Source organism: Pseudomonas sp. SMV71 (assembly GCF_052042015.1).
Taxonomy (GTDB): Bacteria; Pseudomonadota; Gammaproteobacteria; order Pseudomonadales; family Pseudomonadaceae; genus Aquipseudomonas.
Window position 1 is genome coordinate 57,672 of record NZ_JBKGGU010000002.1, and the last position, 113,556, is coordinate 171,227.

Annotated in this window: 104 protein-coding genes and 1 pseudogene; 54 read left to right on the top strand and 51 right to left on the bottom strand. The window is 60.6% G+C overall.

The genetic code is table 11. From position 1 onward, the window contains the following. Positions 1-2: 2 nt before the first annotated feature. From ACLEJQ_RS02160 to argH, 9 genes are all read right to left on the bottom strand, one after another. A complete protein-coding gene (locus tag ACLEJQ_RS02160) occupies positions 3-1,244 on the bottom strand; it encodes a DUF1835 domain-containing protein (protein ID WP_440791734.1) in 1,242 nt (413 codons plus the stop codon). 174 nt (positions 1,245-1,418) lie between these two features. Next, complete coding sequence (locus ACLEJQ_RS02165) at positions 1,419-2,597, bottom strand: MFS transporter (protein ID WP_440791736.1); 1,179 nt, start codon at positions 2,595-2,597, stop codon at positions 1,419-1,421. Between the two features lie 53 nt (positions 2,598-2,650). Beyond that, positions 2,651-3,988, bottom strand: a complete 1,338-nt coding sequence (locus ACLEJQ_RS02170; protein WP_440792115.1) for an MmgE/PrpD family protein — start codon at positions 3,986-3,988, stop codon at positions 2,651-2,653. A gap of 23 nt (positions 3,989-4,011) precedes the next feature. Continuing rightward, entirely contained in the window at positions 4,012-4,899 is an 888-nt protein-coding gene (locus ACLEJQ_RS02175) for a polysaccharide deacetylase family protein (RefSeq protein ID WP_440791738.1), read from the bottom strand. Then, positions 4,892-5,731 carry a polysaccharide deacetylase family protein gene (locus tag ACLEJQ_RS02180; protein WP_440791740.1) on the bottom strand — a complete coding sequence of 280 codons (840 nt, stop codon included), beginning with the start codon at positions 5,729-5,731 and terminating at the stop codon, positions 4,892-4,894. The genes ACLEJQ_RS02175 and ACLEJQ_RS02180 overlap by 8 nt, the downstream gene beginning before the upstream one ends. Before the next feature lie 175 nt (positions 5,732-5,906). Beyond that, positions 5,907-6,731, bottom strand: a complete 825-nt coding sequence (locus ACLEJQ_RS02185; RefSeq protein ID WP_440791742.1) for an ABC transporter substrate-binding protein — start codon at positions 6,729-6,731, stop codon at positions 5,907-5,909. A 38-nt stretch (positions 6,732-6,769) separates the two neighbouring features. Beyond that, a complete protein-coding gene (locus tag ACLEJQ_RS02190) occupies positions 6,770-7,534 on the bottom strand; it encodes an amino acid ABC transporter ATP-binding protein (protein WP_440791744.1) in 765 nt (254 codons plus the stop codon). Between the two features lie 11 nt (positions 7,535-7,545). After that, positions 7,546-8,424, bottom strand: coding sequence for an amino acid ABC transporter permease (locus ACLEJQ_RS02195; RefSeq protein ID WP_440791746.1), 879 nt, complete (start codon positions 8,422-8,424; stop codon positions 7,546-7,548). A gap of 80 nt (positions 8,425-8,504) precedes the next feature. Next, positions 8,505-9,932, bottom strand: coding sequence for an argininosuccinate lyase (gene argH / locus ACLEJQ_RS02200; protein WP_440791748.1), 1,428 nt, complete (start codon positions 9,930-9,932; stop codon positions 8,505-8,507). A gap of 317 nt (positions 9,933-10,249) precedes the next feature. Between argH and ACLEJQ_RS02205 the strand changes: the two genes are divergently transcribed. From ACLEJQ_RS02205 to ACLEJQ_RS02220, 4 genes are all read left to right on the top strand, one after another. Continuing rightward, the gene (locus ACLEJQ_RS02205; protein ID WP_440791750.1) at positions 10,250-11,215 is read left to right on the top strand and encodes a LysR family transcriptional regulator; all 966 of its coding nucleotides are present in this window, start codon (positions 10,250-10,252) and stop codon (positions 11,213-11,215) included. 153 nt (positions 11,216-11,368) lie between these two features. Next, positions 11,369-12,295: a hypothetical protein gene (locus ACLEJQ_RS02210; RefSeq protein WP_440791752.1), complete on the top strand. Its 927-nt coding sequence runs from the start codon at positions 11,369-11,371 to the stop codon at positions 12,293-12,295. Between the two features lie 124 nt (positions 12,296-12,419). Next, on the top strand, positions 12,420-14,630 hold the full coding sequence (locus ACLEJQ_RS02215) for an AAA family ATPase (protein ID WP_440791754.1): 2,211 nt from the start codon (positions 12,420-12,422) through the stop codon (positions 14,628-14,630). Then, on the top strand, positions 14,627-15,637 hold the full coding sequence (locus tag ACLEJQ_RS02220; protein WP_440791756.1) for a hypothetical protein: 1,011 nt from the start codon (positions 14,627-14,629) through the stop codon (positions 15,635-15,637). The genes ACLEJQ_RS02215 and ACLEJQ_RS02220 overlap by 4 nt, the downstream gene beginning before the upstream one ends. Here ACLEJQ_RS02220 and ACLEJQ_RS02225 read toward each other — a convergent pair. The 3 genes from ACLEJQ_RS02225 to ACLEJQ_RS02235 all read right to left on the bottom strand — a co-directional run bounded on the left by ACLEJQ_RS02225 (position 15,634) and on the right by ACLEJQ_RS02235 (position 17,380). Next, on the bottom strand, positions 15,634-16,041 hold the full coding sequence (locus ACLEJQ_RS02225; protein ID WP_440791758.1) for a hypothetical protein: 408 nt from the start codon (positions 16,039-16,041) through the stop codon (positions 15,634-15,636). The two genes, ACLEJQ_RS02220 and ACLEJQ_RS02225, sit on opposite strands and share 4 nt — an antisense overlap. Before the next feature lie 111 nt (positions 16,042-16,152). Further along, a complete protein-coding gene (gene arsH / locus ACLEJQ_RS02230) occupies positions 16,153-16,866 on the bottom strand; it encodes an arsenical resistance protein ArsH (RefSeq protein ID WP_440791759.1) in 714 nt (237 codons plus the stop codon). A gap of 43 nt (positions 16,867-16,909) precedes the next feature. After that, entirely contained in the window at positions 16,910-17,380 is a 471-nt protein-coding gene (locus ACLEJQ_RS02235; protein WP_440791761.1) for an arsenate reductase ArsC, read from the bottom strand. Between the two features lie 298 nt (positions 17,381-17,678). Here ACLEJQ_RS02235 and ACLEJQ_RS02240 point away from each other — a divergent pair, with 298 nt between their 5' ends. Together ACLEJQ_RS02240 and ACLEJQ_RS02245 are read left to right on the top strand one after the other, a co-directional pair. Further along, positions 17,679-19,541, top strand: a complete 1,863-nt coding sequence (locus tag ACLEJQ_RS02240) for an ABC transporter ATP-binding protein (RefSeq protein ID WP_440791763.1) — start codon at positions 17,679-17,681, stop codon at positions 19,539-19,541. A 264-nt stretch (positions 19,542-19,805) separates the two neighbouring features. Continuing rightward, positions 19,806-20,147, top strand: a complete 342-nt coding sequence (locus ACLEJQ_RS02245) for a c-type cytochrome (RefSeq protein WP_440792117.1) — start codon at positions 19,806-19,808, stop codon at positions 20,145-20,147. 76 nt (positions 20,148-20,223) lie between these two features. On the opposite strand, the gene ACLEJQ_RS02250 is transcribed toward ACLEJQ_RS02245, so the two are convergent. Together ACLEJQ_RS02250 and ACLEJQ_RS02255 are read right to left on the bottom strand one after the other, a co-directional pair. Next, complete coding sequence (locus ACLEJQ_RS02250; protein ID WP_440791765.1) at positions 20,224-20,448, bottom strand: hypothetical protein; 225 nt, start codon at positions 20,446-20,448, stop codon at positions 20,224-20,226. Between the two features lie 75 nt (positions 20,449-20,523). Then, positions 20,524-20,739 (bottom strand): annotated as a pseudogene (locus tag ACLEJQ_RS02255) (LysR family transcriptional regulator); the annotation flags it as partial. A 140-nt stretch (positions 20,740-20,879) separates the two neighbouring features. On the opposite strand from ACLEJQ_RS02255, the gene ACLEJQ_RS02260 reads away from it, so the two are divergent. Continuing rightward, the gene (locus ACLEJQ_RS02260; protein WP_440791767.1) at positions 20,880-21,305 is read left to right on the top strand and encodes a VOC family protein; all 426 of its coding nucleotides are present in this window, start codon (positions 20,880-20,882) and stop codon (positions 21,303-21,305) included. Positions 21,306-21,370: 65 nt separating this feature from the next. On the opposite strand, the gene ACLEJQ_RS02265 is transcribed toward ACLEJQ_RS02260, so the two are convergent. Beyond that, positions 21,371-21,982: a TetR/AcrR family transcriptional regulator gene (locus tag ACLEJQ_RS02265; protein ID WP_440791769.1), complete on the bottom strand. Its 612-nt coding sequence runs from the start codon at positions 21,980-21,982 to the stop codon at positions 21,371-21,373. Between the two features lie 104 nt (positions 21,983-22,086). On the opposite strand from ACLEJQ_RS02265, the gene ACLEJQ_RS02270 reads away from it, so the two are divergent. Both ACLEJQ_RS02270 and ACLEJQ_RS02275 read left to right on the top strand, forming a co-directional pair. Beyond that, entirely contained in the window at positions 22,087-23,091 is a 1,005-nt protein-coding gene (locus ACLEJQ_RS02270; RefSeq protein WP_440791771.1) for an NAD(P)-dependent oxidoreductase, read from the top strand. Between the two features lie 148 nt (positions 23,092-23,239). After that, on the top strand, positions 23,240-24,412 hold the full coding sequence (locus ACLEJQ_RS02275; protein WP_440791773.1) for a hypothetical protein: 1,173 nt from the start codon (positions 23,240-23,242) through the stop codon (positions 24,410-24,412). 289 nt (positions 24,413-24,701) lie between these two features. On the opposite strand, the gene ACLEJQ_RS02280 is transcribed toward ACLEJQ_RS02275, so the two are convergent. The 3 genes from ACLEJQ_RS02280 to prpR form a co-directional block, all read right to left on the bottom strand. Next, complete coding sequence (locus tag ACLEJQ_RS02280; RefSeq protein WP_440791774.1) at positions 24,702-25,472, bottom strand: alpha/beta fold hydrolase; 771 nt, start codon at positions 25,470-25,472, stop codon at positions 24,702-24,704. 57 nt (positions 25,473-25,529) lie between these two features. After that, positions 25,530-25,949, bottom strand: a complete 420-nt coding sequence (locus tag ACLEJQ_RS02285) for an organic hydroperoxide resistance protein (protein WP_440791776.1) — start codon at positions 25,947-25,949, stop codon at positions 25,530-25,532. A 380-nt stretch (positions 25,950-26,329) separates the two neighbouring features. Continuing rightward, the gene (prpR, locus tag ACLEJQ_RS02290; RefSeq protein WP_440791778.1) at positions 26,330-28,282 is read right to left on the bottom strand and encodes a propionate catabolism operon regulatory protein PrpR; all 1,953 of its coding nucleotides are present in this window, start codon (positions 28,280-28,282) and stop codon (positions 26,330-26,332) included. 202 nt (positions 28,283-28,484) lie between these two features. Here prpR and ACLEJQ_RS02295 point away from each other — a divergent pair, with 202 nt between their 5' ends. The 7 genes from ACLEJQ_RS02295 to ACLEJQ_RS02325 all read left to right on the top strand — a co-directional run bounded on the left by ACLEJQ_RS02295 (position 28,485) and on the right by ACLEJQ_RS02325 (position 35,655). Continuing rightward, positions 28,485-29,540 carry a phosphotransferase family protein gene (locus ACLEJQ_RS02295; protein WP_440791780.1) on the top strand — a complete coding sequence of 352 codons (1,056 nt, stop codon included), beginning with the start codon at positions 28,485-28,487 and terminating at the stop codon, positions 29,538-29,540. After that, on the top strand, positions 29,537-29,893 hold the full coding sequence (locus ACLEJQ_RS02300; protein WP_440791782.1) for a DUF6285 domain-containing protein: 357 nt from the start codon (positions 29,537-29,539) through the stop codon (positions 29,891-29,893). The genes ACLEJQ_RS02295 and ACLEJQ_RS02300 overlap by 4 nt, the downstream gene beginning before the upstream one ends. Positions 29,894-29,945: 52 nt before the next feature. Continuing rightward, positions 29,946-31,118, top strand: a complete 1,173-nt coding sequence (locus ACLEJQ_RS02305) for an acyl-CoA dehydrogenase family protein (RefSeq protein WP_440791783.1) — start codon at positions 29,946-29,948, stop codon at positions 31,116-31,118. Beyond that, positions 31,118-31,885 (top strand): SDR family NAD(P)-dependent oxidoreductase, encoded by a 768-nt coding sequence (locus tag ACLEJQ_RS02310; protein WP_440791785.1) that lies wholly within the window; start codon positions 31,118-31,120, stop codon positions 31,883-31,885. The genes ACLEJQ_RS02305 and ACLEJQ_RS02310 overlap by 1 nt, the downstream gene beginning before the upstream one ends. An 83-nt stretch (positions 31,886-31,968) precedes the next feature. Continuing rightward, a complete protein-coding gene (locus tag ACLEJQ_RS02315; RefSeq protein ID WP_440791787.1) occupies positions 31,969-33,621 on the top strand; it encodes a long-chain-fatty-acid--CoA ligase in 1,653 nt (550 codons plus the stop codon). Positions 33,622-33,676: 55 nt separating this feature from the next. Then, the gene (locus ACLEJQ_RS02320; protein ID WP_440791789.1) at positions 33,677-34,000 is read left to right on the top strand and encodes a DUF485 domain-containing protein; all 324 of its coding nucleotides are present in this window, start codon (positions 33,677-33,679) and stop codon (positions 33,998-34,000) included. Beyond that, positions 33,997-35,655: a cation acetate symporter gene (locus ACLEJQ_RS02325; RefSeq protein ID WP_440791790.1), complete on the top strand. Its 1,659-nt coding sequence runs from the start codon at positions 33,997-33,999 to the stop codon at positions 35,653-35,655. Before ACLEJQ_RS02320 ends, ACLEJQ_RS02325 begins: the two co-directional genes overlap by 4 nt. Before the next feature lie 49 nt (positions 35,656-35,704). On the opposite strand, the gene ACLEJQ_RS02330 is transcribed toward ACLEJQ_RS02325, so the two are convergent. From ACLEJQ_RS02330 to ACLEJQ_RS02375, 10 genes are all read right to left on the bottom strand, one after another. Next, complete coding sequence (locus ACLEJQ_RS02330) at positions 35,705-35,908, bottom strand: hypothetical protein (protein WP_440791792.1); 204 nt, start codon at positions 35,906-35,908, stop codon at positions 35,705-35,707. A gap of 4 nt (positions 35,909-35,912) precedes the next feature. Beyond that, positions 35,913-36,821: an NAD(P)-dependent oxidoreductase gene (locus ACLEJQ_RS02335; RefSeq protein ID WP_440791794.1), complete on the bottom strand. Its 909-nt coding sequence runs from the start codon at positions 36,819-36,821 to the stop codon at positions 35,913-35,915. A gap of 54 nt (positions 36,822-36,875) precedes the next feature. Continuing rightward, positions 36,876-38,294, bottom strand: coding sequence for an aspartate aminotransferase family protein (locus ACLEJQ_RS02340; protein ID WP_440791796.1), 1,419 nt, complete (start codon positions 38,292-38,294; stop codon positions 36,876-36,878). 57 nt (positions 38,295-38,351) lie between these two features. Continuing rightward, positions 38,352-39,605, bottom strand: coding sequence for a diaminobutyrate--2-oxoglutarate transaminase (locus ACLEJQ_RS02345; protein WP_440791798.1), 1,254 nt, complete (start codon positions 39,603-39,605; stop codon positions 38,352-38,354). A gap of 44 nt (positions 39,606-39,649) precedes the next feature. After that, a complete protein-coding gene (locus ACLEJQ_RS02350) occupies positions 39,650-41,074 on the bottom strand; it encodes a gamma-aminobutyraldehyde dehydrogenase (RefSeq protein ID WP_440791800.1) in 1,425 nt (474 codons plus the stop codon). A gap of 78 nt (positions 41,075-41,152) precedes the next feature. Continuing rightward, a complete protein-coding gene (locus tag ACLEJQ_RS02355; RefSeq protein ID WP_440791801.1) occupies positions 41,153-42,484 on the bottom strand; it encodes an APC family permease in 1,332 nt (443 codons plus the stop codon). A 12-nt stretch (positions 42,485-42,496) separates the two neighbouring features. Next, complete coding sequence (locus tag ACLEJQ_RS02360; RefSeq protein ID WP_440791803.1) at positions 42,497-43,654, bottom strand: iron-containing alcohol dehydrogenase; 1,158 nt, start codon at positions 43,652-43,654, stop codon at positions 42,497-42,499. 192 nt (positions 43,655-43,846) lie between these two features. Further along, positions 43,847-44,722, bottom strand: coding sequence for an alpha/beta fold hydrolase (locus ACLEJQ_RS02365; protein ID WP_440791805.1), 876 nt, complete (start codon positions 44,720-44,722; stop codon positions 43,847-43,849). Next, positions 44,719-46,245 carry a flavin-containing monooxygenase gene (locus ACLEJQ_RS02370; RefSeq protein ID WP_440791807.1) on the bottom strand — a complete coding sequence of 509 codons (1,527 nt, stop codon included), beginning with the start codon at positions 46,243-46,245 and terminating at the stop codon, positions 44,719-44,721. The genes ACLEJQ_RS02365 and ACLEJQ_RS02370 overlap by 4 nt, the downstream gene beginning before the upstream one ends. A 381-nt stretch (positions 46,246-46,626) precedes the next feature. Further along, positions 46,627-47,208 carry a TetR/AcrR family transcriptional regulator gene (locus ACLEJQ_RS02375; RefSeq protein ID WP_440791809.1) on the bottom strand — a complete coding sequence of 194 codons (582 nt, stop codon included), beginning with the start codon at positions 47,206-47,208 and terminating at the stop codon, positions 46,627-46,629. Positions 47,209-47,587: 379 nt separating this feature from the next. Here ACLEJQ_RS02375 and ACLEJQ_RS02380 point away from each other — a divergent pair, with 379 nt between their 5' ends. The 7 genes from ACLEJQ_RS02380 to ACLEJQ_RS02410 all read left to right on the top strand — a co-directional run bounded on the left by ACLEJQ_RS02380 (position 47,588) and on the right by ACLEJQ_RS02410 (position 56,636). Next, on the top strand, positions 47,588-48,475 hold the full coding sequence (locus tag ACLEJQ_RS02380; protein WP_440791811.1) for a phytanoyl-CoA dioxygenase family protein: 888 nt from the start codon (positions 47,588-47,590) through the stop codon (positions 48,473-48,475). Positions 48,476-48,660: 185 nt separating this feature from the next. After that, a complete protein-coding gene (locus ACLEJQ_RS02385) occupies positions 48,661-48,876 on the top strand; it encodes a hypothetical protein (RefSeq protein WP_440791812.1) in 216 nt (71 codons plus the stop codon). A gap of 155 nt (positions 48,877-49,031) precedes the next feature. Beyond that, complete coding sequence (locus tag ACLEJQ_RS02390; RefSeq protein WP_440792119.1) at positions 49,032-49,679, top strand: hypothetical protein; 648 nt, start codon at positions 49,032-49,034, stop codon at positions 49,677-49,679. 468 nt (positions 49,680-50,147) lie between these two features. Continuing rightward, positions 50,148-51,569 carry a DUF1329 domain-containing protein gene (locus ACLEJQ_RS02395; RefSeq protein WP_440791814.1) on the top strand — a complete coding sequence of 474 codons (1,422 nt, stop codon included), beginning with the start codon at positions 50,148-50,150 and terminating at the stop codon, positions 51,567-51,569. Between the two features lie 24 nt (positions 51,570-51,593). Beyond that, positions 51,594-53,240: a DUF1302 domain-containing protein gene (locus ACLEJQ_RS02400; protein ID WP_440791816.1), complete on the top strand. Its 1,647-nt coding sequence runs from the start codon at positions 51,594-51,596 to the stop codon at positions 53,238-53,240. Between the two features lie 8 nt (positions 53,241-53,248). After that, entirely contained in the window at positions 53,249-55,663 is a 2,415-nt protein-coding gene (locus tag ACLEJQ_RS02405; RefSeq protein ID WP_440791818.1) for an efflux RND transporter permease subunit, read from the top strand. Positions 55,664-55,673: 10 nt separating this feature from the next. Continuing rightward, on the top strand, positions 55,674-56,636 hold the full coding sequence (locus ACLEJQ_RS02410) for a WD40/YVTN/BNR-like repeat-containing protein (protein WP_440791820.1): 963 nt from the start codon (positions 55,674-55,676) through the stop codon (positions 56,634-56,636). A gap of 135 nt (positions 56,637-56,771) precedes the next feature. Here the strand turns inward: ACLEJQ_RS02410 and ACLEJQ_RS02415 are convergent, their stop codons facing one another. After that, on the bottom strand, positions 56,772-57,641 hold the full coding sequence (locus tag ACLEJQ_RS02415; protein WP_440791821.1) for a phytanoyl-CoA dioxygenase family protein: 870 nt from the start codon (positions 57,639-57,641) through the stop codon (positions 56,772-56,774). 235 nt (positions 57,642-57,876) lie between these two features. Here ACLEJQ_RS02415 and ACLEJQ_RS02420 point away from each other — a divergent pair, with 235 nt between their 5' ends. From ACLEJQ_RS02420 to ACLEJQ_RS02450, 7 genes are all read left to right on the top strand, one after another. Beyond that, positions 57,877-59,166, top strand: coding sequence for a PucR family transcriptional regulator (locus tag ACLEJQ_RS02420; protein ID WP_440791823.1), 1,290 nt, complete (start codon positions 57,877-57,879; stop codon positions 59,164-59,166). 131 nt (positions 59,167-59,297) lie between these two features. After that, complete coding sequence (locus ACLEJQ_RS02425) at positions 59,298-60,002, top strand: heavy metal response regulator transcription factor (RefSeq protein ID WP_440791825.1); 705 nt, start codon at positions 59,298-59,300, stop codon at positions 60,000-60,002. Next, positions 60,002-61,375 (top strand): heavy metal sensor histidine kinase, encoded by a 1,374-nt coding sequence (locus tag ACLEJQ_RS02430; RefSeq protein WP_440791827.1) that lies wholly within the window; start codon positions 60,002-60,004, stop codon positions 61,373-61,375. Before ACLEJQ_RS02425 ends, ACLEJQ_RS02430 begins: the two co-directional genes overlap by 1 nt. A 161-nt stretch (positions 61,376-61,536) precedes the next feature. Next, a complete protein-coding gene (locus ACLEJQ_RS02435) occupies positions 61,537-61,797 on the top strand; it encodes a DUF2790 domain-containing protein (protein WP_440791829.1) in 261 nt (86 codons plus the stop codon). A gap of 45 nt (positions 61,798-61,842) precedes the next feature. Further along, complete coding sequence (locus tag ACLEJQ_RS02440) at positions 61,843-62,901, top strand: oxidoreductase (RefSeq protein ID WP_440791831.1); 1,059 nt, start codon at positions 61,843-61,845, stop codon at positions 62,899-62,901. Between the two features lie 68 nt (positions 62,902-62,969). Further along, a complete protein-coding gene (locus tag ACLEJQ_RS02445) occupies positions 62,970-64,307 on the top strand; it encodes an NTP/NDP exchange transporter (protein ID WP_440791833.1) in 1,338 nt (445 codons plus the stop codon). 15 nt (positions 64,308-64,322) lie between these two features. Then, positions 64,323-64,823 (top strand): lipocalin-like domain-containing protein, encoded by a 501-nt coding sequence (locus ACLEJQ_RS02450; protein WP_440791835.1) that lies wholly within the window; start codon positions 64,323-64,325, stop codon positions 64,821-64,823. Between the two features lie 79 nt (positions 64,824-64,902). Here the strand turns inward: ACLEJQ_RS02450 and ACLEJQ_RS02455 are convergent, their stop codons facing one another. Further along, positions 64,903-66,594: a thiamine pyrophosphate-binding protein gene (locus ACLEJQ_RS02455; protein ID WP_440791837.1), complete on the bottom strand. Its 1,692-nt coding sequence runs from the start codon at positions 66,592-66,594 to the stop codon at positions 64,903-64,905. Between the two features lie 253 nt (positions 66,595-66,847). On the opposite strand from ACLEJQ_RS02455, the gene ACLEJQ_RS02460 reads away from it, so the two are divergent. From ACLEJQ_RS02460 to ACLEJQ_RS02475, 4 genes are all read left to right on the top strand, one after another. Further along, positions 66,848-67,459 carry a substrate binding domain-containing protein gene (locus ACLEJQ_RS02460; RefSeq protein ID WP_440791839.1) on the top strand — a complete coding sequence of 204 codons (612 nt, stop codon included), beginning with the start codon at positions 66,848-66,850 and terminating at the stop codon, positions 67,457-67,459. A gap of 381 nt (positions 67,460-67,840) precedes the next feature. Next, positions 67,841-68,167: a hypothetical protein gene (locus tag ACLEJQ_RS02465; protein ID WP_440791841.1), complete on the top strand. Its 327-nt coding sequence runs from the start codon at positions 67,841-67,843 to the stop codon at positions 68,165-68,167. 36 nt (positions 68,168-68,203) lie between these two features. Then, a complete protein-coding gene (locus ACLEJQ_RS02470; RefSeq protein WP_440791843.1) occupies positions 68,204-68,596 on the top strand; it encodes a VOC family protein in 393 nt (130 codons plus the stop codon). A 71-nt stretch (positions 68,597-68,667) separates the two neighbouring features. Continuing rightward, a complete protein-coding gene (locus ACLEJQ_RS02475) occupies positions 68,668-68,826 on the top strand; it encodes a DUF2986 domain-containing protein (RefSeq protein WP_440791844.1) in 159 nt (52 codons plus the stop codon). Here the strand turns inward: ACLEJQ_RS02475 and ACLEJQ_RS02480 are convergent. Then, a complete protein-coding gene (locus ACLEJQ_RS02480) occupies positions 68,823-69,722 on the bottom strand; it encodes a LysR family transcriptional regulator (RefSeq protein ID WP_440791846.1) in 900 nt (299 codons plus the stop codon). The genes ACLEJQ_RS02475 and ACLEJQ_RS02480 overlap by 4 nt on opposite strands. A gap of 104 nt (positions 69,723-69,826) precedes the next feature. On the opposite strand from ACLEJQ_RS02480, the gene ACLEJQ_RS02485 reads away from it, so the two are divergent. Further along, positions 69,827-71,245 carry an aldehyde dehydrogenase family protein gene (locus tag ACLEJQ_RS02485; protein ID WP_440791848.1) on the top strand — a complete coding sequence of 473 codons (1,419 nt, stop codon included), beginning with the start codon at positions 69,827-69,829 and terminating at the stop codon, positions 71,243-71,245. 36 nt (positions 71,246-71,281) lie between these two features. Here ACLEJQ_RS02485 and ACLEJQ_RS02490 read toward each other — a convergent pair whose 3' ends face one another. The 3 genes from ACLEJQ_RS02490 to ACLEJQ_RS02500 form a co-directional block, all read right to left on the bottom strand. Further along, positions 71,282-73,567, bottom strand: a complete 2,286-nt coding sequence (locus ACLEJQ_RS02490; RefSeq protein ID WP_440791850.1) for an Orn/Lys/Arg decarboxylase N-terminal domain-containing protein — start codon at positions 73,565-73,567, stop codon at positions 71,282-71,284. Continuing rightward, on the bottom strand, positions 73,564-74,970 hold the full coding sequence (potE, locus tag ACLEJQ_RS02495; protein WP_440791852.1) for a putrescine-ornithine antiporter: 1,407 nt from the start codon (positions 74,968-74,970) through the stop codon (positions 73,564-73,566). The genes ACLEJQ_RS02490 and potE overlap by 4 nt, the downstream gene beginning before the upstream one ends. A gap of 161 nt (positions 74,971-75,131) precedes the next feature. Further along, positions 75,132-75,884, bottom strand: coding sequence for an SDR family NAD(P)-dependent oxidoreductase (locus tag ACLEJQ_RS02500; RefSeq protein ID WP_440791854.1), 753 nt, complete (start codon positions 75,882-75,884; stop codon positions 75,132-75,134). A gap of 102 nt (positions 75,885-75,986) precedes the next feature. Between ACLEJQ_RS02500 and ACLEJQ_RS02505 the strand changes: the two genes are divergently transcribed. Further along, positions 75,987-76,949 carry a LysR family transcriptional regulator gene (locus ACLEJQ_RS02505; protein ID WP_440791856.1) on the top strand — a complete coding sequence of 321 codons (963 nt, stop codon included), beginning with the start codon at positions 75,987-75,989 and terminating at the stop codon, positions 76,947-76,949. A 52-nt stretch (positions 76,950-77,001) separates the two neighbouring features. Here the strand turns inward: ACLEJQ_RS02505 and ACLEJQ_RS02510 are convergent, their stop codons facing one another. The 6 genes from ACLEJQ_RS02510 to ACLEJQ_RS02535 all read right to left on the bottom strand — a co-directional run bounded on the left by ACLEJQ_RS02510 (position 77,002) and on the right by ACLEJQ_RS02535 (position 84,520). Beyond that, complete coding sequence (locus ACLEJQ_RS02510; protein WP_440791858.1) at positions 77,002-78,048, bottom strand: class I SAM-dependent methyltransferase; 1,047 nt, start codon at positions 78,046-78,048, stop codon at positions 77,002-77,004. 193 nt (positions 78,049-78,241) lie between these two features. Further along, positions 78,242-79,504, bottom strand: coding sequence for an OprD family porin (locus ACLEJQ_RS02515; protein WP_440791860.1), 1,263 nt, complete (start codon positions 79,502-79,504; stop codon positions 78,242-78,244). 95 nt (positions 79,505-79,599) lie between these two features. Further along, entirely contained in the window at positions 79,600-81,252 is a 1,653-nt protein-coding gene (locus ACLEJQ_RS02520; RefSeq protein ID WP_440791862.1) for an AMP-binding protein, read from the bottom strand. Continuing rightward, a complete protein-coding gene (locus ACLEJQ_RS02525) occupies positions 81,249-81,995 on the bottom strand; it encodes a nitroreductase (protein ID WP_440791864.1) in 747 nt (248 codons plus the stop codon). Before ACLEJQ_RS02525 ends, ACLEJQ_RS02520 begins: the two co-directional genes overlap by 4 nt. Positions 81,996-82,037: 42 nt before the next feature. Then, on the bottom strand, positions 82,038-83,381 hold the full coding sequence (locus ACLEJQ_RS02530; RefSeq protein WP_440791866.1) for an MFS transporter: 1,344 nt from the start codon (positions 83,379-83,381) through the stop codon (positions 82,038-82,040). A gap of 209 nt (positions 83,382-83,590) precedes the next feature. Then, positions 83,591-84,520 carry an AraC family transcriptional regulator gene (locus ACLEJQ_RS02535; protein WP_440791868.1) on the bottom strand — a complete coding sequence of 310 codons (930 nt, stop codon included), beginning with the start codon at positions 84,518-84,520 and terminating at the stop codon, positions 83,591-83,593. 295 nt (positions 84,521-84,815) lie between these two features. On the opposite strand from ACLEJQ_RS02535, the gene ACLEJQ_RS02540 reads away from it, so the two are divergent. Further along, a complete protein-coding gene (locus ACLEJQ_RS02540) occupies positions 84,816-85,274 on the top strand; it encodes a MaoC/PaaZ C-terminal domain-containing protein (RefSeq protein WP_440791870.1) in 459 nt (152 codons plus the stop codon). A 9-nt stretch (positions 85,275-85,283) separates the two neighbouring features. On the opposite strand, the gene ACLEJQ_RS02545 is transcribed toward ACLEJQ_RS02540, so the two are convergent. Both ACLEJQ_RS02545 and ACLEJQ_RS02550 read right to left on the bottom strand, forming a co-directional pair. After that, positions 85,284-86,186, bottom strand: coding sequence for a LysR family transcriptional regulator (locus ACLEJQ_RS02545; RefSeq protein WP_440791872.1), 903 nt, complete (start codon positions 86,184-86,186; stop codon positions 85,284-85,286). 82 nt (positions 86,187-86,268) lie between these two features. Further along, on the bottom strand, positions 86,269-87,486 hold the full coding sequence (locus tag ACLEJQ_RS02550; protein WP_440791873.1) for an MFS transporter: 1,218 nt from the start codon (positions 87,484-87,486) through the stop codon (positions 86,269-86,271). Between the two features lie 275 nt (positions 87,487-87,761). On the opposite strand from ACLEJQ_RS02550, the gene ACLEJQ_RS02555 reads away from it, so the two are divergent. The 4 genes from ACLEJQ_RS02555 (at position 87,762) to ACLEJQ_RS02570 (ending at position 93,000) form a co-directional block, all read left to right on the top strand. Further along, positions 87,762-89,042, top strand: coding sequence for a c-type cytochrome (locus ACLEJQ_RS02555; protein ID WP_440791875.1), 1,281 nt, complete (start codon positions 87,762-87,764; stop codon positions 89,040-89,042). Next, a complete protein-coding gene (locus ACLEJQ_RS02560; RefSeq protein WP_440791877.1) occupies positions 89,039-89,512 on the top strand; it encodes a (2Fe-2S)-binding protein in 474 nt (157 codons plus the stop codon). The genes ACLEJQ_RS02555 and ACLEJQ_RS02560 overlap by 4 nt, the downstream gene beginning before the upstream one ends. Next, on the top strand, positions 89,509-91,743 hold the full coding sequence (locus ACLEJQ_RS02565) for a molybdopterin cofactor-binding domain-containing protein (protein WP_440791879.1): 2,235 nt from the start codon (positions 89,509-89,511) through the stop codon (positions 91,741-91,743). Before ACLEJQ_RS02560 ends, ACLEJQ_RS02565 begins: the two co-directional genes overlap by 4 nt. A 144-nt stretch (positions 91,744-91,887) precedes the next feature. After that, entirely contained in the window at positions 91,888-93,000 is a 1,113-nt protein-coding gene (locus ACLEJQ_RS02570; RefSeq protein WP_440792121.1) for an alkene reductase, read from the top strand. Positions 93,001-93,036: 36 nt separating this feature from the next. Here the strand turns inward: ACLEJQ_RS02570 and ACLEJQ_RS02575 are convergent, their stop codons facing one another. Next, positions 93,037-93,351, bottom strand: a complete 315-nt coding sequence (locus ACLEJQ_RS02575; RefSeq protein ID WP_440791880.1) for an AzlD family protein — start codon at positions 93,349-93,351, stop codon at positions 93,037-93,039. Further along, the gene (locus ACLEJQ_RS02580) at positions 93,336-93,503 is read right to left on the bottom strand and encodes a hypothetical protein (RefSeq protein ID WP_440791882.1); all 168 of its coding nucleotides are present in this window, start codon (positions 93,501-93,503) and stop codon (positions 93,336-93,338) included. The genes ACLEJQ_RS02575 and ACLEJQ_RS02580 overlap by 16 nt, the downstream gene beginning before the upstream one ends. Before the next feature lie 16 nt (positions 93,504-93,519). Here ACLEJQ_RS02580 and ACLEJQ_RS02585 point away from each other — a divergent pair, with 16 nt between their 5' ends. After that, on the top strand, positions 93,520-93,786 hold the full coding sequence (locus tag ACLEJQ_RS02585) for an Lrp/AsnC ligand binding domain-containing protein (protein ID WP_440791884.1): 267 nt from the start codon (positions 93,520-93,522) through the stop codon (positions 93,784-93,786). A 16-nt stretch (positions 93,787-93,802) separates the two neighbouring features. Here the strand turns inward: ACLEJQ_RS02585 and ACLEJQ_RS02590 are convergent, their stop codons facing one another. From ACLEJQ_RS02590 to ACLEJQ_RS02600, 3 genes are read right to left on the bottom strand one after another with little or no spacing between them, the layout of a single operon-like run. Continuing rightward, entirely contained in the window at positions 93,803-94,246 is a 444-nt protein-coding gene (locus ACLEJQ_RS02590) for a DNA methylase (RefSeq protein ID WP_440791886.1), read from the bottom strand. Beyond that, positions 94,243-95,736 carry an MBL fold metallo-hydrolase RNA specificity domain-containing protein gene (locus ACLEJQ_RS02595; RefSeq protein WP_440791888.1) on the bottom strand — a complete coding sequence of 498 codons (1,494 nt, stop codon included), beginning with the start codon at positions 95,734-95,736 and terminating at the stop codon, positions 94,243-94,245. The genes ACLEJQ_RS02590 and ACLEJQ_RS02595 overlap by 4 nt, the downstream gene beginning before the upstream one ends. A 53-nt stretch (positions 95,737-95,789) precedes the next feature. After that, positions 95,790-96,320: a hypothetical protein gene (locus ACLEJQ_RS02600; protein ID WP_440791890.1), complete on the bottom strand. Its 531-nt coding sequence runs from the start codon at positions 96,318-96,320 to the stop codon at positions 95,790-95,792. A gap of 149 nt (positions 96,321-96,469) precedes the next feature. Between ACLEJQ_RS02600 and ACLEJQ_RS02605 the strand changes: the two genes are divergently transcribed. The 10 genes from ACLEJQ_RS02605 to ACLEJQ_RS02650 all read left to right on the top strand — a co-directional run bounded on the left by ACLEJQ_RS02605 (position 96,470) and on the right by ACLEJQ_RS02650 (position 106,790). Beyond that, positions 96,470-96,970, top strand: coding sequence for a hypothetical protein (locus ACLEJQ_RS02605; protein ID WP_440791892.1), 501 nt, complete (start codon positions 96,470-96,472; stop codon positions 96,968-96,970). Positions 96,971-97,161: 191 nt separating this feature from the next. Beyond that, positions 97,162-97,590, top strand: coding sequence for a DUF2628 domain-containing protein (locus tag ACLEJQ_RS02610; protein ID WP_440791894.1), 429 nt, complete (start codon positions 97,162-97,164; stop codon positions 97,588-97,590). 304 nt (positions 97,591-97,894) lie between these two features. Next, positions 97,895-98,908: a response regulator gene (locus tag ACLEJQ_RS02615; protein WP_440791896.1), complete on the top strand. Its 1,014-nt coding sequence runs from the start codon at positions 97,895-97,897 to the stop codon at positions 98,906-98,908. A gap of 3 nt (positions 98,909-98,911) precedes the next feature. Then, entirely contained in the window at positions 98,912-99,865 is a 954-nt protein-coding gene (locus tag ACLEJQ_RS02620; RefSeq protein ID WP_440791898.1) for a diguanylate cyclase, read from the top strand. 481 nt (positions 99,866-100,346) lie between these two features. Beyond that, positions 100,347-101,135 carry an SDR family NAD(P)-dependent oxidoreductase gene (locus ACLEJQ_RS02625; RefSeq protein ID WP_440791900.1) on the top strand — a complete coding sequence of 263 codons (789 nt, stop codon included), beginning with the start codon at positions 100,347-100,349 and terminating at the stop codon, positions 101,133-101,135. Between the two features lie 142 nt (positions 101,136-101,277). Next, positions 101,278-101,859 (top strand): TetR/AcrR family transcriptional regulator, encoded by a 582-nt coding sequence (locus ACLEJQ_RS02630; protein ID WP_440791902.1) that lies wholly within the window; start codon positions 101,278-101,280, stop codon positions 101,857-101,859. Positions 101,860-102,038: 179 nt separating this feature from the next. Further along, on the top strand, positions 102,039-102,788 hold the full coding sequence (locus tag ACLEJQ_RS02635; protein WP_440791904.1) for a creatininase family protein: 750 nt from the start codon (positions 102,039-102,041) through the stop codon (positions 102,786-102,788). A 135-nt stretch (positions 102,789-102,923) separates the two neighbouring features. Then, positions 102,924-103,337: a hypothetical protein gene (locus tag ACLEJQ_RS02640; protein WP_440791906.1), complete on the top strand. Its 414-nt coding sequence runs from the start codon at positions 102,924-102,926 to the stop codon at positions 103,335-103,337. 29 nt (positions 103,338-103,366) lie between these two features. Beyond that, on the top strand, positions 103,367-103,783 hold the full coding sequence (locus ACLEJQ_RS02645) for an organic hydroperoxide resistance protein (protein ID WP_440791908.1): 417 nt from the start codon (positions 103,367-103,369) through the stop codon (positions 103,781-103,783). Between the two features lie 112 nt (positions 103,784-103,895). After that, a complete protein-coding gene (locus tag ACLEJQ_RS02650) occupies positions 103,896-106,790 on the top strand; it encodes an ATP-binding protein (RefSeq protein ID WP_440791910.1) in 2,895 nt (964 codons plus the stop codon). A 150-nt stretch (positions 106,791-106,940) separates the two neighbouring features. On the opposite strand, the gene ACLEJQ_RS02655 is transcribed toward ACLEJQ_RS02650, so the two are convergent. The 3 genes from ACLEJQ_RS02655 to ACLEJQ_RS02665 form a co-directional block, all read right to left on the bottom strand. Continuing rightward, complete coding sequence (locus tag ACLEJQ_RS02655; RefSeq protein ID WP_440791912.1) at positions 106,941-107,576, bottom strand: response regulator transcription factor; 636 nt, start codon at positions 107,574-107,576, stop codon at positions 106,941-106,943. Between the two features lie 67 nt (positions 107,577-107,643). After that, positions 107,644-108,015: a response regulator gene (locus ACLEJQ_RS02660; RefSeq protein WP_440791914.1), complete on the bottom strand. Its 372-nt coding sequence runs from the start codon at positions 108,013-108,015 to the stop codon at positions 107,644-107,646. Continuing rightward, positions 108,008-110,476 carry a PAS domain-containing protein gene (locus tag ACLEJQ_RS02665; protein ID WP_440791916.1) on the bottom strand — a complete coding sequence of 823 codons (2,469 nt, stop codon included), beginning with the start codon at positions 110,474-110,476 and terminating at the stop codon, positions 108,008-108,010. Before ACLEJQ_RS02665 ends, ACLEJQ_RS02660 begins: the two co-directional genes overlap by 8 nt. A 215-nt stretch (positions 110,477-110,691) precedes the next feature. On the opposite strand from ACLEJQ_RS02665, the gene ACLEJQ_RS02670 reads away from it, so the two are divergent. Both ACLEJQ_RS02670 and ACLEJQ_RS02675 read left to right on the top strand, forming a co-directional pair. Continuing rightward, positions 110,692-111,117 carry an organic hydroperoxide resistance protein gene (locus tag ACLEJQ_RS02670; protein ID WP_440791917.1) on the top strand — a complete coding sequence of 142 codons (426 nt, stop codon included), beginning with the start codon at positions 110,692-110,694 and terminating at the stop codon, positions 111,115-111,117. A gap of 68 nt (positions 111,118-111,185) precedes the next feature. Next, the gene (locus ACLEJQ_RS02675) at positions 111,186-112,619 is read left to right on the top strand and encodes a catalase (RefSeq protein ID WP_440791919.1); all 1,434 of its coding nucleotides are present in this window, start codon (positions 111,186-111,188) and stop codon (positions 112,617-112,619) included. Positions 112,620-112,711: 92 nt separating this feature from the next. Here the strand turns inward: ACLEJQ_RS02675 and ACLEJQ_RS02680 are convergent, their stop codons facing one another. After that, the gene (locus ACLEJQ_RS02680) at positions 112,712-113,464 is read right to left on the bottom strand and encodes an SDR family oxidoreductase (RefSeq protein ID WP_440791921.1); all 753 of its coding nucleotides are present in this window, start codon (positions 113,462-113,464) and stop codon (positions 112,712-112,714) included. Positions 113,465-113,556: the final 92 nt, after the last annotated feature.

The following is a 113,556-nucleotide window of genomic DNA, read 5'->3' on the forward strand; positions in this document are numbered from 1 at the left end:
CCTCAACGCTGCCAGACCTGCCCATCCGCGCTGACCACCCAGGGCGCCTGGCCGGCACCGATATGCACACCACCGATCCAACGCTGCGCCGGATTCTGATCAAGCCAATTGGCCTGGCCTAGTAGGATCTGCTCACCCAGAGCGGTCAGCCGCAGAGGCCGCTGATGCCGATCTTCCCTTGGCTTTTCAGCGATCAATGGGCGAGGTGCATCGATCAAAGGACGCAAGAGCGCGTAAAACATCAAGTCACCCAGGTAGGGCAGCGGTTCATAACGGGTCATGAGATGGCCGAACACTTTCGCAGCGGGCAATTCGCCGTGAGCGGCGAGAATGCGCAGTGTCAGGCGCTGGCTGAGACTCAAGCCATCGGTAGCGCCCGGAAGCTCCTGCAACTGCCGCGCAAGGGCGGGCCCAAGTAGCGGCAAGGCTGGGTGATGCTGGCGAGCCAGGTTTGCCCACTCGCTCGGGTCCGATGCAGTGAAGGCAGCCCATGCCAGGCGTGCCACGGCCAAGGCATCGTCACCCAAGCGACGGCGTTGTGGCCACAGCCAGGCGAGAAGGTCCGGTGCCAGTTGCCCAAGTCCGATGAATCGCTCCACGCCCGGCACCTGGGCTGTTTCGATGAGTTCCAAGCGTCGGGGCAAGGTGGAAAGACTCGCCAGCACCCGAATCAGAAACAACTGATCGTAGGCATCGCCCTCACACCACAGCACCAGTTCGCTATCGCCATGCAAGCGGGACAGTGCCATACGCTGGAGTGCCTGACGCTGTTCAATATCACGGGCAGATAGCCCGAAGGCTTGTTGCAGATAAGCGGCGCGTATTGACCAGTACTCGGCTTCAGGCAATGCGGGCACAGGTCCCATGACCATCGGGTCGTCGAACATATGAAAGGCACCTGAAAAGCCTGCGATGCGAAGGCTGTGCTCGATGTCGTTGCCGCAGCGCCAGTGCTGGACCGTGCTTTCTCCCGTCGCGGCGAACGTTGGGTGACGTGCGGCGAACGAGACTGCTTCGACATGAGCGATCAGCTTGGGCCAACTGGCAAAACCAGCCTCTCGGGCGACGAGCCATTGGGTGTCTGCGAGGCGATAATCGGGGCCCAGGCAGCCCAGCGCGCGCAGCTGTAGACGCGCTTCGTCAGCCTCATTGGCCTTGAGTGCGCTTAGAAGACGTTTGGCACGTTTTCGCAGTATGGGTAAATCCAGAAGACCATCACGACGTGATGCATAAAACGCGGGCATACCAACTCCTCAAGAGGCTCGGTCCGCCGACAAGCCGGGAGCTGGAACGGAAAATGTTGAAAACCTGCTTGGGTCACCCCTTCGCGCGGACCGCGGGCGTAGCGAACTCCGAGGGTTGGACTTTAACGGCAGGCTTGCGATGAGGCAAGGCTGACGACTGAGTCGACTGCAGTGTTATTCCCGCAGCAACGCCGCCCGCCGTCCCGCCATGAAACACAGCGTTCCACCCATCGCCGTCAGCAAGCCAAGGGCATAGAACATCGTCGGCGCTGGCGTGTGCAAGAGCAGGAAACCGCAGATCACCGGGCTCAGAGCGCCGCCGAGGGCCGCCAGGTTTTGTGCGCCGTAGTAGCTGCCGCGCAGCTCTTCCGGGGCCAGGGTGTCGACGAACAGGAATTCCGCCGGGTAGATGATCATCTCGCCCAGCGTGAAGATGAACATTGCCACGCACCAGCTCACCAGACCATCGGCCAGGCTGAAACCGATCAAGCCGAGGATGAACAGGCTGGTGCCGCCGGCAATCCAGTAGCGCAGTTGCTCGCGCTTGAGGAACCGGCCGATCTGGTATTGCAGCAGGATGACACTGATGGCGTTGCAGGCGAGCAGGGCGGCCATGGTTTGCAGGGCGCGTTGTGAGTCTTCGGTGACCAGCAGGTATTGCGACAGGTACAAGGTGAATCGACCGTGGACCACGGTGCTGAACAGGCAGCCGCAGGTGAACATGATCAGGGTGCGGTCGTTCTTGAGGGTGGTCAGGGTCTTCAGGAAACTCGGCGGTTGGCCGATGACAGGCAGCGGATCGGCGTCCTTCGGGATGGCGCTCATCAGGAAAATGCTGAGAAACGCAATGCCGCCGGCCATCAGAAACGGTGCGGTCGGGTAGACCCCTGCGATCACTACGCCGAGCATCGGACCGGTGGCGTAGCCGATGTTGGTCAAGGTGTAGCGCAGGGAGAATGCCTTGGCCCGCTGGCCCACCGGCAGTTGCTCGCTGAGGATGGCCTTGGAGCCGATCAGGAACAACGCCGAGGCCGTCTCAGTGACGACCAGGATGGTGGTGGTCAGGTAGAGGTTTTCGGCGAAGGTCAGCAGCACGAAACCGATGGCGCTGGAAAGCATGGCCAGGATAAGCAACTGGCGCTTGTCCAGCCGGTCGATGACGTAGCCGCCGTACAGCGCCAGCAAGGTGGCGATGAACACCGCGATGCCCAGCAGCAGACCGACGTCTTGCTGATTGAGGCCGAGCTTGGTGCTCAAGAACAAGGTGAGCAGCGGGCTGGTGATGGCGCGGCTGACGACAATGGTCAGCGAGCAGATCATCAAGCGGCGGATCACGAGGGAGTAGGTAGCCACGGGAAACAAATGTCCTTATTCGAATGCGGTAGCGTTTATCGGCGACCGATGGTTCACGCCAGCCATTGATGCAGCTCTGCCGTTGACTCCAGGGCTTGCATACGTTGCAGCCGGGCCAGTAACGCTTGGGCCTGGGGTCGAGGGATCGTCCGCTGGGCCAGGCTGAAGAACTTCTCCTCCAGCGCCGCGTCGCTCAGCGGATTGCCGGGCGCGCCCAGCGGTATGTCTACACACAGGCTGGCCTGCCGACCGTCCAGGGTCCGCACGCTCACGATGGGCTCGCCATCCTCCGATAACGTCGGGTCCACTTCAAGGCGAATCCGAGAAACCCATTGCGCTATGCGCGGATCGCTGCGCATTACGTCGTCATAGGCCTCCAGCCGGCAATGTCCCAGTACCAGTCGTACGGCGAGGGCGTAGCGCAGGCTCATCTGTGCGGCGGCCAGACGGGTGACGTCCTGGCCGCCGCACATGTCCTGGAGGAACTCGCAGAGCGTGACCTGGATGTCCTCGATCTGCCCGGCGCCGACATCCAGTTCGGTCAGCAACAGCCCCAACGCATCGATCGCCGAATGGGTGCCGCGGCAAGCGGCGTAGGGCTTGATCGAGCAACGGGCAAGTTTCCAGACGCAGCCCAGGTCCTTATCCAGTGCCTCAGGGACGGCAGTGCTACCGGCCAGGGTCTTGAGAAACCCGCCCCAGACGTCCTCGAACAATTGGCCCGGTCCGGTGATCCCCTGCTGAGCGAATCGTGCGGCCAGCAAGCCGCCTTCGGCCGCGCGACCGCTGTGGAGTTTCTTGCTCTGGGAGCCGTCATGGATAAAGGCCCACAACCCGCCACTGAAACTGCCGGCAATGCCCAGGGCCGACACGGTTTGTGCGGTGCCCAGGCCGAGGACCCGTGCGCTGGCGGCCGCTGCGCCAAACACGCCGCAGGTTGCAGTGGAATGCCAGCCGGCGCCGTTATGTGCTGAATAACTGCCACAGGCTTCCAGCACCCTACGGGCGATCTCGTAGCCGATCACCACCGCCGTGATGAACTCCCGGCCGTTCACCGGGTAGTCGACCATCGACACCGCTGCCATGACCGCCGGCAGCACCACGGCGCCTGAGTGATCGCAGCCTCCGGTGTCGTCCAGCTCCAGGGCATGGGCAGCGATGCCATTGAGCGTCGCAGCCTGGGCAGCGCCGGTGCGCCGATCCGTGCCCCAGACTGGCGTATCGCCGGGTTCATTGGCAAACACTGCCTGGGCCTGTCGCGCCACCTCACTGCCGGCGCCGGCGAGGGCCGCGCCGAAGCTGTCGAGGATATGCCGTTTGGCCTGGGTCACTAGCGCTGCGGGTAGATCTTCGAATTGTGTTGTCACGCAGAACTGCGCCAACCGCTCCATTGGGGGCACGCCTTGCCAAGTGTTCATTCGCCCTGGCTCCGATACTGGCGCTCGTACACGGCCGCCGGATGGTCCTCTGTCACGCTTGTTGCCGACGCTGCCCACCAATGGGCAACGTCACCCGCCGTGGTGAGCCATACATCCGGATGCCGTTGGATGCTTTCCAGCAATTCCCGTAGCAGGCCGATGCGCCCGGGCGTGGCGATGATTTCCGGGTGCAACCGCAGCACATAGCACAGGCCGAATCGGTGGAACCCGGCGAAGTCCATCAACAGGTTGCCCAGGGTGTGGCTGTACGAGGCGATCCGTGACTGACCGGGTGGCACGGCGGGGCTGAGGTTGAAGGCAAAGTAGGGTTCGTCTTCGAGTTCGTAGTGCAGCGGCAACTCGATCACGTCGGGCGCGGTTGGGTGCGCGAAAGGCAGGTCATCGCCGCGCCACGATGACGACCAGCGGATGCCTTGCTGGTGCAGTGCCTGGATGAATCCCGGTGCGCCATTGCCAGCAGGAATCCGGAAGCCGGTCGGGCGATTGCCGGTGAGCCGGGCCAGGGCTTCGCAGCCCTTGGCGACGTCGGCGGTTTGTTCGGCCAGGGTCAGGTTGTCGTAGTTCTGATGGCGATAGCCGGCGCAGGCGATTTCGTGCCCGGCGGCCAGGATCGCCTGGATGTGCCCGGGGTTTTCTTCGCCGACGATGCCGGGAACGCACCAGGTGCCGGGCACCTCCAGTTCGGCCAACAAACCGAGCAGACGGTCAACCCCGCGCTGGCTGCCGTAGCGCCAGACCGACAGGGTCTTGTCGCGCCCGGCCACTTCCGGGGCCTGGGTAAGGATGCCGTGGATGTCGTTGTAATCGACGGTCACCACCACTGCGCAACGGTAGCCGTCGGGCCAGACTTTGGAATCAGCCATGGTGATGCTCCTTGAGCCACCAACGGGCGACATCGCGGCAGGTGGCGAACCACACGTCATCGCGCTGGCGCATGTGTTCGAAGAGTTTTTCCAGCAACAGAATGCGGCCCGGTTTACCGATGATCTTGGGGTGGAACAGGGTGGTCAGGCACAACCCTTCATTCATCGCGCCGTCGTACTCGCGGCACCAGTTATCCAGCGTCAATTGGTAACTGGAGGTGCGGTCCAGCCCCGAAGGAAAGTCCGGGCCGCAGGTGTAGGCGAGGGAGGCGTAGTCGTCCATCTCCCAGCGGCCGGGGATTTCCACCAAGGGCGTATCCTGTCCCGGGACGTCAACCAGATAAGGCCGGTCATCGCCGCGCATGCTGCTGGAATAAATCACGCCAGCCTGTGCCAACATGGCCGGGGTCTCGGCGCGCCAGTCCCCGGACGGAGTGCGGAAGCCTTCTGCGCGTATGTTCAGGTAGTTGCTGAACACCTCGCGGGATTTGTTCATCACGGCCTTCTGCTGGTCCAGCGTCAGGGCGTAGAACGATTCGTGTTTGTAACCGTGGTAGGCCACCTCGTGTCCGCGCTCGATGATCGCCTGGCACCGCCGGGGCCAGTTTTCCACGACCCAGGCCGGGACGAAGAAGGTGGCCGGAATCTGGAACGCGTCGAGCAGATCCAGCAGGCGTGGCAGCGCACGATAGGGGCCGTAGCCGCCGAAGCCGAAGTACTCGGGCTTTTGCCAGATCGAGCCGTTGAGCATGGCATCGCCGGTCGGGCCGTCGAGGTCGAAGGCCAGGGCTAGGCAGGCTTTGTGTCCATCGGGCCAGGTGGGTGAAGACATTTTGTGCTCCAACAATTAATGAACGCCCCGCGGGTTTTATTGTGGGAGCGAGCTTGCTCGCGATTGCGGTGGGCCAGGCAGTCGAGTAGAGACTGATCGGACGCCATCGCGAGCAAGCTCGCTCCCACAGGGGGCGGGCGGGGTGTTGCAGGTTCTGCGTACACCCCGGCCCTGGTCATTTACCGGCGTTGATGGTCACCGTCTTGATCGCACCCAATTCCAGGTCCCACTTTTTCAGGATGGCCTGGTAGCTGCCGTCATCGACCATGCTTTGCAATGCCACTTTCACAGCCTCGCTCAGCTCGGGCTTTTTCTTGCTCACGCCCAGGCCGGTGAACTGCACGGAAATCGGCTGGCCGACGGTCTTGTACATGTCCTTTTCCTGGGTCTTGAGGTAGGAGAGGGTCTCGCTGCCTTGCATCGCCGCGTCGATTCGACTTTGGCGCAGCTGTGCACGAGCGTCTGCCGAGCCTTCGGTACCGACCACCACGATGGCCGGTTTACCGGCCGCTTCACAGGTGCCCTTGCTGAACTCGGCGATTTCCGCCGGGAAGGTGGTACGGCGACTGGTGCCGACTTTCTTGCCGCACAGGTCGGTGACGTCGTTGGTGTCCTTGTTCTTTTGCAACGTGTAGAACTGCGGGCCGCTGGTGAAGTAGTCGACGAAGGTCACGCTGGCCTGACGCTCGGCGGTGTCGGTCATGCCCGACAGCACCATGTCCACCCGGTCGGTGGTCAGGGCGTTGATCATCTGTTCGAAGCCGGTTTCCTGCCATTTGATCTTCACGCCCAGACGTTCGGCCAGGGCATTGCCCAGGTCATAGTCCAGCCCGGTCAGGGTGTTGGTGGCCGGGTCCTTGAAATCCATGGGTGGATAGTTCGGCATGATCGCGACGACGATCTCGCCCTTGTCCTTGATGCTTGCGGGCAAATCGGCGGCGAAGCTGACGCTGGAAGCCATCAGGCCGGCGAGTACTGCTGGGATTACGAAGTTCTTCATGGTCGTTCTCTTATGAGTGTTGTGACGCCAGACGGCGCTTAGGTTCGAACGGCAGAAATGAAGCTTTGGGTGCGTGGGTTTTGTGGACTTATAAGGATTTCTTCGGGGCTTCCAGCCTCCACGATCTGCCCGCCGTCCATGAACACCATGCGATTGGAAACCTCGCGGGCGAAGCCCAGTTCATGGGTGACGACGATCATGGTCATGCCGGTCTGCGCCAGATCGCGCATCACCGACAGCACCTCACCGACCAGTTCCGGGTCGAGTGCCGAAGTGGGTTCATCGAACAGCATCAGCTTGGGCCGCATGGCCAGGGCGCGGGCGATCGCCACCCGTTGCTGCTGGCCGCCCGACAATTCGATCGGGTAGCTGTTGCGTTTGTCGGCCAGGCCAACCCGCGCCAGCAGCTCCAGTGCCTCTTCGTGCGCTTCCTTGGGCGAACGCTTGAGCACCTGGCAGGGACCTTCGACGATGTTTTGCAGCACGGTCATGTGCGGGAACAGGTTGAAGCGCTGGAACACCATGCCGGTGGCCAGGCGTTGCCGGGCGATCTGCGTCTCGTTGAGTTCGTGAAGCTTGTTGCCGACCACGCGATAACCCACCAGCTCGCCGTCGACCCACAGGCCGCCCTTGTCGATCTTTTCCAGTTGGTTGACGCAGCGCAGCAAGGTGCTCTTGCCCGAGCCGGACGGACCGATGATGCACAGCACCTCGCCTTGTTCGACTTCGATGTTGATGTCTTTGAGGGCGTGGTACTGGTCGTAGTATTTATTCAGGCTCACGGCCTTGACGATGCTTCTCATGTCGCTTCCCCTCACGAACGCTTGCCGGCGCCGCGAGCGAAACGGCGCTCCAGACGACTTTGACCAAAGGACAGCACCGTGACCGTGGCCAGGTACCAGATACCCGCGACGATCAGCAGCTCCATGACCCGGGCGTTGGCGTAGTAGATGTTCTGAGCGTTGTAGAGCAGTTCCGAATACTGGATGACACTCGCCAGCGAGGTCATTTTCACCATGCCGATGAACTCGTTGCCTACCGGTGGAATGATGATCCGCATGGCTTGCGGCAAGATGATCCGGCGCAGCGCTTGCAGGCGCGGCATGCCGATGGATTTGGCGGCTTCGTACTGGCCGGTGTCCACCGACAGCAGGCCGGCGCGCACCACTTCGGCGGTGTAGGCGCCCTGGTTGATGCTCAAGCCGAGCAGGGCGGCCACGAACGGCGTCATCAGGCTCACAGTGTCCATTTCGAACAAGCCGGGAATGCCGATGGTGGGGAAAATCAGTGCCAGGTTGAACCACAACAGCAGCTGCAGAATCAACGGCGTACCGCGGAACAGCCAGGTATAGGTCAGCGCCACGTAGCGCAGGATCGGGTTGGCCGACATGCGCATGATTGCCGTGATCACCCCGAACACAATCCCCAGCGCCATGGCCAGCACGGCCATGACGATCGTGTTGAACAGGCCCCACAGAATCGCCTGGGACGTGAGGAACTGGCCGATATACGACCATTCGATCTTGCCTTCGGCGAAGGCCCGCACCAGGCCCAGCAGCGCGATGACGATCACCGTGGCGAAGAAGATGCGTCCGTAATAGCGCCGTGGCACATGCTGGTATTGGGTGATGTCGAACTGGTTTTCCGCCAGTTTGCGCTCCGCCTGGAGTTGTTCTGCCTGGGTGTGGCTCATGTGGGTTCTCCGTACACTTTATTTCGGGTCAAACACCTGGTCCCTGCGGGAGCAAACCCGCTCCCACAGGGGTGTCTGATTCAGAGGCGGAACCCCTGGTAGTCCTCGGTCCACTTCTGCTGGGCGACGAGTGCGGTCTTCAACCGGCCGATCTGCTCACGCACTTGCTGCGGTGCGGTACCACCGCGGCCGCTGCGGGCTGCGATGGCGGCCTCCAGGGTCAGGCTCTCGCGTACTTCTGGCGTCAGGCGTGGATCGATTTCGGCCAGCAGCGCCGGGGACGCGTCCCACAATTCGATGTCGTGTTGCTCACAGGCCTTGACCAGCGCACCGGTGATTTCGTGGGCTTCCTTGAACGGCACACCGCGCATGGCCAGCCAATCGGCGACCTCGGTGGCGAGGGTGAAGCCCAGCGGCGCCTGACGCCGCAGCTCTTCAACGTTGACCTGCATGGTCGCGACCATCCCGGCCATGGCGGGCAACACCAGCAGCAGCGTGTCGACGCTGTCGAGTACACCGTTCTTGTCTTCGCTCAAGTCGCGGTTGTAGGACAGCGGCAACGATTTGAGGGTGGACAGCAGGCCCGTCAGGTTGCCGATCAAGCGACCGGCCTTGCCGCGAGCCAGCTCGGCAATGTCCGGATTCTTTTTCTGCGGCATGATCGAGCTGCCGGTCGCGTAGGCATCGTCCAACGTGACCCAGCGAAATTGCCGCGACGACCACAGGCAAAATTCTTCAGCGAGGCGGGAAATGTTGATGCCGAGCATGCTGGCGATGAACAGGAACTCAGCCACGTGATCGCGGCTGGCTACAGCGTCGATGGAGTTTTCACACACACCGCTGTAGCCCATTTCGCGGGCCGAATGTTCGGGCAGGCGAGCGATGGCGGAACCGGCCATGGCTGCGGCGCCCAGTGGCGACAGTGAGGTGCGCGCATCCCAATCCACGAGGCGCTGCACATCGCGCAACATCGCTTGGGCGTGGGCCAGCAGGTGATGGGCGAAGACGATCGGTTGCGCTTGCTGCAAGTGGGTGAAGCCGGGGCAGATACTCTCGACGTGTTGTTCGGCCTGGGTTACCAGCGCCTGTTGCAAGGCCAGCACTTCGACGGCCAGGGTGCGGACGTGATCGCGCAAGAACAGGCGCAGGTCGTTGGCCGTCTGGTCGTTGCGCGAGCGTCCGGCACGCAACTTGCCGCCAAGGGCGCCGAGGCGCTCGGTCAACAGGCGCTCGATGAAGGTATGGACGTCTTCGTCGTCCAGGGTCGGAGCGATGCTGCCGGCGCGGAAGTCGACGCCGATCTGGTCCAGCGCGGCGAGCATGGTCCGGGTTTCTTCTTCGCTCAGCAGGCCGGCGCGTTGCAATTCCCCTGCATGAGCCTTGGATCCGGCGAGGTCGTAAGGGGTCAGGCGAAAATAGCGCTCAGGGCAACGCGACAGGGCTGCGAGGGCCTCGGACGGGCCGCTCTTGAAACGCGCACCCCAGAGGCGATCAGTGGTTTGAGACATCGTTATTTTCCTCATCGGTAAAGCGAACTTGAAGCGTTGTGCCTGGCCCGGAACATTGGCCCTGGACGATGGAAATCCACCAGGCATGGCTCGGCTTAGTTATTCATCAAGGGCAGGGGGGGGGACGCAGTTTCGACGCGGAAAGGGCTGATCGAAGTGTCAGCTTTTAATGTCTGGAAATCAGTGAGTTGGCACTCGGAGGCGAAAAATCTTAGCGGTTGCCAAGCCAGGTTTTCTGTGATCATTATTATTAGCCAGCGTTGTTTTTGTTGTTGGACACAGAGTGTTGAATAGGGCGCCAGAGGTAAATAAGCATTATGGAAACCCCACTTTCCAATTCCGGAAACCCGCCGCCTAAACCGCCTCACCGGGCTCCGTTGGCGCTCAGCGGCCTGGACTTCAAACTGCTCAAAGTCTTCAAGGCTGTGGTCGAGGCCGGAGGTTTCAGCGCTGCGCAGAATGAGCTGAACGTGGGGCTGGCGGCGATCAGCAAACAGATCTCCGATCTGGAAATCCGGATTGGCATGCGCTTGTGTACCCGAGGTCGCGAGGGGTTTCATCTGACCGAAGAAGGCAAGTTGGTGTACCAGGCATCCATTGACCTTTTTGCCTCGGTCGATAACTTTCGAGATCGGCTTAGTTCAGCTCAGAATGAACTTGTTGGCGACCTGGGTGTGGGGGTGATTGATAACACCATTTCCGACGCTAATTCTCCGTTAGTTGCAGCGCTTAGACGCATGAACGAGCAGTCGCCAAAAGTAAGGCTGCAACTTCAAGCGTCACAGCTGGATGAAGTGGAGCGTGGTGTGGTGGAGGGCCGGTTAGTGGCCGGAATTGTCCCGGTTTACCAGCAACGAGAGGAATTCGACTACTACCCCTTGTACCAGGAGCGCTCGCTGGTTTATTGCGCGCTGGGGCATCCGTTATTCGATTTGCCAGAGGCGCAGGTCAATAGCGAGATGCTCAAGGAATATGAATGCGTCAACCATCGCTATGCGATTCACCGAGATAAACTGAATTTCGCCCGTTACGACAGCTTTTCTGCCTCGGCGACCCAGGTGGAAGCGGTTGCGCTACTGGTCAAGACGGGCCGTTTCGTAGGCTTTCTACCGCAACACTACGCCGCCGCAATGGTGGAGCAGGGCCTTATGCGCGCGGTGCGTCCCGACTTGATCAGTATCGTCACGCCTTTCAGCCTGATCCTGCGGCACAACACCGTACGCAGTCCGCTGGTCAAGGCATTTGCCCAGGCGCTCGGGGTGGATTTGAAAGTGCCGCGCTAAGCTGCTGTGCATGGCGGAAGGCCGCGAGCCTACAATGATGTCGTAATGCCTCTACCTTTGTCTCTCAGCGTGTTAGATTCGTCCCGCAGCCGCCTGGAGTCCAACCACCCAGGCGTTGCGTGAGGACATCTCATTCCATGGAGGTAGGCGAACATGAGCGAAAAAAGAGAGCCGTGGTTTTCCCTGAGGGACATTCGATACCATCGGGACGGCGCGCATGCGATTGATAATATCCATCTACTCTTCCCCCTGGGCACCGGAAAATACGACTACGCGTTGCCCACCGACAGTTCCAATACCGTCCTCAGGCTGGTGCATTTTCTGTTTTCATCCCTTGATGAGAAGGAAGAGTTCGACAACGAAAACTTCCAGGCATTGCTGGCGCAGCTAAAGAGTCCAGACGGCTTGACCATGCAATCGCTCATCAAAGATGAGTTTCTGGCGGCTGACTTCCTGGTCTACAGCTCGTTCAAAGCGCATAAGGCTATCGATCAAAGCCTGGGCTTGATTCCTGAGCTGAATATCGGCCTGCGTACCTCGATGGTGATTTTACAAAGGGTGCTGGGCAGCTTTCAGTCTGTCTCGATACTGATCAAGAACAGCATGTATTTTGACGTGAACTGTCTGCTGCGTTCCATCCTGGAACAGGTGGGCCACGCTTATCAGATCATGAACGCGCAAAGCATGGAGGAGGTTGACAGGTTTGAGTCAACCAAATCGATTACTGCATTGAAAGCGGTCATTCCCGACGCAGGTATGCTCAACGGAATGCTGAGCGACTACATACACAACAACAAGGTCGTCTGGGGCGTGTATGTCGAAAGCGAGCCGAGGGAGACGGGCGAAGGGCACCGCAATTACGTGGTCACCCGTTCAGGTAAAAGGACGAAGGACTGCATTCTGGTGTTTAGCCGCATTATCGAAGCCTATCTGGCGGTGCTTGCGCGCGTTTATCTGGATCGTTGCCAGGACATTGACAGCAGCTTCAGGCAAGTGGTCACCGATTGCTCCGAGCACATTGCCAAGCTTAAAAGGGACATGGGGGAAAAGTATTACAGCGAGCCAGAGACGGCTCTGTAGGCCGCTTCAGAAGTTGCCGGCGGACCGGCGTTATTCATCGGCGAATGAATCGGGTGACGCCAACGCCTGGTTTGTAAGGCAGGCTTGAGCTTGTCAGGCCCCATCAAGTTAAAGGAACTGACTTTTGAGATTTGTATGGCGTGATCCGAGCAGTACTCCCACTTCGCTCACCAAAAAGGCATTGACTGCCGAACTGTCTCTTCTGCGTGAGCATTTTGAACTCGCCCTCCCTTCCCGGCTGACCCGGCGGCCGAAGGTTAACCCTCGAATATGGAGCTCAAGAGAAGTGAAGTCGGCGCTTGTCGCGGCTTTCCATGAAAAGTGCGGGTATTGTGAGAAGGATCTGAGGCCTTTTGAATTCGAAGTGCACCACCATCGCCCAGTAATGAACGCCAAAGGTCGGATCAGCTTCTCGGGTGCTCCGAGCCCCGATCATTACGCATGGTATGCCTATGAGTGGAGCAATCTTGTTCTGGCCTGTGTCGTTTGCGCACGGTACAAAGGCTCGCAGTTCCCGACAGAGGACAAGCGGGTCGCGCCGTTCACGCCGCTGACGATGGCCGATGAGGAGCGTCCGGTTCTCATAGATCCATCCCACGACGATCCCTACGAGTATCTTGCATTCAGCGCCGACGGATATTGCCTGTCCAGAGGTACACGAGGCAAGGAAACGGTCGACATCCTGAAACTCAATCGAAGCGAGCTGGTGGGACGACGCGCTGCCATTTTTTCGGAGCTTGGCATCAGTATCGAAAAAATGCGCGGAAGAGGCTACGCGCGGATTCTGTCCGAGGTCGAGAGCAGGCTGGATGATCGCCGTTCCCATGTGGGCGCGGCGAGAAACTGGATAACGGACTCCTTGCTGGCAACGTCAGCGAGAACGATCCCACCCACCGAAGCCGAGTTCAATAGCGAACTGGCCGGTTTCATTGATTTGGCCAACCCGGCGATGTGGCGCGATTTCATGGCTCACCTCAAGGGTAAAGATAAACCGCAGACGTCTCATCCCGCGGATCTTCTTGAGGTAATCGAGGAGACACAAGCGACCAAGTTTGCACGCATCCGCTCGGTCCATATCAAGAATTTCAAGGGGTTCGGAAAGTTCAAGATAGACTTTTCCAGCCAGGCGGTAGAGGAGCGAGGCATAGCGCCTGCAGTGGTGGTACTCGGTGAAAATGCGGTAGGAAAAAGCTCGCTGCTTCAGGCCATTGCCTTGGGCACGATGGGGCGGGATTTGCGCAAACAGACCAAGGTAGATTTTGATGCTTTTCTGCGCCACTCAGGTGGGTATGTGGACCGGACAGGGCGGCAAATTCTTGAACACAGGTCATCGACCCAGGCTAGCATCAAGATCAACTTTGATGATGGCAGCAGCAATGAGCTACACATTCAGCGGGGCGGGGAGATCCACGAAGAGGTATTTGAAAGTGCCTTGGTTCTCGGGTACGGTGCCCACCGTCTTTTCAACGACCAGCCGACAAGTTACAGACATATCAAGAGAGTCTCGAGCATTGTCTCGTTGTTCAACAAACAAAGAGTTTTGCCGCACTCCGCTGATTGGCTTGGGTCTCTCGATGAGAAAACTTTCCCAACGGTCGCTCGGGCACTGCGAGAAATTCTCAACCTGGCAGACGGCGATGAGATTGTTCGTTCGGAGCGCAATGGCATCCTGATTAACAAGAACGGCGAAGATATACCCCTGATGCAGCTCAGCGATGGCTATCGGTCATTATTTGCAATGGCTCTGGATATTCTCCGGAACATGGTCAGGCAATGGGGAGATCTTGAGAGTTCACGTGGCATTGTCTTGATTGATGAAATCGAAATCCATCTGCATCCACGCTGGAAGATGCAGGTGGTGAGCGCCTTGCGCCGTGCTATGCCGCAGGTCCAGTTCATTATCACAACCCACGACCCTCTTTGTATCAGAGGGATGTTCGACGGTGAAGTGCATGTACTGATACGCGACGATTCCGGAGCAATAGTGGAGGTGACCGGTCTGCCAGGGGTAACCGGAATGCGCGCCGAACAATTATTGACCTCCGAATATTTTGGCCTAGCCAGCACCTCGGAGCCTGAAACCCAACAGCGCATTGATCGGTTGCTGCTTTCCGATGCCCGGAGTGCAGATCCGCAAGGGCAGTTTTCCGAGCAACTGAACGCGTTTTCGATGATTGGTGATACCCCGGAGCGGCAGGTGGTAAATGAAGCCCTGCGTCGGCATATCGTCGAACAGTTGCGCTCCAATCGACTCGACCGTGCTGCGGTTCGCGAAGAATCTATCAATCTCATTCTTCAGCGTCTGCGCGGTGGTGTCGATGAGGCCGGGCAATGATCTACGTCAATCGCAATACGGTGACTGAACCTGCATCGCTTGCCAAGGCTGACGGTCGTGGAGCGAAAGAAAGAATCCGAGCCGATGCGTTTTACACGGCGCTGGCGGCTCAACCGGCGCCCCCCAAGACAAAGTCCAAGGTGAAAGCGGCAAAAAAGTCGAAGAAGAAAAAGAAATTCAACTTCGCGGCTTACCGATCAAAGGATGTGAAGAAAAAACTGGACCAGCTCTTTCACAAGAAGTGTGCTTATTGCGAATCCAGTTACAAGGCTGTGATGTCTGCTCAGGTCGAGCACTTCAGGCCAAAAGGCCGGGTGACTGAAGACCTCGCTCATACCGGCTACTGGTGGCTGGCATCCGAGTGGACAAATCTTTTGCCCAGTTGCATTCACTGTAATAGCTCCGAATATCATGAAGTCCAGAGGTTCGTTACTGAACAGCCCTACAAGCAAAAGGTGAAAGGAGGCGCCTACAAGCTTGGCAAGTATGACTCCTTCCCAATCGGCGGGCAGCGAGCAATGGCTAAAGGCGATGACCTGAGTGCTGAGGATGCCTATCTGATAGATCCCACCCGCCGCAATCCTGACGACCATTTGCAGTGGATCATCGAGCGAGGCCTGAGCCTGATCGCTCCGTTGAAAAGGGGGAGTGACTGGGATCCCTATGGACTGGCCACCTATCAAGTATTCGGCCTGAACCGCGTGGACCTGGTTGAAACACGGACCGAGCTAATGCTTGGAATCCAAAATGAACTGCTGAAGGCTGAGGACGCGCTAAAAGAAGCAGCTTCAGAACCTCCTGGCAGATTTTTCGACCGTCTTTGGAAAGATGCTCAACGAATATTCGCTGAACTCGAAGCGCGAGCTGCACCGTCAATGCCTTACTCCGCCATGGTCAAGAGGCTTGTGGCTGACAACCGGGCCAGGATAATCGCTGAATTTGAAGCCGCCTCGGCCGCAAAGCGGTTAGAAAGGCAGGGGCTGGCCGAAAGGCCGGATTGCTTCTAGGGCGCCTCGAAATTCTCATAATCCAGGGAGATCGAGTCGCTCTGCGGATAGCTGACGTACACCATCTCCCCATAATTGGTGGCGACCAATACGTAGGGCCACTTGCCGTTTGCCTTTCGCAATTGCTCGTACAACGGTAGGAAGAAATCTTTGGTCTGACCTTGCGGGTCGTAAGGGACTTCGCCCTGGAAGATCGGATAACGTCCACCATTGCACAACTGCACCCGTTCCAGCTTGATGCCGTTCTTCTCTAGCACGGTGCGGGCAGGGTGTTGCCAGTTGGCCAGGTCGACATCCCGGCAATCGCTGGTCTTTTGGGTGTAGAGCTCAGTGTCCTGGAGGGCTGGGTACGCCATGGCCTGGCCGGCCATGAGTAACAACGCCAGGGAAAGAAGACGCGGCATGGTGGTGGTCCGAATAGAGGGAGGAGGATTGTAAGGACTTTCCATCCCGATCCAAAAGGATCGAGATGATTGCTGGCGAACTGTCCTCCCACTGATGGATCTGCGATGGCATCAAATGGAGCGCTGATTCACTCTTGAAGACAACTGCTCGGCCGTTTCCTTGCGCTCCGAGTAGCGGTCCACCAGATATGCCTGGCGATCACGCAGGAGCAGGGTGAATTTCATGAGTTCCTCCATCACATCGACCAATCGGTCGTAATACGCTGATGGTTTCATACGACCTGACTCGTCAAACTCGGTAAACGCCTTGGCCACCGAAGACTGGTTCGGAATGGTGAACATGCGCATCCATCGGCCCAGAACCCGTAGCTGATTGACCACGTTGAACGATTGCGAACCGCCGCATACCTGCATCACGGCAAGGGTCTTGCCCTGCGTAGGCCGTATGGCGCCCAGCGCCAGCGGAACCCAGTCGATCTGGGCCTTGAACACCGCGCTCATGGAGCCGTGGCGCTCAGGAGAACACCACACTTGTCCCTCCGACCATTGCATCAATTGGCGCAGTTCCTGGACCTTGGGGTGAGTGTCAGGAGCGTCGTCCGGCAGTGGTAAGCCCGAAGGATCGAATATTTTCGTTTCGGCCCCGAACTCTTCCAGCAGACGCGCTGCTTCCTGGGTGACCAGACGGCTGAAGGAGCGTTCTCGTGTCGATCCATACAACAGAAGTATCCGAGGTTTATGAACGAGCGGGGCGGTCGGTTTCAGTTGCTCCAGGGTGGGGATGTCAATCAGATCGACCTGTACGTTGGGCAATGTATCTTGCATGTAAACTCCTACAGCCATGCCCCGCAGGGCTTTGCTCGATGCTTCAAAGCGTACCGATACGATTCAGTTCAGCTTGGAGTTGCTCAGTGCTCATTGTTTTTAGAGGCAGGGCGAAGAATGCATCCAAGCGCTGCCGAATCTTGGCGAGGGTCGTTTCGAATGCCGCGCTAATCTCGGCCTCGGACCCGGTGGCCTCTGATGGATCGGCCAAGCCCCAGTGCGCCTTCAGGGCAGGTCCGAAAAATATTGGACAGGCCTCGCCGGCCGCACGATCGCAGACGGTAATGACGATGTCCGGTGGGGCGTCTTGAAAAGTATCTGAAGCCTTGCTACTCAGGTTATCCGTGTCTATGTCTGCTGCCGCCAATGTTTGCAAGGCGCGTGCGTTGACACGTCCACTGGGAAAGCTTCCCGAGCTGACTGCTTCCAGGCCTTGCGGTGCCAGATGATTGAACATCGCCTCGGAAAGAATGCTGCGACAGCTGTTGTGGGTGCACATGAACAGGACTTTCATTGGGGGATTCCTTGGTCTGCAAGCTGAGGACAACTGCCAGGCGCGTAAGTTGGCGGAAGGGTAGGCAGCTCCAGCGCAATGAGAAGGGTCGCACGTCTGGTCCAGGATCAGAGTCATACATGCGGGAAATCGAATATACGAATTTACGTATATACAGTAAAGCGAACAGCATTGGATGAGGCCGCGACGGCTGTCCACGTGCAAACACGCCAATCGCTCTGAACCCCCGCTTCGCAAACGCCTCAAAATCCTCGTTCAATGGCAGAATCTCTTTCCTTTAATCCTTTCGGAGGCCGCAATGCTTCGTGTGTTCGAACGAAGACTCGACCCTTTTCCGCCCGATGAAGTACCGCCACCACCGGTTGGCCTGGTGCGGTTTCTGTGGGCGTGCACCCGAGGCGCCCGTGGCTATATCCTGGCGCTGGCGCTGCTCAGCGCCGCCGTGTCGATCTATGAGGCCTGGTTGTTTTCGTTTCTGGGACAGGTGGTCGACCTGCTTTCCTCCTGGCAGACGGGCGGGGAGGCGCAAAGCGCGCAAGAGAGCCGGGTGCTGTGGGGGATCGGCATCGTGTTGCTCACCAGCATCGGGCTGGTGGCGCTGCGCACCATGGTTCAGCACCAGATTCTGGCGATCAATCTGCCGCTGCGGCTGCGCTGGGACTTCCACCGATTGATGCTGCGACAAAGCCTTTCGTTCTTTTCCGATGAGTTCTCGGGCCGGGTCACGACCAAGGTGATGCAGACGGCACTGGCCGTGCGCGAAGTCCTGTTCACGGTCATCGAAATCGCCCCCGGTATTGGCGTCTACTTCATCGCGATCATTGCCCTGGCCGGTGGCTTCGCCCTGAAGCTGATCGTGCCGTTCATTGCCTGGGTCGTCTTGTTCGGGCTGGCGATGCTGTACTTCGTGCCGCGCCTGGGGCAAGTGGGGCAGGAGCAGGCTCATGCGCGGTCGTCGATGACCGGACGTATCTCGGACGCCTACACCAACATCACCACCGTGAAGCTGTTCTCCCACTCCAAACGCGAAGCGCACTTCGCTCGTGCCGCGATGGAGGATTTCAAGCAGACGGGCTTTCGGCAGATGCGCCTGGTCAGCCAGTTCGAGATCGTCAACCAGGCGCTGGTGGTGGCGCTGATCCTCGGCGCGGGCGGCTATTGCTTGTGGTTGTGGCACCTGGGCGAAGTCGGTGCCGGGGCTGTAGCGGCGATCACCGCCATGGCGTTGCGGATCAACGGCATGTCCCATTGGATCATGTGGCAGATGACATCGCTGTTCGAAAACATCGGCACCGTGCAGGACGGCATGGACACGTTGACCCGAGGGCCGAAAGTCCAGGATGCGCCGAACGCCGGCGTACTGGTGCCCACTGGCGGTTCGGTCACCTTCGACAATGTGAGCTTCAACTACAACGGTGAGCGCCAGGTACTCGATGGACTGAGCCTGCATATCCGGCCAGGGGAAAAAATCGGTCTGGTGGGTCGTTCCGGTGCCGGCAAGTCCACGCTGATCAACCTGCTGCTGCGTTTCTACGATGTTGACAGCGGTGAGATCCGCATCGACGGGCAGAACATCGCTCACGTTACCCAGGACAGCCTGCGCAGCGCCATCGGCATGGTCACCCAGGACACCTCCTTGTTGCACCGCTCCATTCGCGACAATATCGCCTATGGCCGCCCGGATGCGACCGACGCGGACATTCGCACTGCTGCGGCCAACGCCCAGGCCGACGGGTTCATCAGCCAATTGAGCGACCGCCAGGGCCATACCGGCTACGACACGCTGGTCGGTGAGCGCGGCATCAAGCTTTCAGGCGGCCAGCGCCAACGTATCGCCATCGCCCGGGTGATGCTCAAGAACGCCCCGATACTGTTACTTGACGAGGCTACCAGCGCCCTGGATTCAGAGGTCGAAGTCGCCATTCAGGAAAGCCTCGATGAGATGATGCAGGGCAAGACGGTCATCGCCATCGCCCATCGGCTGTCAACCATCGCCGCCATGGACCGTCTCATCGTCATGGATGAAGGACGGATCATCGAGCAGGGGACCCACGCTGATCTGTTGGCGAAAAACGGTACCTATGCGCGGCTGTGGCAGCATCAGAGTGGTGGGTTCCTGGGGGAAGACCAGGGCGTGGTGGAGGCGATGGGGCTGGAGTAGGTGTCTCGCCTGAAACTCCGATACTTGAAGCACCAATGGACGTGGGCGACTGCGGCTCGTTGTGCGCGTGAATCAAGAGGATACGCATCGGACAGCTCTCCTCGAGTGTGGACCAGTAAGTCCATTAGCCGGTGATTACCCAACGCTCATCTTGATTTGCGCCATTGACCTGTTTATAAGCCGCAGCGGGCCTGTATTCGGCTCTGACTCACGGAGAGAGATCGCTTGAAAAGGAAGCTGTTATTCATCGCGCTGCCAGCAATAATGTCCCTCGTTCAAATGGCACCATCCTGCGCGGATAACGCGAATGGGAAGAACCTATACCAACAGCGATGTGCCATGTGCCACGGCGCAGACATCAAGGGAACGGGACCGCTGGCCAAAAAAAGCGATCCTCCTACGCCTGATCTCACAAGTGCCGCATTCAAAAAACGCCTGAGTGATTATCCGGGCGTTATTGTCTCGTCGATCATACTTCGGCCCAATGGCGACCTGATCCCCAGAACCCTGAAAGAGAATGGCGTGAAGCTGGCGCCTTACGCTTGGAGGGTCCAGGATTTTCGCGATCTGAATCAGTACATGAGCAGTGTCATCTTCAAGAAATGAGCAGGGGTACGCGGAAAAACTGTGGGAGCGAGACTGCTCACTCCCACAGGGGGGCTTTCTGGGCGCGATATACAAACTACGCAAACCACTGGAAAAATTTTCCAATCAGCTTTGCCGTCTCGAATCCTTCACGATTGGAAAAAATGGCGGTAAGAACAAACGTCAGTCCGGGTAGAAGAAAAATAAGCGAGACCACCCTGCCACCGGCTAAAAAAAATATCAGGCCAACGATGGTGAAGCCAATGCCTGTCCACAGCGTATGTCGACGGGCTCTGGCCTGATCGGGGTATTTTTCGAACACGATACCTTTCCCGGAATATCGGTTTGGAGAGGTCGCTTAACAGCGGGGCCTAAAATCTAACTCTAGACGCCAATTTCATGGGAAACCAGATGAAACTTGCTCGCCCATAAGATGAGCGAATGCCCCAACCAGCTCGGTCAAGCTTTGCGATGCCGATGTACAAGGCCGATCTCACGATGGAAGGTCGCCTCCAGCTCCTCCAGCTCGCATACTTCACAACGTGAAAAACATCTGGTGCAGAAATCGGTCTACCTGCCTGCTGCCGAATGAGGAACGATCATATCGAGTGAATCGCATCTCTAAGATATATATTGATTTCTATCTTGCGATTCACGTCCTACGATATTCCAACCGTCGCAGCTAGCCGACGCCGGTGCAATGCCTGACTGAAGCGTCGGGACGCCCAAAAAAATACAATCATTGGAGTTCTGATGAGCCTATCGCCTTTCCATCTCGCAATTCCTGTCTACGACCTCGCTGCGGCACGCACCTTTTACGGTGAGGTGTTTGGCCTGGAGGAGGGGCGTTCAAGCGCTCAGTGGGTCGACTTCAACTTCTATGGCCATCAACTAGTCATCCATGAACAACCCAAAAACGCGTCACAGGAGAGTGTCCATAGCAACCCGGTAGACGGACACGACGTACCGGTCCCGCATTTCGGTATCGTCCTGGGTTGGGAGGAATGGGAAGCGCTGGCAAAACGCTTGAAGTCCTTTGGCACTGAATTCGTGATCGAGCCGTACATACGTTTCAAAGGGCAGGTCGGTGAGCAGGCCACCATGTTTTTGTTCGACCCGTGCGGCAATGCCCTGGAGTTCAAGGCTTTCAAGGACATGAGCCAGCTTTTCGCAAAATAGTGGGTGCGCGGCAACGTATGGGCTAAAGATTTCCAGCATGATAGAGCGATTCAGGCCGTTCATCGTCAGCCATGATCAACATCACCTAAAGCCCCCTTGATCAAGGAGGCAAACGCGCGGATTGCTTCTTCCTGGCGATATCGCCCTCGCGCCAACGCCCCTGCAAGGGCTTCACCCGCACCTACCAGGCCGGTGCAGCGGCTTTCCAACTCAGCCGCTGGCAAGGTCGCATGAGGCTTGAGCACACTGACAAACATCTGTACACAGTGATCCAGCAACTCCTGGAAAACCGCCGCTTTCTCCTCACTTCCCGCCAGGGCCGCGCCGACTGCGAAGAACTCATCGCTGTGGTCCGCTGCACATTGAATGTAGGCACTGGCCAGAATCTGGGCGGTTTCCTCCAGGCTCCGTGCGGTTTCGGTCATGGCGTCACGGAACGCATCGACCCGCTCGGTATCGATCCATCGGTAAAGCTCGATCAACAGGACTGACCGGGTTTCGAAATGGTCATAGACCACTGGCTTGGACACCCCGGCGCGGACAGCCAGATGCCCGAGGGTCAAGCGATCAGCGCCTTCCTCGCGCACGATCGATAGCGCCGTGTCGAGTAACTGGCTCCGCCGTTCGGCTTTCGAGAGCCGGCGCGTTGAATTCGGGATCTCGGGATTTTCAGGCATTTCGTCGCTCCGGCCCGACAAACCTACCATCGGTAGGTTTTCAGGTGTATGTTGATTACTCACCTACCAAGAGTAGGTTAATTCCTCCCAAGGAGAACATACTTATGTCTGTTAATCCTATCTTGTTCATGGGCGGCACCGGCGCCATCGCCCATCATTCTGCCCGGGCACTGCGCACCGCCCACCCCGACGTACCGCTGCTGATCGGCGGCCGCGACCTCGCCAAGGCCCAACGAGTAGCCGAGCAAATCGGAGGGGCGCAGGGCGTGGTGATTGACGCCTCTGCCAGCGACCTCGGACTGGGCGATCGGCCAGTCAGTGGCGTGGTGGTGTTTTACATGGATCATGCCCTCGCAGGGCTGCGCTTCGCCCAGATGCGGGGCGTGCCGCATCTGAGCATATCCTCGGGGATCTTCGAGATCGCCCCGGAAATCGCGACCTTCATGCACAAGCCAAACGCGGCACCCATCGTCCTCGGATATGAATGGATGGCTGGCGCGACCACCGTGGCGACGTTGAATATCGCCAAGGCCTATTCTCGGGTGCGCGAGATCAAGATCAGCGCGCTGATCGACGAGCAGGACACCGGGGGACCGACTGTTGCCAGCGACTTTGAACATCTGAACAAAATGCTCCCCGCAGCCATGACCCGACGCGACGGCGAGTACATCTGGCGTGAAGGAGAGGGCGCCAAGGCGACTTTTCGTGCAGTGGACGGCCGGGAGATCGAATCCACCGGATTCTCCTCCATAGACGTGGTCGGGCTGGCGGCTGCCACGGGGGCGGCTGACGTGCAGTTCAACATGGCTATCGGCACCAGTTCCAGCCGTCGCCAGGGCGACCCAATGTCCACCGAAATCATCATCGAGCTGGCGGGTGAGGGCAAAAATGGCGAAGCGTTGCGCACACGCCACGCGGTGGTTCATCCCGCCGGCACCGCACCGCTGACTGGCCTCAGCGTTGCGATGCTCCTTGAGCAGCTGCTTGGGTTGGACGGGCGCGCGCCTACTGCGCCGGGACTTTATTTTCCTTATCAACTGCTGGATGACGCCGCGTATCTGGAGCGTCTTGGACGAGAAGGAGGAACGTTACGCGAGTTGCCTGTCTAGACGGCACTGATGCGGCTTCGGTGCTCCCCCGGCGAATCTGCGAGCAGCCTTTTTTCGGGAGGGACCGAAGTCGATCTTCCTGGCATGGAACAAGTCCGTGGACTATTTTGGGGGACCGACGTCGCATTTTCAGGGAAGGAGAAAAGCGGTGAACAAGCTGAACAGCTATACATCCATGGATGCGCTCAACAGCAAGATACTCGAACACTGTATCCCCATTGCGACGGTGCGAAGCACCGAAATCCTTCAGTTTGATTCAGGCACAGGAAGTCAGCTCGCGCTGTCCTCCAAGGCTTACCCCTATACCGCCCTTGGTTCAATCAACATTATCCAATCCAACCATCAGATCGATGATCATGTCATTACCCAGTACCAAAACCGATATGGCGCGAACATCGGTTCCACGCACCTTGCCACCCAGCTGATCTTGCTGGACTCAACCGATGAAGCACAAATCAAACGAGCTATCAGAAGAGATGCCAGATACACAGACCCTAAACATATCAATAGAAACCCATCGGCATCTGTGGTGTTCGGTATAAACGATCGTGCGCTCGCCGAGAAAGTCCAGTGGTTCATGGAGAACATAGAAGAAACCAGAAAAGGTTTTGAGACCATGGCCGCCCGTTTGACACCTCAAGGTGAATTCGGTCGACGTTTCAGCGAGATCGTCACACTAAACAGCGCCAACTACGACCTGATGCGAAATGTGAAATCCTGGCTCTATGATGCATATGGCTCAAGCCAGCCAGGGTGGGAGAGATTTGTCCACCATGACATCTATTCAGCCAGGCGAGTCAGAACTCACTTTGAGAATCTGGGTGATGCGGGGAAAACCGAGGCCCGTGGGGAATATGCCGCAACCAAATTCCTGCTGACCATCGAGGGGCAGAACTACCAGATGAAAATCGGCAAAGCTGCCTCGGGAAGAACGAATGGGATAGACCAGATCTGGACCCGCCGGAATATGTTGACGGGCGCTATCGAGGAGTACCTGATAATCGAATCCAAAGGCAGTCTGGGCGGCACCCTTACAAACACGGAATACGGGCAGCAGATGTCGCCGAGGTGGGTGTTCAACTGCCTGATCGGATTATTCGGCACCGATTACAGGTTGGCCAGCTCGGCAGCTTCCGATAAGTATGCGAAGCAGACGCTGGTGGTAAAAATTCTGGACGCGATGATAAACGACACCATTCCGGTGACTGGCTATATCTTCCAGGCAATGACGGGCCTGAAAGTTGGGGCCCAGTCCTTGGCGATCAGTAGATTGGGTCGATACAGCCTGATCAATGCTTACCAGAAAGCGAAGTCCACATGAGGTCTTTGAAAGTAGCGCTCAGGGAGGTGAGCCGGGTTGTCCTACAAAGCCTGAGCAGCGGGGTGGCGGCCTTTTGATTTCAGCTGGTTCCCGGAAGAATCTGCGCCCTCTCTATGACCGGGCCTGTAGAAACGACGCAAGGAAGTCGATATGCGCCGTGGCCTTGAGCTTATGTGCTTTTTTGACGGGCGTGATTATCGATAGATAGCGTTAGGGCATCAAGCCAGGACTGCTCAAGATCAGCAATTTCAGGGCCCGCACGTGCGGGCCCTGAAATTGCTGTTTGCCGTTACTGCGCCGCTTTCTCGATCAGACTGGCGACCACTTTCGGGTTGGAAACCATCACCACATGGGAGGCGCCTTTCACCACCACGGTTTGCTTGGAGTGCGCACGCTCGGCCATGAACGCCATGGCTTGAGGCGGGATGTTTTTGTCCTTGTCGCCATACACGAACCAGGACGGGATGGTTTTCCAGGCCGGATCGGTGGCGGCTTCGTTCAGCGCGGCGACGGTGATAGGGCGTTGACCGATTGCCATCAGGCGCGCTTCAGCTTCGGGGACGTCGGCGGCGAACTGATCGTGGAATTTATCCTGCTGGATATAGAGGTCCTTGCCGCCGTCGACCAGCTCGACTGGTGCTGACAGGGCAGAAGCCAGGGTGCCTCCGGGGAAGCGTCCAGACAGTTCCGCCGCGGTCTCGCCCGCTTCCGGAGTGAAGGCCGCCACATACACCAGGCCTTTCACATTCTGATTGCCGTACGCCGCCTCACTGATCACCGCGCCGCCATAGGAATGGCCGACCAGGACCACCGGGGTCTTGACGCTCTTGACGATGCTCGCCACGGATTGGGCATCACTGCTGACGCCGCGCAGTGGGTTCGCCGCTGAAATGACCGGATAACCGTCCTTCTCCAGAATCTTCGCCACGCCGTTCCAGCTCGACGAGTCGGCGAAAGCGCCGTGTACCAGAATCACGGTGGGTTTGACCTCAGCAGCGTTGGCGAAACCAGCGGCGGCGAAAGCGGTGGCGAAGGCCAGGCCAGAAAGAATCTTTTTCATGAGTCACTACCTGTAAAGAGAGAAGAATGTGGTTTCGGTTCTATTTGCCCGGCGCTGTTAGACGCTCACGTGCAGCCGTACATCGACGTTGCCCCGGGTGGCGTTGGAGTAAGGGCAGACCTGGTGGGCTGCGTCGACCAACGCCTGGGCATCGGCTTGGTCCAGGCCTGGCAAGTTGATGTACAGATCGATGTCCAGACCAAACCCGCCGGGGATCTGGCCGATTCCCACGTGCGCGGTGATCGAGGTGTCCGCCGGGATGCTGCGTTTGCCTTGGCTGGCGACAAATTTCAGCGCGCCGATGAAGCAGGCCGAGTAACCGGCGGCAAACAGCTGCTCAGGATTGGTCGCTTGGCCGCCTGCGCCACCGAGTTCTTTTGGCGTGGTCAGCTTGACGTCAAGGATGTTGTCGCTCGAAACAGCGCGGCCATCACGGCCACCGGTGGCGGTTGCTACTGCGGTGTAGAGTGCTTTCATGGTGTTTCTCCTGAGGCTTGATCCAGACGTTTCGGGTGATGTTTGTTGCGCTTAATGTTTGTGCGCTAAGAAGTTGTGGTGAATTTAGTGAATAAAACATTAGTGCGCAAGATAAATTTTTAAAATTTTATCAATTGATGCGTAACGCATTGTTTTTAAAGTAAATATTTTTAGACGTGGCGTATGCGCGAGGTGGCCCCATGCATACGTCGTTCATCTCGATGATCCCAATCATGGCTTCGCAGGAGCGACGACTACCGAGACGGGGCTGTGCACTGCCAGCGAAAAGCGTGCGGCGGTGTGCTCATGAGCTGATTCCAATCGACCTTTTCAACAAGGCAGACAATGGCGCGGCGGGATGCCTGGACGTTGCTATCCCCTCAAGACTCCGACCGCAGCCTGCGCCACAACGTGGTCCGGCTGATCCCGAGGCGACGGGCGGCTTCGTCGTGATTGCCGTGGCAGCTCTCCAGGGTTTCCTTTACATGCCGCAGTTGGGCAGCCTTGCCGATGGTGTGCAGGTCCGTTTCGCGTGAGGATTTTTTCCGGGCAGGTGAAGGGGCAGGGCCTTCGCACAGTTCAGGCAGTACGCGAGCCAGGTACCGCTCGTCCACGCGATGCCCCTGAAGCAGTTCGTGCGCCGAGAGCATCGCCCGCTCGATCACGTTCTCCAGTTCACGGACATTGCCTGGCCAGGCATAACGTTCGAGGTATGGCAGCAACGCGGCGGGTATTTCTGCGGCGCTCGCCGGCTGGCCCTGGACGAGTAAGCGCTGGCTGATGCTTGCGCAGATCAGGGCAATGTCCTCGGGCCGTTCGCGAAGCGGTGTGGTTTGCAGGCGCAAGATGTTGAGCCGGTAATAGAGATCGGTACGAAAATCGCCATTATCCATCGCGGCACGCAGGTCCTGGTGGGTGGCGGCGATGATGCGCACGTCGATGGCGATGGGTTCGGTGCTGCCCAGGCGCAGGACTTCGCGCTCTTGCAACACGCGCAGCAAGCGCGTTTGCAGCGACACGGGCATGTCGCCGATCTCGTCGAGGAACAGCGTGCCGCGGTGCGCCGCCTCGAACAGCCCCGGTTTGCCGCCTTTGCGCGAGCCGCTGAAGGCGCCTTCCTCGTAGCCGAACAATTCACTTTCCAGCAGCGACTCGGGAAACGCCGCGCAGTTGATAGCGACGAAAGGGCCTTGCCGGCGCGGACTTTCGTTGTGGATCCCTTGGGCCAGCAGTTCCTTGCCAGTGCCACTTTCGCCGGTGATCAGGATCGTCGAATGGCTGGCGGCGAAACGTTTGGCCAACTGCAACATGTCGCGGTTGACCTTGCTGTGGCCGTTGAGTTGTTCGAGCCGATAGCGGGCGCTGAAAGCGCCGGGGCGGCGGGCGGAGCGGATGCGTTGGTCTGCACGCTGTACGGCGGTAATGTCCTGGCAGGTGAGTACCAGGCCTGTGCGCTCGCCGTTTTCGACGATAGGCAGCAAATTGCTGACCACTGCGTGGGAACCCAGCCGGATCACCCGGTTTTCTTCACTGGCCCCCTCCTGCAATGCTTGCTGCAAGTCCAGTTCCGGACACAGCTGTTGTAAAGGCCGGCCCAGGGCGGCGCTGACCGGCAAATCCAGCAGTTGGGCAAGGGCCGGATTGAGGGATTGCACCACGCCCTGATTATCGACTGCCGCTACGCCGGCGGGGATATGTTGCAGCACGGCGTTCAGATGCCGCCGCTTGGCGATCTCCACGCGTTGGCTCTCGAGAATGCCCAGGGCTTCCTCCAGCGCTTTGCGCGCGGTGTCCTCGCTCAGCGACAGGACGCCGTGCAGCCCCGCCTGTTCTGCCAGCTCAACTACCGTCGAGGAGCCGATGATGCTGCGGCAACCTGACCGGGCCGCCTGCTCGACGGCCTGGCGGGCTTCTTCCAGGGTGGTGTAGGCGGCCTGGTGAACCTGGACGGTGAATAGCGCGGCCATGGCTTGCAGATCCCGGTCGATGTGGTTGTAGCTGAGCACGGCGACCCGGGAGGAACGCTCGCGGGCCTGTCCCAGCGCCCGTAGCAGGTCACCGCTGCCGACCCGCATCGCCAGTACCGGGCGCGTCAGGTGTTTGCGCAGGTAGGCGGCGGTGGCGCCGGCGCAGACGAATACATCGACCTTGGCCGCTTCTTCCAGATCACGGGCGGTCTGCAGTGCTTCAGCCACCGCCGTGTCGAGGACTTCGATATGGGTGCCGGGGTATTGCGCCGTGAGTTCGGCTACCACGTGGGCGAGTCGACTCCGTTGCCGGGGGCGCTGCAAGTGGCTGATCAGCACGACGACCTGGGAGGCGAAAGCGTCCATGGTAGAACCTGTTCATGGTTGAAATGTTTCGATACTGAATGAGTCTGTTGCAAACATGCAACAGCGTGCGCGTCTTTCGCTACTCCGCAAACTGCCCGGGTCCAGGCTTTATGCGGCCTGCGGCTGATTCTTGAAGAGTTGGCCCAGGCCTTGCTCTTACGGTTCAGCCAACTCAGAAACCAAGGGCAGGGCTTACAGACCCATGAGCAGTTCACCAACGATTTCTCCACCCTGCGATACGCTCGCGACCATGGCTGCCGATCACCGCTTGGCCGAATTCATCCGTGAGCAGGCTTTGGCAACGCGGGTGATCATTCAGGCGCGCAAACGCCTGAGCGGCGGCGCCATCCAGGAAAACTGGCTGCTGGATCTGCTGATCGAGGGCGGCCCCTGGGCTGGTGACAGGCGCTGGGTGCTGCGCAGCGACGCGCTCTCTGCGCTGCCGGCCAGCCTCGATCGCGAACAGGAATTCGCGGTGTTGCAGGTGGTTTATCAGGCCTGTGTGAAAGTGCCGCGCCCGCTGTGGCTGTGCCGCGATGAACGGGTGCACGGGCGGGTGTTCTTCTTGATGGAGTATGTGCCGGGTATCGCTGCCGGACGCGTGCTCAGTGCGAACGCCGGAGCCGGCCAGGCGCGGCTGGCTGTACAGCTTGGCGCCAACCTGGCGAGGCTGCATCAGGTTCGCCCGCCGTGCGCCGCACTGGACTTCCTGCCGGCGCCGGACAGTTCCCCCGCCCTGGTGACCATCAGCGCCTACCGCCGCTACCTCGACACCCTGACCGACGCCTATCCGGTGCTGGAGTGGGGCCTGCGCTGGTGCGAGCTGCATGCGCCACGCGACAGCTCCCTGTGCCTGTTGCACCGTGACTACCGCACCGGCAACTACCTGGCCAGCGAACAGGGGCTCGAAGCCGTGCTCGATTGGGAGTTCGCCGGCTGGGGCGACCCTTGCGAGGACCTCGGCTGGTTCACCGCCCGCTGCTGGCGCTTTACACGCCCGGACCTCGAAGCCGGTGGCATCGGTCAGTTGGAAGATTTCCTGCACGGCTACCACCAGGTGTCTTCGCGGCGTATCGAACGCAGTCAGCTTCATTACTGGCAGGTCATGGCCACCCTGCGCTGGGCAGTGATTGCCTTGCAGCAGGGGCAGCGCCATCTGTCAGGCGAAGAACCTTCTATTGAGCTGGCGCTGACCGGACGGCTGCTGCCGGAGCTTGAGCTCGACATCCTGCATATGACCGGAGCCGAAGCGCCATGACCCAACCCAACGCCCACGAACTGCTCGAAATCGCCCGCACGACGCTGCTGGAGCAGTTGCTGCCCGCGCTGCCCGGCGAGTTGCGTTACCCGACCCTGATGATTGCCAATGCCATGGCCATCGCGGCCCGCGAAAGCCGCCTGGGGCCCCAGGCCGAGGGCCTGGAGCAGGAGCGGCTGACCGCCTTGGTCGGCGCAGGGCCATCGACGTTGCCCGACCTGCGGCGCCAACTGGTCCGCGCCATTCGCCAGGGCTGCCATGACACCCCGCCAACCCGCCGCACCCTGGTCGAGACATTGCACCAGATCACCGTCGCCCGATTGGCGATCAGCAATCCCAAGGCCTTGCCCTGAAAGGCTTCAGCCACCCCATTCTCCCGACAGACAAGCACGCAGAAGGACAACCATGAACTTCACCCTCCCGGACGAGCTGCTCGCCTTGCAGGCCAAGACCCGAGACTTCATCGCCGAACAGGTCATCCCGTTCGAGAACGACCCACGCCAGGACAGCCACGGCCCCAGCGACGCTCTGCGCCAGGATCTGGTGGCCCGCGCCCGCGCCGCCGGCTTGCTGACACCTCACGCCAGCCGCGAAATGGGCGGCCTGGAACTGAGCCATGCGGCCAAGGCGGTCGTCTTCGAAGAGGCCGGCTATTCGCCGCTGGGCCCGGTGGCGCTGAACATCCATGCGCCGGACGAAGGCAATATCCACCTGATGGACGTGGTGGCCACCGAGGCGCAGAAGGACCGTTGGTTGCGTCCGCTGGTTCAAGGTCACGCCCGTTCATGCTTCGCCATGACGGAGCCTGCTCCGGGCTCTGGTTCGGACCCGTCAATGCTGCGTACCACGGCCACCCGCGATGGCGACGACTACCTGATCAACGGCCGCAAGTGGTTGATCACCGGGGCCGAAGGCGCCGATATCGGCATCATCATGGCGCGCATGGAGGACGGCACGGCGACCATGTTCCTGACCGACATGCAGCGTGACGGCATCATCCATGAGCGTCAGCTGGACTCGCTGGACAGCTGCTTCACTGGCGGCCACGGCCAGTTGCGTTTCGACAACTTGCGTATTCCGGCGAGCGATGTGCTCGGTGAGATCGGCAAGGGGTTCCGATATGCCCAGGTGCGACTGGCACCGGCGCGCCTGACGCACTGCATGCGCTGGCTCGGCGCCGCGCGCCGCGCCCACGACATCGCCTGCGACTATGCGCGCACCCGCGGCGCCTTCGGCAAGGCACTGGGCGAGCATCAGGGCGTGGGCTTCATGCTGGCCGACAACATGATGGACCTGCATGTGGTACGCCTGGCGGTCTGGCACTGTGCCTGGGTGCTCGACCAGGGCCAGCGTGCCAATGTCGAATCAAGCATGGCAAAGGTGATCAGCTCCGAAGCGCTGTGGCGTGTGGTTGATCGTTGCGTGCAGGTGCTGGGAGGACGTGGGGTGACCGCCGATACGGTGGTAGAGCGGATCTTTCGCGATATCCGCCCGTTCCGCATCTACGACGGCCCGAGCGAAGTGCACCGCATGAGCCTGGCGAAAAAGTTGCTCGATCAGCGCCTGGAGGCCCACTGATGCAGCCGAACCTGACCCGACTGTTCGCCCTCGACGGGCGCCGCGCTCTGGTGACCGGCGCCTCCAGCGGCCTGGGCCGCCACTTCGCCATGACCCTGGCCGCCGCAGGCGCCGAGGTGGTGGTCACCGCAAGGCGCCAGGCACCGCTGCACACGCTGGTCGAGGCCATCGAGGCGGCGGGAGGGAAGGCTCGGGCCTTCGCCCTCGATGTGACCTGTCGTGAAGATATCTGTCAGGTGCTTGATGCTGCCGGTCCGCTGGACGTCCTGGTCAACAACGCAGGGGTAAGCGACAGCCAGCCCTTGCTGGATGGCGACGATGACAGCTGGGACCGTGTACTCGACACCAACCTCAAGGGCGCTTGGGCGATGGCCCAGGAAAGTGCCCGGCGGATGGTCGCCGCAGGGAAGGGGGGCAGCCTGATCAATGTCACCTCGATCCTCGCCAGCCGTGTGGCCGGTGCCGTTGGTTCCTATCTGACGGCCAAGGCCGGCCTGGCCCACCTGACCCGCGCCATGGCGCTGGAGTTGGCGCGCCATGGCATCCGGGTGAACGCCCTGGCGCCTGGCTACGTGATGACTGACCTGAACGAAACCTTCCTGGCCAGCGAGGCCGGGGACAAGTTGCGCTCGCGTGTGCCAAGTCGCCGTTTCAGTGTACCGGCCGACCTGGACGGGGCCTTGCTGCTGCTCGCCAGCGATGCCGGGCGGGCCATGAGCGGCGCTGAGATCGTAGTCGATGGCGGCCATCTGTGCAGCAGCCTGTAACGCGCCCTGACGCAATAACAACAAGAACAGGAGGTATGTATGTGCGTGCAAGACCTGAGCAATGTGTCGATGAGGTTCCTCCCATGATGGTTCCTCCCCTCGAGCACGACCTGGCTCCCAATGAAGCCAACCATGTTCCGCTGTCGCCGCTGTCGTTTCTCAAGCGTGCCGCGACGGTGTACCCGCAGCGCGATGCGGTGGTCTATGGCGCCAGGCGCTACAGCTACCGCCAGTTGCACGAGCGCAGCCGCGCCCTGGCCAGTGCCCTGGAGCGGGTCGGCGTGCAACCGGGCGAACGGGTGGCGATGCTGGCGCCGAACATCCCCGAGATGCTCGAAGCCCACTATGGCGTGCCCGGTGCCGGGGCGGTGCTGGTATGCATCAACATACGCCTGGAGGCACGCAGCATCGCCTTCATCTTGCGTCATTGCGCAGCCAAGGTGCTGATCTGCGACCGTGAGTTCGGTGCCGTGGCCCACCAGGCACTGGCCATGCTCGATGTACCGCCGTTGCTGGTGGGCATCGACGATGAACAGGCTGAGCGCGCCGACCTGGCCCTTGACCTGGACTACGAAGCTTTTCTGGCCCAAGGCGATCCCGGGCGGCCGCTGAGTGCGCCGCAGAACGAATGGCAGTCGATCGCCATCAACTACACATCCGGGACAACGGGTGACCCCAAGGGCGTGGTCCTGCATCACCGCGGCGCCTACCTCAACGCTTGCGCCGGGGCGCTGATCTTCCAGTTGGGCCCGCGCAGCGTCTACCTGTGGACTTTGCCGATGTTCCATTGCAACGGGTGGAGCCATACCTGGGCGGTGACCCTGTCCGGAGGGACGCATGTGTGTCTGCGCAAGGTCCAGCCTGACGCGATCCACGCCGCGATCGCCGAGCATGCCGTCACTCACCTGAGCGCAGCGCCGGTGGTGATGTCGATGCTGATCCACGCCGGACATGCCAGCACGCCTCCCGGGCCGGTGTCGGTGATCACCGGCGGCGCCGCGCCGCCCAGCGCGGTCATCGCCGCGATGGAGGCACGCGGCTTCAGCATCACCCACGCCTACGGCATGACGGAAAGCTATGGCCCCAGCACGCTGTGCCTGTGGCAACCGGGTGTGGACGAGTTGCCGCTGGAGGCCCGAGCCCAATTCATGAGTCGCCAGGGCGTCGCCCACCCGATGCTTGAAGAGGCCTCGGTGCTGGACACCGATACCGGCCGCCCGGTCCCGCCCGACGGCCTTACCCTGGGCGAACTGGTGGTGCGTGGCAACACCGTGATGAAAGGTTACCTGAACAATCCGGAAGCCACCCGCAGCGCGCTGGCCAATGGCTGGCTGCACACGGGCGACCTGGCCGTGCTGCACCCGGACGGGTACGTGGAAATCAAGGACCGGGCCAAAGACATCATCATTTCCGGGGGCGAGAACATCAGCTCGCTGGAAATCGAGGAAGTGCTTTACCAGCACCCCGAGGTGATGGAGGCCGCGGTGGTGGCGCGTCCGGATGCGCGCTGGGGCGAGACCCCTCACGCCTTTGTCTGCCTGCGCGTTGATGCGCTGGCCACCGTCACGGAGGGCGATTTGATCCGCTGGTGCCGTGAGCGCCTGGCGCACTTCAAGGCGCCGCGCCATGTGTCGTTCACGGAGTTGCCCAAGACCGCCACCGGCAAGATCCAGAAGTTCGTCCTGCGCGAGTGGGCCCGGCAACAGGAGGTGCAGACTGCCGATACCGAGCACTGATCGACTTGCAGCACCTGTACACCCATAACAACAAGTACATTGATCGAGGTGTCCCATGTCCAGTCCGTTGTATGCACGTGTTCGCGCCAATGTCCGGTTCCAGCAATTGGTGGCGCGCAGAAACCGTTTCACCCTGAGCCTGTTCCTGCTGATTCTGACCACGTTCTATGCCTACATCGGGTTGGTGTCGTTCTGGCCCGAGCTGATTGCCAGGCGCCTGGCCCAGGGGTCGAACATGACCGTCGGCGTTGCGGCCGGCGCGTTTGTGTTCGTGTTTTTCTGTGCGTTATCGGCGTTCTACGTGTACCGGGCCAACGGCGAGTTCGATCGCCTGACGCACGCGCTGCTTGCCGGGCTGGAAGAGGAGCAGGGCGCATGAAGAAACTACTGCCTCTGGCTTTGTTGCTGCACTCCGGCCTGTTGTTGGCTTCGCCTGCGCTCGACGCGGGTCAGCGTCAGCCGCTCAACCTGTCTGCCATCGGCATGTTCATGGTGTTTGTGCTGTTCACCTTGTGCATCACCGGGTGGGCGGCGCGGCGCACGCGCTCGACAGCGGATTTCTACAGCGCCGGCGGCGGCATCCTGGGCTGGCAGAATGGTCTGGCGCTGGCCGGGGACTACATGTCCGCCTCGACGCTGCTGGGGATCACCGCGCTCATCTACAGCTCCGGAATGGATGGCTATATCTACCTCATTGCCTTCTTCGCGGGCTGGCCGGTGTTACTGCTGTTGATGACCGAGCGGCTGCGCAACCTGGGCCGCTTCACCTTCGCCGACATCACTTCGTACCGCCTCGACCAAGGCAAGGTGCGCACCATGGCCGCCATCGGCTCGCTGACCGTGGTGTGTTTCTACCTGGTGGCGCAGATGGTCGGGGCTGGGCAGTTGATCAGGCTGCTGTTCGGCCTGGACTACCACATCGCCTTGGTGATCGTCGGTGCGCTGATGATGCTGTATGTGACCTTCGGCGGCATGGTGGCGACCACCTGGGTGCAGATCATCAAGGCGTTCCTGCTGCTGATCGGCGGCTCGCTGGTGTTGTTCCTGGCGATGCGCGAGTTCGACTTCAGCTACGACACGCTGGTCAGCCAGGCCATGGATGTCCACACCCTGGGCGAACGGTTGCTGGCGCCCGGTAGCCTGCTGGCGGACCCGTTGACGGCCCTGTCACTGAGCCTGGGACTGGTGTTCGGCACGGCGGGGCTGCCGCATATCCTGATGCGCTTCTTCACCGTCAGTGATGCCCGGGAGGCCCGAAAATCGGTGCTCTATGCCACCGGGTTCATCGGCTATTTTTTCAATGTCATCTTCCTGCTGGGCCTGGCGTCGATCGTGATCGTCAGCCAGCAGCCGCAGTTCTTCGAAGGCGGGCAGGTGGGCGGCAAGCTGCTGGGTGGGGGTAACATGGTGGTCATGCACCTGGCCCAGGCGGTAGGCGGCAATCTGCTGCTGGGCTTTTTGTCTGCCGTGACCTTCGCCACCATCCTGGCCGTGGTGTCAGGCCTGGCCCTGGCCGGGGCGTCCGCCATCGCCCATGACCTGTATGCGCGAGTGATCAGGAAAGGCGCAGCCAGCGAGTCGCAGGAGCTGCGGGTAACCAAGCTGGCCACTCTGGCCCTCGGGCTGGTGGCAATAGCCCTGGGCATCGTATTCGAAAACATCAACGTCGCCTTTATGGTCGCGCTGGCCTTCGGAATCGCGGCTTCGGCCAACTTCCCGGTGCTGTTCCTGTCGATGTTCTGGTCGGGTCTGACCACCCGCGGCGCGTTGGCCGGTGGCTACGTCGGGTTGCTCAGCGCCATGGGTTTCGTGGTGTTCTCCAAGCTGGTGTGGGTGGATGTGTTGCATTTCGCCGAGCCGCTGTTCCCCTATACCCAGCCTGCGCTGTTCTCCATGCCGCTGGCATTTCTGATGGTATATGCCGTTTCCCGGCTGGACCGGAGTGTGCGGGCCAAGGCAGAAAGGGCGGCGTTCGCCGACCAGTTCGTACGGAGCCAGACCGGCCTTGGCGCCAGCGGTGCGGTCGATCATTGATCACCTGCGGCCGCTGGCGGATGCGTGCCAGCGGCCAGGTGAAAACTCGTTAATACCCCCTGAAAATCTCGCCGATGCTGGTGATCGGATGCCCCATGTGCTGCGCCGCCGCTCGGTTGACGAGAGAAGGCCTGAGGGCAAGCAGGGCACTCAGAAAAACGGCCAGCGTCAACACGGCCGGTAGAAAACCAAATCGGCGCATATGATCCTCCAGCGATTTTTCTTCAGGTTCGATCCGAAAGACCAGTATCACGCGGTTAGTGCCCGGGCGCTTTGTCGTGGGCGAATGACTGGGTGATGGCTGCAATGTCCTGGTCGCCATAGCCGATTGATGCCGCGCGCTGCGCGACTTGGCACACCGCGTCGAACACTGGCGTCCAAGCCCCTTGTGCATGCAGGGATTGGGCAATGTGCGCGAAGGCGTCTACATGTACATCGAGCCTCGCCTGGTCGCCTGCGAAATCCTGCGCTTCGAGCCGGCGTGCCGCTTCCTCGAGTGCGTCGGCGACGAAAAAGCGTGACGTGTCTAGCAGGAGCCTGGCTGTCTTCGAAACCGGCAGGCCAAACCGTTCGCTCGCACCCACGGCCTCGAAGAACGCAACCATCGCGGCAAACGCATGGGCGTGGAGCACGCTCGCGAAGGCCAATGCTTCGCCCCAGGGAAGGAACACCGTATGGCCGGCGAGCGCTTCAAGCAGCGACCGGTGCTGCTCGAAGGCCTCACGATCGCCGGCATGAATACTGTGGCTTTCGCGATGGCCGACGTTGCGCGGGTAGGCCACGATCATCCCTTTGACGTAATGGCCGCCCGCCCGATTGACGAGGCCCTGAAGCGCCGGTCCCTCGTCCTGGGCGTTGGTGGTGTAATCGACGATCGTACGGTTGGCCAGCGCATGCATCACGCCTGGCATCCCGAGCACCTCGTGGGTCGCGTGGTTGTCCAGGAGCACGAAGATCGTGGCCGGGCTTGCAACCAGCGCGGCTTCAACGCTGTCGCACAGGTGAGCGCCAGCGGCGACGAGCGACGCAGCCTTGCCGGGTGATCGATTCCAGATCGCCACGCGTTTGCCTTGCTTGACCAACGCGTGTGCCATGAGCGTTCCCATCGCACCCAGCCCGACCACGGACACATCAAACTCGAAACTTTCATCATTTTGTTCGCGCACGTTCAAAGCCTCTTGATTGTTGTTTTATGTGATGCCCCCCAGGAGAGCCTTTGTTCACCGCAGGTTCTGCGATCGGGCCCAGTCCGTTGCGTCAGCCAACGTGCGCTCGAAGGCGCTGAAGATCGCTTCGATGTCGCCCTGCGTGGTAATCAACGGCGGGCAGAACGCGATCGTGTCGTAGAGGGCGCGAATGATCAGCCCATGCTTGTGGGCCTGTTTGAACACGTAGCCACCCAGTGCACCTGGCTGGGCGAACGGTTTGCCGGTGGCCTTATTCGCAACTAGTTCGATCCCGCCCATCAGCCCGACGCCTCGGACGTTGCCGACCAGCGGGTGGTCTTCGAACGCGCGCAGGTGGCGCTGGAACATGGGGGCCAGGCGCTGGACATGGCCAACCAGGTCGCGCTCCTCGATGATGCGGATGTTTTCCAGCGCGACCGCGGTGGCGACGGGGTGGCCCGTGCAGGTCAGGCCATGGGCGAATGCCCCCAGGCGCTGGCTCTGGCTCACCAGTACATCGTTGATGACATCGGACACCACCACGGCCGCCAGCGGCTGGTAGGAAGAGGTGAGCTGCTTGGAGAGCACCATGATGTCGGGCTGGATGTCGTACAGCTGAGCCCCGAACATCGTACCCAGCCTGCCAAAACCGGTGACGATCTCGTCGATCACCATAAGAATGTCGTAGCGCCTGCACACTGCCTGGATTGCCGCCCAGTAGCCAGTGGGAGGAGGGATCACGCCGCCCGCTGCGATCACCGGTTCGCCGATGAAGGCGGCAATGCTTTCCGGCCCTTCGGCGAGGATGTAGCGCTCCAGTTCATTCGCCAGGCGGGCCGAAAAGGCTTCCTGCATCTCCCCAGGCCGGGCAAACCGGTAGAAGTTCGGGCACGTCAGGTGGTGGACCGGGATGGCCGGCAGGTCGAAGTCGCGATGAATCGAGGGGATGCCGGTCAGGCTCCCGGCGGCGATGGTGGCGCCGTGATAGGCCTGCTGGCGAGAGATGAATTTCTTCTTGTGCGGTTTACCCAGCGCGTTGTTCACGTACCAGACCATCTTCACCACCGAGTCGTTGGCTTCGGAGCCTGAATTGGTGAAGAAAACATGGTTCAGGTCGCCCGGCGCCAGCTCGGCCAGCTTGGCAGCGAGCGCCGCCGCCGGGGCGTTGGTCTTGTGGCTGAAGCTGTGGTAGTAGGGCAGTTGCCTGAACTGCTCGACGGCGGCGTCGACCAGGCGCTTTTCACTGAAGCCCAAGGCAACGCTCCACAGGCCCGACATCGCCTCGATGTAGGCGTTGCCTTGCTCATCGAAGACCCGCACGCCGTCGCCGCCGGCGATCACGAGGGGGCCGATTTCCTGGTGCTGCGCCAGGTTGGTGTTGGGGTGAATGAATGAAGCCAAGTCATTCTGGATGGTTGAAGTGACGTTGCTCATTGGCGTGATTTCCTGCCACGGACGGGTTGTCGACTGCATGCGATGAGCCTGCATGCGGCGCTGTATCGATACAGGCCGCGCCGCAGGCCCATGCAGTTACTGGCTAAACGCTGCCGCGACCGATTCGCCGAAGGCTTTCAGGCCTTCTTCGAGCTGGTCGGTCGGGGTGTTCACCGGTGGCATCAGCTTGATGATTTCGCCGTTCGGGCCGCAGCGGTCGACCAGCACACCCGCCTGCAGCACACGCTGCTGGGCATTCTTGGCGAATGCGACGTTGCCGCGACCGAAGTCGATGCCGGCGATCATGCCGCGACAGCGTGCGGAGGCGACGCCAGGAATTTCCGCGAAACCGGCGACCGCGCGCTCCATGGCCGCGCAGTTGGTGGCCAGCAACTTCAGGAACGACTCATCGCGCCAATAGCCGAGCGCGATCTGGGCCGTCAAGAAGGCCAGTTGGTTGCCGCGGAAGGTGCCGATGTGATCGCCGGGTTGCCATACATCGAGCCCGGCGCGAATCAATACGATCGCCATCGGCAGGCCGAAGCCGCCGATCGATTTGGCGCAGGTGATCAGGTCCGGCTCCACGCCTGAGCGCTCGAAGCCGAAGAAGTCACCGGTCCGACCGCAGCCGGCCTGGATCTCGTCACAGATGAGCAGCACGTCGTGATCGCTGGTCCACTTGCGCAAGCGCTGGAGCCAGTCGTTGGAGGCGGCATAGACGCCAGCCTGGATCTGCACGGACTCGACGATCACCGCCGCCGGCAATTCCGAGCCACTGCCCTGATCATTGGCCAGACGTTCGAGAAAGCCAATGCTGTCGAATTCACCGTAGGGGCTGTCTTCGTAGGGCACGAACACCACATCGGTACAAAGCCCAGGGCCGCGGCGAGTACGATTGCCGGTGACGGCCAGGGCACCGGCCGTCATGCCATGGTAAGCCCCGTAGAACGACACGATCTTGGTGCGTCCCGTCGCCTTGCGCGCCAGCTTCAACGCCGCCTCGACGGCATCGGCTCCGGTCGGGCCGGTGAACTGCACTTTGTAGTCCCAGCCGCGTGGCTTGAACAAGTCACGCTCGATCGCCTCCAGGAACTGGCGCTTGGTGGTGGTGTGCAGATCGAGGGCGTGGGTCACACCGTTGGACGACAGATACGCGATCAGGGCATCGCGCATGCGCGGTTCGTTGTGGCCATAGTTCAGGGCGCCGGCGCCGGCGAAGAAGTCCAGGTACTCGCGGCCGTCTTCACCACGGATCTTGCTGCCCTGAGCGGTATCGAACACCAGCGGCAAGTCACGGCAGTACATCCGCACGTTGGATTCGAGCCTCTCGAACGTTTCTATGTTGTTCATGCATTACCTCGTCAATTGATCTGGGCTACGTGGGTTTGGGGCGGTCAGTGCTTGAACATCACGTGGCGCACCACGGTGTAGTCTTCCAGCCCGTACATCGACAGGTCCTTGCCGTAGCCGGACAGCTTCACCCCGCCATGGGGCATTTCGCTCACCAGCATGAAGTGGGTGTTGACCCAGGTGCAGCCGTATTGCAGGCGAGCGGCCAGGCGATGGGCGCGACCGACATCGGCTGTCCACACCGATGACGCCAGGCCGTAGTCCGATTCGTTGGCCCATGCCAGTGCCTGGGCTTCGTCTTCGAATTGCGAAACCGTCACCACCGGGCCGAAGATTTCCCGGCACACCACCTCGTCCTCCTGCGTGGCGCCGGCCAGCACCGTCGGCTCGAAGAAGAACCCGCCACCCGCAGCGCGCTTGCCGCCGGTGACCACCTCGATGTGAGGCAGCTCCCTGGCGCGGTTGACGAAGCCCTCGACACGCTCCAGGTGCTCTTGGGTGATGAGCGGGCCCATCTCGGTCGTCGGGTCATCCTGGAGCCCGCACTTGATGCTGGACACGGCTTCGCCGAGCTTGCGCACGAACTCCGGGTAGACCGACTTCTGCACATAGAGACGGCAGGCAGCGGTGCAGTCCTGGCCGGCGTTGTAGAAGCCGAAGGCGCGAATGCCTTCAACGGCTGCATCGATGTCGGCATCGTCGAAGATCAACACCGGGGCCTTGCCGCCGAGCTCCATGTGCATCCGTTTGACGCTGTCGGCAGTGCCTTCGATGATGCGGCTGCCGGTGCGCACGGAGCCGGTCAGCGACACCATGCGCACCTGGGCGTGGCTGGTCAGTGGTTCACCGACCGAAGCGCCGCGGCCGTGGACGATGTTGACCACGCCGGCGGGGAAGATCTCGGCGAGCAGCTCGCCCAGCTTCAAAGTGCTCATCGGGGTGTGTTCCGAAGGTTTGAGCACGACGGTGTTGCCGCCGGCCAAGGCCGGACCGAGTTTCCATGCGGCCATCAACAGCGGGTAGTTCCACGGTGCGATGGAGGCGACTACGCCCACCGGGTCACGGCGGATCATCGAGGTGTGGCCCGGGATGTACTCCCCCGCCGCCGAGCCTTGCAGGCAGCGCACGGCGCCAGCAAAGAAACGGAACACGTCCGAGACGGCGGGTAGTTCGTCTTGCAGTACGGCGGTGAATGGCTTGCCGCAATTGTCCGCCTCCAGGCGAGCGAACACCGGCGCCTGGGCGTCGATCCTGTCAGCGAGTTTGAGCAGCAATGCCGAGCGGTCTTTGGGCGGCGTTTGGGACCACGCCTCAAACGCCGCATCTGCGCTTTGCACCGCGGCGTGAACCTGCGCGCGGCTCGCCTCGACGGTCTGCACCAGGACACTGCCCAGGGAAGGGTTGTACACGGCGAGGTCATCGCCTTCGCCGGCCACCAGGGCGCCATTGATCAGAAGTTTGGTTTGCATATCGATTCTCGCCGTTGAAAGGCACGCCAGAGGCCTGCCCCGTGGTTGTTGTCGGAGTGTTCGAATGAAGGGCGATCGCTACACCAGCGCGTCAGGTACCGGATAGCGGAAGAAGCTGGTCCGGCACGCCAGATAAACCGCACCCAGGCTGAGCCAGATACAACCCATGATCAGGGCGTCTTTATCCAGACTGGCGAGCATCCAGCCGGCCGTGACCAGGCCGATGAGTGGGAAGAGCACACCGCGCAGCAAGCCGGCCCCGTCCTTGACGCGGACATCGAACGTGAGGCGCAGCGCACACAGGTTGACTGCGGTGAAGGCGAGAAAAGCGCCGAAGTTCACCAGGGATGTGGCGGTGGCGATCGTCAGGCCAAAACCGGCGGTGCCAAAAATGCCGCAAAGCAGAATGTTGAAAACGGGCGTCTTGTAGCGAGGGTGCAATGCACCGAACAACTTGCGCGGCAGTTGGTTGTCCCGGCCGAGGGCATACAGCAGCCGACCCACGCTGGCCTGGAACGACATCCCCGCAGCGAAGTGAGCGATGATGATGCCCGCCAGGACCACGGCGAAGAACAGGTCGCCGCCGATCATGCGGGCGATCTCGAAGGCAGCCCCGTCTACAAGCTCGAACATGGGAGAGGGGTGCGCCAGGTGCATGAAATACGAAGAGCCGACATAGACCGAGCCGCCGATCAACGCGACCAGCAGGATGGCGCGCGGTAGCGTGCGGCCTGGATCATGGGTTTCCTCACTGAGCGTGGACAGTGCGTCGAAGCCCAGGAACGAATACGCGGCGATGGCGGCGCCGGCCATGCTGGTAGAGAAGGGCACGTCCTGATTGAAGAACGGCCTGGCCGACAGGAGTCCGCCAGGGCCGTTGACCGCGACGATGTAGTGCATGCACAGGCCGATGAACACGACGATGATGGCCAGTTGCGCGACCATCAACAGCACGTTGAAGCGGTTGGCGACCTGGATACCCAACACATTCAGCAGCGAGGTGGAGACGATGAACCCGGTGATCCACATCCACTGCGGCACTTCTGGAAACGCCATGTTGAGGTAACTGGCGCCGAGCAGCCAGATCAGCATCGGGATGAAGAAGTAATCGAGCAGGGCCGCCCAGCCCACCATGAAGCCGAGGTTGGCGCTCAGCATCTTGCGGGTGTAGGTGTAGGCCGAACCGGCGACCGGAAACACCTTGACCAGCCGGCCGTAGCTTAGCGCCGTGAACACCACGCCGGTCGCCGCGATGAGATAGGCCATCGCCGTGGTGTTCCCACTGGCCTGCGTGATCACGCCATAGGTGCCGAAGACGATCAACGGGGCCAGGAACGCCAGGCCGAACAGCAGCACCGAAAACGAGCCCAGGGTGCGCTTCAATGAAGCGCCAGGGATTGATCCGCTCATGACTGACAGCCCTCACGCGACGAAGTGGTAAGCAGTGGCGACGATTTCACGGTAGGTTTGCACGGACATCTCCTTGGCATTGCTGCCGTCGGAGAAGTTCTTCTTCGACTTTTCAGCGATGGCCAGGAAGTCTTCCTCACACACGCCTTTCACCTCGGCGAAGCGGGGAATACCCAGGTCCTTGCTCATCTGGAACAGGTAGCCGACAGCCGCCTCGGCGGCATCGACAGGCGAGAGGTTGGGGTCGATCCCCAACGCATAGGCGACCTGTGCGTGACGGGTGATATCGGCATCGCGGTTATGGCCGAACACAAACGGCAGGAAGATCGCATTGCCCACGCCGTGCGGCGTGTCGTACATGCCACCGATGGCTTCGGAGATGCAGTGCACGCTACCGACGTCCGCGTTGCCGAAGGCCATGCCGGCGATCAGGCTGGCCACCAGCATTTGCTCGCGGGCATGCAGGTTGCCAGGCTCCAGCACGGCAGGCTTGAGGTGTTGGCTGATGAGGCGGATGGCGTGCAGTGCGAGGCCGTCGCTGATCGGGTTCGACACGCGGCAGGTGTAGGCTTCGATGGCGTGGGTGAGGGCATCCATGCCGGTTGCGGCGGCAATCGGCGCGGGTAGCGTGTCGAGGATATGGGAGTCGAGCAGTGCCAAGACAGGGCCCACCCGGTAATCCTGAACGCTCATCTTGAAATGGCGGACCGTGTCGGTGATCACCGAGAAACAGGTCACCTCGCTGCCGGTGCCCGCGGTGGTCGGGATGGCGACGATAGGTGCAATGGCATGCTTAAGGGTGAAAGAACCCTCGTAGTCTTCGATCCGGCCCTCGTGGGTCAGCAGCAGACTGATGGCCTTGGCCGCGTCCATCGCGCTGCCGCCGCCAACGGCCAACAGGCCATCGATGCCTTTGCCGCGGTACAGTTGCGCCGCCTGGTTGATGTCCTCGCTGCGCGGGTTCGCTTTCACATCCGCGATTTCATCGAACGAAATGCCCGACTGTTCCAGGCTGGCATAGACGCTGGTCAACAGACCTGCCGCCTTCACCCCGGCATCGGTCACGATCAGGATGCGCGTCAGCCCGAGTTCCCGCAGATGTTCGCCCGTGCGCTCGCGCAGGCCAGGTTCCATCACGATTCTGGTGGGGAGTAAAAACTTGAATTCCATACATACCTCTTGCTCAGTTGTTGTCATTGTCGAAGGGCAGTGGAGGAGCATTGCGCCAGGCCGTGGTAGCAGCGCAGGCGTGTTTGAAGCTGGAATATTGTTATTTTGTGGGTGGGTGAATCGTGTTGCGCGAAGCCTCGTGGAATAAAAAGAGGGGCGGCCAAGCAACACGCCCCTAAAAGAGTGATTGCGCTAGCGCATGTGCCCTGCCAGCAGGGACAGCAGCGTGCCGGACAAGCAAGGCGGGAAGTCGTGTCCCATCCCGGGCAGCAGCACCAGGCTGGATCCACGGATCGCTGCCGCCGTGGCGTACCCGCCGCTGGTGGCGACCATGAGATCGTTGTCGCCATGGATGACCAGGGTGCGGCAACGAATCCGCTGCAGTTCCTGGGTGCGGTCGCCGGAATTGATGATTGCGCCGATCTGCCTGGCGGTGCCGATGTTGCCGGCCTCGCCACCGCCTCGTTCCCAGGCCGATAGGGCGTACTCCCGGAAGCCGGGCTCATTCCACTCGAGGGTCGAACCTATCAGGCGCATGATGTCCAGGTAGTCGCGAAGGCTTTCCTGCTCACTGCGCGGCGGGCGGCGCAGTAACTGCCGAATAGCCTTGAACGCGGGCTGACCTACGCGCAGTGATCCGGTGGTCGAGAAGATCGAAGTCAGGGTCCTGACCCGCTGTGGGAAACGGGCGGCGAGCGTCTGGGCAATCATGCCGCCCATCGACATTCCCACCACGTGCGCGGTTTCCAATTCCAAGCCGTTCATGAGGCCTATCACGTCAGTGGCCATGTCTCCCAGGTCATAGCCGGGGGTGCGCTTGCGCAAGAATTGCTGCATCGACGTGGGAGGCACGACGTTGGTGAAGAAAGACCGACCCGAGTCGCGGTTGTCCAGCGTGATGACGCGAAACCCTTGCTCGACAAGGCCGGCGATGATCGGCTGTGGCCAATAGATCAACTGCAACCCCAGCCCGACGATAAGGATGACCGCAGGCGCCGTTTCAGGCCCGTGGCTGCGATAGCAAAGGGTGCGCTTGCCTGGCAGTTCGCAGAAGCGATCGGTGCTCATTGACCGCTACCTTGTTGCTGCAGTTCGACCTGCGCGCGCAAGGGCGCGCTGGGTACCGAGGAGAACCCCAGGCACTTGTCGGCCACAGTGCCACGACGCAGGAGTTTGACGTCGCGGAAGTAATCCATCGACATCACCCAGGGCTCGCTGGGCCCCTGGCGCGGCATGCTGTCCAAGGCGCGTTGCACATAGCCGGCACCGAAATCCAGCAGAGGGCGGGTCTCGATCCCCTCTGGCGCCTGGGGCTCGCAGACGTTGTAGCCGTGGCTGTCCATGAAGCCCAGCAAGCGACAGAAGTGGTCGCACAGCAGGCAGACTTTCAGGGTCCAGGAGGAGTTGGTGTAGCCCACCGCGAACGCGAAGTTGGGTACACCGGAGAGCATCGTTCCTTTGTAGGCCAGGGTCTCACTCAGCACCACAGGCTTTTCATCCTTGTACAGGCTGATTCCTCCGAACATCTGCACATTCAGCCCTGTGGCTGTAATCACGATGTCTGCTTCCAACGTTTTGCCGGACTTCAGCAACACGCCGGATTCGGTGAAACGCTCGATATGGTCGGTGACGATGTCAGCCTTACCCATGCTTATCGCCTTGAACAGATCGCCTTCGGGAACCGTGCACAAGCGCTGATCCCAAGGGTTGTAGGGCGGATTGAAATGCACGTCGACCGGATAGTCTTTCGGCAGCTCCTTGCGCGTGAGCCACAGGAGCAGTTTGCGTGAGAGCTTGGGGAAGCGCTGGCAGAAAGCCCAGAAGGCCAGGGTAATCCTGGCGTTCTTGTAGCGCGTCAGGGAGTAAGCGGCCTGCTCGGGCAGGACCTTGCGCAGAAACGCCGCAACCGCATCATTGGCGGGCTGGTTGATAATGTAGGAAGGCGTACGCTGCAGCATCGTGATGCTGGAAACTTTATCCGCCATCGCCGGGATCAGGGTCACCGCTGTCGCGCCGCTGCCGATCACTACGACACGCTTGCCCGTGTAATCCAGGTTCTCCGGCCAGTGTTGCGGATGGACGATCTGTCCCTTGAACTGTTCGGTCCCCTCGAAGCGCGGGCTGAACCCTTGCTCGTACTGGTAGTATCCGCCCGCGCTGAACAGCCAGCGGCATTCGATGATGCGGACTTGCCCTGTATGACCGTCCTGCACCCGCACTGCCCACAAGCCTTTGTCCGATTGCCAGTTCGCCGAGACGACTTTCTGCTTGTACTGGATGAGAGACGCCAGCTCATACTCGTCGACCGCTTCACGCAGGTATTCGAGAATGTCTGCGGCGTCCGCCAGGGATTTCGCCTTGGTCCAGGGCTTGAAGTCGAAGCCGAAGGTGTACAGGTCCGAATCGGAACGGATGCCTGGATAGCGAAACAAGTCCCAGGTGCCGCCCATTCGTTCACGGGATTCGAGAATCGTAAACGTCTTGTGGCGCTGATGGCGGCGCAGATACGCGGCCGCGCCGATGCCAGACACACCGGCTCCCATGATCAATATATCGAGTGGCTCCACCGGAAGAGCAGTGTGCGAGGACATAGTGCCTCCTATTATTGTGTTATAGAGACTGATCTTATGACTTGATCATTTGACCATGATGATGGGATCGATAGGTCGAGGCAAGGTGCAAAATGCACCTCGAAGTAATTTATTTGGGACGATTTAAACTTTCCGCTCGCAAAGACGCTGACCTCCACCCGCTGTCGCTGAAGCCGTAATCAGGCGAGGGGAGTAGAAGCGGCTATCTGGGCTGCGTGACTTGGGAGGGGCATTTCACGCCAGGCGACTCAAGGACTTCGAGTCGCCATGAAAGCGGTTTGGCAAGAGATGCGCGCGGCAGGATGCGGCAGTTCGCCTGGCTATGAACTGAATCGTCGGATTGCCGTGTCACATCGGAGCACGGCACATCCGGATGGCGTCTCAGTAGCTGGCCACCAGCAGCTTGACCGCCTGGCAGGCGGTCTCGGTCTCAGCTTCCAGGCGCTCGGGATCGCCGTGGGCGGTCCAGGCGAGCAGCAAGCCATCGAAGAGGTTGATGAGCAGTCGACTGACGGTGATCAGTGCCGTCTGATCCAGCGCATCGCCAGTCGCCTTCTGGACGGCCTGCTGAGTCGCTTCGATAGAAACGGTATAGATCTTCGCTGCCATTTCCGGGTCGTTGCGCAGGTTCCAGAAGAAGAGTTCGAACTGGGTGATGGCCCGTTCGGGATGTGCGATGAACCATTTGACCAACTGGCGCAGCATTTCCCCGACCGATTCCGCGAGGTTGGCGCCTGCCGGAGGATGCAGCAGCGATTGCTGCGGCATGTTGATCAGGGACTCGTAGACCGCATAGAACAACTCTTCCTTGGTGTGAAAAACATAATGCAGCGAGGCCAGCGGCGAACCTGCCGCCGCCGCGATGCGTCGCGTCGTGGCGTTGGCTACGCCGTGTTCCGCGATCACCTTGATGGTCGCTTCAATGAAATCCTGCCTGCGCTCTTCCGCGCCTATCCGAGCCATTCAGCGTTCTCCCCTTTCGGCGTTGCACCCTCCGCCGGGTCCGGCGTCGGCGGTGACGAATGCTATCGCAAAGTCTTTTCCCGATCCACGAGATGAGCCGATGAACCCCATTCCTTTCGCGGGGCCGCAGCCGGTGTCAGGAGGGAGGTTGAACGCCGGATCTCACCTTGACGGACGTCGCGACGGTGCCGTTGGAAAATTTAAGATCAAACGACTTGATCAAATGACCATATTCATGAATCATGACCTCGCCGAGCAGCTGATACCCGGCCTTGGTAGCGCTAGAAGCGGGGCAGTGGTGATTGGCGCCCGGTCGGACGAGCCGGTTGCCCAGGCTCGTTGGATAGAACAATGATAAAACCAGACAGGTAGAAGGCAGATGGATACACGAAAACTCTCGACAGTCAGCGGTGATGCGTCGGTCGAACAGGTGGTGGAAATCATTCGGCGCGACGGCGGGGTCATCATTGCCGATTTCGTCTCGCCGGAGACGCTCAAGTGCCTCACCGAAGAGCTGGACACCTACCTCAATGCCACGCCTTGCGGAGAGGACCCTTATTTCGCAGGCACGCAAACCCGGCGTGTCGCTCGCATCATCGGGCGAAGCGATACGGCAGTGCAGGTTGCACTAAACCCGTTGTTCCTCGGGGCAGCGAAGCAGATCCTGCAGACACCTACCCATGTCTGGGTGGGCAGCGACCGCATCGAGATGGCGCCTGACATCCAACTCAGTATTACCCAGGCCATTCAGATCGGGCCGGGGCAAGGCCTCCAGCCGCTGCACCGCGACGATGCCACCTCGCTGTGGCGACATCCGCAGTTCGGGCGCGAGGCCCGCCTGCAAATCATGCTGGCCATCTCGGACTTCACCGAACAGAACGGTGCCACGCGCGTTATTCCGGGCAGTCACCAATGGGATGACGAGCGCATGCCGACCCAGGAAGAAACCATCGCCGCCGAGATGAAGGCTGGCTCTGCGCTGCTGTGGCTGGGGTCGGTCTATCACGGCGGTGGCGCCAATACCACGTCGTCCCCTCGTACTGGCCTGACCATGGCGTACGACTTGGCCATCCTGCGCCTCGAAGAAAATCACTTCCTGTCCATTCCCATTGAGCGGGTGCGCCAGCTCCCCGCAGAAATGCAACGCCTGCTGGGCTGGAGTGTGAGCTCCACGTTGCTGGGCTGGGTGGAGATCGATGGCCAGATGCGAGACCCGCAAGCGCTCTTGGACATGCCTGCTTTTTCCGAGCCGGGAAAAGGGTTCTGACATCTTGAGCTGCCATGAAGCGACCCATGTTGGGTGCAACGCTTCATGGAAATATCACTCAGCCCGCAGTGGTTGGAGTTGTTGAAATTTCGCAGCGGCATGGATGGGGGACTCTGTTTTCAGAGTTCGTGCAGTCTGCCGCGTATTGAATTCTGCCCGACAGGGCACAACCAAGGAGACAGTACATGGCGTACTCAATCGAATCGAAAGTGGGTGAGTTGCTGGACAACGTCAATACAAGCCAAGTCCTCGAAAAACACTTGCCCGGTATCAATAAACATCCGCAGATCGGCATGGTCCGGGGTTTTGCTTTGGTAACCGCGGCGAAATATTCCGGCGGGCTGATTTCTCAAGACGCGCTAGACAAAATTGATAGCGACCTGAGGTCTTTGGCCAGCTGATTACGGCAGGGATTCTGACCTGCTCGTACAAGCGCAATGACTGACGCAGGTCAAATAACTCAGCACGCACGCTAATCAGACGTTTGTCTTACGGACAAGTGCAGAACAACGACGCGACCTTATTGACAGAGGCTGTTATCGTGGAACTTATAGAAGTGAGTGTCCTGGCCGCCTGTGTGCTGCTAATGAGCTGCGGTCTATATTATGGGGTGGCATTCATCAGGCGAAGAAACTATCTGATTGGCGGAGAGTTTCTGATCGTAGGAATATCGGCAACGAATTTCATGGTTTTTATCGTTACGGGGTGGTTGGCTAATTATAATGTCGCCATGTATCTCGATGCCTTTTCCAGAGGAATTGGAATTCCTATTATTGCAACGCTTGGTTTGATGGCCGTAACGCATAGTTACAAGCCTTCCGTGACGAGTGACATCATATTGTTCTTGGCTGGTTTTGCGGTCGCAGCCGTTTACTTCCTATCCAGTTCATTCAAAGCGCTTCTCCCATATTTTTACGTGGTGATGTGGTTGGCTTACACGGCGTACCTGGCTTATTTTGTTTGGCTACTGGTCCGGGCCAGAGAGCTTGTGCATGCGTTTGCCACTACCCTGAGTGGTGTGGCTGGACTGACGATAGCCTTGCGATATGATTTCTTTCCAATTCCGGGTGACGACACAAAGATGGTATTCATGACCTTTGCTTTCTTGACATGGTCGTACTCGATTGCTCAGTCGTTTTATGCTTATGGTGCACTTCAGCGTTCTAGAAACAACTCAACTGAGGCATTGCTTGTCTGTCGTTAGATCAAGCAGAGGGGCTACGTATCAAGGTGTTTCGTTGATCTAAAACTCCAAGTCGGGCCCTGGCCCTGCTTCTTTACCGCCTCCAGGGGCGGTTTTTTTATTGGAAATGATGATCCATTTTCATGATTGGCACATGCAGTGAAAAAGTTAAACCTGTCGCAGCAAGTTCGACGAATTGTCAGGGGCGCGGATAACTAACCGGCGCGCCATGGAAGGGCAATTAGGGGTAACACCTGTTCCTTTACTTCCCATTAACTTAAAAATACTGACTGAACTTAAATCGCTACTAGCGACTAACTAACTGATTTATCTGACTTAATCACCCTAAGAGAACTTCTGGCATGTCGCTTGCTTTGTGATCACCTGACATGGTCAGTTGATCATGTCAGGTGATCAGCTTGCGGTAGGCGCCACTTTCCATGGGAAGGTCGGGTAGCCAGTGCAGGCCCTTTGTTCGAGGAGCCTCTAATGAAAGAAGTATCTACATGGCAGGAAGTCGACGTGCCCGCCCGCCGTATTTTCAGGCAGCTGCTGGCTACATTCGCGGTATCGACCGCGATCTGTTCGGCACAGGCTGCGCCCCAGGGGACCGAAGCGTTGGGTTCGAAGCTGACGCCGCTGGGCGGCGAGGTGGCCGCAAATTCAAGCGGCAATATCCCGGCCTGGAGAACTCCGGAGCCGCAAGGGGAGGGTTGGAGCTATGGACAGGTGCGCGGTGAGCATTGGAAGTTCAAGGGCGACAAACCCCTCTACAGTATCGACTCAAGCACTGTGGCGCAGCACGCGAGCCAACTGTCCCCAGCTCAGCTCGAACTGTTCAAGAAAATCCCGGGTTACCGCATGGACGTCTACCCAACCCGCCGAACCTGCGGCGTACCGGATTTCGTAGCTGAGAATACTCGGCAGAACGTTGGTTTCGCCAAGCTCGACGCCACCGGGCTTGCTCTCGAAGAGGCCCATGTCCCAGGCATCCCGTTTCCTCTCCCGACCACCGGCGCGCAGGTCATGTGGAACATGAAAATGCGCTACCGCGGTGTAGGTGTCGAAATTCCGAAAAGCATCTCAGGAATTTCGCCGCGCAAAGGGGGGGAATGGTTGCGCCAGTCGACCGACACCTTCTTTTTCACGCCGTGGGGAAAGAAAGGCAATGCACTGTTTTCGTCCGTTGGCCGTCTGGAGAACGCGACGTTCTCCAGTTACCAGGAGCCAGCGGCGCTGGCCGGCCAGGCTGGGGTGCAGACATCGGTAGCCGGCGAGCAGGCCACGACGTTCTACTACTTTCCCGGTCAGCGCCGGGTGAGGCGCATGCCGTCTTATTCCTACGACGCTCCGCAGATCGGGCTCGACAACCAGTACACCGTCGACGAAGCGAATGTCTTCTTCGGCGCCATGGACCGCTTCGATTGGAAACTGATCGGCAAGCAGGAACTGCTGGTGCCATACAACGCCTTTGGTGCCTATGACACCACAGCCAAGGTGGAAACCTTCGCCGGCAACGATTCCATCGCGCCGCAATCGCGTCGCTATGAACTGCATCGCGTCTGGGTCGTCGAGGCCAATGTTCGCCAGGGCATGCGCCACCAGGCGCCCAAGCGCCTGTTCTACGTCGACGAGGACAGCTGGAACCCGTTGTTGGCCGTTGACTATGACAAGCAGGGGCAGATCTGGAAAGTACGTGAAGGGTTCTCGATCCCCGTATACGAGACCGGTGCGTGCGACGTGCAGGCGCAGGTCCAGTACAACCTGGTCGATAGCCGTTACCTCTTCGACATGACCACCATCGGCGCGGGCAAGAACGATATCCGCTGGCTCACCGAAGACAGCGGCAACCCTCGCCTGAAACGCGACTTCTTCACCTCTGACAACCTGCGTGCCATCAGCGAGCGTTAAGCCCACGCCAGATCGAGAGGCAACATGAAAAAAATAATATCTAAAGCGTCAGGCCTTGCCATCGTGTGCGCAACCCCGCTGGCAATGGGGTTCACATTTGAAACCGAAACCCTCAATGGCTCCTTCGACTCCACGATCAGCGCTGGCTTGGGTGTGCGCACCGAGTCGCGGGGCTGCAACCTGATCAACCAGGGGCCAACCGGGCACAACGTACCCTCCGGCTGTCTGGCGCAAAGCTCCGGCGTGGCTGACCAGGGCGATCTGAACTACGACCGCGGCGACCTGTTCACCAACTATCTCAAGGGTACCCATGAGCTGTTGCTGAAGATGCCCGAAGACGTCACCTTCATGGCTCGTGGCACCTGGATCCGCGATTTCGCCGCCACCGATACCACCGGCACGCTGTCGTTCAACACCCCTGAGCGCGTAGGCGGCAACGGGTTGAGTGACGACGCGCGCGAGGACCTCGCCTTCAAGGCTCGTCTGCTGGACCTGTGGGTGAGCAAAGGTTTCGACGTGGGCGAGCAGCGGGTGCGAGCACGCTTGGGTAACCAAGTGATCAACTGGGGCGAAAGCCTGTTCGTGGCCGGCGGTATCAACAATACCAACGCCTACGACTACCAGGCCTTGGCGCGCCCCGGTGTGCAGCTCAAGGAGGCCGTGTTGCCGGCACCGATGCTCAGTGTCGCTTCGGGCCTGGGTTCGGGCGTCAATGTCGAGGCTTACTATCAGTTCCGCTGGAACAAGAGCGAGTTGCCGCCGGTGGGCAGCTATTGGTCCACCAACAACGCGCTGGGTGAGGGCAGGGGGGACTACGGGTTCTCCGAGAAGCAAGCCCGCGACAGCGGCCAGTGGGGTCTTTCGCTACGCTGGCAACCGGAGGACAGCGACATCAACTACGGTCTCTACGTGATGCGTTATCACGACAAGTTGCCGTCATTGCGCGTCGCCATTCTTGACCCGAATACCTTCGCCGCGGCCCCGACCTGGGAATATCAGGAAGACCGGATGATGTATGGCATCAGCGCGAACATGCCGGTCGGTGACTGGGCTGTCGGTACGGAGCTTTCGTACCGACCGAAGGACTCCGTCATGCTCAACCCGGCCATCGACCTGTGCTCCGGCAATGGCGGCAAATGCTGGAAAGACGAAAAGAAATTCCAGTGGCACCTCACCGGCCTTTACAGCTTCACGCCTTCGAACTCCCCGGAGTTCCTCGATTTCACCGCAGCCAGCACGGGCACTTTGCTGACCGAGTTGGTGGTCATCAAGTACCCAGGGCTGCATGACAAGGTCAATGGCGAGCCGCTCGCCGCAGGGCTCAATACCTGGCAACTGGACCCCGCGACAGCGCCCAAACCTCGGGGCGACAAGACCTCATCAGGTATCAACCTCGATTTCAGCCTGACCTATGACGGCACCTTGCTGCCAGGGTGGCAGGTCACCCCAGGTGCCTTCTATTCGCGCTCCCTGGGAGGCAGAACGCCGAACCTCAGCGCCACCTTCACCGAGGACGCGAGCAGCATGAATCTCTACCTGAATTTCGTACGAAACCCAGCCAGTTGGCAGGTTTCCCTCAACTACGCAAAGTTCATGGGTGGCGATACGCCTTATGACCAGCTGTATCGTGACCGCGATTATGTCGGCATCGCGATCTCCCGCACCTTGTGAGGCCTGCCGTGAACGGTTCTGTAAAACTATCTGAAGCCCCGGCACGTGGCCTGTTGTCACGCGTCGAGGGTGTGTTGTTCGGGCATCGTAGGCTGGTGCTGGCGAGCCTGGCGGTGTTCACGTTGTTCATGGGCTGGTTCGCCGTGCAACTGCGCATGGATGCCGGTTTCGAAAAGCAATTGCCGGTCGGCCACGAATACATCAAGACATTCGAGGCCTACCGCAACGACCTGATGGGGGCGAACCGCCTGACTCTAGTGGTCAAGGCCCGACAGGGCGATATCTGGAACGCCGCAGGGTTGAAGCGCCTGTATGACGTCACCCAGGCGTTGACCTTCCTGCCGGGCGTGTCGCGCAGCAGTGTGCGTTCTCTGTGGACACCCAATGCCTTCGTCAATGAAATCACCGAAGAAGGTTTTCGCGCCGATCCGCTGGTACCGGGTACGGTTTCCCCGGAGCACCTGGACGACCAGACCATCGCGACGATTGCCGACTCCACAGCCCAGGGCGGCTTCATCGGCACGCTGGTTTCTCGTGATCAGCGCAGCGCGATGATCACGGTAGAGCTCAATGAGTTCGATGCCAATGGCGACCATCTGGACTATGTCGCGTTCAACCACAGGCTGGAGAAGGAGATCCGCCAGCAATTCGAGGATGACGCATTCGAAATCCAGATCATCGGGTTCGCCAAGCAGATCGGCGACATCGCAGACGGCGCTTCAGCCGTGCTGGAGTTCTGTTTGCTGGCGCTGCTGCTGACGGCGGGAGCGGTGTACTGGTATTGCCACTCGCTGCGCTTCACTTTGCTGGCGCTGGTCTGTTCGCTGGCCTCGCTGGTCTGGCAGTTCGGCAGTCTGCGCCTGTTGGGGTACGGCCTGGACCCGCTGGCGGTCCTGGTGCCCTTCCTGGTTTTCGCTATCGGGGTCTCCCATGGCGTGCAGCAAATCAACTTCATCGTTCGCGAGATCGCGATCGGCAAGAGCGCCGAAGCGGCGGCGCGCTCAAGCTTCACCGGCTTGCTGATCCCTGGAACCCTGGCGCTGGTGACCGCATTGGTTTCCTTCGTGACGCTGCTGTTGATCCCGATTCCGATGGTGCAGGAGCTAGCAATCACTGCATCCCTTGGCGTCGCCTACAAGATCGTCACCAACCTGGTGATGCTGCCGTTGATGGCGTCTTTGCTGCGCGTGGATGACAAGTACGCGGCCGCGCAGGAAGTTTCCCGACAGCGCCGGTCCCGCTGGCTACGAGGCCTGGCTCGTCTCGCCGAACCGCGCAGGGCGCAGTGGGTGCTGGGCGTGGCCCTGGTGGTCTTTCTGGTCGCGTTCTGGCAAAGCCATGACCGCGTCGTTGGCACGCTGCAGGCGGGTGCGCCAGAGTTGCGCGAAGACTCGCGCTTCAATCGCGACGCCGTCGCCATCGCCAGCAACTACGACATCGGTCTGGACTGGCTCAGCGTGGTGTTCGAAGTCAATCGAGATACCGCTGGGCAAGACAGTCAAGTGGCCTGTGAGGATGTTGCCCTGGGCCAATACCAGGATCGCTTCGTGTGGGCGATGCAGGGGGTGCCCGGCGTCCTCTCGGTCGCGTCCTTCTCCACCACCATGCGCCAGTTCAACGAGGGCTACAACGAAGGCAACCCGAAGATGGCGGCCGTACCCATTGACCCGATGAACTACGCCGCGCTGGCCACCGAGGTTGCGCGCACGCCCGGGCTGATGCGTACCGACTGCAGCATGTCGGCCGTGCACCTGTACCTGGCCGATCATAAGGCGACGACCATCAACAGGGTGGTGGAAGCCGCCAAGGCGCTGCGCAGCGAGTATCCGATGCCGGGCATTTCGGTTCGCCTCGCCTCAGGCAATGCTGGTGTCCTGGCCGCCATCAACGAAGAGGTGGAAAAAAGCGAAACCCCGATGCTGCTTTACGTCTATGCCGCCATCGCACTGCTGGTTTTCGCTGTGTATCGCGATTGGCGAGCGGTCCTGGTGTGCTGCCTGCCATTGACCATCGGTACGTTCATTGGCTACTGGTTCATGAAGGAACTGCAGATCGGCCTGACCATTGCCACCTTGCCGGTGATGGTGCTGGCGGTGGGCATTGGCGTCGATTACGCCTTCTACATCTACAACCGTCTGCAGTTGCACCAGGCCCATGGTCAGTCGATCACCAAGGCCGTCGAGTACGCGTTGCTGGAGGTGGGCGTCGCGACCATTTTCACCGCCATCACCCTGGCAGTCGGCGTTGCCACGTGGGCGTTCTCGGAGCTCAAGTTCCAGGCCGACATGGGCAAGCTGCTGGCCTTCATGTTCATCGTCAACATGGTCATGGCCATGACTGTGCTGCCCGCTTTCGCCGTCTGGCTGGAGCGGGTGTTCCCGCGCAAGCGCCCCGTGCGCCTGATCGGCGCGCTGCTGCACTGAGGAGACAAGCATGAAATTGAGGATTTCATTTACCGCGGCCTTACTCGCTGCCGCATTGCCGTTAATATCTGTCCGTGCTGCGCCGTTGCAAGCAGTGCCGGCCGCACAGGTGAGCAACGCCACGCAGGCCACCGTCCTGGCCGCTGGTTGGGCCGGGGAACGCATGGTTGGCGTTGGCGACCACGGTGTTGTGTTGCTGTCCGATGACCAGGGCAAACAATGGCGCCAGGCACGCTCGGTACCGCTGTCCACTCCGTTGACGGGGGTGTCGTTCGTGGACGCCAGGCGCGGGTGGGCGGTAGGTCACTGGGGCGCGATCCTGGCTACTACCGATGGCGGAGAATCCTGGCAGATCCAGCGGCTGTCCACCGAAGAAGACCGGCCCCTGTTCGCCGTGCACTTTTTCAATGCCCGGCAGGGCGTTGCGGTAGGCCTCTGGTCGTTGGTGCTGACCACCGAAGATGGGGGCCGGACGTGGGCCGAGCAGGCGGTTCACGCACCGCCCGGGGCCACGCGGGCCGACCTTAACCTGATAGGGCTGTTTGCCGACGGCCGCGGCACGCTTTACGCCACCGCCGAGCATGGGCAGGTGCTGCGTTCCGACGACCACGGGAAAAACTGGCGTTACCTGGACACCGGTTACGAAGGCACCCTGTGGTCGGGCGCGGTACTGGCCGATGGACGTCTGCTGCTGGGTGGCCAGCGTGGCACCCTGTTGCAGGGCTCTGCCGATGGCAAGCGTTTTCGCAGAGTACCCACTCAAAGCAAGGGCTCTGTCACTGCCGTCGCGGTAGCGGGCGCTCAAGTGCTGGCGGTCGGCCTGGACGGGTTCAGGGTTCAGAGCAGTGATGGTGGGCACAGTTTCGAGCAAATGCAGTCGGCTGACGGCCTCTCGCTGACGGCGGCGCTGTTCAACGCCGATGGCATACCGGTTCTGTTTTCACGTCGTGGGGTCATGCCCCATCCAGAATGAAGGGCTGGCCGGGAGGTGTCTACCGGCCATCGGCCCAGAGGCCAAGCATCGCAAACCGATGCCTGGCCTCCTTGCCTGGCTGGGCATTTGAGTGATCGTCGCACCTTCAGGTAGACAAGCCAGCGGGGGAGTTTTCTAGAGTTGGAGGTAGTCTGCGAGGTCGGCGTAGTTATGTTGCCACAGGCCCGGGCTGCCATTGGGGTACTGAGAGCGGAAGCCGAGGATCTTCTGAACGCGTGGAGCGAGCGTCCTGACCAGCTCGAGCGGCACGATCAACGGGTAGGCTTCTTCAGGCGTGATGATCGAAGCCTGCATCGGTATGGTCAGCCCGCGACGGTAGTCGTCAGCGGTCACGTTGGCCCCGCCACCGTGAACGACTTTCCCGCCGAACAGCAAGGCATCCCCTGCTTTCAGCAGGGCAGGGATCGTCATCTCCGGCGTGCCCACATCGTCGAAGTTTTCCCAATCCTGGCTTCCAGGGATCAGGCGCGTGGCGCCGTTTTCCTCGGTGAAATCGGTGAGCGCCAGCATCAGGTTGGTGATGGCGCGTGGCGCGTGTCTGTTCATGGCCACGAACGGTTGGTACTGCGCCATGTCACGGTGCAGCATTTGCGCTTTGTTGCCCGGGCCGATCTCGATCAACTGGGCCGTGGTCAGCCACCAGTCACCGCATTCGGGGGCGTACAGCACGTTCCCCAATTCGTGAAAGAGGTCATCATCAAGGATTTCCTCACGAAAAGTCTTGCTGTGGGTGACGAGGTTGGTCAGCCGTTTGGTTTGATGGCCATGGAACTCGGCGATCAGCTCGTGCTCGTGCTTGGAGCCGGCATCGAGCGCGGCCAGGGGGGCGTCCAGTTCATGGTTGATCCGTTCGACTTGTTCGAGGGTCATGAAGTTGCGGATGATGACCGCACCTGCTCCGTCGCTCAGTTGCGCAATCTCTTGCGCTGAAGTCGAGCGGGTTACAACGGGCAGGCTGGGTAAGGTATCGCGAGAGGCTGACATTGAAGCACTCCAGATTGAAAGAACGGTTGGCGCAGGCGGGTTGATGTCTGTTCAACGGGCATCGGCGAGCAGGCCCGCTTGCACTGCGCTAAACCCAAAAAAGAACACGGAGCGTCACGGTGCCCCCTTGTATTTTTTGTTCAGGCAGTGAGTTCATGCTAGGTTTCCCCTGACCTTGCGCCAAGGTACGAACTGCACCATTTTCCCTGGATTTTTTGAGTGATTTGCACCGCCCATGACCAGTACGCCAACCCCTTGGCCGCACCCCTCGGAAGCCGTTCGTGAGCTCCTGCGCAAAGGCGCCGAGCTCGCTCAGACACTGCCGTCGGAGTGGGTCGAGCGCCTCAACCAGGCGCTTTTCTCCTCACCGGAAGATGCCAGGCTGCTGGAGGATCCTGTCATTCTCGCGGCGTGCCGACGCGCCAACCGGGCAGAGTTGCTGCACTGGGCGAACGCCAATCTGCAGCGCCCTGGAGAGCCGGTACAGCCCTACGTCTCGGCCGACATGGTGGACACGGCCAGGGAGCTCGCCCGCAGAGGGCTGTCCGAGTTGTTGATGAATGTCGCGAGGTCGACACAGAACACTGCCTGGGAGCTGTGGATGAAGATGGCTTTCAAAATGACCCGGGATCCGGTGGTGCTCGAGGAATTCCTGGACGTGTCGTCGCGGTCGATTGCCGAATTCATCGACGGCAACATGCGGCTGGTGACGCAGATTATCCGGGAAGAAAAGAGCGTTCAGGCCTGTGATGACCACGTCGACAAACGGAGCTTGGTCAATCGGCTGCTCGATGGCAGAGAGGTGGATACCGAGCACTTCGGTAGACGCCTGGGCTACAGCGTTTCCCAGAAACACTTTGCCTACCTCGTCTGGAGCGAGACCCCGGATGCCGACATCCGGAATCTGGAGGATATGGCGCGCGCCCTGGCTCGCCTCACTGGATCGACGTCGCCCCTTATCGTATCGGCAGGGCCCGCCACCTTGTGGGTTTGGTGCAGCGCGGCAAAGCCGCTGGACGTGAACAAACTGCGCGACGTCTCGAACCAGTATCCAGAACACCGCGCGTCGGCAGGATCTTTGGCAGCGGGGCCCAACGGTTTTCGAAAGTCACATCTTGAAGCTCTGGCAACCCAGCGACTCATGGGGAGGCTTGCTGGAGCGCCCGCCGTCGCCACCATAGACCAGGTCAGGATGATGTCACTGATCACGCAAGACGCCCGCGCGTCCAAAGAATTCGTTGTCAGCACCCTGGGCCGCTTGGCGACGCAGTCCTGGGTATTACAGCAGTCGTTACATGCATTCCTGGCCCATGGTTGCAACATCACCCAGACCGCTGAAGCGCTGGGGACCCATCGCAATACGCTGCTGCGCAGGCTTGAGCGCGCTCAGGATCTGTTGCCGGTTCCGTTTGCCGACTACCGGATCCAAATAGCCGTGGCACTTGAGCTGGTGATTTGGAACACTCCGTTTGATCGCGACGGTGAAACTAAAGGCAGGGGCCAAGTCACTCAGCCGCAAATATAGGCGAGTCGCAGGTAGCCGACGCCGGCCGTCAAAACCATTTCTGACAAGAATGTCAGGAAGCAGTCAGCCTCCAGACACTTTGCCTGTCTAAACTCTGTAGGTTGCCCCCGCGTCCACAGAGGAACCACTTGATGCGTCTGCTCATTGTCGAGGATGAAGAAAAGACGTCCTCCTATGTCCATCGTGGCTTGAGCGAGCTTGGCTACATTGTCGATGTCGCGACCAATGGCATTGATGGCCTGCACTATGCGGTGGAGATGGATTACGACGTGGTGATCCTCGATGTCATGCTGCCAGGCAAGGACGGCTATGGCGTTTTGCAGGGGCTGCGCCTGCACAAGAAAACCCCGGTGATCATGTTGTCGGCCAGGGGCACGGTGGATGATCGTGTCCGGGGACTGCGAGAGGGCGCCGATGACTACCTGGCCAAACCTTTTTCCTTTGCCGAGCTGGTCGCGCGGGTCCAGGCCCTGATCCGACGTCGTGCCGATGACGCTGCCGACCCGACCCACCTGCGCATCGACGACCTGGAGGTCGACCTGCAAGCACGCAAGGTGACACGGGGCGGGGTGCGGCTGGACCTGACAGCCAAGGAGTTCTGTCTGTTGAGCCTGCTGGCACGGCACCAGGGGGAAATTCTTTCCAAGTTGATGATTGCCGAACAGGTCTGGGACATGAATTTCGACAGCGACGCCAACGTGGTCGAGGTTGCGATCAAGCGCGTGCGAGCCAAGGTCGATGTGCCGTATCCGCGCAAACTGCTGCATACCGTCCGCGGCATGGGCTATGTGTTGGAGAGTCGTGACGCCAACGACAGGCCGGTCGGTGCGCAGTGATGAAAGGATCGATTGCCAAGCGGCTTGCCCTGATGTTTGCGCTAGCGGTCACGCTCATCACCGCTGTCAGCGCGACGCTGTTGCGCTGTTCCTTGAAACAATCGCTCGAAGACCAGATGCAGAACGAGCTGATCCTGCGTCATTCCGTACTCGATCCGGTGCTCGCAAAATATGATTCGCCGCAATTCTGGATCGGCTTGCGCCAGAAGCTCGACGGGCTGACGCCCGCAGACGAGCGGGTGCGCTATTGGGTGCTGGTTGACGACCCCGCCTACAGTTATGGCGGGGCGATGCCGGACGGCAAGGATTGGTCCAAGCGCCCGGATGGTTTTTCCACCGTCGAAGTACCTGATCGGGATCGGCCCCTGATGCTGATGATCAAGACCATCACGGCCATGGGCAGCCGGCCGGAGTTACGTTTTATCGTCGGGCTCGATTCGACCCCGTTCATGAAGACCCTGGACCATTTCACCAAGATCCTGGTCCTGACCTCGGCCCTGGGCGTCGTGCTGGTCGCTCTGTTGGGCTACTGGATCGCGCGTTTTGGCCTGGGGCCGGTCAGGCGCCTGAGCCGTCAGGCCAACAGCCTGCCACCGGGAGATTCCAAGCAGCGACTGGACACCGAGGCGCTGCCCGGCGAATTGCAAGAATTGGCGGTGTCGTTCAATGGTGCCTTGGCTCGCCAGGAAGCGGCCTGGTGCCAGCTCGAAGGTTTCAATGCCAATGTGGCCCATGAGCTGCGAACGCCACTGACCAACCTGATCGGCCAGACTCAGGTCGCGTTGGCCCATGGGCGGGACGTGAACGAGCTTCAGGATCTGTTGCAGTCCAACCTCGAAGAGCTGGAGCGGATGGGCACTATCGTCAACGACATGCTGTTCCTGGCGGGCGCCGAAAGCGGCCAGCGCGCAACCGAGCTGAGTGATGTCTCGCTGAACGAAGAGGCGTCGAAGACGGTTGAATATCTGGAGCCGGTCCTGCATGACAAGCAACTGAGCGTAGTGATCCAAGGCGACATGCACATGTGCATCGACCGTCGCCTTTTCCACCGTTCCCTGGCGAACCTGATACAGAACGCGGCGCGATACGCGGTGCCGAGCAGCACGATAACCGTGAGCCTGGTCAGCCACGGCATGCAGGCCGAGGTCAGCGTATCCAACGCTGGCGAGCCGATTGATAACGTGCACCTGGAACGCTTGTTCGAGCGTTTCTATCGTGCCGACGCCGCCCGTGCACGAAGTGATGCGCACCATGGCCTGGGGCTCTCCATTGTGCGGGCGGTGGCCTCCATGCACGGTGGCCGGGTGTTCGCCCACAGCAGGGACGGCCTCAATACCTTCGGTTTCTCCCTGACAAGCCAGGCAGCGCGCTAGCCGCCACACCCTCGATTTGCGCTGTTGCATTCAGCGCAAGCCGGTGTTTCTCCAGTGCCGGCCTTTGACATGTTCCTGTCAGTCGGCAGTCACCTTGACGTCAGTGTCCTGCTCCTAGAGTGCTACCACCATCTCGGTAAAGGCAGTCGTGGAGTCTCACCATGAATATCCAGAATGTATCGGTCGCCAGTCTGCTGGCAGTCATCACTTTGAGCGGTTCACCTCTGTTTGCCAAAGAACAAACGCAACCACCGGCTTACGAGTACGGCATGCCGCTGGACGTCGCCCAGGCCATTCGTATCGAGGCGCCGCAATCGCCCGTTTGCGAAGTGGTGCCGGCAACGATGACCTACGTGGATACGCACGGCGAAATCCGCCGGGTCAGCTTCCTGCAACTGTCTGATGCATGCGCCATCCAGTGAGCGCTGGCCGTATCGGTTCCATCTTCAAATAGAGAGCACTCAACCATGTGGAATACAACAACAAGCTTTTACGCATTCGATTTCAAGAACCTCACGAGTCCGCTGCTCAGGCTGGCGCGAGCGCTGGCCGCCGGCGTCGCGTTGCTCAGCGCCGTGAGCGTCGACGCTTCGGCCCGGGTTGCCCCGAAACCCGACTGGTCGACCGACGATATTCCGTCCCAGAACGGCAGGATCGTCCTGATTACCGGCGGCACCAGCGGCATGGGGTATGAGGATGCGCTGGCGCTGGCGCGGGCCGGCGCCGAAGTGATTATCGCGGCACGCAATCCTGAACGCGGAGCCGAAGCCATCGCCCGTATTCGACAGGCGGTGCCTGACGCCAAGGTGCGCTTCGAGGCCGTGGACCTGGCCAACCTTTCATCCGTACGCGGCTTGGCCCAGCGCCTCAACCAGACGCTGCCGCGCCTGGACGTGTTGATCAACAATGCCGCCATCATGGCGCCGCCGGAACGCGGCACCTCGGCGGACGGTTACGAACTCCAACTGGCGACCAATTACCTGGGGCATTTCGCATTGACCGGCTTGCTGGTGCCGCTCTTGCGCCAGAGCGAGGATGCGCGGGTGGTGAGTCTCTCAAGCATTGCCGCGGCGCGTGGCACGGTGAATTTCGATGACCTGCAGTTCGAGCAGAAGTACGACCCTTATGCGGCCTACGCGCAATCGAAACTGGCCATCCTGCAGTGGGCCTTTGCATTGCAACGGCGCAGCGATGCCCAACAGTGGGGCATTCGCAGCGTTGCCGCGCATCCGGGTGTAGCGGTCACCGAGTTGATTGCGCGAGGTCCGGGCCTCAACAGTGAGTTCGGCCAACGCTGGGCAAAGGACCGCGACGTGTACCACTCGGCGGCGCAAGGGGCGTTGCCCACGTTATATGCCGCCACCGCACCGCAAGCCAACGGTGGAGCCTATTACGGCCCGACCGGAGACGAGGAAAAACGCGGTCCGCTGGGCTTGGCCAAGACGCCAGCCGCGGCGACCAACCAGACGGATGCCGAGCGGCTCTGGGCCGTCTCTGAACGGCTGACCGGCATCACCTACCCCTGATGCGAACATGGGCATCGGGTTCGTCCGGTGCCCATCCTCTGACTTGTTAGCGTCTCCCTGGAGTTCCCATGCGTACGCCTTCCTATCTGCACCGGCTGAGCCGCGCCGTTAACGCCCGCGACGGTGAGCTGTTTGCGGCGCTGTGCGGTTTCTTGTTGTTCCTGTGCCTTTTCACCGGTTACTTCATGCTGCGCCCGATCCGCGAGTCGATGGGCATCGCGGCGGGTGTGGAGAACCTGCAATGGTTGTTCACTGCGACGTTCGTCGCCATGCTTGTGGCCGTTCCTTTATTCGCCTGGCTCAGTGCCAGGGTACCGCGCCTGCGCCTCATCGATTGGGTGTACGGTTTCTTCGGGCTCAACCTGTTGATGTTCGTCGAGGTCTTCCAATTCCAGCCGGACAGCATCTGGCTGGCCAGGGTCTTCTACGTCTGGATCTCGGTCTATAACCTGTTCGTCGTATCTGTGGCCTGGAGCTTGATGGCGGATGTATTCGACAGCGAGCAGGCCAAGCGGCTATTTGCCTTTATCGCGGCGGGCGCCAGCATCGGCGGCCTGCTGGGGCCAGCCCTGAGTGCGCTGCTCATCGAGCCCGTTGGTGCGTCAGGCTTGATGCTCCTGGCGGCGCTGCTGCTCGGCGTGACGCTGGTCTTGAAGCGGGCATTGATGACATGGCGCGAAACGGGCGGGGCGGGCCGTCCTGGCGCCGCGCCGACGCAACCCACCCGCCAGCCCTTGCAAGGCAACCCGTTCAGTGGCTTGACGGCGGTGCTCCAGTCACCTTACCTGCTGGGGATAGCCGGATTCGTGGTGCTGCTGGCGACGGTCAGTACCTTTCTCTATTTCGAGCAGGCGCGGCTGGTGGCCGAGCTTTACCCGGATCGCGCTTCACAAGTGCGCGTTTTCGGCACCATCGACATCATCGTGCAGGCGGGCGCGTTACTGTCCCAGCTGTTCATCACCGGTCGTATCGCGCCTAAGCTGGGGATCCGTGCGTTGTTGGCCATCGTGCCGTTGCTGATGTGCATCGGCTTCGTCGGTCTTGCATTGGCGCCCGGATTTGCCCTGCTTGCAGCGTTGATGATCATTCGGCGCATCGGCGAGTACGCGTTCGTCAGGCCGGGCAGGGAGATGCTCTTCGCACCGCTGGACGCCGAGAGTAAATACAAGGCCAAGAACGTCATCGACACGGTGGTTTATCGCGCCGGCGACGCCATCAGTGGTTGGGCCAAGAGCGTGCTCGACATGCTGGGGCAGGGCGCCGGCCTGGCCGCAATGGTAGGCGCGTGTTGCGCGTTGCTGTGGGGGTATCTGGGCTGGCAGCTGGGCCGTCAGGCGGATAATGCCGCCTCGCGGGAGCTACGCCTGGCGATTATCTCGACCAGGACATCGCGTCCTTACGGTTAATGGAAGGTGATACGGATGACACTGAAAAACAGGGTATTGGCAGTGGGCGCGGTGATTGCCTTTTCGGTTTTCTCCACGGTCTTTGCGAGCGCAGAAAATCCGTTTGTCGGCACCTGGCGCGTCATCAGCGCAACGGTTGAGCGCCAGGGCGGTACCTCGGATGCTTATGGACCTAATCCTCATGGCTGGCTCGTTTTCACCGCAGAGCTGACGTTCGTTGAAGTGCTCACTGATCCGCGTGTGCCGGCGTTTCGCTCCGCCGTTCGTGGCGAAGGCACCGATGAGGAAAACCGTGCGGCCATGGCGGGTAGCATCGGTTTCTTCGGACGCTATACGGTTGACCAGAATGGCGAGTTCACCGGCAACACCGTTGAGGGGTCTACTTTTCCAAACTGGGTGGGCGCTGTGCGTACGCAGGATGACTTGCAACTGAAGGTCGATGGCGACCGGATGGTGGAAAATTTTCGGCGCCCCGATGGGTCCAGGGTTCACATCATCTTTGAACGCGTCAGGTAATTTCGATTTTCGCCCCTGGCAGCGGACACATCGCCTCCTGCCCGTCTGGGCAGGGGCAGCGACCAGGGGCGTCCATTCTTCAGGGCGTGATCGGCAGTTCAATGAGATTCGGGCAGCCTGAGCGAATACCTTCTTCGACAGCTCCCGCAATATCGCTGGCGCGCTCGATCCTGCGCGAAGGGATGCCCAGGGAAGAGGCGAGGGCCAGGAAATCGATGGCCGGGTTGCAGAGGTCCATGCCGATGAACTGGTGAGTGCTTGCACTTCGGTAGTGCGCCTGGCTACGGGCGTAGTTCTTCAAAATGTTGTATTCGCCGTTGTTCATGACAACGAACGTCACCGGCAGCCGTTCATGCGCCGCCGTCCAGAGTGCTTGCGGTGAGTACATTGCCGAACCATCACCGACCAGGCAGACGACCGGGCTGCGATCCAGGCCAAGCGACGTACCGACAGCCGCCGGCATACCCCAGCCCAGGATGGCGCTGCGGGTAAAAAGATACTGGCGAGCCGAATGGGAATCCAGGCAGGCACGAACATGAGCAATCGTGGCGGGTGCTTCGTCGACGATCCAGACGTCCGGCCCGATAGCCCGGACAGCCTCGTGGGCAGCCACGAAAGGCGTTGTCACCGGCGTGTCGAATTCGCGACTGACGCGAGCGGCGACGTCGGCACGACGTGCATCGCGTCCCTGGCCAGCGTTGTGTCGCAGCGTCGCAATGGCCTTGCTGTGTGGGTCCAATTGCTTGTCCAGTATCGGCAACAGCGCTTGCAAGGAGAGTTTTAAATCCCCGATCAGCCCTAGCGCTGTCTCGTGGACTCTGCCCAGTTGGTGCCCATCGCCGGTCAACTGGATAAGGCGACAGTGAGGTGGAATAGCCGGCCCCTGGGAATATTGATAGCTGATCAACGAATGGCCACCGAGCAGAAAGACCGCGTCGAAGTCAGAGAGCGCCTCTCTGATATCGGAAGCCTTCGCAGACAACGTTCCCTGCCACTGCGGATGAGCCGTCGGGAACGGAATATGCCCGGGCCAGGATGGTCCGTAGACCGGCGCGCCGAGCGCTTCGGCGAGCATCACGGCTTCGACTTCCGCGCTCGACTGGATCACTTCCTCTCCCACGATAATTGCCAGGCGGCCGGGGGTGATTGTCGCTAAGGCAGCGGCCAGTTCTTCAATCGCCCCGGTCACGGCCCCGCGTTCTATTCGCGATGGTGGGCCGACCGTCACATCCGCGTGCTGCTCCATCACGTTAATCGGCAGGGAAAGGAAAACCGGGCCGGCCGGCCCCGTGCGGCAGTCCTGAAACGCACGACGCAGCAGCATCGGGATATGCTCGGGATGATGAATTTCCTCCGCCCATTTGACGCTCGGGCGGGCGAGGGCGACGAGGTCTCCGTGGAGCAGCGGGTCGGTCACGCCATGTCGCGTGTCTTGTTGACCCGCCGTAATGACAAGCGGCGTATTGGCCATTTTCGCGTTGAGAATTGCGCCCATTGCATTGCCGAGCCCACCGGCCGTATGGAGGTTGACGAAGCCGGGGCGACCGGATGCCTGCGCGTAACCATCGGCCATCGCGACCACGGAGGTCTCTTGGAGACCGAGGATATATTGGATGTCTGAGGCCCCGGAGAGGGCGTCGAGCAAAGCCAGTTCGGTTGTTCCCGGATTGCCGAAGACGTAGCGTACACCTTCGCTGCGAAGCACCTCTACGAACAGGTCCGCGCCGCGTTGCCCGCGGCTTTTGAGAAGAACATTGGATTCTGAAGGCATGACACCGAGCCTCATCAGGTCTGGAGGCTTTAATTTAACTGGATTCCTGTGACGACTGTAGTGCGGCATCGGATTGCCCGAGCCAGGATGATATCTGGTGAATGCAGTCGATTACCTTGTGTGCACCGCATCGGACCCTCACTATGGGCGGAGCCCGGTGCGAGGATGTCACTCGAAGCGGCAGGCTTCTTCAAAAGACAAACGTGGATCACGTGGATAGAGACGGGAGTCGTCACTATGTCCGATGGTGAAAATGAAGTTCGCCACGCGCAGATTGGTATTGACCGATGCCGGGAATAATTTTTATGCGGAGTCTGTTGATCAGATCGATACGTTGCTACGAGTTGCGGGTGAAGTTAGCAACGAATCGACCCAGATCGCGGGTCGCGTCAGAGTTGCCGCTCCCGTGGATTTCTTCAACTGGTTCCCGGCGCAGGCTATCGCGCAGTTCATTGCCGAGTACCCGCGGGTACACCTTGAATTCGAATTGAATGATGCCCGAGTCGATCTACTGGGCGAGGGCATTGACGTCGCGATGCGCGGAGGTGATCGAGATCCGTCACTGTTCGCACGTAAGCTCGGCACGAGTTACCAAACCCTTGTAGCGAGTCCAGGCTACCTGGCGGCACGCGGCGTTCCGGCACAACCCACTGATCTGAGTGTCCATCACTGCATCACCACGCCATCTTACGGTGGGCCGCGCACCACCTGGCGATTGGGAGGCGTCGACAATCAAGCAGCAACCGTGGAAGTGGATGGACCTTTTCAGGCCAATACCTCTTTTGCTCAGCTCCAAGGGGCGCTGGCCGGATTGGGCATAGCGCTACTGCCCGCCGCAATCACCGCATCAAAGAGCTGGGGCTGATGCAGTTTGAGATGAGCCATGAAAAATCCGTAGGTAGGGTTTGATCGATCTGCGCGCCGTCTGTATGAGCTTTTCCGGCAAAGCTTTGACAGTGCGAAGGGAGCAGGGCAGTGAATCAACGTCCGGAAAAGGTGCCGTTTGAGCTGTGCCGATTCGGACAACCAGGTTGTTGGCTTGGCGTCCGCTTTGGAGCCAGATGGCGTGGCTATCCAGTAAAGCCAGAATCCTTGTTTAACATAATATACATTATGTGCACTTATATAAACACTCACGGGAGGCTCTGCTCATCAGATTCAACCAAACACTCACCCCATATGAACCACTGCTGAACCCTGAAATCAATCTCACAGGTAAACGCTACTCTGCAACACGGAGAATTCAGTGACTCATTATCCCGTCACTCCTGATGGTCGCTATTTTGTCGTCAAGGGTCGTCTGTGGCGCTGCACCAATCCTCATCTGAGCCATGCAGATCGAGATCGCTGGGTGAAAGCTTTGATGGACGCTCGACGCTCAGTCAAACTCGCCAAGGCTGATGCCGATGATGCAGCGTTGGCCATGGCGCGTTCGGCTGTCAATCAAGCCAAAGTGGCGTTGGGTGAACGCGCTGCGCCTTGGTGGGATGACGGAGCGCCTGATGTGAACCAGTGTCTTGTCGTCAATACTCGATACGCCGACTGGTACGCTGAACTCAATCAAGCGTACTGACTATGACTCACGTGCGCTTTTCCCTGGGGGCAAAAAATGATTTCACATGTACTCATAGGCGTGAATGACTTCGATCGATCACTTGCGTTTTATCAAGCGCTGATGCAGTTGCTCGGGCTGGAAATGAAGTTCAAGGACTTGGAACGTCCATGGGTCGGTTGGAAGCATCCGGAATTGGCGCGTCCCTTGTTTGTGGTGGGAAAACCGTTCGATGGCGGACCGGCAACGCCCGGGAATGGGCAGATGACAGCCTTGCTGGCAATGGATCGACAGACTGTACGTAATGCTCATGCGTTGGCTTTGAAACTGAACGGGACATGCGAAGGCGTTCCAGGCCTGCGACCTGAATACCATCCTGATTTTTATGGTGCGTACTTTCGCGACCCTGAAGGCAACAAGCTTTGCGTGTGTTGTCATGATCCTGAGTAGATCGACCATTGCCCTCGCCCCGCTCCTTGCTTCAGGATGCTGACCCTTTTGACCCAGGAGCCATTGAAATCATGAATCGCCAGAAGAAACTGCAGCAATTGTTCAAGGCGAAAGCCAAGAAGGCCAGCGCCAAACTTGCGCCGAAGAAGCCCAAGTACATCAGTAAGGCTGACCGGCTGAAAATGGCTGCCGAGGCCGAATCATCTGCGGTTGATGGCACTGAAGGCTAAGACGAGCCGGCCTCTTCGTGAATCAGATCGATCAGGGCCCGCAGGCCGGCGGGTATGTGCCGATGGCCGGCGTAATACAGGGACAGATCAAACGCGGCAGGCGCCCACTGCGCGAGTACTTCAATCAGGCGTCCATCAACCAGTTCGTTCCTGACATACCATTGAGGCAATTGCGCAAGCCCTACTCCTTGCCTGACCGCTTCCAGCATCAGCACCGGCGTGTCCAATACCAACGGTCCGTGTACATCGGCGGTCATTGGCTGACCCTCGCGGACGAATTCCCAAGGCGATAATGCGCCGTCAGGAAGACGCGCCCGTATACAGGCCTGATCTACCAGGTCTTCGAGAACCACGGGTTCGCAGTGGCTGGCAAAGTAGCAAGGCGAACCTACGACCACCATCTGCACGTTCTGCATGATAGGCACTCGAATCATATCCCGTGGCACCCGGGCACTGGGCCGTAAACCCGCGTCGAATCCCTCGGCGATGATGTCGACCATTTTTCCCTCGGTCGTGATATCGATCGTCATGCCCGGGTATCGCTGTAGAAACTTGAGCAGTACAGGTTGGAAAACCATCAGCGCCGCGCCCAACGAACTGTTGATGCGCAGCGTTCCTGTCAGTACAGGGTTGGCCTGCAGCACGGTCTCCATTGCGTTCTGGATATGGCTGACGGCTGGGCCTATCTGATCGACAAAACGTTGCCCGGCTTCAGTCAGGGATACGCTGCGGGTGGTGCGATGGAATAACCGTGCGCCCAGCCGTGCCTCCAGGCTGGCAACGGCGTTGCTGACCGCTGTGGTGGACATGTTCAGGTCAATGGCTGCCGCGCGAAACCCTCTTCGCCTGGCGACCGCCAGCACGACTTCCAGTTCGATCAGGCCACTTTTATACATTGTCCCGGATTCCTTGATAATTCATCCGCATTTGATCCGATTATCAGCCTGAAGACAAACCGCTAGCCTGATCTCCTCATTTCGAATCCAGACCAGGTTCAATCATGTGGAACATCACAGAGGCTTACATCGATGGCGCTTTCATCCCGGTACAGGGCACAGAGGTCATCCAGGTCGTCAATCCCACGACCGAAACGATCCTGGGCACTGCCACACTGGCAAATCGTGCTGATGCAATTTCAGCCATCCAGGCCGCCCGTAGAGCGCAGCACACATTTGCACGCACAACCAAAGCCGAGCGCATCGAGATGCTCAGGCAGCTTCAGGCTGCGGTGTTGGGCAGCGCCCAGCAGATTCGCGATTCGGCGACTGAAGAGTATGGCGGCGTATTCGCGCGTACCCAGTGGATCAGTCAATATGTGTCCCAATCTTTTGCCAATGCCGCGCAAACCCTGGAGGACTATCCGCTGACTCGTGTCATCGGTGCCGCGCAAGTCAGGATGGAGCCGGTGGGCGTTGCCGCGCTGATTGCTCCTTGGAACAGCGTTGCCGGCACGGTTTGCAGCAAGCTCGCCTCGGCCATCGCTGCAGGGTGTACGAGCGTGATCAAGCCGAGCGAGCTGAGCCCGTTACAGACTCGGGTCCTGAGCGAGGCACTGCACAGCGCCGGGCTGCCCGCAGGCATCTTCAACATCCTGATAGGACGGGGCCACGATGTTGGCGATGAGCTGAGTCGTCATCCTGATGTCGCAAAGATTTCCTTCACCGGTTCGACAGCGACCGGAAAAGTGATTGCCCAAGCCGGCGTCGAGAGCATGAAGCGTGTAAGCCTGGCATTGACCGGTAAATCGGCGTCAATTGTGCTGGACGATACGGATCTGACCACTGCCCTGCCCTTGATCATGAACGCCGCCTTCATGAATAACGGCCAGGCCTGCGTGGCCGGCACGCGCCTGCTGGTGCCACGAAACCGACTGGAGGAAGTGATCAGTGCTGTGCAAGCGTATACCGCGACACTGCGGGTGGGCGACCCACACGATCCGGACACGGCTATCGGCCCACTGGTCAACCTTGCTCAATATGAACGGGTCCAGCGCTACATTCATCGCGGCATCGAACAAGGTGCCAGGCTGGTTACAGGTGGCTTGGGCCGTCCAGCCGGACAGGAGCGTGGATATTTTGTACAGCCGACGATATTCGCCGAGGTCAGTGTCGATATGGACATTGCTCGCGACGAGATTTTCGGGCCCGTGCTATCGATCATGGCCTTTGACACCGATGAGCAGGCGATCGGTATCGCCAACGACACGGTCTATGGGCTCCAGGCTTATGTGTTTTCGCAGAATCGCTCGCGTGCCCAGGCCGTGGCGTCCCGGCTCGAAGCCGGGACGGTGATGATCAACCGTATCGCGCCAGAGCTACTGGCGCCGTTTGGCGGCCTGAAGCAATCGGGCATCGGCAGAGAGTTCGGTGTCTTTGGACTGGAGTCGTTCCTGGAGCCGAAATCGATTGTCGGCGCCTAGAGCCGCTGCGGTTCATCCGAACGCAGCCGACCCGGCTCATTTCAACACCAGCATCCGATACTCCCCCGCCTCGCTTTCGATCCCGTGGGTATCGTGGGTGAAGCCCGGAAAAGACTTATCGAAGCTCTCCAGCGCCTTGAGATACGCCAGCAGCGGACCGTCTGACGGTCCGGCATTTTCCCCCGGCATCAACAATGGAATACCTGGCGGGTAAGGCACGATGCCGGTGGCCGCGATGCGGCCGGCGGCTTGTTCCAGAGTGACCTGCTCGACCTCACCCTTGACCAGCTTCTCGTAGGCCTCCACCGGGCTGAATACCGCGTTGGGTAACGTACCGAAAGCCCGGGACATGGCCGCAGTGGTCCTGGTCTTTTTCATCGCGGTGAAGATCTCTTCGGCCAGATCCTTCAAGCCCATGCCGGCGTAGCGTTGCTGATTGGCCGTCATCAGGTCCGGCAGGCACAGTTCGAGCTCCAGGTTGGTGTCATAGTCGCGCTTGAAGTCCAGCAACGCATTGACCAGCGTCCCCCACTTGCCTTTGGTGATACCGATGGAAAACAGGAAGAGGATGGTGAAGTCCGTGGTTTTCTCGACGACGATGCCTTGATGCCCCAGGTAGGCGCTCAACACACAGGCGGGTATGCCGAAGTCGAGCAAATTGCCGTCGTCGCCCATGCCCGGGCTGAGGATCGACACCTTGATCGGATCGAGCATGCAGTAGCCGTCTTCGATATTACCGAAGCCATGCCAGACCTCGTTCGGATGCAACACCCAGCAATCCGGGTCGGTCTTGAGCCTGACGGGATCGACTTCATGGAATGCGACCGCCGTCCCGTCGACCAGCACCGACGGTGGCTGCCAGCACGAGAAGAACCAGTCGTCATGACTCGACATCTCGTTTCGCATGCGTGAGATGACCTGGCGGAACGCAATGGCCTCCTCGATCGATTCATTGGTCAGGATCTGCCCGCTCGGCGCTTCCATCATTGCCGAACTGACATCGCAGGACGCCATGATCGCGTAATTGGGCGACGTCGAGGCGTGCATCATGAACGACTCGTTGAACCGACCGTGGGGAATCGGATTGCGGCCGTTACGCACGTGGATCATCGAGGCCTGGGACAGCGCCGCCAGCAGCTTGTGGGTCGACTGTGTAGCGAACACGGTTGGCTTGCCCGGATCGTGGTCCTCCGGGCTGCCGTGCATTGCAAAACGGTCCTTATACAACGGGTTGAAACGCGCATAGCCGTACCAGGCCTCGTCGAAATGCAGGCGATCGACGCTCTGCCCCAATAGCTCTTCGACGCGTGCGACGTTGTAGGTCAAGCCGTCATACGTGGAGTTGGTAATGATTGCGTGTACCGGCGTTGGGTCAATGTGATCCTTGACCAGCGGATTGTCGGCAATGGCCGCCCTCACCCCTTCAGCGCTCAAGGTTTGCGGCAGGATCGGACCGATGATGCCGTAGCGGTTGCGCGTCGGCACCAGGTACGTGGGAATCGCGCCGGACAGTGTCATCGCATGCTCGGCCGACTTGTGACAGTTGCGGTCGCACAGGGCGATCTGATCGCGGGTGACACTCGCCATCAGGATCACCCGGTTGGACATCGAGGAGCCGTTGGTGACGTAGTACGTGCGATGGGCGCCGAATACCTTCGCCGCGTAACGTTCACCCTGGCCGATGGGGCCGCTGTGATCGAGCAACGAGCCGAGTTCACCCACCGAGATCGACAGATCCGAGCGCAACAGGTTTTCCCCGAAAAACTCGTAGAACGCCCGGCCGGCGGTGCTTTTAAGAAAGGCCGTACCGCCCGCATGCCCCGGGGTGTGCCAGGAATATTCATAGCTGCGGGCAAACTTCAGCAGCGCGCCGAACATTGGCGGCAGCACTGCCTGGCGGTAACGCTCGATGGCGGCCATGATCCGCCCGCTCAGGAAGCGACTGGTGTCTTCGGGCAGCCAGATGAAGTCGTCGGCGTGCTGCATGACGATCAGCGGCACGCTCGACGCGGTGCTGCGGTCGCTGATCAGGAAGACAGGCACACGGGTGTTGCGCTCACGCAGGGTCGTGAGCAGGTCGATGCATTCGCGATGATCTGCGCTGCTGTCCATTTCCCAGCTGAGCAAAACGCACTGGATCGCCGGATCGCTGCTGAGGATCGACTTTGCATCGCTCAGGCTTTCGGACGTCAGCACGCTGATGGCGCGCTCTTCCACATCACTGATCAGCTGGATCAGCGCCCGGCCGAACACGCTGCGTTTGTCCGGCTGGTTGCAGACCAGCAACGCGAGCATGCCGAGCAGGTGTCTGTTTTCCGTCATGATTGAGGCTCCAGTCTGGCCGATTGCAAATGATTGGCCGGCAGGTCATTCACCGGGATAGGTTCGCCAACGATGTGTTGCGCCGCGACGGTCTGGGTCGGAACGCTATTGTTCACGGCCTCCAGGCGGATCAACCGCGTGTTGACGAAACCGAACAGCGTGTAGCCGACGATGGTTGCAACGCCGCCCAGCATCAGCGCCTGGGCGCCCGAGCTGTACAACGCCAGGTAGCTGTAGGCCGCTGCGATGCCGGCAACGATGTTGGTGATGAGGGCTTTGTTGGCCGGAACACCGGAAACCTTCTGCAAGGTCATCAAAGTAGCCATCGACAGGATGTACGGCACCAGGTTGGTGACTACCGCTAGGTTGACCAGGGTGTCGAACTGTTTGGCCAGGTCGGGGCTGATGGTCAGCAACGCCATGGCCGTCTGCATGGCGAGCAGGATCAGCATGCTGATGATCGGCACGCCGTGCTTGTTGGATTTGGCGAAGATCGGCAGGAAATACCCGGTGTCCGCCGAGCTTTTGAAGACCTGGGCAACAGTGAACTGCCAGCCCAGCAGCGAACCGATGCACGCCAGCACCATCAATCCCATGACGATGTCGCCGACCAGGGGCGTGAACATCTTGGCGAACACCAACCCGAACGGCGCAGTGGAGCTGACGAGTTCAGCGTTGCTCACGATGCCGGCGATCACGTTGGTGGACACGATGTAGATCACTGCCGCGCCCAGCGTCCCGCCAAGCACTGCGATGGGGACGTTCTTCTCGGGATTCTCCACCGCATCGCCGTTGGCGCAGGCCGATTCGAGCCCGAGAAACGCCCAAAGTGTAATCGCCACCGAAGCCCCGGCGGCGTCGTACCAGGTTTTATCGTGGGGATTCCAGCCGGCGGCGTAGACGCTGCCCTCGAACCAGAACCAGCCAATCGTCGATACCAGCACCACCGGCGCGATAACGCCCCAGACCGTGACCGCGCCAATCTTGCCGGTGATGCTCGCCCCGCCGAAGTTGGCGAACGTGGTAATCCAGAGCAATGCGATAGTCGCGAGGCCGACTTGCAGGGAGTCGAGTTTTATCCCAAAAAGCGTCTGGATATAGCCGACCGCGGTAATACTGATCGCCACATTGGCAATCAACAGCGACAGTCCGTAGGTGTAGTTGGTGATGTAGTTGCCGGATTTGCCAAAGGTGTACTCGGCATACCCGCCCATGCCGCCGGTCTTGCGACTGAGCATGCCGCATCGGGCAAAGGCATAGGCCAGGGCCAGCGAACCGGTGGCGGTGATCAGCCACGAAAGGATTGAAATACCGCCCACTTCGGCGAGTTTGGTGGGCAACAGCACGATACCTGAGCCCAGCATGTTGACGGCCGTCAACATCGTGAGCTGCCCAACACTCATTTTCTTAGCCACCTGGCCTCCCTCTCCCGCAATCTCCGTGTAGAGGCTTAGGCTTAGCAGAAAATTCGTGGAGGGCAACCCTATAGCGCTCTATCGAGCCGCTAAAACGCAGATCAGGCAGTACGCACTGCGTAACCGCCTGATACCCTGCTACCGCTTGATCAAACCTGAGCCTGGCCCCCGTCGACGAACAATTCCGCACCGTTGACGAAGCTTGAATCATCGCTTGCCAGGAACACGGCAGCGTTGGCGATCTCCACCGGCTCCCCTACCCGGCCCATGGGCACCAGCGATGCCAGATAGTCCAGCAGGCCTTGCTGTTGCGCGGCATCCGGACCAGCCAGATCGACCAGGCCTGGGGTGCGGGTTGCGCCCGGGCTGATGGTGTTCACCCTCACTGCCCGATCCTTAAGATCCAGGATCCAGTTACGGGCAAACGCTCTCACGGCAGCCTTGGACGCGGCGTACACACTGAATGCCGCCGTCCCCGAACTCCCTGCCGTGGAGCCGGTGAGGATGATCGATGCGTTGCGTGCCAACAGCGGCAAGGCCTTTTGTACGGTGAACAGGACGCCCTTGACGTTGCGATCAAATGTCTCGTCATAGTGCGATTCGGTGATTTCACCCAGGGGCAGCATCGAGCCGCCACCGGCGTTGGCGAAGAGCACATCCAGATGCCCGCGTTCCTCGCCGATGCGTTTGTAGAGCGCATCGAGCTGGTCCAACTGCGTGGAGTCCACGGCGACGCCCGTCGCGTTGCCGACCAGGGCTACCGCTTTGTCCAGTTCCGCCTGACGGCGACCGGTGATGTAGACATGGGCCCCCTCCTCCGCGAAGCGCTTGGCCGTAGCAAGGCCGATACCGGTAGTGCCGCCGGTGACCAGGGCGATCTTGCCTTCAAGTTTCTTGCTCATGATGTTTCTCCGTCGAGTAGGTGATTGCTGTTGAGAGAAGCGTATCGACGACGGAAATATTTCAAAATAGAATTGTTTGAAACTCATCATTGCAGGATTGAAATGCCAAGGCTTCCTGATTTCGAAGGGCTGGCGATGTTCGCCAAGGTGGCTGAAGAAGGTTCCTACGCAGCCGCTGCTCGGGCCATGGGCGTATCGGTACCGACCGTGTCCCGGGGCGTGGCGCGTCTGGAGGAACGTTTGGGTAGCCGCTTGTTCAATAGGACGTCGCGGCAACTGGCGCTGACAGAGTTCGGGCAGCGCATGGTCGAACAAGCCAGCGCGCTGTATCGACAGGCGGAAGAGATGGAAAGCGCCGCCTATGAAATGTCGGTGCAACCCCGTGGACTGGTGCGCCTGGCCGTGCCGATGTCATTCGGTCTGCGCTGGGTTGCGCCGTTGTTGCCTGAGTTGCTTGCCCGATATCCGGGCCTGGAACTTGACCTGCATCTGTCAGATTCGACAGTAGACCTGGTGGCCGATGGATTCGACGCGGCACTGCGTATCGCCGCCCTGCCCGACTCGTCGCTGGTTGCACGACACATCTGCGCCGTGACGCAGTACCTCGTGGCGTCGCCCTTGTACCTGGCGGAACATGGCCGGCCGACACATCCTCGCGAACTGACTGAGCATGCCTGCATGAGTTACGCCTACCGGGCACGGAGCCAGGTGTGGCGTTTCACCGATGACCACGGCGCCGAGGAAGACGTGACGCCGAAGGGCCCGCTTCGGGTGACCAATTCTGATGCGCTCATCGCCCCGCTGCTGGCAGGCATGGCGATTGCCGAGTTGCCGGAATTCATCGCCTCCGAGTATCTGGCGGACGGGCGTCTGGAGCAGCTTCTGCCTGAATGGAGCATGACTCGGGGCGGCCTGTATTTCGTGACGCCCTCGGCCCGCACCCGCCCACGCAAAGTCCAGGCGCTTGCCGATTTTTTCGTGGAGCGACTGTCGAGCCCGAGTTGGCGCTGGCGAGCGCCGGGACGCGCGGCCCTTCAAGCGACTGATGCGTCCCGGCGGCCATAGACGAACGCCGTGCACGGACCCGCCAGTCATGCACGGCCAACCCAGCGCGCTTCTACTTTCGAGCCTCCAGAATCAAATTGAACGGTGTCTCAGCCGCGCGGCGCAATTGGCTGAACCCTGCTGCGTCGAACACCTCACGCAATCTCCCCTCCCCAGCCTGCGCCCCCAATCCCAGCCCCACTTCCTGGGACAGAGAGTTCGGCGTGCAGATGAATGTGGAGGCGGCGTAAAACAGCCGTCCGACAGGGTTTATGTTCTCGTCGAGCGTGTCTTTGGCATAGGGCTCGACCAGCAGCACCGTACCATCGTCTTTCAACGATCGGTAGGCATGCTGCGCGGCGCCGACCGGGTCGCCCATGTCGTGCAGGCAATCGAAATAGCAGATCAGGTCGTAATCGTCACCGGGAAAGTCCTTGGCGGTGCTCTGGGCAAACGTCACCTGCTTGGCGACTCCGGCCTCCTGGGCCCGCTGCGTGGCGGTGGAGATGGATGGCGCATGATAGTCGAAGCCGACAAAGCGCGACGCCGGAAAGGCCTGCGCCATCACGATGGTCGAAGCGCCGTGCCCACAACCGATGTCCGCCACGCGGGCCCCGGCGGTGAGTTTTTCCACCACACCTTCCAGTGCCGGCAGCCACTGCGACACCAGGTAAGTCTTGTAGCCGGGCCGGAAGAATCGCTCGGTGCCGCTGAACATGCATGGATGGTGCTCACCCCACGGCAGTCCGCCGTCTCCGCGCATGGCCGCCACTAACTTGTCCTTATCGTGGAACATCGACGCCACCACCATCACACCACCCGCCGCGTACACCGGCGAATCCTCAATCGCCAGAGCCATTGCCTGTTCTTCGGGTAACACGAACCGGCCGTCGCGGTGCTCCATGTAGCCGGACGCTACATGAGCGCTGAGCCACTCCCGGATCAGCCGCGCATTGCAGCCGGTCCGGTCGGCGAGTTCCTGGGGCGTTATCGGCTGGCTATCGGCCATGGCCTTGTACAACCCGAGTTCATCGCCAAGGATGACGTTGGCGAGCATCGCCGAGGCGCCCATGTCGGACACCAGCTTGCCCATGAACTCGTTAAGCTTTGCCTCGTCCATTACGTACCCTCCTGTGAGAAGGCCACCGTCGACACGGGCATGCAGGACCTGAAAGCTGTTGCGGTGGTCGGATGGATTGGCCTGCGGCCTGAATCCCCGCAGGGACAATCAGTCTATTCCTCGACAAGCGCTTGGGTTTACTGACGCGACGCCCGGCATCGCGGCGCCGCGTCACCTTTGCGCGGTGCTGCGATCAGAAGGTCATCGTATAACGCAGGATCAAGCGGTTTTCGTTGGCACTGTCAGCGTAGGTCGAGCGGTTGGTGGAGTTGCGCCATTGAACACCCAGCCCTTTTATCGGCCCGCTCTGAACGACGTAGGCGATATCCGTGACACGCTCCCATTCCTTACCTTCCTGTCCCTCGGCCCGCAGCGCTGCCGCTTGCCGGGTGCTCAGCAACGTGGGATCGACATCGTCACCTTTTACATACCTCAGGGTCAGAGTCAGCCCAGGGAGGCCGGCACTGGCGAAGTCGTAGTCGTAGCGGGCAAACCATATGCGTTCGTTCGGCGCCGTAAAGGTACTCACCAACGACTCGGCAAACAGATAGGTGTCGGTGCCGTTCACGAAGGCGAAGGGCGTCTCTCCCCAAGCTTTCTGGTAGCCGCCGCCAATGGTGTGGCCTTTCAGGCTGTAGGCGAAGTAGCTGCTCAAGGTGCGGTTATCCACTTTGCCGAGGCTTTCATCCCCGGTTTCCCTGGCATCGAACACGCGCACATCGGAAATGATCGCGCCGGTGGACAATGGCTGATTGAGCTTCAATCCATAGAAATTCGAGCGATAGAGATCCTCCAGTTCGGCAACGTGATAGCTCAACGTCAGGGTCGGGAGGACCTTGTAGTCGAATGCCAGGTAATCGAAATGATCGGCCTCGGCAGCGCGGTAACCAAACGCAGTGAGGGATTCAAAATCCGTGGAGTTGCGTTGCCTCACGGCGTTCACCCGAATTGCAGAAACCGTCAGCGAATCCACGTCGTTGGACACCAGGGACCCACCACGGAACACCTGAGGCAACAGTCGGCTGTTGTTGCTCCATAACAGCGGCATCAGCGGGCTGAGGCCGCCAATCCGCAAGTCGCTCTTGCCCAGTCGCGCCTTGGCCGTCAGGGTGTATTTCGCGTATTCATCCTCGACGTTTCGCTGCCTGTCGTACGCCAGCAAGCCCGATCCGGTCCGATCGCTGCTGGAATCGAGCTTCAGCCCCAATAGCCCCTGGGCGTCCAGGCCGAAACCGATCGTGCCCTCGGTGAAACCAGACTGAAGATTGAGAATGAAGCCCTGCGCCCATTCGTCTCGCTTGTTCTGCGCAGCGCCCTCATTACGATAGTCGCGGTTGTAGTAGAAGTTTCTAAGCTCCAGGCTTCCTTTAGCATCGTTGATGAAATCAGCGAACACCAAAGGGGCTGATGTAAGTGCTGATATTCCAACCAGGACCACCACAGGAGATTTCGACATACAGGCACCTTTTGTTTTTGTTGTGTGCGTGAAAGCCTGCCGCCTGAATGGGCGGCATTGATTTTTTTTGATATCGGTGACCTACCTGGTCGTACTCAGCAGCCGGAAGCCAGGCGCATGATCGCCTCCTGGCTGCCCGCACGTTCGCGCAGCAGGAATTTCTGGATCTTGCCGGTGGCGGTTTTCGGCAATTCGATGAAAATCACCCGTCGCGGGCATTTGAAACGGGCCAATCGGCCCTGGCAGAAGCCAATGATTTCCTGCTCCGTTGGCGCAGGCACCCCGGCCTTGAGTTCGACGAAAGCACAGGGTACCTCGCCCCACTTGTCGTCCGGTTGAGCGACCACGGCGGCGTGCAGCACCGCAGGGTGGGCGTGGATCGCTTCCTCGATCTCGACCGAAGAGATGTTTTCACCACCGGAAATGATGACGTCCTTACAGCGATCGGTAATCTGGATGTAGCCGTTGTCGTGAACCACCGCCACGTCGCCGGTATGGAACCAGCCGCCGGCGAAGGCCTTCTGGGTCGCAGATTCGTTCTTCAGATAGCCCATCATCACGGTGTTGCCGCGCATCATCAGCTCGCCCGTGGTTTGACCATCATGCGGCACCGGTACCAAGGTCTCCGGATCAGCCACCATCAGGTCTTCGAACACTGCGCCACGGACGCCCTGGCGCACCCGCAATGCGCACTGTTCAGTCTCGGACAGGTCATTCCAGCCGTCCTGCCAGGTACAACTGACCGGCGTCCCGGAGACTTCGGTGATGCCGTACACATGATCCACATCGAAGCCCAGCGCCAGAACCGCTTTAAGCACGGTGGCCGGTGGTGGCGAACCGGCGGTCAACACCCGGACCGGCGTCGCCAATGGTGCACGCCCGGCGGTGTTCGCGATCATCGCCATGACAATCGGCGCGGCACAGAAATGGTCTACGCCGTGATTGTCGATCGCCTCGAATACCGTCTCTGCGGTGACCTTGCGCAGGCAAATGTGCGTCCCGGCGGCCGCGGTAATCGCCCAGGTAAAACACCAACCGTTGGCGTGAAACATTGGCAGCGTCCACAAGTAGCGTGGCGCCCGTGACAGCGGCCAGTTGGTCATTTGCAACAGGCTCATCAGATAAGTGCCGCGATGACTCGCGACCACGCCCTTGGGATCGCCTGTGGTGCCGGAGGTGTAATTCAAGGCGATCGGCTGCCATTCGCTGACGGGCCAGACACCGGCGAAATCCGGATCGCCCTCGGCCAGCAGGCTTTCGTAGTCGGTTTCCCCGATGGCGGGCGCCAGAGGTGCCAGGTGATCGTTGATGTCAATCACAACAGGGCGCTGTTCAACGAGTTCAAGGGCTGCGGCGGCCAGCGCTGCATACTCGCGATCCACCAGCAGCAGTTTGCACTCGCCATGACGGAGGATGAAGGCAACGCCCTCGGCGTCCAGGCGGTAATTGATGGTGTTCAGCACCGCGCCCGCCAGGGGAATCCCGTAGTGCGCTTCGAGCATCGCGGGCGTGTTGGGCGAGAGGATCGAAACCGTAGCGCCCTCCCCCACGCCCCTTCTGGCCAGGGCCGAAGCCAGGCGGTAACAGCGTTCCCGAGTCTCGACCCAGGTTCGCCGCAACTCACCATGCACCACGGCGTGCCGTTGCGGATGCACCAGCGCCGCGCGGTCGAGGAACCCAAGGGGCGTCAGCGCAAGATGATTTGCCGCGCTGCGATCCAGCCCGCTGTCGTAGGTACCCGAGTTCATAGGACTGTCTCCTTATTATTATGGTGAAAAGTGGTGAACGCGCTGACCGGCTCTCGGTCAGTGACCAACGAGTTTTCAATGCTCGTTTCGTCGGCGTAGCCCAGGCTCATCCCGCACACCAGCATCTGGTCGGCTGGAATCTCCAGCACCTGCGCGATCACATCGTGATACTTCAGGAACGCGGCCTGCGGGCAGGTGTGCAACCCTCTGCCACGGGCAGCGATCATCACGCTCTGCAAAAACATCCCGTAGTCCAGCAGGCTGCCTTGCTGCAGCACCCGGTCGATGGTGAAAATCAGGCCGACCGGCGCATCGAAGAACTTGTAGTTGCGGCCATGCTGCTGATGCATGCGCCGCTTGTCCGCCCGGGTGATGCCCAGCAGGCTGTAGAGTTCCCAGCCAACCTTACGGCGTCGGTCGATGTAGGGCGTGACCCACTCACGGGGGTAGTACTCATAGGAGTCCTGCAGGTGTTCGTTCAGTGCCGGATCGCTGTCGATCGCGTCAATGGCCTTTGACAGGCGAGCCTTCACCTCTCCGGTGACCACATGGACCCGCCACGGCTGCATGTTCACGCCGGTGGCGCAAAAACGTGCGACATTCAGGATCGCTTCAATGTCGGAGCGCGGCACCGGTGTCGGCAGGAAAGCCCGGATACTGCGGCGGGTGGTGATCGACCAATCCACCGTCTGGCTCAATAGCCGTGGCGAGAGCGGCGGTGGTAACAAGCGGTTTATCGTCATGTCTTTCAGGCTCGTTTTCTTGAGAAGCGAAGAAGCTTGGGTTCAACTGGACGGCACCGGGGCCTTTCTCGCCTGGGTTGAGTCCGCGCGTGACTGGTTGATCAGGGTGACAGCACCCGCGCCAATGAGGCCGGCCACGCTGATCGCCATGAAGTTGTGCTCCAGCGGCAGGTTCAGTGACACCAGCCAGCCGATGAGCACCGGCGCCACAATGGCGCCGATCCGCCCGACACCCGAGGCAAAGCCGACGCCCGCCGAGCGGATGGTCGAAGGATAGAAATCACCTGCGTAGGCGTAGGCCAGCAACTGGGTGCCCAAGGTCGACGCCCCCACCACGAACACGACCCCGAACAACAGCGTCGTCGAACGCGTGAAGCCGAGCAGCGTGAGGGCGACCGCGCCGACGATGTAGAAACACACCAGCACGTACTTGATGTTGAACCGGTCGCCCAGCCAGCCTCCGCCGAGTGCCCCGACAATCGCCCCGACATTGAACACGATCACAAAGTTGAGGGCCGAACCCAGGCTGAACCCTGCCATTGCCATCAGCTTGGTCAGCCAGGAGTTGAGGGCATAGACCATGAACAGGCCGGTCATGAAGGCTGCCCAGATCATCACCGTGCTCGGGCCGCGCCCGTCCTTGAACAGGTTTCGCACCGGCGTATCCTGCTTGCCCAGCACAGCCGGGTTGCCGACCATTTCGCTCTGGTGGGTCAAGGTCAGCGTCGGTTCCAGGCGATGGGCGATGGCGCGCAATTCATCCTGGCGGCCGTTTTTCAACAGATAGCCGATCGAGTCAGGCATGGTTCTGAGAATGAAAGGAATCAGCAACACCGGCAGCGCCGCGATGTAGAACACCCATTGCCAGCCATGGCTTTCGATCAGTTGTTTGGAGGTCACCGCCACCAGGATCCCGCCGACGGAGTAACCGGCGAACACCAGGGTTACCAGGCGAGTGCGTTGCTTCAAGGGCGCGTACTCGCCCATCTGCGCCGTGCAGACTGGCAGCACCCCGCCTATGCCCAGGCCGGCGATGAAACGCATGACGCTGAAACTGACCGGGTCATGGGTGAAACCCGCCGCTGCGGTGAAGAGACTAAACAGCGCTACACAGAAGGCGATCATTCTTGGCCGGCCTATGCGGTCGGCCAGCGTCCCGAGGAAAATCGCCCCGAGCATCGTACCGAAGAGCGCCGAGCCGGCCATGATGCCGGCGCTGGTCGGGTCAATCTGCATGTCTTTCATGATGGCCGGCAGCGCTGCGCCGACAATCGCCAGGTCATAGCCGTCGATGACCAGGATCAACACACACCAGAAGAGAATCAGCCCATGGAAGCGATTCAATTTTGACTCGCCCGCCAGGGCGTAAACGTTCACCGGTTGCATAGCGTGTCCCCTTCATTTTGTTTTTGTTGTGAAGTGCACTTGGGTCGTTGCTGATCAGTGCAGCGAGTGAGGCTGCTGGTGGCGATCATAGGATTGGCAATGCGCACGGCCCATGCCCGGGGGCATCGTTTTGAATGACCGTTCTGGGCAGTCTCAGGGGTGCAAGAGATAGGGCAGGCCCGGCTAGCGCCGGGTATTGGAAGTTGGAGCTACTGATCGAGTGTCCGGCGATAGGCACCGGGGCTGACACCGGTCCACTTCTTGAAAGCCCGGTGGAAGGCGCTGGTTTCCTGGAAGCCGGTCTGCGCCGCGACATCCGTCACGGTCAGGTCTGCCCGACACAGCAGGTTGATTGCGATGTCGCGGCGCAGATTGTCCTTGAGACGTTGATAACTGATACCTTCGGCCTGTAATCGGCGTTGCAACGTCGAGTAGGAGATTCGCAAGGTTTTGGACATCGCTTCAAGTTCGGGCCACTCCTCCGGGCTTTGCCCCCGCAGCCGCTGGCGGATCCGGGCGCTGATGCTGTCGTCATTGCGGTACTGGACCAGTAGGCTGGCCGGGGATTCCTTGAGGAACGCCGCCATGTTGGTTGGCGTCTGGGCGACCTTCAACTCAAGAAAGCTACGCTCGAACACAACCTGGGACACCGGAGCGCCAAACCGCAGGTTGTCACAAAAACGCATGCGGTAGTCACTGTCGTCTGCTGGCCGTTGCGGGCGCAGGTCCAGTTGCTGGATGGGAATACGCCGATTACCCAGCCAGCACAGCAGCCCATGCACCAGGATCAGCCAAGTGCCATAGCAGAAAAGCCGGCGTTCCACGCCGTGATCCCGAATGACAATCACCGCCGAATCTGCGTCGCAGTTCAGCTCGCCGTATACGTCATCCAGAATCGCCCGAAGCAACGCCAGCATCCGTCGCAGGGCTTGGCCCAACGTCTCGCAATTCAGCGAAACCTGACACATCAGCTTGAAACTTCCACGCCGCATGGGATGGCTGTCGATCGCGAAAAACTCATCGTCCAGCGCATCAGACAGGGCCACCCACAGCCGCGAAAACGCCGCCGCCGATACACGAGCGTTGGGTGCCTGCAAAAGCTGCGGATCGATCTGGGCCTGTTGCAGAATCGTTGACACGTCCAGTCCACGGGAGCGTGCCCCCTGCAGTGCCTCATGGACCAGTCCGATTGAGGTGGTTCCCTTGTCTGGGGGGAGGGACATGAGTTCTCCGTAATGCCGGGTTCGCATCTTCACGGTATTGCGCAAGCTGCTCTTTGAGCGTCGCACGTTTTTTTAGTCCCACCAATAGTCAACGAAAAACCGATGCCTTTGGGTGCCCTTACGCACCAAACGTGGTGAGGCCTTTAAGCATTGCCGGCGAGCGTCGCCGGTGAAACACTCCAATCAAAAACCTGCGAGACCAGAGACTTCTATGAATACGAAGGCACTCTACTGGGAAGATTTCAGCCCCGGCAAAGAATGGACCGCCGAACGTCCACAACCGGTGAGCCGCCAGGAAATAATCGAATTCGCCCTGATGTTCGATCCGCTGGATATCCACAGCGACCCCGAACTGGCTGCGCGCGCTCCGTTGGGCGTGCATTGCGCCAGCGGCGTGCATACGTTCGCGATGGCGCAGAGGATGTTGTGCGACGCCTTTTTCCTGAAGACGAACCTGGTGGCCGGCGGAAAATTCGAAGCCTTGAAGCTGCTTCGAACGGTTCTCAGTGGCGACCGCCTACATTTGTCATCGCAGGTGCTGAATGCCTATGCGCATACCCGCAAGCCGGATCGTGGCTGGGTCGTTTTCAAAGTAGAAGTCTTCAATCAGGATAAGAACGTCGTGCTGACGTACGACACTGATGTGCTGATCATGCGTCGTCCGGCGTGAACCAAGCGATCATCCCGCCCTTAGCACCTCGTCTAAAAACTCAATAAACACATTGATCCGGCTCGAACCACGATGATTCGGTAAATACAACGCATTGATGCATCCACTGGCGCTACCGGGATTGACCTCGTACTGTTCCAGCAACCGAACCAGTCGCCCCTGAGCGACGTCATCACGCACCAGCCAGTCGGCGAGCAGCGTCACCCCGCCGCCGGCGATGGCGGCTTCGCGCAAGATGTCGGCGTTGTTACTGTGCAGCCGCCCTTGTACGTTCAGCTGGACGGTTTCGTCATCGGCCTGGAACGTCCAATGCAGGTGCGAGCCGCCGTAATCGAAGCGCAGGCATTGATGTTCCAGCAGGTCGTGGGGATGGCGCGGTGTGGGGTGGTGCTTCAGATAGTCCGGACTTGCCAGTACCCAGCGCTGAAAAGCCCCTACCCGCTTACTGACGATGTCCTCACTCACCACCGTGGAGCCCAATCGCACCGACACGTCGATCTGCTCGCTGAGCAGATCGCTGACCTGGTCACTCAGTGACAGGCTGATCTCCAGGCCAGGATGGCGTTCAAGCAGACGGTTCAGGTGCGGGGCGATGATGCGGCGGCCAAACTCCACCGGTACGCTGACCCTGAGTCGGCCCTGCACTTCACTGCCGCGGTCGGCGACGAATGCATCCGCTTCATCCACGGCGTCGAGGATTGCCACGGCTTTGTCGAAATAGGTTTGCCCGGCGGTGGTCACGCTGATGTGACGGGTCGTGCGATTGAGCAGGCTGGCGCCCAGTTCCTGCTCCAATCCCGCCACCTGACGGGTCACCGAAGAGGTCGACAGGCCGAGCTTGCGCGCGGCCGAGGAATAACCGCCACAGCGTACGGTTTCGACGAACATCTTCAGTGCCAGCAACTTGTCCATAAGGGGTTTCCGATCGAAAACAAACGGTGATGATTGTGCATCACCGTTCGCTTGTCGTCTTGTCCCATGCAACGTCATCGAGTTATTGGCCATCGACCGGCGCTGCTTTGAACTGACGCGAAAGAAATATCACCAGCGCCAGCGCCGGGACCGCCGCCACCAGCATCGCCGACAGGCTCCAGCCGAAGTGTTCGTAGAGCGCACTGGCCACCAGCGAACCCAATGCGCCGCCAACGAAGATGCTGGTCATGTACACCGCGTTGAGTCTGGCCCGGCTGTGCGGGTCCAGGGCATAGACCTCGCGCTGGCCGAGCACCATGTTCAACTGCACGGCAAAGTCCAGCAGCACCGCACACACCACCAGCCAGACATAACCGCTGCCCGGCAAGGCGGCGATCAACAATGAAACCGGGGCCAGCAGCAACGCCACCAGGGTGCCGATACGAGCGTGGCCGGCATCGGCCAGGCGGCCGGCAATCGGCGCGGCCACGGCGCCTACCGCACCGACCAAGGCAAAGATCGCCACTTGGGTCTGGCTGAAACCATGGTTGCGCATCAGCTCAATCGGCGCGATGGTCCAGAACAGGCTGAAGCTGGCGAACAACAGACCCTGGTACAGCGAGCGCTCGCGCAGAACTCCGTAGCGTTTGGCCAGGGCAAACACCGAACCGATCAATGCGCCATAACTGGCTTGGTGCGCCGGTACGCGACGCGGCAGCGCCACAGCCGTGATCAATGCAATGACTGCCATCAGAGCCGCCGCGCTGAAGAACACGCCGCGCCAGCCGAACGCTTCCACCAGCAGGCTCGACACCGGTCGCGACAACAGGATGCCCAGCAGCAGGCCGCTCATGATGTTGCCGACCACACGCCCGCGTGACTTTTCTGGGGCCAGGTGCGCGGCCAACGGCACGAGGATCTGCACGGCCACCGAAGTCAGGCCGATCAGCAGCGAAAACACCAGGAACATCGACGGCGAATGGCTCAACCCGGCGCACAACAGGCTGGCGCTGGCCGCCAGGGTCAAGCCCACCACCAGCCGACGGTTCTCCAGCAGATCCGCCAGCGGCACCAGCAATAGCAGGCCCAAGGCATAGCCAAATTGCGTGAGCGAGACGATCAGACTGGCGTTGGCGCTGGACAGGCCGATCTGCGGCGCGATCAGTTCGACGATGGGTTGGGCGTAGTAAAGGTTGGCGACCACCGCGCCGCAGCAAAATGCCAGGAACGCGACCATCAGGCCGGAGAGTGAAGCAGTCGATTGGGAATGGGCCGTGGCCGCAGGATTGCCCGTGAGCATGATGACACCTCGTCAATGGGGGAAAGTTGTCTGCAAGGCTACGGATGTGGCCGAGGTTGGAGAATCCACGGTTCGAGCAACTGACTGATGCGCCGCACGCAACGAAGCCAGGCGTTGCTTTTGGCGCAACGAGCCATTGCGCCGAATGCCGATACTCGACCGCTGCAGGCTTCTTTACTCTGGCCCCCATGGTCATTCAAGGAGCTTACCGTGATCTCCCAACCACCGTTTTTTGCATTCCGCAGAACGCCCTGCCGCATCAGTGGCAAATCCACATGAACAGCCAATGGATGAAATCCAGACAGGTCTGGTCCGCACTGGCTGCCCTCGCCCTGCTCGCCTTCATCGCTGCGGTGCTGCTGATGTGGCGTCCGGCACTGGCGCCGGTCGAACGTCCCCTGACCTTCGACAAGGCGCAGTTGCAACGTGGCGCGCGGGTGGCAGAAGCCGGCGACTGCGCGGTGTGCCACACCCGCCCCGGCGGCCGATACCTGGCAGGCGGCCTGCCACTGGTGACGCCTTTCGGCACGCTCTACAGCACCAACATCACCCCCGATCCACAGACAGGTATCGGTCAATGGTCCCTGAAAGCCTTTGAACGGGCGATGCGTGAAGGTATCTCCCGCGACGGCCATTTTCTCTACCCGGCTTTTCCGTACGTGCATTACCGGCGCATGAGCGATGGCGACCTGGCCGATGCCTACGCCTGGTTGATGAGCGGCCCTGCGGTACACGCTCCCGCGATGGAAAACCGCATGAACTTCCCAATGAACATCCGGCCCCTGGTGTCGTTCTGGAACCTGCTGTTCCTGCATGGCGAGCCGTTGAGGCCTGTTGCTCGGCAGTCCGACGCCTGGAATCGCGGTCGTTATCTGGTCGAGGGCCCCGGCCACTGCGCGGGTTGTCATTCGCCGCTGAACCTGATCGGTGCCGAGAAATCCGGCCAAAGCCTGGCAGGCGGCAGCGTAGACGGCTGGGATGCCCCATCGCTGCTCGGCCTGGCACGCCAGGCCGATGGCTGGAACCGCGAGCAACTGGTGCGCTACCTACGCGGCGATGTGGTGAGTGGTCATGGTACTGCCGCCGGCCCGATGCGCCCGGTCAGTCTCAGTCTGGCCCGCTTGCCGGCCAGCGATGTCGAGGCGATTGCCGACTACCTGCTGAGCCTGCAAACCAAGCCTGCGGTGAGCGAAGTCTCATCGACACCGGTGAAAACCGATCTCGCCGAACAGGCCTCGGGCGCCCTTGTATTTGCTGGTGCGTGCGCCGGATGCCACGGACCGGCCGCAGCGATGCGCGAGATCGATGAGCGTCCGCCGCTGGAGCGCACTTCTGCGTTACGCGCCGCCAGCTCGCGCAATTTTCTCAAGACTGTCCTCGAAGGGCTGCCGGCCACCCCAGGAGTGCCCGGCCCGGTCATGCCACCCTTCGCCGCCAGCCTCGATGAGTCCCAACTCAAGGCCGTCGCCGCTTATCTGCGTCACCAGGCCAGACCCGGCCAGCCCTGGACGGACCTTTCTTCCACTGTCGACGCGATACGCAAGGAGACGAAATGACCCACGTCACGCTCAACGTCAACGGCGCGGACCATGCTCTGGACCTCGAACCCGACATGCCGTTGCTCTACGCACTGCGTAACCACATCGGCCTCAATGGCGCCAAGTATGGCTGTGGCCTGGGCCAGTGCGGCGCCTGCACGGTCATTGTCGATGACCGTCCGGTCTTTGCCTGCCTGACGCCCTGCGCTGGGCTTGAAGGCAGGAAAGTCCGTACCGTCGAAAGCTTGGGCACCGCCGAACAGCCCGGTGACTTGCAACGGGCGTTCATCGACAAGCAGGCCGCGCAATGCGGCTATTGCATCGCTGGCATGCTGATGCGGGCCCAGTCGCTGCTCGAGCGTAATCCGACGCCGGACGAATCAACCATTCGCGAACACATGGCGGGGAACCTGTGCCGGTGCGGCACCCATCTGCGCATCATCGAAGCCATCAGCCTGGTCTCTCGGCGGAACGGGAGCGCAGCATGAAGCGCCATGAAGTTGACCAAGGACGTCGGGCGTTTCTACGCGGGGGCGCCTTGCTGGTGGCCTTCAGTCTTTTGCCAGCTACTCGCAAGGCATGGGCGGACACCGAAGTCGACACGCTGGGCACCGTGGTGCTGGCCCCCGATCTTCCTGGCAGCCTGCGCACCAATCCATACCTGGACGCGTGGATACGGGTCGATGCCGAGGGCATCACCGTCTACACCGGTAAGGTCGAACTGGGCACGGGCGTGAAAACGGCGCTGCTGCAAATTGCCGCCGAGCGCCTGGATGTGGCGCCTTCGGCCATCCACATGCTCACCGCTGACACGGCGCTGTCTCCCAATGAAGGCTACACCGCCGGCAGCCACACCATTTTCGACAGCGGCACTGCGTTGTTCAACGCGGCGGCGCAGGTTCGTCAGTTGCTCCTGGAATCGGCCGCACGTAGCTGGAATACCTCCACGGCTTTGCTGACCACTCGTGACGGGCTGATCGAAGGGGCCGACGGCCGCCGCATGCGCTACGCCGATGCGGTAAAAAACGTCGACCTGCACCGTTATGCCAAGTCCGAGTCGCCCGTGCTGCCACCGGCGCAGTTCAAACTGATCGGGCAACCGCTGCCGCGCCTGGATATTCCGGCCAAGGTCAGCGGCGGTGCCGCCTTTGTCCAAGACATCCGCCTGCCCGGCATGCTCCACGCCCGCGTCATCCGCCCGCCTCGCCCGGGCTGTCATCTTGAAGCGTTCGACCAGGCGTCGATCAGAGCGATGGCCGGTGTCGTGCAGGTCATTCGTGACGGTAGCTATCTGGCCGTGGTGGCCCAGGATGAATGGCAGGCGATCAAAGCCATGCGCAGCGGCTATGAGTCGGCGCACTGGAGCGGTGGGCAAACGATCCCTGATTCAAAAAGCATCCATGCCCTGTTGAAAAAACTGCCTGCACGACGCTACCCCATCAGTGCCCAGGGCACGCCGAGCCTCACCACCGGCAAACAGTATAAGGCTCAGGTCACCAAGCAGTACCTGATGCACGGCTCCATCGGCCCGTCCTGCGCGGTGGCCTGGTTCCAGGACGGCACGCTGACGGTCTGGACCCACACCCAAGGCGTCTTCCCGCTACGGGCCGGTATCGCCGAAATGGTTAACCTGCCACCCGAGCGCGTGCGCTGCATCCACACCGAAGGCTCCGGCTGCTACGGGCACAACGGCGCGGACGATGCGGCGGCGGACGCGGCGCTGATCGCCATGCGCATGCCTGGCACGCCGGTGCGAGTGCAGTGGATGCGCGAGCAGGAACACCTCTGGGAGCCCTACAGCTCGGCGATGGCGGCGCAAGTCGAGGCCAACCTGGACGAACACGGACGCTTGCAGGATTGGGCCTATGAGCTCTGGACCACACCGCACAACGAACGGATCGTCAACGCCGGCAGGTTGCTGCCCGCTCGCCTGTTGGCGCGCCCCTTCGTGAGCGCGCCGTCGGTACCGATTGCCCAACCCGAAGGCGACGGCGATCGCAACGCCGTGCCGCTCTATGCGCTGGCCTCCACTCGCATCGACATGAACTTCGTCACCGAGATGCCGTTTCGCACCTCGGCGATGCGCTCGTTGGGCGCGCATATCAATGTGTTCGCCATCGAAACCTGCATCGACGAACTGGCGGCGCGGGCCGGGACCGATCCGGTTGCCCTGCGCCTGGCGCATCTGCACGATCCACGGGCCCGTGCCGTGATCGAGAGAGTTCGCGACGCCATCGGCTGGCCGCAGAAAAGCCACGAGCCAGGTTCAGGCATCGGCTTCGCTTTCGCCCGCTATAAAAACATCATGGGTTACTGCGCCCTCGCCGTTCGCCTGCAAGTGCACCCGCAGAGCGGCGAAGTGCGGATCGAACAGGTGGTCACAGCGGTTGACGTCGGCCAGATCGTCAACCCCGACGGCCTGCGTAACCAGGTCGAAGGCGGCATCCTGCAATCCACCAGTTGGACACTGTACGAACAGGTCGCTTACGACGCTGGCGGCATTCGCAGTTATGACTGGAGCGGCTACCCGATCCTGCGTTTTACCCAAGTACCCAGGCAGGTCGATGTGCACCTGCTCGACCAACCGGGACAGCCGTTCCTCGGTGCCGCTGAAATCGTCCAAGGCCCCATGGCGGCCGCGATTGGCAACGCGGTAGCGAATGCCACTGGAAAACGCTGGTTGAACCTTCCGCTGACCCGCACCGAACAACCGTCCTGATGCCAGGAAAACACCCGCTGCGTTGCGTTTGACGCAATGCAGCGATGAGTTTTGCTCGGATTATCACGGGCCGCAATGCCGATTAACTTAGAGACCAAGCGGTGCACCGCCGCACCGTTCACCTTGTCCGAACTGGAGAACACCATGACTCAGCACCTGTTCCAGCCCATCGCCCTGGGCCCTTACACCCTGCCTCACCGCGTCGCGATGGCACCGCTCACTCGCTCCCGCGCCGGGCAACCGGGGGACATCCCCACCCGCATGAACGCTGAGTACTACCACCAGCGTGCCAGTGCTGCACTGATCATTACCGAAGCCACGCAGATCTCTCGACAGGGTCAGGGTTATGCCTGGACGCCAGGCATCTACAACGACGAACAGGTCCAGGCGTGGCGCCAGATCAGTGATCGAGTGCACGGCGCTGGAGGGCTGATCTTCATGCAGCTCTGGCACGTGGGCCGTGTTTCACACCCCAGCTTCCAACCCGACAACGCCCTGCCCGTGGCACCCAGTGCGTTACCGGTGCCTGGCAAGACCTTCATCGTCGACGAAAATGGCGTCGGCATCTGGGGCGATGTACCAGTGCCGCGAGCGCTGGAAGCTGCAGAGATTGCCGAGATCGTCCGCGACTACCGAACCGCCGCCCGTAACGCTATCCGCGCAGGAATGGATGGCGTGGAAATCCACGCCGGCAACGGCTACCTGCTCGACCAGTTCATCAATAGCAACAGTAACCATCGCCAGGACGGCTACGGCGGCAGCATCGAGAACCGCGCACGGTTGTTATTGGAAGTGGTTGCGGCGGTCGCTGACGAAATCGGCGCCGAACAGGTGGGCGTTCGCCTGACCCCGATGGGCCGCTTCATGGGCATGGGTGATGAAAGCCCCGAAGCTACGTTCGGCTACATCGTGGAGGAGCTGAATCGTTGGAAACTGGCCTACCTGCATCTGGTGGAACCGGCTGTGGTCGGCACCGTCAAGGACGAAAACTTCGATCCCCGCTGGGACGCAATCATCGGCCAGTTGCGCCGGCAATGGCATGGCGTGCTGATCATCGCTGGCGGCTATGACCCTGCCTCCGCCGAGCGGGCGTTGAAGGACGGCCGCGCCGACATCATCGCGTTCGGCCGGCCATTCCTGGCGAACCCGGACCTACCGCGGCGGATTCGTCAGGGGCTGACGCTGAACACGCCGGATCCGACGACTTTTTTTGGCGGTGATGAGCGAGGCTATGTGGATTATCCTGCCTACTCGTAGCGCCCTGTTGCCTTGGTACTTCTGCGCTATGGCTCCTCAGCCCGATAACCAGAAGCGCAGGACAGCAGCGGCCACTATCGCAATGAGCACCACCGGCAGGATGCTCAGGCGTGTGGCAGCGAACAAGGTCAGTGCCAGGGCGATCAGGTCGGCGGGGTTGCTGCTGGCGAAGTAGGGCGCGATGACAGCGATCAGTACGCAACCCGGCGCGGCTTGTAGCACCTGCTGTAGCACCGGGCTGATGGTTCGGTTGCGCAGCATCACGAAGCCCAGCACTCGGGTCAGGTAGGTCACGAGGGCCATCGCCAGGATGGTGATCAGGGTCAGGTTCTCGGTCAAGACTTGGCCCACAGGTAAGCGACTACCAGTCCGACGAGGGTGCCCGCCAGTACATACCAGCCACCGGGAATCAATACATGGGACACCGCAGCGGTCAGCAGGCTGAACAGCCAGGGCACTGCCGCTCGCAGCCCCCGCCACATGCCGCGTAACAACACCAGCATAAAAGTGGATGCTTCGGTGACCTTGTTCGTACGGGTATGGCTGACCGGCCAGGATGAAGTCACGGTGGATCGCTTCACCGATGCCGTACGCGAACTGCCGCAAGTGCTGGAGTGTCACCTGATGGTGGGCGACTGCGATTTTCTGCTGCGGGTGGTGGCTTCGGACCTGGACGCGTGGCGGCAATTCCAGATCAAGCATCTGTCGCGAATCAAAGGTGTGCAGAGCCTGAAGACCGAGATTCCAATGCAGAAGATCAAGCTGACTACCGAGTTGCCCATTTAACCTGCGGGCGTCCTTATCACGGCTGATCGATGGCTTCCAGCACCGCCCCGGCCTCACGCATGAAAATCTCCAGGGTCTTGGGCCCGATGCCCTCGAACGTCAGCAGCCATCGCTCCACATCTGGCAGCCCTTCGATACCGTTGTGCATCGCTTGCAGATGAGCCGGCAGTTCGGTCGCCAGGCGTGCGCCCAAGGTTCGTAATCGTCGGGCCGTTGATTCGTCATAGCGGGCATACCCCGCCAGCCCCAGCAGCCTGACCAGCTCACGATGAGCACACTGGCCGAGCTTGGCTGGCGTATCCAGGCCATGCTGGTCAACCAGGATCCGGTAAGCCTGCAACGCGACGGAGGAACGTATGCGTTTGCCCAGCAGGAAACTGGCGAGCAACCATTTGTACAGGCCATGATGGTGCTGATCGGCAATGTCGATGCCCAGGTCTGTTGCGCTGACTTCAATCAACCCGTCGAGCCCCCCGACTCACATTGCTGTTGTTCATCCGTATCCGCATGGGGAATGGTGATCCGCCCTTCCCTCCCGGCTTCCCGATAGCGCGCTTGCAGCACCTCGGCCAGGCGCTGCTTGGCCTGTTCTTCGCCGTGGATGAGGCGGATCTCCTTCGGCCACTCCTTCATCCGGGTAACGAACCCGACAAGGTCCGCCTGGTCCGCGTGGGCTGAATAGCCGCCGACATTATCGACGCCGGCCCGGATGTCGAAACGGCAACCATCCAACATTACAAAGCCGCCGTCCGGCCCGTGGGTCATGATGTCCCGTCCTGGCGTTCCCTTGCCTTGATAGCCGACAAACACCACATTATGCCGAGGGTCGCCGAGCATGGCCTTGAGGTAGTTGACGATGCGTCCACCCGAGCACATGCCGTTGCCGGCGATGACGATGGCAGGTCGTGCGGTCTGGGTGAGGTGATCGACGATGCGCAGGTGTTCGTCGTGGCTGTCGACGGTGATGAGCTGCTTGAAGGACAGCGGCTTGCGGCCCTCTTCCAGCCGCAGCCGGGCATCTTCATCCCAGAAGCCGCGCAGCTCCTTGTAGACGCTGGTGAACTGGCCGGCGAGTGGCGAGTCGAGGATGATCGGGATCTCTGGCCAGTCGATGTCGAATGCGTCGCCCTTGCTGCGTTTATCCGGTTCGCCGGTGCTGGCCGCGTCCTGCTCATGGAGGATTTCTTCCAACTCGTACAGCAGCTCCTGGGTCCGGCCGATGCTGAACGACGGAATCAGCACCGTGCCCTGATCCCTCAACGCACGCTCGATGGCGACCTGCAAACGTTCGCGGCGGTGCACGCGGTCTTCATGACGACGGTCGCCGTAGGTGCTCTCCATGATCAGCAGGTCCGCGCGCTCGGGCGGTATCAGATCCGGCAGGATCGGTGAGTGGGGTGCGCCGAGGTCGCCACTGAACACGACGCGTCGGCTTCCCGCTTCGGCGCGGCTCATCTCGAATTCCACATAGGCCGAACCCAGCACGTGCCCCGCTGGTTGCAAGCGCACTCTGCACTCGGTCTGATCAGCCTCGTGCAGCGTGAACCAATTTGCGTAGGGTAAGGCGATTATCCGCTGCTCCACCACCTTGAGGTAGCGTTCCAGCTGTTCCTGGTCGCGGCTGATGGTCAGGCGGAACGCGTCTTCCAGCACGATCGGCAACAGCCGGGCCGAGGGCTCGCTGCACAGGATCGGCCCCTCGAAGCCAGCCGCCAACAGATTCGGAATCCGCCCTACATGGTCGATGTGCACATGGGTGACGATCAGGGCCTTGATGCCTTCGATGGAGAAGTCCAGGGCAAGCCTTTCGTCAGCGCCCTGCCCTTCGTCCTCGCCCTGGAACTGGCCGCAGTCGATCAGCACGCTGCACGTGTCGTCCATCCACAATTGGTGGCACGAACCGGTGACGCCTTCGTGGGCGCCGTGGTGGATGAGCTTGGGGTATTGCATCAGGCATCCTTCAGATGTCGTGGCGGCACTAAGCTGGGTCGAGGCAATGGGCATCATCCCCACCCCAGCGTCTTGATGATTGCCCGGCGGTAAGGCGTATCGATCTGCGCCGGCGTCTGCTGGATGTAATGGCGAGCATGGTCCCGGGCTTCGCCAGTCAGGGCGCCGAGGTAGCCGATCACATCGTCGATGCACGGCACGAGGCCCTCCACGCCCTCCAGCCGGGGCGGCAGCGCGGTCCAGATCACCGCATCGATCTGCCGGGCCGCCGCCCATTCACCGATGATGCCCAGCGGCGAGTTGCCCACGGTAAGAATGCCGATGCCATCCTGGCGCTCTTGCGCAATCTGCTCGCGCTCTTGCAGTGCCCTGCACGCTTCATCGAGGGACCCTACATCCAGCACCGTCCAGAGAACCCTGCTGGGCGGTGCGTTCGGACAGATCACCGTCGCGACTTCGCCCCCGTCGCTGATCCGGGAAAATTCGATCGGCAGGCCCGGGCCATCCCCAAACCACTCACTCGCCAGCGGCAGCGATTGTGGCTTCCATATCAACGAACCCCATCCCAGACACGCAATGATCATCGCTCAAGTCCTTGTTCCCCTCTCCAAGGCGTAGACCGCAGCGGCGTGCGTACTGTTCAATCGCGTGCGGCGAGCGCAAACCGCAGACAATCCTGCTGGGTTTAGCGATACTGTCGGCCTTGCCCACCTTCAAGAAAAGGACTTCGCCGATGAAGCATGTGTTTGCCGTTGCCCTCCTTGCATTCGCCCTGCAGAGCTTGGCCGCTGCGCCTGCGTCCAACACCGAGCAAGAGCCCGCCGCGCCTGGCGTGGCCTACGAAACGGTCACGGTTGGCGAAGACAGCGCGGGGCCCTTCACGACCCAGAGCATGGACCTGGGTACCGCGTTGAACTACCCGTCCCGTGCGGGCGTGGTCAACGTGATGGAATCCATCGTCGACGAGCCCGAGTACACCGGCTACGTGGCCATTGAAAAAGCCTACAAGTTCGGCCCGACCAAATATGTCCTGGTCATCTCCACGGGCGAAGGCGGCAATGCCTGCCCCGCGTCTACCTATGTGTTCACCTTCGATACCAAGACCGAGCAGGTGGACGGCAAGAGCGTCGTGGAAGGTTGCTCCGAAGGTGTAGAGGCGCTGGCGCAAGGCAACAAGCTCACCATCAAGAAAGACGGTGCGCAGACCGTGGTCTACAACGCGGTGGTGGAGTAACCGGCACGCTTCGACCCGGCTTCAGTGACGCGCTTCACAGATCGAGCCGCCAGTCAGGTATTTATCCAGGCCAGCCTTTATAAAGCGTCGAGCGCTAACGCGCCGGATTGCGCCTGGCTGTAAAACACGGGCGCACAGGGACATCCCGGAAGAACAACCAGCAACTCATGGAATATCAGGAGCCGTCAAAAATGAGCACCACCGAGCAGGCCCAAGCCAGCGGTAAATACAGCGCCAAGTGGCAGGCGCGCTTCAACTTCTTCGAAACCTACGGCCCACCAAACGACCCGCGTCACAAGGTTGCCCTCAAGGCGCTGCCAGGCTTCAAGGAAAAAATCCTGATCAATGCCAATGTCATCGCGTTTTTCTTCGGCCCGATCTATCTGTTTGTCCTCGGGCTCTGGAAGAAAAACCTTGCCCTGCTCGGCATTTTCCTTGGCATCAATATCGGCTTGAGCGTGATTTTCGCGATCCTCGGCATGGAATTTCCACGTGCGCTGAGCTCCGGCCTGAACGGCGCAGCGTCCGTCATGTATGCCTTGACGACCAACTACGCCTATTACCTCAAGGAAGTGAAAGGCGAACAAACCTGGAACCCGTTCAAGGGCATGCGTTTCTGATAGCAGGTTCGTTCGATCAGAAGCCCGCGCACTCATCAAAGTGCGCGGGCTTTTTTCATCGCGTCTCGCGTTGCCCTCAACCACCACACCACCAGGTTATTGCTCATGATGAGCGGCAGACGGTAACGCCGGATCATGCTGCGCCATCTGCCGATGGGAACATTTCGGAACTCCCCGAGCGCCGGAAGCCTCCAATGCCTTAACAGGCTAGATCCCCAGCCAGTGCGTCCCAAGACAGCGAAACCGCTGCGCTTTGGCTAGTCTCTGCGTACTTATGGCATGATGCCCCGTAGTACTTTCCCTGATGAGAGCCGCGTCTGTGTCAGTGATTCCCCTAGTGGTATGTGACGATTCGAACATGGCCCGCAAGCAAGTGTTGCGGGCGCTGCCGGCGGACTGGGCGGTTTCTGTCACCGAGGCCGGTAATGGTCGCCAGGCCATGGACGCCATACGCAAGGGCCTGGGTCAGGTGGTGCTGCTCGACCTGACCATGCCGGAAATGGACGGTTACCAAGTGCTCAGTGCCTTGCGCGAAGAAGGGCTCAAGGCACAAGTCATCGTGATTTCCGGTGACGTCCAGGAGGAAGCTGTACGCCGGGTGCTGGAGCTGGGCGCGCTGGCCTTCTTGAAGAAGCCTTTCGACGAAAGCGAGCTGCGTCAGATCCTCAATCGGCTCGGGCTACTGACGGACCACCGCCAGGCGCCACAGCCTGATCGCGAGATCCCCAACACCGCGATCAATTTCCACGATGCGTTCCGCGAAACCGTCAACGTGGCCATCGGCCGTGCAGCAGCCTTGATCGCCAAGGTCCTGGGTGTTTTCGTGCAGTTGCCGGTGCCGAACGTCAACGTCCTGGAAGTCGGTGAATTGCACATGGCATTGAGCGATGCCGGCAGCTGCGATCAGCTCACTGCCATTTGTCAGGGTTTCATCGGCAGCGGCATCGCCGGCGAAGCGCTGCTGATGTTCCACGATTCGGAAGTCGCCGATATCGCCCAATTGATGCAACGCCAGAGCGAAGATTATTCCGATCTGGAGATGCTGCTCGATCTTTCCAGCGTGCTGATCGGGGCGTGCCTGAGCAGCATCGCCGAACAGATCGACGTGGTGTTTTCACAAGGCCATCCGCAGATCCTCGGCCAGCACGCGGCCATCGACGAGCTGATCCGGGTCAACCAGAAACACTGGAAAAAGACCCTGGCGGTGGAGATCAGCTACAGCCTGGAGGGTCACGATATCCGCTTCGACCTGCTGCTGTTGTTCACGGAGGATTCCATCGAGCGCCTGACCCACAAACTCGCCTACCTGATGAGCTGAGCCATGCACAATCCTGTTGATCTGAACGAGTTTCACTGGTTGCTGGCGATCGTCCAGAGCATCGATGTCGGCGTGGTGGTGCTCGACCGTGATTATCGGGTGCAAGTCTGGAACACCTTCATGGAGAACCGCTCCGGGGTTCAGCCCAAGGATGCCCACAACCAGCATTTTTTCAGTCTGTTTCCCGAAGTGGATCGCCAATGGTTCAGCCGCAAGGTCGAAAGCGTTGCGGCCTTGGGTACGCCGGCCTTCACGGTATGGGAACAGCGTCCGTATCTGGTGCGGTTCAAGAGCTACCAGCCGATCACCGGCCAGGAAGAGTTCATGTACCAGAACACCACGCTGCTGCCGCTGCGCTCGCCCGACAGCAAGATCAACCACATCTGCCTGGTGATTTACGACGTCACGGACGTTGCCACCAACCGCCACCAACTGCAAAGTGCCAACGCGCAACTGCAGAAACTCTCCAGCACTGATCGCCTGACCGGCCTGTACAACCGCGGCCACTGGGAAGAAGCCCTGAAGGCCGTCTACGCCCGGCACCAGCGCTACGGCACCATGTCCAGCCTGGTGATGTTCGACATTGACCACTTCAAGCTGATCAACGACACCTACGGCCATCCGGCCGGCGACAAGGTGCTCGAACAGATCGCCGCACTGATCCGCGAGCACGTGCGCGACTCCGACGTGGCCGGACGTTATGGCGGTGAAGAGTTCGGCGTAGTGCTTTCAGACACCGACAAGGCGGGCGCAAGGATGTTTGCCGAACGTCTGCGCAACGCCGTCGAGGAAATGGACGTACCCTACGGCGACAAGGTGATTCGCTTGACGATCAGCCTGGGAGTGGCCGACCTGAGCAAACCTTCCATCAACCACGCCGACCTGATTTCGTGGGCGGACCAAGCGCTCTATACCTCGAAAAAGTCCGGGCGCAACCGGGTGACCGTCTCCGAATAGCAACGCAGCAAACCTGGAAAAGCGGTCAGGAAGATCCACTTGCAGGCCAACCGGAAACTCAACGAAACGCGCAGTCTCACCCGTGGTCTAGAACAGTAAGCCCACCTGAAGAGAGTGACCTCATGTTGAAATTCCTTGGCGGTACCGTTGGCATCATTTTTCTGATTGGCCTGATCGTGGTGATCGCGCTGTTCAAATTCATTTTCTGACCTGCCAACTCTGGCCGGATCAAACTCGACGGCGGCCCATCCAGGGCCGCTTGCCTATTGCGGTTTTCTAGACACGTCCCCGGCGTCCTGACGCCTTCCCTCTGCCACGCCTTTACTCGGGTGTCGGCCATGTCCGCCAGCGTGAGCAGTCACGGCTTCAGTTTATTTGATGCCGATCATAATCAAAGCGTTGACAGTTTAGATTTCGAGCGTAATCATAAAGACGCCTTCCCAACAAATTCCAACGTCTAACCGATACAGGAACAATCAGCATGGCCACGCTTTCGAAAGTCCTCATTACCGGTGCATCCAGTGGCATCGGCGCTGTCTACGCAGAACGGTTTGCTCGCCGCGGCCACGACCTGGTGCTGGTCGCCCGCGACAAGGCCCGCCTGGATGCCCTGGCAACGCAGCTGCACGAAAAACATAAAGTTGACGTCGATGTCCTGCAAGCCGACCTGACCCAATCGGCCGATCTGTCGGCGCTGGAGACCCGCCTGCGGGACGACGCCGGCATCGGCATCCTGATCAACAACGCCGGCATGGCTCAGTCCGGCGGCTTCACCCAGCAGACCGGCGATGCCATCGAACGCCTGATCACCCTCAACACCACGGCCCTGACACGACTGGCGGCAGCCGTGGCACCGCGTTTCGTGCAGGCGGGTGAAGGCTCCATCGTCAACATTGGCTCGGTGGTAGGTCTGGCACCTGAACTGGGCATGACAGTCTATGGGGCCACCAAGGCATTCGTGTTGTTCCTGTCCCAAGGCCTGAATGTGGAATTGTCCTCCAAGGGTGTCTATGTACAGGCGGTATTGCCCGCGGCGACTCGCACTGAGATCTGGGAGCGTGCCGGCATGGACATCAACGCACTCCCTGAGGTCATGGACGTCGAAGAACTGGTTGATGCCGCGCTGGTCGGCTTCGATCGACGCGAACAAGTCACCATTCCGCCGCTGCACGTGGCCAATCGTTGGGACGCGTTGGAAGGCGCGCGGCTAGGGTTGATGTCGGACATTCGCCAGGCCCATGCAGCCGAGCGCTATCGCCCTCAAGCCTGAGCGTGAAACAAGCCCTGGACGCATGCCCCGACTCGACCAGGGTTGACTGCAACCTGGCTTCGATGGAGAGCCGTCACTTCGATTACATCTGACATCAATGTACACTGGGCCCGACAGTTGTCCGAAACAAGAGGCATAGGGTATGAGAGTCACGAAAGCGCAGGCGCAGGCCAATCGAGCACACATCGTGGAGACGGCCTCCGCCCTGTTCCGTGAACGTGGCTTCGATGGCATCGGAGTGGCGGATCTGATGGCAGCCGCCGGGTTCACCCACGGCGGTTTCTATAAACACTTTGGCTCCAAGGCGGACTTGATGGCCGAAGCTTGCGCCGCCGGACTGTCCCGATCGGTTCAGGACAGCGACGGCATCGGCCTTGTCGGTTTCTTCGAGCATTATGTGTCGCGAGCGCACCGCGACGATCGCAGCAACGGCTGTACCCTCTCCGCCCTTTGCGGTGATGCTGCGCGCCAACCGCAAGAGGTCAAGAACACATTTGGCGATGGCCTCGCACAAATGTTCGCGGTCCTTGAACGCGGCGCGGCGAAACTGGACGACGCCGCTCAACAAGACGTACGAGCGACAGTGATCGGCAAAATGGCCCAGGCCGTCGGCGCAATCATCCTGTCACGGGCCTGCCCGGACGACTCCCCATTGGCGGATGAAATCCTCGAAGTCTGCCGCAGCGCGATTCTCGAATCGCTGGCACCGCCCGTGAAGGCGTGACCAGCCTTTGTCCGCCCTTGCAGTGCCTGTCTTCGGCAACCGATACGTTCGTGCAATGGGCCCATTCACCTGCGCCATGCTGTGATTGCCGTGACGGGCAATGAAGCGATGCTCCCCCGCGCCATTGTCCGGCTCAAAACACGCTCCCCTGTGAGCCATTGAATCGCGAGGCTAAAAAAATGCTCCTACATATGTCGACCTGGTCCGAGATCGAACAGTACCTCAAACGCTGCCGCAGCATCGTCATTCCTATCGGTTCCAACGAGCAGCATGGCCCGATCGGCCTGTTGGGGACCGACTGGATGTGCCCGGAGATCATTGCCCATCATGCGCAGAAGACCGCCGATATCCTGGTCGGTCCAACCTTCAATATCGGCATGGCACAGCATCACATCGGCTTTGCCGGGACCATCACCCTGCGCCCATCGACCTTCATTGCTGCCATTGGCGACTGGGTACGCTCATTGGCCGCCCACGGTTTCGAGAAGATATTTTTCCTCAACGGCCATGGCGGCAATATCGCCTCGATTGAGGCGGCATTCTCCGAGCTCTATGCCGAAGCGAGCTTCGCCCGACGCCCGGCCGGTTTTGCCCTGAAGTTATGTAACTGGTGGGACCTGGAAGGTGTCGCGGCCCTGGCTAACAAGCAGTTCCCCACCGGCCACGGCGTGCATGCAACGCCGTCGGAGATTGCAGTGACTCAATGGGCCTATCCGGAAGCGATCAAGACGGCCGATTACTCACCTAAAATCGCCAATTCAGGCCCGATCCGTGAGGCTCACGACTTCCGGCTGCGCTTTCCCGATGGGCGCATGGGGTCCGACCCGGCCCAGGCGACGCCGGAAAAAGGCGGTGAACTGGTCATGTTGGCAGCGCAGAGCCTGGTGCGTGAACTGGATCTGTTCACCTGCGAATCAGCGCCCGCTTGATACCTGACTAACAAGCGCTAACAGCGGATAACTGGTACTCGACGTCCAAAGGCATCACTCTTGAGTCTCACAACTGCGCTTGGCCTCTGTGGCGTTGCCGGGGCAGTTGATCGACGACTCAAGAGGGATCCGGGCATGATCGAAGGTTATCGCGAGAGCTGTGTGAGCAGCGTTGACCGCCTTGGGAACGACGAGCTGCGAGCGTTGATGATGGAGGTCGTTCAGTATGGCGGCGCTGCGTATGGCAGGGCCCCGCTACAGCAGCTGCTGGCAAAGGTCGAGCCACTGCTCAAGGCCTTTTTCGAGGGCCAGGTCCAGGCCGGACGCCTAGGGTGCGAAGCGGTTGACGGGCTGGTCCGGCAGGCTTTTACAGCGCTTTATCGACGACGCGCCGGGTATGAACCGGACATTCCATTCAGGGCGTGGATGATAGACGTCGCCCGATCCACCCTGCTCCAGCACCTGCGCAGCCAGAACGTTGGAGCCTCCTGCGCGCCTGTCGCCAATACCGCCACGCTGCATTTTCCAGAAGCCTTCGGCACGCTCTGAACCCGCGTCACTTTTACCAGGAACGGCGAATGATCAGCATCGAAAAAGTGCTTTACACCAGTCATACCCGCACTACGGGCGGTCGTGAGGGCACGGCACAGAGCGATGACGGCCGGCTCGATCTCAAGCTTTCTCCCCCCGGCGCACCGGGAAACGGCACCAATCCGGAGCAACTGTTTGCCGTCTGCTGGTCCGCCTGTTTCCTCGGGGCCCTGCGCCATGCCTGCAACGCCCGCAAAATCGGTTTCCCGGCGACGGCGGCGGTCGATGCCCAGGTTGACCTGGTGCATGGCGAGAAAGGTTTTTTCCTCCAGGCACGCCTTGCGGTGTCGTTGCCGGAGATTGAACAGGAGGTCGCGCAACAGCTGATCGATGCGGCGCATCAGAACTGCCCTTATTCCAAAGCCACGCGCGCCAACATCGACGTTCGCTTCAGCATCGTCTGAACCGCCTTCCTCTGCACACACGGCCTGCCAATCTATGGCGGAAGGGGTGTATTTCAGCGTAGGATTCGTCCCACAGCGCTTGCACACTTCCCCTATCCAGAGAGCCAGCCTTGTGGAGATCGCTCCAGACGATTTGCACGATTCCTTGACCCTCCAATTCGCCTTTGGGCCCTTCTGCGTCACGCCGGGCAAGCGATTGCTGACCAAAGATGGCGTTCGCGTGGAAATCGGCGGACGCGCCCTGGATCTGTTGATCGCCTTGCTCGAACGTCCCGGACGGGTGATGTCCAAGCGCGAATTGCTCAAACTGGTCTGGCCGGACATCGTGGTCGCTGAAGGTAGCCTGCGTTTCCACATGACCGGGCTGCGGCGGATCCTCGGCGACGGTGAAGACGGCGCGCGCTACATCTCCACCCAGGTCGGCGTCGGTTATGCCTTTGTCGCGCCCCTCGAACGATTGCAGCCAGCCCCACTGCCAGTGGTCATGGCGCCTGCCCAGGTCGAGCACCGCAGTGCTGTCGGCGCATTGCCGGCACGTACCAGGCTGATAGGTCGCGACAGCGATGTGCAGCGGATTGTCGAGCGGCTGCTGGAACCCAAACTGTTCACCATCGTGGGCCCCGGCGGCGTTGGCAAGACCAGCCTGGCCGTGGAGATCGGCCATCGGATAGCTGCCGGGCAGCAGCAGAAAGTGCGTTTCGTCGACCTGGCGCAAGTCGAAGACGAATCCCTTGTGTCGTCGTCCGTCGCGGCCTCCCTGGGCATTGCCGTGCAGGCCGAAGATCCTCTGTTCGTCCTGCTTGCCCATCTGCGCGACAGTCGCCTGCTGCTGATCATCGACAATTGCGAACACCTGATCGATAGCGTTTCGGCCCTGGTCGAACAGATCCGGGAGGCGGCGCCACAGGTGTCATTGCTGACGACCAGCCGCGAACCCCTTCGTACCCTCGGCGAATACGTGCACTGGCTCAATCCCCTGGATTATCCGGCAGAGGTGCAGACGCTGAGTGCCGAACAATTGCTGGCCTACCCGGCCGTGAAGCTGTTTGTAGAGCGCGCGTCGTCAGGTAATGCGACGTGGGTAATCGATGGCAACGACGCGCGGATGATTGCCGACATCTGCCGTCGGCTCGAAGGCATGGCGTTGCCCATCGAACTGGCCGCCGTACGCGTGGCAACACACGGCGTGCGAGCCACCCACGCGCTGCTGGGCGAGCGTTTTTCCCTGGGCTGGTCAGGGCGACGTACCGCGCTGCCGCGGCACCAGACATTGCGGGCGATGCTCGATTGGAGCTATGCACTGCTCAGCGAACCGGAAAAGCACGTATTCGAGCGGCTGTCGGTTTTCGTCGGGCCGTTCTCCCTGGAAGCCGCCTCGCAAGTGCTCGCCGATGAGCAAATAGACCCCGTCACGGCGGCCGCCACGCTGGATGACCTGACGTCCAAAGGGCTGGTCAGCGTCGACCACAGCGATGCGCTGGCGGCGTATCGGCTGTTGGAGATGACCCGGGCGTATGCCAGAGAAAAACTGGCGGCCCGGGGGGACGCACAAACCCATGACCTGTCGTTCAGGCATGCCGCCTACTTCACGGAACTGCTCGGCCGCCTCGGCACGTCGCCCGATGAAGTTTTCGAGCGTTCGTCACAGCTGGCCCATCAATTGGGCAATGTCAGGACCGCCCTGGAGTGGAGTTTCGGGCCCCAGGGCGACCCGGGCCTGGCCCTGCCCCTGGCAGCCGCGAGCGCGCCGCTTTTGCTGCACTTTTCGCTGCTGGCCGAATGCCGAACCTGGTGCGCCCGGGCGACTGAACTGCTGGAGCTGGGTTACTACGCAACGCCCACCGAAATGGAATTGCAGGCCGCCCTTGGCCTGGTGCTGATGTTCACGCGGGGTAACAGCGACGCGGCCTACACGGCGCTGCGTCGGGCGCTGGACATTGCCGAGTCACTGGGTGACCACTGCTCGCGGCTGAGGCTGCTGGGCCGATTGCAGATTTTCTCCGAACGCATCGGTGACTTTCCCTCCTCGCTGGCCTGGGCTGAACAGGCCGTTGAGGTGGGCAACCTCATCGGCAAGCCCGAGGCAATCGCCGTGGCCGCCTCCCTGGCGGGCATTTCCCATCACTTGCTCGGTGATCAACGACTGGCGCGCCAGGCGCTGGAAAGGTCCCTGCGCAACAGCGTGCCGTCCCAACGCAGCAGCACGCTTCACTATGGTTTCGACCACCGCAACCGGACGGCCCTGGCCCTGGCGCGCACACTGTGGTTGCTGGGCTTCCCCGATCAGGCCAGGCGTTGGGCCGCGCAAGTGGAAGCCGAGGCGGCCATGCTCGATCATCCGGTGACTCACTGCATCGCACTGGTCTGGACCCTGGGCCTGTATATCTGGACCGGCGACCTGGACAAAGCCCGCGCCGGCCTGGAGACATTCAGCCACATTGCCGAAGCGAACGCCCTGGCGCCGTATGTGGCCGCCGCCATGGGCGTACAAGGGGCCATCGCGATACGCGCGGGGCAGCCAGGCCCTGCCGTTGCCTTGTTGCAGGAGAGCCTGACGCGACTGCAAGGCATGCGTTACGAACTGCTGACCACCGCTTTTGAAATTGCCCTCGCCGAGGGTTTGATTCTGGGCGGGCAGCACGAACAAGCGCTGAGTCAGGTCGAAGCGACCATCCGGCATTGTCGCCAGAGCGGCGACGCCTATGCCTTGCCCGAACTGCTGCGGATCAAGGCCGTCGTCCTCAAGACGCGGGTTCCCGCCAACCCGGTTGCGATAGAAGGCGTGCTGCAAGAGTCCATTGCCCTGAGCCGGCAACAGGGTGCCGTGGCCTGGGAGCTGCGAGCCGCCATGGACCTGGCCGGCCTGTGGCTGGAGCAAAAGCGCGCCGCCGAAGCCAGGATCTTGCTGGATGCGTGCAGCCAGCAAATGACCGAAGGCTACGACACCCTGGACCTGCGCCAATTGCACGCGCTGCGGCAACGTGCGGCCGATGCAGCCGGCGACTGAGACAAGCGGCAGCCCTCGTGCTCAGGCTGCTTGACCGTGGCGAGGGAGCTTGTTGCTCACGCTTGAGGGCTAAATCCTCAGGACGGGTCTGCTTCGCGGCCCAGCGGGAGCAAGCTCCCTCGCCACAACAAGCTCCTTCGTCATAAAAGGTTAGCCTTTGGCGAGGGGCTCATCCTGTACCAATCGGGCGCTCATCTTCACCAGGTCGGCCAGCGAACGGGCGTTCATCTTGCGCATAACCTTGCCACGGTGCGCCTTGACGGTGATCTCGCTGATCCCCAGGTCAGACGCGATCACCTTGTTCATGCGCCCCGCCACGACCATTGCCAGGACCTCCTGTTCGCGTGGCGTCAACGTCTCGTAGGCCTGGCGAAGTTCCCGCAGGCTTGCTTCGCGGTCCAGGGCAACGCGGCTGCTTTCAAGGGCGTCGCTGATGGCGTTCAACAAGACGTCGTCGTCAAACGGCTTGGTCAGAAATTCCACCGCGCCGGCTTTCATTGCCCGTACCGAACGCGGGACGTCGCCATAGCCGGTGATGAAAATCACCGGCATCAACGGACGGTCGCTGGCGATCGCACTCTGCAAATCCAGGCCGTTGAGGTCCGGCAGATTGATGTCCAGCACCAGGCAACTGGGCACCAGGGGTCGGGGCCGGGCGAGAAACGCTTGCGCCGACTCGAACAGTTGCGGCTGCCACTGAGCATGACCGATCAGCAGCTCCAGCGATTCACGTACCGAAACATCGTCATCGACCACGTACACGATCGGTGCAGGGAGCTTTGCCATGCATTCGTGTCCGGGTGCCACTGCGTTGGTTGCGTTCAATTGGCCACCTCCTTGAATGACATGCCGCTCAACCCACCGGCAGCGCCGCGCTGAGTGCCTTGAGCAGCGCCGCCTCACTGAACGGCTTGGTCAGGCACTCCACCGCCCCCAGCTTCATCAGTTGCGGGCGCAAGGCTGCTTCCCCCAGCGCGGTAATGAAGATGATCGGAATGAAGAGCTCGCGTCGGGCCAGTTCTTTTTGCAGGTCCGGCCCGGACATGCCCGGCATGACAACATCCAGGATCAGACAGCGGGTCTGGCTGATACAGCCGGACGCCAGGAATGCCTGCGCCGAAGAAAATGCCTGGACTGCGAAACCGAACTCCTTGAGCAGGTCCGGCAAGGCTTCGCGCACCGACTCGTCATCATCCACCACCGATACAAGCAAAGGCTTATCCATTGAAAACCTCCCTGGCTTGATCGATGCCGGCGTCCCGGTCGCGTTCGCCCAGGTATGGGATCACGAATCTGAACGTGGCCCCTGGACCTGTGTCATTCACACAGGCCCAAAGCCGCCCCTCATGTTTCTCGATGATCGAATGGCTGACTGACAAACCGATCCCCATGCCCGAACTCTTGGTTGTGTAGAACGCATCGAACAGCCGCTGCGCATCCTGCGGGTCGAAGCCGGCGCCGTTATCCCGGACCTCCAGATACACCTCGTCGCCCTGCTTGCCGGTGCTGACCTCAAGATGACGCGAGCGGTCGGTGACGCTGCCCAGCGCCTCTTTCGCGTTCAGGATCAGGTTGAGAATGACCTGTTGCAACTGTACCCGATCACCTCGAACCGAGGGCAACCCCTCGGCAAATTCGGGATGCAGGACCACTTCACTGCGCTGCAACTCGCCCAGCAACAGCGCGATCACCTCGCGCGCCGCTTCATTGATGTCGACATCCTCCAGGGTAATGCTGTTCTTTGAAAACAGCACCCGCAGCCGGTTGATCACCTCAGCCGCCCGGTTACCATCGCGGATGGTGCGCCGCGCCGTTTCCAGGGCACCGGCGACGTTCGCAGGGTTGGCGCCCAGCATGCGCAGGCAGGTGCTGGCGTTGGTAATGATCCCGGCCAGCGGTTGATTGACTTCATGGGCGATGGACGCCGTCAGCGCCCCCAGGCTGGCGACCCGGGCCAGGTGCGTCAGCTCGGAGCGGACCTCGCCGAGGGCGGCTTCGGACAGCCGTCGCTGGGTCACATCCTGCAACGCGGCGATGTACTCCAGCCCGCCCTCCTCGTCTTTCATGGCATGAGCCACCAGGTGTACATGCTTCACCGTGCCGTCGGGCAACAGCAGGCGATGTTCGTGTTCGAAGTCCTGCCCGCTCTTGCGCTGGCGCCGGATCATTTCCTTATGGATGGAAATATCGTCAGGATGGATGCGGGTATAGATAAAGTCGAAAGTGGGTTTGACTCGCGGATCCAGATCGAGGATCCGATAGATTTCCTCCGACCAGGTGATTTCATCCGAATTCACCCGCCACGAAAACGTGCCCGTCGAGCTCAGGCGCTGGGCCCTGGCCAGGAACGCCTCACTCTGGCGCAGCGCCGCCTCGCTACGGGCCCGGTCGATGGCGATGCTGGCCAGGTGCGTCAATTGGGCGATCAGATTCTGCTGGGCCTCGGTGGGTGCCCCGGGTGCACGGTAGAGAATCGACAGCACGCCGGCGACATCGCCGTTGGCGCAGGTGATCGGGGTCGACCAGTTGGCCTTCAACCCCAGGTCCCACGCCGCGGCGCGCCAGGTCGTCCAGCGTGTCTCGCGGTTCAGGTCAGTGCAGACCAGTTGCTCGTTATGGATCGCGACCCAGGCGTCGGGGCACAGGTGCGCCTCCACCGGGCGGCCATCCAGGGCCGGCATCAGCACCGCCGGCAGATTCGGCGAGGCGCCGGGGAACATACGGGGCAGGTCCACCTGCACGACACTGCAAAGACCGCCCTCGAAGCTCGCCTCGGCCAGCTCGCACAACGCTTCCAGAATGAGCCTGAGGGGCGACCCACCGGCAATCATGCCGAGTAGGCGCTTTTCCCCCGCCAGCAGTATTTCCGCACGCTTGCGGTCCTCGATGTCGGTGTTCTCGCCATACCAGCGCACTACCCGCCCGGCCTCGTCGCGCTCCGGTACAGCGCGGATCAGAAACCAGCGGTAGATGCCGTCAAACCGCCGCAGCCGAGCCTCGAACTCAACCGGCTCACCGGATTCCAGCGCCTGCCAGTAGGCGTCCAGCGCATGGCTGTCATCGGGGTGGATGGTTGGCATCCAGCCCCTGCCGCACGCCTCTTCCAAGGGAATACCGGTGTAGTCGCACCAGCGTTGGTTGAGGAAACTGACATTGCCATCCGGGGTGGCGCTCCAGACAAAACCCGGAATCGCATTGATGATGCTACGCAGCCGGGCTTCCGAGGCGCGGATTTCATCCAGCGCCTGGGCGATCAGGGTCTTGTCGCGCTTCTGCTCGTCGATGTCCAGGGTAATGACCCACCAGCGGATGATCCGCCCGGCCTCATCGCGCATTGGCATGGCGTTGGCGACAAACCAATGGTAGGCGCCGTCGGCCCGGCGGATCCGCAGCTCATGCCGATAAGGCTCGCCCGTCGCCACCGCATGGGCCCAACTGCTGATGACGCCCGGGCGATCATCCATGTGGATGATGTCGCTTTCGGCCCAGTCGCGGAGTTCTTCCAGGGTCGTGCCCATGTATTGCAGGTTATGGACATTGACGCATTCCAGTTCCCCGGTCGGCGTCATCAACGACACCAGCGCCGGGACGCTGTCAATCAGCTTGCGCAAGTCGCTGTCCAACGTGCCGGCCGGCTGAGCGACAGCGGACAATGCGTCGATGACGCGGTCGAGTTCGTTATCCATGCCGGTCCTGTTCCACGGTCGCATTAACGCAGGATGCCCCGATGAGGAGCACCCGCCAATCATACTAAGGTGTCGTACGCGCAGTTCAGTGTAGCGGCACCGGCGCCGGCAAAGCGGCGCGCTCGGCCGGCAGACTAACACCTACGTACAATGGAGCCGGTGCCGGGCTTTTTGCTGAGATGAAGTTTCCTTCCACTCATCAAGGTAATGCCTCCATGTCGACTCCGACCGCACCCCAGAACGTGCTCTACACCGCAAATGTCCAGACCACCGGCGGACGGGATGGCCGGGCGCGCAGCGATGACGGGCGCCTGGACCTCAAGCTTTCAAGCCCTGGCTCATCCGGCGCCGGTACCAACCCCGAGCAGCTGTTCGCCGCCGGCTGGTCCGCCTGTTTCGAAGGCGCGATGCAGTTGGCGGCGCGACGGCTGAAAATCAAGCTGCCAGAGACTGTCGCCATCGATGCGCAGGTGGACCTGTGCCTGGCTGAGGGCGACTACTTTCTCCAGGCGCGCCTGAAAGTCAGTGTCCCTGGCCTTGACCGTGAGTCGGCCCAGGCGCTGGTCGACGCCGCGCACCAGACCTGCCCGTATTCCAAGCTGTCGCGCAACAACATCCACGTCGAAATCACCCTGGCCTGATCGGCCGGACCGGGTGGCGTCCAGGGCGTGAGCCATTGACGTCGCCCGGTACACAACAGGAGCAAACCATGAACAAGCTGACGACAGCTGCCGGCGCACCGGTGGTCGATAACAACAACGTACAGACAGCCGGTCCGAGGGGGCCGATGCTTTTGCAGGACGTGTGGCTCCTGGAGAAACTCGCACACTTTGACCGCGAGGTGATCCCCGAACGCCGCATGCATGCCAAAGGCTCCGGTGCGTTCGGCACCTTCACCGTGACCCATGACATCACTCGCTATTGCAAGGCGAGCCTGTTCTCAAGCATCGGCAAGACCACCGATGTGTTTGTCCGTTTCTCTACCGTGGCCGGCGAACGCGGCGCCGCCGATGCCGAGCGCGACATTCGTGGGTTCGCTATCAAGTTCTACACCGAGCAAGGCAACTGGGACCTGGTAGGCAACAATACCCCGGTGTTCTTCTTGCGCGACCCGCTGAAATTCCCGGACCTCAACCATGCGGTCAAACGCGACCCCCGCACCAACATGCGCAGTGCCCGCAACAACTGGGACTTCTGGACCCTGCTGCCCGAAGCCTTGCACCAAGTGACGATTGTCATGAGCGACCGTGGCCTGCCGCAGTCCTACCGGCACATGCACGGTTTCGGCAGCCACACCTTCAGCTTCATCAGCCCGGCCAACGAGCGTTTCTGGGTGAAATTCACCTGGAAGAGCCAGCAAGGCATCGCCAACCTGACCGACGCCCAGGCCGCCGCGCTGGTGGGTGAAGATCGCGAAAGCGCCCAGCGCGATCTCTACACCAGCATCGAGCAAGGCCAGTTTCCCCGCTGGAAGCTCTGCGTCCAGATCATGCCGGAGGCTGACGCCGGCATGTACCCGATCAATCCGTTCGACCTGACCAAAGTCTGGCCCCACGCGGATTACCCACTGATGGAGATCGGCACGCTGGAACTCAATCGCAACCCGGACAATTACTTTGCTGACGTGGAACAGGCTGCCTTCAACCCGGCCAACGTCGTGCCCGGCATCGGCTTCTCTCCGGACAAAATGCTCCAGGCGCGGCTGTTTTCCTACGGTGATGCACAGCGCTATCGGGTTGGCGTCAATCACCACCAGATCCCGGTGAACGCCCCCCGATGCCCGGTCAACAGCTATCACCGTGACGGCGTCATGCGCACTGACGCCAACGCCGGCAGTACCATCGGCTATGAACCCAACAGCCAAGGGCAATGGCAGGAGCAACCGGACTTCCGTGAACCGCCACTGGCCCTGTATGGCAGTGCCGCACACTGGAATCACCGGGAAGACACAGACTATTTTTCCCAGCCCGGCGCCCTTTTCCGGCTGATGAGCCCGGAACAGAAACAAGCCTTGTTCGACAACACCGCCCGTTCGATCCAGGGCGCTTCGGCCGAGGCCAAACAGCGCCACATCCAACACTGCCTCCAGGCTGACCCGGCGTATGGCCTGGGCGTGGCGCAGGCCATCGAGGCACTGGGCTGAAACGTCCCCCACAGCTCCCACGGGTTTCAATGTCGCCACAAATCCGAGGCCCGACAAAGATGCACCGGGGGAGCGAGGCGCTTGCAAAGGAATCAGGCCAGGTAGCCGCCATCCACGGTCAGGCTCGCGCCGGTGACGAACGAGGCATCGGCGCTGGCCAGGAAGGCGACCATACTAGCGATTTCATCCGGCGCGCCCAGACGCCCCAGGGGCACCAGTCCGATCACTTTGTCCAGGTACGGTGCATCCGCCGGGTTCATGTCGGTAGCGGTCGGGCCGGGCTGGATGTTATTCACGGTGATGCCCCGTGGCGCCAGGTCCAGGGCCAGGCCGCGGACCATGCCAATCAGCGCCGACTTGGTCATCGAATAGGCGCTGGAGCCCGCGAAACCGGTGCGCTCACCCACAACGCTGCCGACCATGATGATCCGGTCATCCTGGGTCATGACCTTGGCGCAGGCCTGTGCGGCAACGTAGGCAGCGCGCACGTTGACGGCATACATTTCATCAAGGGACTCGACACTGAACGCATCGACCGATCCTTGCCGAAGGATACCGGCATTGTTCACCAGGATATTCAACGCGCCGAAGTGCGCCACGGTGCTGGAAACCGCCCGCTGCACGTCACCGGCGAATTTGCTGTCGGCCTTGATTGCCAGAGCCCTGCCGCCCTCCCCCTGAATGTTGGCGACCAGCGCCTGGGCCTGCGCCTCGGCGGCTGAATAAGTAAACGCCACCGCCGCACCCTCCTTCGCCAGCCGGCGGACCACCGCGGCGCCTATCCCCCTCGACCCTCCGGTGACCAGGGCGACCCTGCCGGTAAACCGTTGCGATGTAATGTTCATGTTCAACTCCCGTAAAGGGTCACAGCGATCCCCGTGACGAGGGCACATGCTCGGGCTAGAGCGGGTTGGGTGGCTCCAGCACGAACCGCGAT

Bases quoted from the DNA above. Each gene is read 5' to 3' on its own strand.
- ACLEJQ_RS02160 (WP_440791734.1), bottom strand. From the start codon at position 1,244: ATGCCCGCGTTTTATGCATCACGTCGTGATGGTCTTCTGGATTTACCC.
- ACLEJQ_RS02170 (WP_440792115.1), bottom strand. From the start codon at position 3,988: ATGGAGCGGTTGGCGCAGTTCTGCGTGACAACACAATTCGAAGATCTA.
- ACLEJQ_RS02175 (WP_440791738.1), bottom strand. From the start codon at position 4,899: ATGGCTGATTCCAAAGTCTGGCCCGACGGCTACCGTTGCGCAGTGGTG.
- ACLEJQ_RS02180 (WP_440791740.1), bottom strand. From the start codon at position 5,731: ATGTCTTCACCCACCTGGCCCGATGGACACAAAGCCTGCCTAGCCCTG.
- ACLEJQ_RS02185 (WP_440791742.1), bottom strand. From the start codon at position 6,731: ATGAAGAACTTCGTAATCCCAGCAGTACTCGCCGGCCTGATGGCTTCC.
- ACLEJQ_RS02190 (WP_440791744.1), bottom strand. From the start codon at position 7,534: ATGAGAAGCATCGTCAAGGCCGTGAGCCTGAATAAATACTACGACCAG.
- ACLEJQ_RS02195 (WP_440791746.1), bottom strand. From the start codon at position 8,424: ATGAGCCACACCCAGGCAGAACAACTCCAGGCGGAGCGCAAACTGGCG.
- argH (WP_440791748.1), bottom strand. From the start codon at position 9,932: ATGTCTCAAACCACTGATCGCCTCTGGGGTGCGCGTTTCAAGAGCGGC.
- ACLEJQ_RS02205 (WP_440791750.1), top strand. From the start codon at position 10,250: ATGGAAACCCCACTTTCCAATTCCGGAAACCCGCCGCCTAAACCGCCT.
- ACLEJQ_RS02210 (WP_440791752.1), top strand. From the start codon at position 11,369: ATGAGCGAAAAAAGAGAGCCGTGGTTTTCCCTGAGGGACATTCGATAC.
- ACLEJQ_RS02220 (WP_440791756.1), top strand. From the start codon at position 14,627: ATGATCTACGTCAATCGCAATACGGTGACTGAACCTGCATCGCTTGCC.
- ACLEJQ_RS02225 (WP_440791758.1), bottom strand. From the start codon at position 16,041: ATGCCGCGTCTTCTTTCCCTGGCGTTGTTACTCATGGCCGGCCAGGCC.
- arsH (WP_440791759.1), bottom strand. From the start codon at position 16,866: ATGCAAGATACATTGCCCAACGTACAGGTCGATCTGATTGACATCCCC.
- ACLEJQ_RS02235 (WP_440791761.1), bottom strand. From the start codon at position 17,380: ATGAAAGTCCTGTTCATGTGCACCCACAACAGCTGTCGCAGCATTCTT.
- ACLEJQ_RS02240 (WP_440791763.1), top strand. From the start codon at position 17,679: ATGCTTCGTGTGTTCGAACGAAGACTCGACCCTTTTCCGCCCGATGAA.
- ACLEJQ_RS02245 (WP_440792117.1), top strand. From the start codon at position 19,806: ATGTCCCTCGTTCAAATGGCACCATCCTGCGCGGATAACGCGAATGGG.
- ACLEJQ_RS02260 (WP_440791767.1), top strand. From the start codon at position 20,880: ATGAGCCTATCGCCTTTCCATCTCGCAATTCCTGTCTACGACCTCGCT.
- ACLEJQ_RS02265 (WP_440791769.1), bottom strand. From the start codon at position 21,982: ATGCCTGAAAATCCCGAGATCCCGAATTCAACGCGCCGGCTCTCGAAA.
- ACLEJQ_RS02270 (WP_440791771.1), top strand. From the start codon at position 22,087: ATGTCTGTTAATCCTATCTTGTTCATGGGCGGCACCGGCGCCATCGCC.
- ACLEJQ_RS02280 (WP_440791774.1), bottom strand. From the start codon at position 25,472: ATGAAAAAGATTCTTTCTGGCCTGGCCTTCGCCACCGCTTTCGCCGCC.
- ACLEJQ_RS02285 (WP_440791776.1), bottom strand. From the start codon at position 25,949: ATGAAAGCACTCTACACCGCAGTAGCAACCGCCACCGGTGGCCGTGAT.
- prpR (WP_440791778.1), bottom strand. From the start codon at position 28,282: ATGGACGCTTTCGCCTCCCAGGTCGTCGTGCTGATCAGCCACTTGCAG.
- ACLEJQ_RS02295 (WP_440791780.1), top strand. From the start codon at position 28,485: ATGAGCAGTTCACCAACGATTTCTCCACCCTGCGATACGCTCGCGACC.
- ACLEJQ_RS02300 (WP_440791782.1), top strand. From the start codon at position 29,537: ATGACCCAACCCAACGCCCACGAACTGCTCGAAATCGCCCGCACGACG.
- ACLEJQ_RS02305 (WP_440791783.1), top strand. From the start codon at position 29,946: ATGAACTTCACCCTCCCGGACGAGCTGCTCGCCTTGCAGGCCAAGACC.
- ACLEJQ_RS02310 (WP_440791785.1), top strand. From the start codon at position 31,118: ATGCAGCCGAACCTGACCCGACTGTTCGCCCTCGACGGGCGCCGCGCT.
- ACLEJQ_RS02315 (WP_440791787.1), top strand. From the start codon at position 31,969: ATGATGGTTCCTCCCCTCGAGCACGACCTGGCTCCCAATGAAGCCAAC.
- ACLEJQ_RS02320 (WP_440791789.1), top strand. From the start codon at position 33,677: ATGTCCAGTCCGTTGTATGCACGTGTTCGCGCCAATGTCCGGTTCCAG.
- ACLEJQ_RS02325 (WP_440791790.1), top strand. From the start codon at position 33,997: ATGAAGAAACTACTGCCTCTGGCTTTGTTGCTGCACTCCGGCCTGTTG.
- ACLEJQ_RS02340 (WP_440791796.1), bottom strand. From the start codon at position 38,294: ATGCAGTCGACAACCCGTCCGTGGCAGGAAATCACGCCAATGAGCAAC.
- ACLEJQ_RS02345 (WP_440791798.1), bottom strand. From the start codon at position 39,605: ATGAACAACATAGAAACGTTCGAGAGGCTCGAATCCAACGTGCGGATG.
- ACLEJQ_RS02350 (WP_440791800.1), bottom strand. From the start codon at position 41,074: ATGCAAACCAAACTTCTGATCAATGGCGCCCTGGTGGCCGGCGAAGGC.
- ACLEJQ_RS02355 (WP_440791801.1), bottom strand. From the start codon at position 42,484: ATGAGCGGATCAATCCCTGGCGCTTCATTGAAGCGCACCCTGGGCTCG.
- ACLEJQ_RS02360 (WP_440791803.1), bottom strand. From the start codon at position 43,654: ATGGAATTCAAGTTTTTACTCCCCACCAGAATCGTGATGGAACCTGGC.
- ACLEJQ_RS02365 (WP_440791805.1), bottom strand. From the start codon at position 44,722: ATGAGCACCGATCGCTTCTGCGAACTGCCAGGCAAGCGCACCCTTTGC.
- ACLEJQ_RS02370 (WP_440791807.1), bottom strand. From the start codon at position 46,245: ATGTCCTCGCACACTGCTCTTCCGGTGGAGCCACTCGATATATTGATC.
- ACLEJQ_RS02375 (WP_440791809.1), bottom strand. From the start codon at position 47,208: ATGGCTCGGATAGGCGCGGAAGAGCGCAGGCAGGATTTCATTGAAGCG.
- ACLEJQ_RS02380 (WP_440791811.1), top strand. From the start codon at position 47,588: ATGGATACACGAAAACTCTCGACAGTCAGCGGTGATGCGTCGGTCGAA.
- ACLEJQ_RS02385 (WP_440791812.1), top strand. From the start codon at position 48,661: ATGGCGTACTCAATCGAATCGAAAGTGGGTGAGTTGCTGGACAACGTC.
- ACLEJQ_RS02395 (WP_440791814.1), top strand. From the start codon at position 50,148: ATGAAAGAAGTATCTACATGGCAGGAAGTCGACGTGCCCGCCCGCCGT.
- ACLEJQ_RS02400 (WP_440791816.1), top strand. From the start codon at position 51,594: ATGAAAAAAATAATATCTAAAGCGTCAGGCCTTGCCATCGTGTGCGCA.
- ACLEJQ_RS02410 (WP_440791820.1), top strand. From the start codon at position 55,674: ATGAAATTGAGGATTTCATTTACCGCGGCCTTACTCGCTGCCGCATTG.
- ACLEJQ_RS02415 (WP_440791821.1), bottom strand. From the start codon at position 57,641: ATGTCAGCCTCTCGCGATACCTTACCCAGCCTGCCCGTTGTAACCCGC.
- ACLEJQ_RS02420 (WP_440791823.1), top strand. From the start codon at position 57,877: ATGACCAGTACGCCAACCCCTTGGCCGCACCCCTCGGAAGCCGTTCGT.
- ACLEJQ_RS02425 (WP_440791825.1), top strand. From the start codon at position 59,298: ATGCGTCTGCTCATTGTCGAGGATGAAGAAAAGACGTCCTCCTATGTC.
- ACLEJQ_RS02430 (WP_440791827.1), top strand. From the start codon at position 60,002: ATGAAAGGATCGATTGCCAAGCGGCTTGCCCTGATGTTTGCGCTAGCG.
- ACLEJQ_RS02435 (WP_440791829.1), top strand. From the start codon at position 61,537: ATGAATATCCAGAATGTATCGGTCGCCAGTCTGCTGGCAGTCATCACT.
- ACLEJQ_RS02440 (WP_440791831.1), top strand. From the start codon at position 61,843: ATGTGGAATACAACAACAAGCTTTTACGCATTCGATTTCAAGAACCTC.
- ACLEJQ_RS02445 (WP_440791833.1), top strand. From the start codon at position 62,970: ATGCGTACGCCTTCCTATCTGCACCGGCTGAGCCGCGCCGTTAACGCC.
- ACLEJQ_RS02450 (WP_440791835.1), top strand. From the start codon at position 64,323: ATGACACTGAAAAACAGGGTATTGGCAGTGGGCGCGGTGATTGCCTTT.
- ACLEJQ_RS02455 (WP_440791837.1), bottom strand. From the start codon at position 66,594: ATGCCTTCAGAATCCAATGTTCTTCTCAAAAGCCGCGGGCAACGCGGC.
- ACLEJQ_RS02460 (WP_440791839.1), top strand. From the start codon at position 66,848: ATGAAGTTCGCCACGCGCAGATTGGTATTGACCGATGCCGGGAATAAT.
- ACLEJQ_RS02470 (WP_440791843.1), top strand. From the start codon at position 68,204: ATGATTTCACATGTACTCATAGGCGTGAATGACTTCGATCGATCACTT.
- ACLEJQ_RS02475 (WP_440791844.1), top strand. From the start codon at position 68,668: ATGAATCGCCAGAAGAAACTGCAGCAATTGTTCAAGGCGAAAGCCAAG.
- ACLEJQ_RS02480 (WP_440791846.1), bottom strand. From the start codon at position 69,722: ATGTATAAAAGTGGCCTGATCGAACTGGAAGTCGTGCTGGCGGTCGCC.
- ACLEJQ_RS02485 (WP_440791848.1), top strand. From the start codon at position 69,827: ATGTGGAACATCACAGAGGCTTACATCGATGGCGCTTTCATCCCGGTA.
- ACLEJQ_RS02490 (WP_440791850.1), bottom strand. From the start codon at position 73,567: ATGACGGAAAACAGACACCTGCTCGGCATGCTCGCGTTGCTGGTCTGC.
- potE (WP_440791852.1), bottom strand. From the start codon at position 74,970: ATGAGTGTTGGGCAGCTCACGATGTTGACGGCCGTCAACATGCTGGGC.
- ACLEJQ_RS02500 (WP_440791854.1), bottom strand. From the start codon at position 75,884: ATGAGCAAGAAACTTGAAGGCAAGATCGCCCTGGTCACCGGCGGCACT.
- ACLEJQ_RS02505 (WP_440791856.1), top strand. From the start codon at position 75,987: ATGCCAAGGCTTCCTGATTTCGAAGGGCTGGCGATGTTCGCCAAGGTG.
- ACLEJQ_RS02510 (WP_440791858.1), bottom strand. From the start codon at position 78,048: ATGGACGAGGCAAAGCTTAACGAGTTCATGGGCAAGCTGGTGTCCGAC.
- ACLEJQ_RS02515 (WP_440791860.1), bottom strand. From the start codon at position 79,504: ATGTCGAAATCTCCTGTGGTGGTCCTGGTTGGAATATCAGCACTTACA.
- ACLEJQ_RS02520 (WP_440791862.1), bottom strand. From the start codon at position 81,252: ATGAACTCGGGTACCTACGACAGCGGGCTGGATCGCAGCGCGGCAAAT.
- ACLEJQ_RS02525 (WP_440791864.1), bottom strand. From the start codon at position 81,995: ATGACGATAAACCGCTTGTTACCACCGCCGCTCTCGCCACGGCTATTG.
- ACLEJQ_RS02530 (WP_440791866.1), bottom strand. From the start codon at position 83,381: ATGCAACCGGTGAACGTTTACGCCCTGGCGGGCGAGTCAAAATTGAAT.
- ACLEJQ_RS02540 (WP_440791870.1), top strand. From the start codon at position 84,816: ATGAATACGAAGGCACTCTACTGGGAAGATTTCAGCCCCGGCAAAGAA.
- ACLEJQ_RS02545 (WP_440791872.1), bottom strand. From the start codon at position 86,186: ATGGACAAGTTGCTGGCACTGAAGATGTTCGTCGAAACCGTACGCTGT.
- ACLEJQ_RS02550 (WP_440791873.1), bottom strand. From the start codon at position 87,486: ATGCTCACGGGCAATCCTGCGGCCACGGCCCATTCCCAATCGACTGCT.
- ACLEJQ_RS02555 (WP_440791875.1), top strand. From the start codon at position 87,762: ATGAACAGCCAATGGATGAAATCCAGACAGGTCTGGTCCGCACTGGCT.
- ACLEJQ_RS02560 (WP_440791877.1), top strand. From the start codon at position 89,039: ATGACCCACGTCACGCTCAACGTCAACGGCGCGGACCATGCTCTGGAC.
- ACLEJQ_RS02565 (WP_440791879.1), top strand. From the start codon at position 89,509: ATGAAGCGCCATGAAGTTGACCAAGGACGTCGGGCGTTTCTACGCGGG.
- ACLEJQ_RS02570 (WP_440792121.1), top strand. From the start codon at position 91,888: ATGACTCAGCACCTGTTCCAGCCCATCGCCCTGGGCCCTTACACCCTG.
- ACLEJQ_RS02580 (WP_440791882.1), bottom strand. From the start codon at position 93,503: ATGCTGGTGTTGTTACGCGGCATGTGGCGGGGGCTGCGAGCGGCAGTG.
- ACLEJQ_RS02595 (WP_440791888.1), bottom strand. From the start codon at position 95,736: ATGCAATACCCCAAGCTCATCCACCACGGCGCCCACGAAGGCGTCACC.
- ACLEJQ_RS02600 (WP_440791890.1), bottom strand. From the start codon at position 96,320: ATGATCATTGCGTGTCTGGGATGGGGTTCGTTGATATGGAAGCCACAA.
- ACLEJQ_RS02605 (WP_440791892.1), top strand. From the start codon at position 96,470: ATGAAGCATGTGTTTGCCGTTGCCCTCCTTGCATTCGCCCTGCAGAGC.
- ACLEJQ_RS02610 (WP_440791894.1), top strand. From the start codon at position 97,162: ATGAGCACCACCGAGCAGGCCCAAGCCAGCGGTAAATACAGCGCCAAG.
- ACLEJQ_RS02615 (WP_440791896.1), top strand. From the start codon at position 97,895: ATGAGAGCCGCGTCTGTGTCAGTGATTCCCCTAGTGGTATGTGACGAT.
- ACLEJQ_RS02620 (WP_440791898.1), top strand. From the start codon at position 98,912: ATGCACAATCCTGTTGATCTGAACGAGTTTCACTGGTTGCTGGCGATC.
- ACLEJQ_RS02625 (WP_440791900.1), top strand. From the start codon at position 100,347: ATGGCCACGCTTTCGAAAGTCCTCATTACCGGTGCATCCAGTGGCATC.
- ACLEJQ_RS02630 (WP_440791902.1), top strand. From the start codon at position 101,278: ATGAGAGTCACGAAAGCGCAGGCGCAGGCCAATCGAGCACACATCGTG.
- ACLEJQ_RS02635 (WP_440791904.1), top strand. From the start codon at position 102,039: ATGCTCCTACATATGTCGACCTGGTCCGAGATCGAACAGTACCTCAAA.
- ACLEJQ_RS02640 (WP_440791906.1), top strand. From the start codon at position 102,924: ATGATCGAAGGTTATCGCGAGAGCTGTGTGAGCAGCGTTGACCGCCTT.
- ACLEJQ_RS02645 (WP_440791908.1), top strand. From the start codon at position 103,367: ATGATCAGCATCGAAAAAGTGCTTTACACCAGTCATACCCGCACTACG.
- ACLEJQ_RS02655 (WP_440791912.1), bottom strand. From the start codon at position 107,576: ATGGCAAAGCTCCCTGCACCGATCGTGTACGTGGTCGATGACGATGTT.
- ACLEJQ_RS02660 (WP_440791914.1), bottom strand. From the start codon at position 108,015: ATGGATAAGCCTTTGCTTGTATCGGTGGTGGATGATGACGAGTCGGTG.
- ACLEJQ_RS02665 (WP_440791916.1), bottom strand. From the start codon at position 110,476: ATGGATAACGAACTCGACCGCGTCATCGACGCATTGTCCGCTGTCGCT.
- ACLEJQ_RS02670 (WP_440791917.1), top strand. From the start codon at position 110,692: ATGTCGACTCCGACCGCACCCCAGAACGTGCTCTACACCGCAAATGTC.
- ACLEJQ_RS02675 (WP_440791919.1), top strand. From the start codon at position 111,186: ATGAACAAGCTGACGACAGCTGCCGGCGCACCGGTGGTCGATAACAAC.
- ACLEJQ_RS02680 (WP_440791921.1), bottom strand. From the start codon at position 113,464: ATGAACATTACATCGCAACGGTTTACCGGCAGGGTCGCCCTGGTCACC.